Origin of the sequence: Shewanella sp. SM74 (assembly GCF_025653725.1) — a bacterium.
GTDB classification, from domain to species: domain Bacteria; phylum Pseudomonadota; class Gammaproteobacteria; order Enterobacterales; family Shewanellaceae; genus Shewanella; species Shewanella oncorhynchi.
Genome location: NZ_JAKKRZ010000007.1, coordinates 1 through 111,284, shown reverse-complemented (window position 1 = coordinate 111,284; position 111,284 = coordinate 1). Strand labels below are relative to the sequence as shown.

Sequence of the window (111,284 nt, the reverse complement as noted above, 5' to 3'; positions counted from 1 at the left end):
GCTAGGCTGATGATTGTGAGTAAGACCATCACTAGCATGATTGCTAAGATTGGCGCAGTCCTCTTATTAATTCGTTCAGTTAGAGGTTCGGCTTTTCCAATTCCACCGCAAGAACCACATATTAGTCCAAATTGATTTCTTCTTCGCCAAATAGGTAATTCGTTTAGTTTTGCGCAGCGTTCACATGAACTGTTATTGATTCCATTGGAACTAGTTCCTGTTCCTGAACAATGTTTACAATCATAAAGATTGACCATGACATCTTGCATTTATGTTCCTTCATAAATTTGGGGGTATTAGGGACAGGTCTGTGATGGTGGCTTTATCTTAGGATTGAAGCACGCTACCGCCCATGGCACTTGCTGCCAGACAGCACATAGATAATAAATTTTAATAAAAACAATAATAAAGCTATTAGCTTGTGGTTTGTGAAACCTTAAACTGAATCACAATTAGTTCAGAGGGGGAGCATCTTTAAGGAGAGGTATAGAAAGCTTTTCCTTGCCTTGTTCGCTTTTCTAGAGCGGATCTTCCCTGACTCATTTTTATATTGCCATATTTTATTAGCGAGATTTTCGCTAACACCAGACTAGCGTTGATTGATTAAGTAATTGCTTAAGTGTTGTTTATCAATCAAAAATTTAAACTAGCGTACAGCATATGGTGAATCGCAACAATAGTGAGTTGTTGCCCAATAAACCAAAGACGGAATATGCATCTTTTTATCAAATAGCACGCAACACCAAAGCGATAGACGTTAATCTAACGAGCCATCCATTGTTAAATTTGCAGAGTGTATGCTTGTAAAAAGGCATACAGATAACTGGAGAGTTGGTTGAATTAAGCATTGGCATGTAAGTGACCGTTGACGGCATGGCCGCTCTTTCACATCCATGAAAATTTAATGGGCCACCCATTGTTAAATTTTAAAAAAGGGATGGTGGGTATAATTCTGTTTGCTTTGTATGACTCGCAAGCAACACCAAATATAAAAGAGATACACCTTCCCCTGCGAAGTTGTCGAAATACGCAGATAAAAATGCCGTGGCGACATCATGGATGATGGCGCAGGCTCGGGGGGACAGGGATGTCCCATCTGAGCCGTTAGGCAATTTTTATTGGAGTATGAGACCAGTAACTAATGCATGTAACTTCGCTAGGGGCGTCTTGGAGAATCCAAGGAGGATAGGACGAGCAGTCCTCCTTGGTCGGGTGTGGGGTGAAGCCCCACGATCTTGATTTACTTTGGCTGTTAAGCCGCAAACGAGCAGTAAAAGAGTCTGCCAATCTTTGATAAGAACGAAAGCGAGGACTGACACATTTCTTTCTGAGTTATTTATAAGAAAAATATAGGTATCTTTGAGTATTCCAAGCTTCTATCACTTGACCATTGGGGCATATAAAAATGGCAGTCTTATGTGTGATAGATTGGAGACTATCCTAATGGTAAATTGGTTGAATACTCACATATTGGCAGACATTTAAGCTGAACAAAAATAGTGGGTTAAGCTCTTTTTCTCAATTACAATGCACTATTTTCATTCGCTAAATGCGGCATTAAACGAGCAGGAAACCCAGTATGAATATCCCAATGATTACCGCGCTTCAGAGTGCTATTACCGAAGCGCTAGAGAGTATACCAACCTCTGAGGCGGAGCAGATCTATGCATTGTCTTTCTATATCAACAACGAATATGACGATCCCCGTCTACCTACGCTGACAGTCGGCTATAACACAGTCGATGAGTGGCATGCCTCGATTCCAAAGGCTTCTAGCTCTGACGAAGCAAAATGGAACTATGCCTTCTGGCTTCAAAACGAACTCCTCGTCTTTGGGGATTCTGACTCTCAGACTGCGGATATCTTAGCTCGCTGGGTGGCCGATCTCGGTCTCGGGTACAGTGATGCGGAGGAAGATGTCGATTTTGATCGCTGCCTTGAGCTTGGTCAGGAGATAACCGAGCAATTTGTTGCCGCAGTATGCGTTGTCGCTTCTACACTCCATTCCAACTTAACCGTTAGTCGCGTTTTCGGTCGTTCGGTACCCATCATAGTTCACGAGCTCGAGTACTATAACGAGATCGCAGATCAGACAGAGGCCTGTAACCCTCCCAGACTCGCCGAAGAGTTCGTTGCTTGGGTGCACTCAATCTAACGTTGGTTATCAGTTATAGGTGGTAAGGATATAGGGCAGATTGGTTGGCGGCGGTTCAATAAGCCTAATCACAGAGCCTAATCACATAGCTTAATCACATAACAAAAAGGATGCATCGATGAACGATGAGCAATACAAAAAGGGGCTTGAGGTGCGTCGTGCTGTGATGGGCGATAGCTATGTGGATAAGGCGCTCAATAGTGCGACGGATTTTACGCAACCGCTGCAAGATTTAGTCACGGCCAATTGCTGGGGTGAGGTTTGGGTGCGTGATGCCATTTCAAGGCAAACGCGCAGTTTGATTACCATAGCGACGCTGGCGGCATTAAAGGCGCCGACTGAATTAAAGGGCCATGTGCGGGGCGCGCTAAACAATGGCTGCTCGGTTGAAGAGATCCAAGAAGTCTTACTGCATTGCACCGTTTACTGCGGTATGCCTGCGGGGATTGAAGCTTTTCGAGCGGCGAAAGAGGCGATTGAGGAGTGGCAGGCGCAAAACAGTTAGCTTACTTGGTATTGATCATTTTGAGCGTCAATGGCTTTGAGGTTTAGTGGTTTTAACATTCGCTAGGGGAGCTGATTTACGCGCATTCCCCTAGCGCATGATGGCTACAAACTTGAACAGTCTGCGCTTATTTTTGTAGCTGGGCTTTTGCGGCTTCTACTTTTGAGAAATCCAAACCGAGTTCAAGCACGGCTTCTTTGATCAAAGCCGGTTTCTGCATCACTAGCCCCAGCAGTTGTTGTAGTTTTTCGGCTGGGATGCCTAATTGACCGAGCGTACCCATCGCCATTAATGGATTTTCGGTTAATGTTTGAAACAGTTCTTGGATTTTAGCGTCACTGACGTTGTGTTCTTTTAAGATGGCAATAATGGGATTCATTGCATTACCTTGTTGATATGAAAGTTAAACAGGTGCCGATTTTATCACAGTTCTGCCAGAGTGGTTGCCTCACACATGCGTACCTGTTGGATGTTGCCACGCTTTGCCTATGTCATTAAGCGCATTAGATTTTATCCCCAATAAGCTTTACTCTGGTGACGTATTCCCCAAAATCTGCCGATAAAACCTGAGCGACTGTCGTGCATCGTGAGCCGTTGCATTGGATATTATGGCTCTAGATATCATGACTCTAAGATATTGCTGCTCTAGATATGATTGCCTTAGATATCATGGCGCAATGCGATTGGGTAATCGCTGGTTTTTATCATCCCTTAAAAATAGAAAGGAACTGTGGTTATGCTTGATGTTGTCGCGAACCAAGACAAAAGTATTGTGGTTAAACAGTTACGATATGGGCGTGATAATGAGGTGTTAGTCGTCGATGAGTGGCAACTACACCCTGCTGAACATTGGGCGATTTTCGCGACCGACAGTTATTGTGGTTCCTTGCTCGGGCGAATATTAACGGGTGATATTCTGCCCGATGAAGGGACGATTGCTGGCCTGCCGCAACGTATCGGCTGGGTGTCACTTGGGTTGCAGCAAGCGTTGCTGGAGCGCGAGTTAGAAAAAGACGAGTTGGATTACGGTTCGAGTGTCGAATCCTTAGTGTTGGAATGCTGCCAAGATGCCAAGCAACTCCCAGCATTATTACAAAAGGTTGGGCTTGAGCCTCTGCGTCGGCGCGGTTTTCGGCAATTATCCACGGGCGAAACGCGCAGAGTCATGCTGGCACGTGCACTGGCAATGTTACCGCAATTGCTGATTTTAGATGACCCTTATGCAGGGCTCGATGCTGAACATCAGGCGAGTTTATCTGAGCTGCTGAGTGAAGTGGCCGAGCATAGCCAGTTGCTGATCATTACCTCTCGCCAAGAAGAATTGCCGCCTTGCATCAGCCATGTGGCGTTGTTTAATGGTGAGATGCTGAAATCGGGGCAGAGTGTGCATAAACTCAGCACGTCGATGTCGATTGAGCAATGGCACAATCATCCTGTGATGGCGCAGCTGAATGCGTTATCGGCGCAACGTAGCGATGAACTCTTGGCCTTGATGGAGCGGCAAAGGCACAACGCCGAGGCGTTTGATCCTCTGGTCGAGATTAAAAATGGCAAAGTGGAATATGCCAGTGGGCTGATTTTCAGCGGCGTGAATTGGCGCATCGAGGCGGGGCAACATTGGCAAGTTCGTGGCCCAAATGGCTGCGGTAAAAGCACTTTGCTAGGGCTGATTTTAGGCGACCATCCTCAATGCTATAGCAACGACATCACGCTCTTTGGCCGACCTCGCGGAAGCGGCGAGAGTATTTGGCAGATTAAACAACGGATTGGCATAGTATCGTCGGCGCTGCACTTGCAATATCGCGTCAGTTGCTCGGCATTAGATGTGCTGCTTTCGGGCTTTTTTGACTCTATTGGCTTGTACCATAAACCCACTAAACCTCAGCTAGATTTGGCGAAGGAATGGTTGGCGATTTTGCACATGACAGGGCTGGCGAGCACCAGCTTTAAGAAGCTCGATTATGGTCAGCAGCGGTTATTACTAATAGGTCGCGCCTTGATTAAACAGCCACTGTTGCTGATTTTAGATGAGCCGTATCAGGGCTTAGATTTCATCAATCGTACCTTAGTGATGCGGGCGCTGGAGATGATAGCCGAGCATCATCTGAGCCAATTGCTGTACGTGTCGCACCATAGGGAAGATGCCTTACCTGCGATTAAAAACTTTGTCGATTTTATCAAGCAAGATGACGGTTATTCGGTACAGGTGAACTACTGTGAGTCTGAGGATTTCACCCGTTTAAATCAGTAAATGCCACCTATCACAGCAGCTTAACGGCTGCTTACTTGTTTGCAGAGTTTGTCATTATCCCTCGGCACCCTAATGCAGGTTAAGATTGACCTTACTGGGCGCTAGCCATTGAGTGTGTTAGTCACGCTTAATAGCAATATACCTGTGGCGCGAAAGATTTTCGTATTTCAGTGAAAACTGAGATGCACCGCATATCGATAATGAGGGTATCGCCCTAGTGTTTAATCCCCCATTCGCCAGACAGCAGTTCTGTTAATTAGTCATGCTTGATATAGGTAACTGTGAGCCGTCTTACAGTTTTGAATGTCGTTGGCGCGAATAATAGTTTCTGGCCTAGGCCAGAAACTCGTGACAGTTTCATGGTTCATCCACTGAACTTATTCATCAAGTCAGTTATCACGCTTGAGAATCCAGAGCGATGGACTTCCTTAGCGAGATGAGCCCGAGTGTCACTCGTAGTACCGAACATGTGCACCAAGACCTAAAACACGATTTCAAGACATATAAGATGACTTAAAGATAAATACATATATGCCAAGACCCAAAAAATGCCGTCAATTATCGAGCTGTGTGCCCTGTAGCCTATTTAAGCCTAATGGGATCCCTGCGGTTAAATTAACTCATATTCAATTAGAGGCCGATGAGTTTGAGGCCCTCGAACTGGGTGACGTCAAAAGATTAAGCCAGATCGAAGCCGCGGCCTTGATGGGGATCTCTCGGCAAACCTTTGGATACCTTCTCGCCAATGCCCGTAAAAAGGTGGCGACGGCTATCACTCAAGGTCAAGCCTTGAGGCTGCCAACCCAAACAGACAAGGATTTATCATGATTATTGCCATGCCGATGAGCCGCGAACGCCTCGCCAGTCACTTTACGAAAGCCCTACAAATTGGCTTTTATAATGAACAGTTTCAACGAATCAAACTGGTCGATAATCCGGCAATTGAAGGTGACTGTAGTGCCAAAAAAGCCTTATTAGAGCTGATTATCCAACAAGGTACCGACATTGTACTTGTGCAGAATATCGGTGAGCGCATGTTAGGAAAGTTGCTCGATGCGGGGATTAGTGTGAGCAAAGGTAGTGCGAGTCAAACAGTGGCGACTTTACTTGCACAAACGGCGGATCTTAATCTTAGATTGACGGATGCATCCCAAGGCCGCGCTTCACTCAAACATGCAGCCAAGGGCGGATGTTGTCATTCTACAGGTGACGGCTGCGGTTGCAGTGGTAAAGCTAAAGCAGCACCTTGTTCAACACGTCTTATAAGCACGCCAGCAGTACAGGTTAAGCTCGATAAGTCAGTGCATTACGCTGGGTTTAGGCCCTTGGTAAATAAATAATCTCAGTGTTTAATTTGAATTATTCCGCCACAGTTAAACCATAGGGGCGGGCAAGCGCCCCTCGAATATCCGCTAACGAAAACACCTTGGAAAACCGTCCAAAGGTTTTGCCATAAAACACACATTCCACCACCGGCAAGGCAAATACATTGCGGCTCGCCGCTATCTCACCTTGGGCTTGGCAATCAATATAGGCCATCCGCATCAGCGGGAACTCTTGCGCCAACATCTCTGCAATTCTCGGTTTGAGCGTTTGACACACACCGCAGTCCGGCGCACCAAATAACAACAGCACCGCCGCATGCTCAGTTAACATGGACTCCAGTATCTCAGGTGAATCAATGTGCGTGATGATATCAGTGTGCATGCGTTGCCATTTGGAAGTTGTTATGAGTATGAATTCATGGGCTAGTTTGCGTATTTCTAGGGTTAAAGCCAGCCCATTTTTACCACGCGACTACCGATAAATTGACCAAGGTAGAATAAGCCAAGCATGAGAAGCCCGATACTGGCAGCAATCACTCCGATTTGCTGTATGCCTGTCAGGCTATCTCGCCATTGTTTTAGATTATTTATCATTTCACTACCTGCTACCAGCTCAGGCTTAAGGTTACCCGCGTGACTTTACATATGTCGCATCGCTAACTGCACCACTGACGCTCGCAGGGAATGCCATCACCGTTACCATCCATTTGAGTATTGGGGCAATTTTGGATGTAGAAAGTCGCCTCAGCACAGGAACTCATGTGGCTGCAATGGGTTTTACCCGCTTCACATTGGAATCTTGGTGTTGCCGTTGCTTGTGTTCGCGCTTTAGTTTCATACATGGGCATTGGCTGAATGTCATCATTTGTGAGGACTGGTACTTCATCGATTGCTGGAGCTTCATTGAATTCTTGGTATTGTTTAAAGCCAAAGATAACTATGGCCACGATTATTAGCAGCGGGATTATCGTATTAAAAGAGGATTTTCGTGGGCTATGGTAATGCGCTTTGTTTTTGTTATTGAAGCTTTCATTGCGTGATTGGACATGAGAGTAGGAGCGCGGTGTTGCACTCGCTGCAACGACAGCGACGCCTTCAATTGAGGCGATAACCGCTTTTCTCTTGCCATCATTTTGCACTTCCGTTTGATACAGAATGCTGTCGCCCACTATGGGTTTTCTCGCCATTTTTTTCAGCACTGAAATGTGAATAAACACATCTTGGGCTGCGTTTTTTTCAGGCTGAATAAAGCCAAATCCCTTTTCATCGTTCCAGCGTACCAGTACGCCTCTATCCATGAGCATTTTCTATGTCCTTAATTTAACCGCTTAATATTTTTAGTTATTGAATATCAATACTTACTTGAGTCGCTCCGATTTATCTTTTTTAAGGAGCAAACCGTACTTAGGTTGACGAATCGGCTATTCAATGTTGGATGCTAAGTTACTCAAGCAAAGGAAGTTTTGCAATTTTTTATCTTGAATTTGCTTATGTGTGACTCATTCGTTTTGAGTGTATGGCGGTGGGGAAATGTGAGCACTCAGCAGAAACGGTTGGCATTTTGGTAAATTCAATACAAACAATAGATTGCATTAATAATAAACAAAGTGATCAAAAAATGTGCATGAAAACTTGCAATTTTACTGTGTGCTACATAGTATTTGCTGTGTGGCGCACAGTGTGTGTGACACAGTGTTAAGGACAGGAATTCGACAATGACAAGTTCACAGCTAGTCAAAATGCGACTCGAGTTGCGCCGTGGGGTATTAGTGTTGGCGGTACTGGGATTATTAAAACAAGCCCACTACGGTTATTCGCTCCGCAAACAGTTGCAGGAAGGCGGTATCGATATTGACGAAGGGACTCTGTATCCCTTAGTGCGCCGCCTAGCCGATCAAGGATTGTTGGATAGTGAGTGGCGACAGGCCGAAGGGCGTGAGCGTCGTTATTACCAATTGTCGTCATTGGGCGCTGAGTTGCTCAGTCAACTGACCGATGAATGGCAGCAACTTAATGGCGCCTTGGCTTTTTTACTGGAGCAAAGCGCTGACACTAATGGCTCAGATATGAAAAGCTCAGACGAGAGTGCAGAGGAGATTTGATATGGAATTAGTCGATCGCTATATCACCGCGGTGCAGCGAGAATTGCCCGAGAACAAACGTCAGGAAATTGGCCGTGAATTAAAAGCCAATATCTGCGACCAATTGGATGCCCTATCTGAACAAGGTGAATTGACTGAAGCGCAAATTGCCGCGGTATTAAAGCAAATGGGTCATCCCTGTAAGGTCGCGCAGCAATTTGTTCCGGCAGTGCCTATTATTGCCTCTGAGGATATTCCGCTTTTTAAACATACACTTTTCACTGTGCTTGGGGTCTTGTTTGTGCTGCAGGTTGTGGGCGGCACGACTCAATGGTTGGGCTCGGCAGGGGGGGATCTATTAGGATTTATCCACCATATTGCTAAAGGTTTTATTGGCGATGCCTGTCTTGCCTTTACCGCTATCCTGTTAGCCTTTTGGAGTTTCTCGGCTCAGGGGAAACCCCTATCTGGCAGCAATTGCCAAAAATGGCAGCCGCAGAATTTGCCTAAGGTTGGGCCCGGTTGGCAGCATATTAGTTTAAGCGATGTGTTTACCGATCTGGCGACATATCTTTTTCTCTTACTTGTGATCTGGTGTTCTGTGTGGATGAGTAGCGAGCAATTAGCCGCGCGGACTGTGATTTTCAGCGTCAATGCTCAGCAATTACTGCAATGGTTTAGCCCTATTATTTTGCTGTCTATGGGCAATAGTCTCTGGCAACTACGCCGCCGAGTGTGGACTACTGAATTGTTACTGGCGAATATGGGGATCAATCTTGCTTATGCCTCGTTCTTAGTCTTTCTGGCCTTTAGTTCGCCACTATTACAAAGCCAAGTACAAAACCAAGGAGCTGAATTAAATGGGGAATTTACGTTATTACAGTTAGAACATTGGCTAAGTTACACTCTAGTGATTGCCGCTATGTTCCCTGGCTATGAGGTGATTCGCGATGGGTTGCGTTGGCGTAAACTCGCAAGCAAATAAGTAAGGTTTAACCTAGATTTTATAGGTGAGCTTTATTCACTTTTTCATTAAAGACATGGCCTGATCAGCATGATTGAACAGGCTTTTTACATTAGTGCCATCTTCTGTGGAGAAAAGTAAGCCACGACTTTTACAGTCGATGCTGATTTATTCTGGGGTATCGCCATGATTCATTTCATTATTAAGCGATTCTTGAGCCTGTTGTTTGTAGGTGTCAAATATGCCTTCTTGCTTCATCTGTTTGAGCTCACGAGCAAGATTAACGGCGAGTGCCGCGTGACGTTTATTTAAGTAACCATAGCTGGTGAGTTCTTCTAGGGTGGCAATCGCGATTATTTTGCTGCCTTGAAACTCAGGCGTTTGTAATAGATCCAATGAGCTTGCCTCCGTATCAATATAGATATCGATTCGGTCGCGGAGCATTTTACGAAAGGAGCTCGCGGGGGATGAAGATTCAGTCAGACGCTCCTTAGGAATGAGTCCCTTTAGCTTTTGTTCTGCGAGGAACACGCCTCGATAGTATTCGATCTTGTATCGACTCTTTTGCAGCGCTTGCCAGTCAGGTATTTTGATTTCGGGATTGTGCGCGAAGGCAATTAAATGGGTATCGATAACCGGTTCTTCAATTCGAATGAGGTTGGTAAACTTTTCGCCATAATGAGATACACGCCCCGGCTCACCATCCACTTTACCTGAGTCCGCCATCATACTGGCGCGGGCTGCGGGAACCACTTGATAGGAGAAGTCATATCCTAAGCGTTCAAAGGCTTGGGCGTAAATCAGTTCAGCCCATTTAAAGTAGAAGTTATGTTTGGGGTCCTCATAAAACGCCATCGTAATGATAGGTTTATCAGCAATCATCGCTGTGGTTTCTGCTGTTGATTTGCTGGTTGCATGAACCGAGACACAAAAGAAAAGGCCTACCCACACACTCCAAATGTGCATATTGCTCCATCGTTGCATAGCGTGTCTCTAAAAGTGTTGAGTTATTTAGAGTATAGCTAGCCTGATAAATGGTTCATTTTTATTCAAGCAAGATTATTTTATTTCCATGATTTCGCACTAACACACGGTTGAAATGTGATCTGCTGGCGGACATTTTGTCCTTTTGGGTTTAAAAATGTGCGATACGGCACATAGAAATGATATTTGCCTGTATTTTGCTGGTTTTTTATTCATCAGAGTTTGAGCTTGATCGGTTTTTTGCTTGTAAATAAGGCGTTAAATCCTTGCCGTCTATCACCTGTAGTAGGAAAGAAAGGATGAAATCGGGACTGGGATTATCAGGAATGCGGTTATCAAAGCTTTGGTTATCAATGACGTGGTTATTACCTCTTTGTTGTTTATCGAGTGCCGTAGTGGCAGAGGCGGCAACGGACAATATCGAACGCCTTGAGGTGCGCGGTAGGCAAATTAATACCTTAGGCCATAGTACTTCGGCATCTGAGGGAATAGTCGGCGCGGCAGAAATCGAGAGTCGACCCCTATTACGAACCGGCGAAATCCTCGAATTTGTTCCTGGGATGATAGTCACTCAGCACAGTGGTTCGGGTAAGGCGAATCAGTATTTCTTACGCGGCTTTAATTTGGATCATGGCACAGACTTTAATACTCGAGTCGATGGTATGCCTGTGAATATGCGAACCCATGGGCATGGCCAGGGTTATACGGATCTTAACTTTTTGATCCCTGAACTTATAGGCGAGATCCGTTATGCCAAAGGCGCTTATTATCCTGAGGTGGCCGATTTTTCTGGCGCGGGTGCTGCCCAATTACTGCTGGCTGATCAACTCCCCCATAACCAAGTTGGGGTGACGTTGGGTGAATATGGTTACCAGCGACTCGTGGCGACTCAGGAGCTAAACACTGACATAGGTCGTTTTATTTGGGGTGGTGAGGCGCAAACCTATGATGGCCCGTGGACGGATATTGATGAGGATGTGAGTAAGATCAGTGTCGTCGGGCGTTATTTAACTCGGCTCGGCGAGGGTGACTTGAGCGTCACTATGATGGCCTACGACAACAGTTGGAATTCGGCGGATCAGATCCCCGCCCGTGCGGTGGATTCTGGATTAATTGATTTTTATGGATCTTTAGATAAAGACGTCGGCGGTGAATCTAACCGTTATAGCGTTTCAGCTAATTACGATGCGGGTGATTGGCAGGGAAATGTCTACGCCATTCGCTCGACTATGAATTTATTCTCTAATTTTACCTATTTCTTAAACGATCCCATCAATGGTGATGAGTTTGAACAAGTCGATGAACGCACGATTTGGGGCGGCGATCTTAAGCGTGATTGGCAAACTTCACTTGGTGGCTCTCAACTGAATTACAGTGTGGGCGGCGATGTGCGTTATGACGATATTGGCGCAGTGGGTTTGTATAACACTCAGGCGCGACAACGGCTGAATACGGTAAGGCTTGATGAAGTGCAAGAGTTGTCGAGTGGCATCTTTGGCAAAGTTGAGTGGCTGCCAGCTGATCAATGGCGTTTTAATCTTGGGCTGCGTTACGATTATTTTGATGTGCAGGTCGACAGTGATAATCCGCTTAACAGTGGCGATGCGTCCGATGGTATGTTCAGCCTCAAAGCCGGTGCTTCTTATTTGTGGAGCGATAATCTTGAGTTATATGTTAATGCAGGCCAAGGGCTACATTCGAACGATGCCCGCGGTGCAACGATCAAGGTTGACCCTGTGAGTGGCGATGAGGTCGAAAAAGTCGATCTACTTGTGCGCTCAAATGGCGGCGAATTTGGGGTGAAATACTATGACAGGGACTTTATTAATTTCTCTGCTGCGGTCTGGTATCTGCAACTAGATTCAGAATTAGTATTTGTGGGCGATGCGGGTAACACTGAGCCGAGTCGTGCATCTGAACGTTATGGTGCTGAATTAACGGCTTATTATTGGCTGAATGAGGCAATCAGTATCGATATGGAATTAGCGTGGACTAACGCCAGATTTACTGAAAATGAATTTGAAGAGGGTAAATATATTGATGGCGCGGTTCCCTTTGTTGCCAGTGCGGGCATCACCTATCGACCCGACGGCGATGGCCTGTATTCGAGTGTACGCGTGCGGCACCTTGGCGAGCGGGTGCTCGACAGCTTTAATGACCACAAGGCTGATGCGACCACATTAGTTAACCTCGCATTAGGATACGAGTTCCGCCGCTTCGATACTAAGCTTGAGCTGCTCAATGTGTTTGATAGTAAAGATCACGACATAGATTATTTTTATGCCTCTCGTTTGCCCGGCGAAGCTGCCGAAGGCGTTGAAGATCAGCATTATCATCCTGTTGAGCCACGAATGGTGAGAGTCAGCGTGAGTTATCATTTCTAGTGGTATTCATCGGTTAAGGCGATATCGAAGGTTATTACGTATGTCGCCGAGCAAAAATGTATCTCAATTAAGCGTCCAGATAGTTGGGCGCTTTTTTCTGCTGCACTCATTTAAGCGCTAATTTAAGCACTAATCTAAGTCCAAATCGCTTCAAACTATGTGGCTGCAATAATTTACTATTCCCGCGCTGACAATGGAGGCTAGAATGATGACGAGTTGATCTGAGTTTTCCCCTGTTTTACAGCTGATGCTATAGGTAATCGCCGCGAGTTATGAGTACTGCAACACCCATTGAAAACATTAATTATTGGCGTCATCCTAGCTTATCAGGCATAGAACTGAGTCAGGCGGAATTTACGCATTTCAGTTTTGATAAACATGTGCATCTGGATTACCACTTAGGTGTCGTCACTCAAGGTGCACAGCAGTTTGTGAATAAGGGCAGCAGTTATCAGCTTGGTCAGCATAGTTTATCGACCTTAAATCCCGATGAAACCCACGATGGCCAGAGCCGCGATGCCGACGGTTATCGGGTGAAAGTGATGTCGATCCCCGTGGAATATATGAATGAAGTCAGTCAAGAACTGGGTTTGAAGGAGCACTTTTTCAGCGCGCCTATGGTGGATGACCCGACGCTTTATCAATATTTTATTCAACTACACGAGCTATTAATTCAAGGCCAATGCAGTGCGCTTGCGGGTGAGTCCCACTTACTGAATTTTATTCATCTGCTGCTGGAGCGTTACCCGAGCGGTATTTCATCTTGCCTATCTAAACCGAATCAACCGCAGGGGTTATCTAAGTTGCAGGTGAGCTTAGTGAAACAGCGAATTCACGATGAGCCTTGGCATAATACTCAACTTGAAACCTTAGCCAATGAAGTTAATTTAAGTAAGTTTCAGTTTTTGCGGCAATTTAAACAGGCAACAGGGATGACTCCCCATGCGTACCTTAAACGGGTGCGTTTAGAGTTGGCGAAAAAGTCCTTAAGTCATGGCGCTTTAGTGGCGGATGTGGCGCAGCAGTTCGGATTTTTCGATCAAAGTCATTTAAACAAAGCTTTTAAGCAGGCATTCCTATTATCGCCAGTGCAATTTCAGCGGCGTATGCTCTAATTTCCCCCCGTCGTTCGACGCCGCTGGTTTTTAAAAAACACTGAATAGTGCAATTTATTACAATTCAGCGCTGCGACAAATTGCCATACTGGCTGCCTCAGTTATCGTTATTAACCTTTTTTGCGGAGCCGCATATCTATGGATTTATCTTTATTACTCACCTTGGCTGTAATCCATGCCGTTGCTTTAATCAGTCCCGGACCCGATTTTGCTATTATGGTGAAGATTGCGACTCAGCAGTCCAGAAGCACTGCGGTTGCCGCCGCTGTGGGGATTTCAATAGCCATTTTAGCTCATACGATTTTGAGTCTGACCGGTGTGAGTCTACTCATTAAGAGTTCGCACACTCTGTATCTCTTAGTGCAAATTGTGGGCGCTTCTTACCTCGCTTGGATGGGTTTTGGTGCCCTGCGTGCCGGTCTTGCGATACTCGCTAAACGTAAAATGAGTGCCAGAGTCCATGCAGGGACAAATGATGATGCTGTTATTAGCGCTGGTGACGTTGAAGGTGTGGCGTCTGTTGCTGGTGGCTTAGGTGGCGCTATGTCGCGCAGGCAAGGTTTTTTGACTGGGTTTTATACCAATCTATTGAATCCAAAAGCATTAGTGTTTTTCTTAACCCTGTTTTCGGCCTTGATTACCCCAAGTGTTACAACGAGCACTAAAATCGCTTCCGCTATTTTGTTGTTGTCTTTGTCATTGGCATGGTTTGGCTTTTTAGCGGTAATGTTGTCAAAGGCGCAGGTGCAACTTAAATTGCAGCGACTAACACCGGTTATCGATGCGGTTATTGGTGTCATCTTTATGTCAGTAGCCTTGGCGATTTACTCAAACCTATTATTAACCGCTTAGTCAGGCGCAGTGTAAATCACCTTAGGTTTTAGTCTGAGGCACTTATGGTATTCTTGGCCTTTAGTCTCAGCAGAGACATTTGGAGTAAGGGATAAAGATGCCATTCGCCTCACGACTTAAGGGAAGCAAATTAGCTGTTTTCAGCCAAGTTACACTGATGAATATCGCGTTTTCAGCGGCGTTAATATTCAGCGTTATGGGTTTAAGCATCAATGCAAACGCCGCTGATGAAGCCATGCCACAGGAATATATTCCTCTGGTGCAGGGGCTTATCGACGCCGCCAAGGCCAATGATCCTGAAGCGATTGCTAAGCGTGTGGCTTACCCGCTTAAACGTGAATATCCGATCCCAGCGATTCAAAATACGCAGGAAATGATCGCACGTTTCGATCAGGTTTTTGATCCTAAGCTGCTTGAGCAGATCGCCCATTCTAAGATTGAAGCCGATTGGCAGACGATGGGCTGGCGCGGCATTATGCTCGGTAGCGGCGTTGTGTGGCTGGATTTTGATGGCAAGATCATCGCCATTAACTATCAAACACCGGTAGAGGCAAAACTGAAAGCAGAGCTTATTGCTAAGCAACAAACGGCATTACATCCGAGTGTGAGTGAGTTTGTCAGCCCAGCGTTATCTTGGGAGACCGCCAAGTTTACCATTCGTGTCGATGATATGGGGAACAGCCAATACCGCTATGCCGCATGGGCAAAGGGTAAGTCATTGAGCGACAAGCCAGATTTAGTGTTAAATAAAGGCAAAATTGTATTTGATGGCAGTGGTGGGAATCATTCATACCAATTTCGCAGCGGCCCATACCAGTATTATTGTTATGTCACCGTCTTAGGCGGCAGCGATAGTCCTCTAGGCGAGCTAGTGGTGTTTAAGAATGACCAAGAAATACTGACACAAGCCGTCATCAAAGCAGACTAGTCTTGTTTCACTATCCCTATGAGTGAGATTTAAAGCCGCGACTATCCGTTGATGGTCGCTGCTTTAATAATCCTAATGACTTCCTTTAGCTAGAAGCTATTGCCCCAAAGTGTGTTTCGTAGTTTGAATGCTTTAATCAAAATCAAAGTCGTGGGGCTTCATCCCACACCCGACCAAGGAGGACTGCTCGTCCAATCAAAAACGTCCATGTTAAATAGCCAGCTCGATATCCATATCTCGCGCTCAAAGCGGCCGTAGGCCTTCGCCCTTGGATGCTCCAAGACGCCCCCAACGGAGTTGAAAGCTCCTTGTGCTCATTGCCAAATTTGCTATCGCTTCCGAAGGATGCGCTTTACATCCATGTAAAGCCCTCCAGTTCGGCAGTCCTAGCCTCTCGCTCATAAGCGCGAAAATCACCGATGTTCATTCGCCCCTGCACCTGCGAAAGCTAGTCGGTCATCCATGACCGAACTCACGCACTCTTTATTAAATCAAGAGCTCTATTCGCCCTGCGGCAACTCCGAGTGGAGGTGTATTCCTTGGAGTTTTGAGTCGTTAGATAGCGATTGATCAGCAAAAAATAAGCGCGAAAAATGAGAAAGCTAAAACGATATCAAGTGATTACCCATCAAACTGTATAAAAAACCGCTACCGCAAAAAAGCAAATTCCTATAGCATCATTTATACCCATTTACATGGATGTGGCAGTGGCCATATTTGAGATTTAGTCAACAAGCGATTTATGCCCTGCAAACAGCGCAGCGCATAAATACTAAGACGTTAACTGCTACCTAGAATTGAGATTATGCGCGTAAAACTAAAAAAGATAGCCGACAATTTGAGCGATGAAGAACATTCATCTATCGCGGATGAAATACGCCAAGGAAAAATCGATGGTATATCTCTATCATACTTAGGTGGTGCTTTTGGTCCTACATGGTCTGCGGGTAACGATTACAGTTTAGATTTCCTGAAACACTATTCGGGCATTAGAGCTTTAGAGATTTTTCTTCCTGCGCTAACAAGTATTGATGCTATTGCTGAGCATGTAAACGATATAGAGTTTTTGAGTCTGGGAGAGCTTAATAAAAAAACTGTATCTTTAAGGCCTCTATCAGATCTGAATAAGTTAAATTCTCTGAGTTTGGTCAAAAATAAGAAAGATATCGATTCTATAGCTACGCTCACTAGCCTTAGAGACCTAACCCTTTCAGGGTATCAAGAAAAACAAATAGAGCATGTTGCCAGTCTGAGTAATTTAGAAAGTTTATATTTGGGTTTCGGCACATTTGAAGACCTAAATGCTATTAAAGGATTATCTAAGTTAACAAGCCTAGAAATACTTTGGGTAAAGAAATTACACGATCTAAGTGCCCTGGAAAACCTGACATCTCTTGAGATATTGCATTTAAGTACTCTAAAGCAAGTTACATCCATTCCAGATGTTTCCAATCTAAAGCACCTTAAGAGCTTGGTCATGGATACCATGAATGGACTTTCCTCTTTGTCAGGTATTAAAGGTAGCTCAATTAACGAATTGGCTGTAATTAATTCGAAGATAGATCCTGTATTGTTTTCTGAGCTAAATAATAGTTTGCCAGTGCTGCAGCGGCTTGTACTTGGTCTCGGAACTAAAGGGAAAACAAATGAAGCATCTAGTTTCTTTGATAGTTCCGTTATATGCGACACATTTAATGATTTAAAATACAGTACAGCCAGAGGCTATAGAATTGAGTTCTGCAGTTAACAAGGCGCTGCAGTCGGACAAATTTTCCGCTGCGCGGCGTTAGGCATACACAATGAGCCGTAGATACCTTAATCTTCAAGAAGCCGAGTCGGCGCTTAAGCGAGGGAAAGCAGTTGAGTGCTTTCTTGGTGGCTGTGAACGGGATGGCCGTGCTGGTATTCAGTGGCTAAGCGTTCGAGGTCCCAAATCCGAAATAGATGTTTCAGTTTACGAAACTGCTGATTTGGGTGATGAATCATTCCTTAATATTTATGAGTTTGGTCCACTAGATCCAGACCTAGAGCTAGAGGATGCCAATGAGGTCAAATCATTCACTTCATTTGGCCAAGCGATAGAGTTTATTGAGCAACGATTCGCAGGATCATCTGAAAGGTTATTGAACGAGTTTATGATTCAAGATGAATATGCCGACTATATTTCGAGGGGCCGGAAGTAGAAATGCCTAACAATCGCAGGCACAGCGACGGCCTTTTCGTTGCAGCTCCGCCTTCACTACAAAGCCGCGCGTGCTGCGGGCGTTAACTTTATGGAAGAACTATGCACCCTCAAGCACCGCTTAAATTTTGCTATCAGGCCCTTACAAAAAAGGCGGCAAGCTATTATCGCTGGTGGGTTATCGGCACTATGTTACTTGTTCTTGCTGCATTCGTTGGTGTTACAGCTTTTGAAATGGCTGAGTGGTTATTATTTTTAACCTTTGTCCTTGCAGGGATGGTAATGACTATCACAACGCTAAGGCTTTTCTTAGTGAAACTATTTGAAGAGAATGCTGATGCGATTAATCTGTTCTCTAGTTATTTTCCGTCTCTGCTAGGCACCCGTAGATTGGAGTTAGCTTGTAAGATAACAAATTCAGTTTATTACGGAGTGTTTTATCTTTGTTGTTATTTCTTGTTGGCAGCTATTTTTTTGTTCCCGCTGTCTTTAGTTGTAGAGTATGCAAAAAGTTAACAAGGCAAGTCAGCATCGCACCTTCGGTGCTGGACTGGCTAACGCTCGCCGCTTGCGGCGTTATGTTCTCAGGGAGGGGTTGTGAATTTGGAGCACTTTTTACGAGCCGTGTTTATTGCTATAGCAATATGTTTTGTTCCAATTATGCTGTTTTACTGGAGTAATGAATCTGACTTAATAACAATGGATTTTAAATACTTCTATGGATCAATACGTTTTGTTTTAGTGTTCTATTTTATATTCTCAATTATTGGATGGATGTTAATTGGCTTTCCTGTGCATTGGGTGGCAGTAAAGTTCTTTAATCAGAATAAATGGTGTTATTTTTTAGGGATTCTAGCTTTCGGTATTCTGATTTCACTACCTTCTATGAAAATTGAATTGTTTTTGTTTTATGCAGGTATTTCGGGATTACAAGCAATCTTATTTTTGTGGTGGTTAGCAAGAGAACATAATAAGTTGCTTAAACGGACGTAAAACAGTTGGCTTGCGTTTGTAAGGTGATAACCCATAGGGATTTTAATCCGAACTCCACGAATTAGAGTAAAAAACTAGCTCACTTTTGTACAAATGTGAGTTATAACATTCTGTGGAAATGACTATTCATGTAACATTATTCAGTCGGTTTTAATTCGCGAAATAAAAAGAGCATTAAGGATGAACTTAATGCTCTTTTTTATGGATAAATGCCTGCTCAAACTGTATTGCGGTAATGGGTTTACCGTAGAGGTAGCCTTGGCCTAAGTCGCATTCCTCGTGGCGAATAAAGGCATCTTGTTCTAGGGTTTCTACGCCTTCGGCGATCACTTCCAAGTCCAGTTTCTTACCAATGGCAATAATTGCCTTTGTTAACTCTCTATTTTGTTCGTTTTCTTCGAGTTTACTAATAAAGCAGCGATCGATTTTTAAGGTGTCGAAAGAGTATTTTTGTAGATAACTTAAGGATGAGTAGCCTGTGCCAAAATCATCTAGGGAGATGCGGATACCGAGTTCTTGTAGTTTTTGGATGGCATTGTGGGCAATATGTTCATCCTGCATCAGCATGCCTTCGGTAATTTCAAGTTCTAAGGCGGTGGGGGGCAATTGATAGAGGGTGAGTAAGTCGGCTATGTGTTCGCTAAAGCGGGGATTGCGCATTTGCAAAGGGGAAATATTGATGGCGATTTTAAACTCTTGGCCTACCTCGCGACACCATTTTGCCGCCTGAGACAGCGCGGTATGCAATACAAAATTGCCAATATCAATAATCTGGCCATTACGTTCAGCTAAGGCGATGAATCTGTCTGGGGCGACATTGCCAAGGATGGGATTATGCCAGCGCAGCAGGGCTTCGGCACCAATCACTTGCTTCGTCTTTAAGTTAATAAAGGGTTGGTAATGCAGGCTTAACTCGTTCTTGTTCAGCGCATCGACCAAGTGGGATTCCAGTTGATAGCGTAGGTTTAAAGCGGCTTGCGTATCTTGATTAAAGAAGCTGTGAGTTGAGCCATCAGCCTTGCTGATCGTCATGGCCGCTCCGGCTTTTTGCAGCAGGATGGCGGCATCGATACCATCCATAGGCGCTTGTGCTATGCCCATGCTCGAGGGAATCGTGATTACAAAATCAGCCACACCAAAGGGCGTGTTACAGCAGTTAAGCACTTTATTGATGAGTTTATTGGTTTCGTTATTCGAAGGTTTGTGGGCTTGAATAATCACAAATTCGGCGCCAGCGATGCGGGCGATAAAGGTGTTTTCATCGGTATAGTGCTGTAAACGTTGGCTGAGAATAGTGAGAATTTTATCGCCAATCAGGTAACCATAACTGTCGTTGATGGATTTGAAATTGCGCAGCCCAAGATAGAGTACTGAAATCTTTTCTTTGCGATTCACTTTTTCGAGCATGATAGACAGACTATTAATCAAATTGATGCGATTGGGTAATCCCGTCAGTGGATCATAGCTTTTATGGTATTCCAGTGAGGTTTCGGTGGAGGTGCGGTTTTCGATTTCTTTGATGAGCTTGCCGCTAAGTTCGGCGAGTTCATGGGTGCGCTGTTGTACTTTTTGCTCTAGCTGCTGATTGTGCAGTTGTAGCTTAGCCTGTTGATAAAGGGTGACTAGGTTAGCTTCGATACCATTTTGAAACCGAGCGAGTAAGCTGCGAAAAGATTGGGGGTAATTATGCTCTTGGCTATCGAGCATGCAGATAGTGCCAAAGGCACTGCTATCTGGCCAACGTAAAGGTAAACCACAGTATGCGATCATGCCGAGTTTAATGTCAGGATTTTTGTCCCAGTTTTTATCCTTTAGGGCGTTAGGAATGTGGAGTTCCTTACCTTCTTTGATCACTGTTTCGCAGTAAAGCCCGTGGCCTAAACTGTCTTTATCATGTTTTTTATAGGGATTACCTTGGGTGCGGCTCGAGGTAAAGACCTCAATATCGGTTTGATGGACACGCATGATCAAAGCGGCGGGGGTGTCGACTAATTCAGAGAGCAAATCTAAGGTTTGTTGCCAGTTATCAACCATTTCTTGGGGAACAACGATTTTGTCTGTGTCGATAGCAATGTCGGCAAATAAACGATCTTTTTGAGACTGGTTAATGGCGAGGTTGTATGGCATGAATGCTCAGTCCTAGAGGCGCGATACTATTCATAAACTATAGTCTTTTTACTCATGATGTGAGTCTTTTCGGTAAATTTAGTTACTGCAAAATCTCGGTTCTATCTTAAATGCTGCGCTGTTAGATCTCTTAAGTGTTAGGTAAGAATTCAACGGTACTCTAACACTAAATGTTCTGATTTTTGGATTTATTAGTGAATAACTATCTGAAAGATAAAGTTATGATGACATTTATGGATTTTGCTAAGGGGCATTTAATTACGCCGCTTTTAGTGTTTGCAGTGATCATAGTGGGGCTTGAATGGACTCACGCTGATATGAAAGTCGCGACTTTGTTATTTCATTGGCAAGGGGGTATCGACTCTTGGCCATTGAGAGGATATTGGTTGACCGAAGATTTACTGCATGTCACTGGGCGTAACTTTGTCATCTTGCTGGCGGTGAGTGTCGTAGTCGGCATTGCCTTTAGTTTTCGAAGTGACAGGGTAAAACCGTACCGTAAGGGCCTGATTTACCTATTTAGTAGCGTATTGGCGAGTGTGTTGCTGGTCCGAATTGGCAAGAGCGTTACTCACATGACCTGCCCGTGGGATGTGATTGAGTTTGGCGGCCATATGATACATTCATCCTTGTTTTCTCGTTTACCTAAAAGTGCTGAGTTTGGTCAATGTTTCCCTGGTGGCCATGCCAGCGGCGGGTTTGCTTGGGTTGCCTTGTATTACGTGCTGCGTGAGTATCGCCCGCATTTAGCTAAGTTTGGATTAATCTTTGGTTTGAGTTTAGGCCTAGTATTTGGCATTGGCCAAGAGTTACGCGGCGCCCACTTCTTGAGTCATGATTTATGGAGTTTAGCCATAGCATGGACGTCCGCTAGCCTACTCTACTATGTGTTTTTTCTGCGCTCGCCTGCGTTTAGAAAGTCTAAATTGGTCGCTTTGGGTCAAATGTTCAAGGTTACAAGTAGTGGAATACCGCAAAAATAACGAGCTGCGAAGCTAACGCCCTGAGTCCTTATTGGGTTCAGTGTTTTTTATGGCTTAAAATCTAAATTCGAAGCGCATATCAGGTCTGCGTAGGCGAGATCTTTCATCTAACAGTTGGTTTTTTTCGTTGAGTAGGCTGTTTTTCTGTTTCAATAAGTCAGCCTTGTCGGTGAGATTATTGATCTTGCCATCAAGACTGCTTATTTCTCTCTCTATGGTATTTAAGCGGTCGGCAATCTCAGTTAAACGTTTGTTGGTCAGGTATTGTTGATGGCCTTGGTTATAGCGCTCAACAAACTGGTTATTACTGCAAACCCCATAATAACTTTCTCCCGCTAAGCCTACGCGGTAGCCATTTTCTGGCACGCAGTAACTGGCTAACCCTTGCTGGTATCCTTGTTTCCATTGCGCGGTATCGACACTGAGATTAAATTCACGACAATCTTTTTGATATTGATTTAATTGCCCAGAACTTGTCCCACGGTTGCCATCGGCAAGCCCAAGGGCAAACCAATCACTATTGGCGCATTCTTCAATAGATAAGCTGCTGCATTGAGTCAGGGATAAGACTGAAAGTGCGAGGAAAATGCTGGGATAGTGCATGGATAAGTTCTCTATATGTTGTGGCGTTTAGGATAAAGGCTCTTATGGGGGAGATCTAGCTATATATACCGCCGTTTATACGGTCATAGATGCGTTTTGTTGGGCAGAATCCATCACAGTTTAGCGGATGAATGCATGATAACCAGCTGATATTGTGTTAGTTTGTGGTTAACACTTTAAATGTCTGCTTTGGTGCTCGCTATGATTTCACATATTTCATCTGTGTATTCTGCTTCATTACCGGCAGTTAAGTCGTCTCATCAATCCCTTGATACTGCCGAGCCAAGTGGACTTAAATCCTTTACCTATGGTGCATTAGGGCTGGCGGCTCCCAAAGCTGAGGTCAGTTTTGATGGCAATGCAACGAGTAAAATACCTGAGCCTAGTGCGGATGATGTAGATGACGTTAAGAGTTCAAACGACACTTATTACAGTGCAGGCCAAATATTGAAAGCGGCGGCGACTGTGGGCAGTGTGATTGCCTTGTTTGTTTGAGTTAAGTTCCTGCACCAATTTAGCTCTGGGTATTATTTCAACTGGCTTGGATTGGCATATTCGCCGTGGAATATGGCTTGTTGTTTTGAGTCTGGTTTTATTGGGGTGAGCATAAAAGAATATTCTTTTAGTTAAAGTGGTATTTTCAGTCTCTTTCTTTGCCAAAGCGCTGAGTAAATCTGGTATTGTGTTTAACACGCAAGTGCATTAGTTTTTACTTAAAATTCGTTTAACAATCCTAAACTATATTCATCAAACTTCCGCTGGAGACCGCTTTTGTATGAAGATTTGCCCGCAGTATTCCATATCATGCCTAAGTAAGGTATAAGGGCGCTATGAAAACTCCGAAACGAATCCAACCCCTGGTTGATGAAGGACTGGTCGATGAGGTCATTAGCCAGTTAATGAGCGGTAAAGAAGCGACTGTGTACGTTGTACGCAGTGGTGATGATATCCGCTGTGCCAAAGTCTATAAAGAAGCGGACAAGCGCAGTTTTAAGCAAGCTGTGTTATATCAAGAAGGCCGAAAAGTCCGTAACAGTCGTCGCGCGCGCGCGATGGAAAAAGGGTCTAAATTTGGCCGTGATCAGCAGGAAGAAGCTTGGCAAAATGCTGAAGTTGAAGCACTTTACCGTTTAGCGAATGCGGGTGTGCGTGTGCCAAAGCCTTATGGTTGTTTCGATGGCGTGTTGCTGATGGAGTTAGTGACGGATGCCGAGGGCAATGTCGCGCCGAGATTAAACGATGTTAGTATGTCGGCAGAAAAAGCCTTGAAGGATCATGCGTTGGTGATGACCTATGTCAAACGTATGCTCTGTGCTGGGTTAGTGCACGGTGACTTGTCTGAGTTTAACGTGTTAGTTGACAGTGAAGGGCCAGTGATTATCGATTTGCCTCAGGCGGTCGATGCCGCGGCGAATAACCATGCCAAATGGATGTTAGCGCGTGATGTGAATAACATGACTCAATACTATGGTTTGTATGCTCCTGAGCTGCTAAAAACACAATACGCCAAAGAAATTTGGGCCTTGTTTGAAGCCGGTGAATTGAAGCCTGAAACGCCATTAACGGGTGAGTTTACCGAAGTGCTGGTTGAAGCCGATGTTAGTGCGGTCTTGGAAGAAATCCAAGCAGCCTTTGAAGAGGCGCAAGAGCGTAAGCAGCGGATCCAAGAGGCAAACGAAGAAGACTATTAATCGTCAGTCGTTGTTTTTCACCCATAAAAAAGACGCTCAAAGTAGCGTCTTTTTTATGCTAAAAATTAAGTGAAATTATTATTTTTGTTATTGATTTTATTATTGTTATTTAATTTTTGGCGTTAGCCAATCCTTGGCTTAATCCCCGATGGAAGCTGGGGCCATCCTTGTTGCTACAAACAAGCTAGCAATCATCGAACAGTGTGATAAAAGGACAAGAGTTGAGAGAGAAATATGTTCATGACTTGGGGGAGCACAATTCACATATTTAATCTTTGGGGAAGACAACTCCCTCAATCCTTGCCGAAACCTTGGTCACTCTTCAGTCAATCTATGTAATACCAATCACGGCCTTCCTTGGCGCACTACACTCATTGCAGTGCTGGATCATCATTGATCCTGTGAATAAAATGACAAGGCCAGAGAGAGAAATATGTTCATGACTTGGGGGAGCACAATTCACATATTTGATCTTGGGGGAGATAACTCCCTCCCTAGTCTTGCCGAAACTTTTGCATTGTCCCTATCCGTTTGTTGCTGTTAATACTATTTCCCAATCTTCGCTGGGTTCATCAATTTGGACGACAAGGCCGGACTAAAAAGGGCGCTGTTATTATTGTTGTTAGCACATCTTTTACATCGTTAGCGTTATCAGCAGGGCGATATGCAATCTCGTCCGGCCTTGTCTATTCGGGCACGTTTAGCTTGTTGTACAGGCACTCAATTGCCATGCAGCACTTAACCTATCGTGCGTAGCTCTTGATTGAGCTGTTTAATTTTTTTCTGTAGCTGGGCAATCTCACTCATTAATGCGCATTCTCTTTGCTGGGGTTGCAGATCGCTTTCTCGCACCCATTGGTAGACTGCCTTGGCAGATAAACCGTATTGACGTGCAACATCCGACAGTAAGCGACCTTGTACTTTAACCTCGGTAATAACATGTAGCTTGAGACTATTTTCTGCGATTCCCATGAGCGTTCCCTCTTTTACTGCCTTCGAACCAAAATATGACCGTTTGCGTTGCCTTTTATTGATGATAGTGACGCTGTTCTAAATCCCACTGGCTCAGACCTAGATGGCGCAGACAAATCCATTCGTGGCGACATAGTGCGATAAAGTTCATGACCTTTTTCATACTTCCTCCTTCATGACCCTAAATACTCGAGCCCATTTTCTGTCTCGATAGGTCCATTTAATTTGGATTAATCCTGTTGAAGTCGACTCTAGTTTTCGGCGATGTTTACCGCGTCTGACTGTCTACTCACTTAGTAGTATGTAAAATTCGTGCCAATATTCTAATTTTTATTTTAACCTTTTAAATCATTGGATTGCGCCTTCGATTAAAACGGCGTTATTTTTTAGTGCTGCCAATAAAGGTGCAAGGTGCACTATTTCGGTGCCATAGACTTGATATTTAATTGGCTGGTACAAGCCATGATTGAAGCCCGAAATCTGTATCTTTGCTGACTAAAATCTGGATTAGCATAATTGAAGATGGATAAAGGATTGTCTCCAGCGCAATTGCTTATATACTGCCTGCTTTGTGGCAATCCCTAGGTCATTCGTATTACCTAATGGACGTGATATTTCTTGCCCTTTTGAGCGGTATTCACAGTCATCAATCATATAAAGAGGTTATAAATGATGAAGTGTTTTCAGGCAGTGCAATCTAAACCATCCCTGTTAGCCATAGTGGTATTGACGACCGCGCTAGTTGCATCGGGTTGTACAACAATCAATCCCTATTCAAATGAAGAACAAACCGCTAAAGCGACCAGTGGCGCATTGATTGGTGCCGTCGCGGGTGCCGCAATTGGAGTGGTATCTTCGAGCAAGAGCGACCGCGGTAAAGGTGCCTTAATTGGTGCTGCATCGGGCGCTGCAGTCGGTGGTGGTATTGGTTATTACATGGATGTGCAAGAGACTAAATTACGCCAACAATTAGCCTCAACGGGCGTGAGTGTGACCCGTAACGGCGATAACATCATTTTGAATATGCCTAATGAAGTGACCTTCGGCGTAGATCAAACCGAGTTAAGCGACGGTGCTAAACGCGTGCTGAATTCAGTGGCGGTTGTGGCCAAGGAATACAGCAAAACGCAGCTCAACATATTAGGTTATACCGACAGCAGTGGTTCAGACTCTTACAATTTACGTCTGTCACAGGTCCGTGCTAGCGAAGTGGGTAATTACTTGATGAATAAAGGCGTTGCCTCTGCCCGTGTAAAATCAAAAGGTATGGGTGAAGCGAGTCCTATTGCATCAAATGCCAATGCAAATGGCCGAGCACAAAACCGCCGCGTTGAGATCGTACTAATACCAACGGGTAAATAGTCTGGTCTAAGCACAAAGTTCTCGCTGAAAAAGTCGCCTGGGGCGACTTTTTTGTTTTCAGTGGTGGGCTAATTGAGTGATTAGCTTGCCGTGCTTCAATTAGACAATTTGTCCTTTATGAAGCGCACCTTGAGTGACCAGCACCACAAACATATCACTGCTAATTACCTTGGGATGAGTTCAGCTTGATCCCTTTATCGATTTCACGTTCTGTATGGGAATAAGTCACAAGAATGACTTTTAGTGCCTAAAGGAGAATATGACTATGATAAGCAAAAATGTGTTAGTAGCCTTGAGTTTAAGTCCTGTCATCATGGTGACTGCTGTACAAGGAGTGCCGATGAAAGCCGAAGTGACCACAGGAGCCGCGCCGATAGAACTGCGCGCCGCAGGCAGTTTAAAGGCTGCGATGAGTGATATTATTGCTGCTTATCAAGCACAGTCGCAAATGAGTGTTGTAGCGCAATATGCACCCTCAGGTTTATTGTTAAAACGTATTCAAGAGGGTGAAAAAGTCGATATCTTTGCCTCGGCGAATATGAAACATCCACAGGCATTAGTGGATTCGGGTCAGGGCGAAGCGGTGCAAATGTTTGCCCGTAATCAACTCTGCGCCATTGCTCAAGACACAGTTCAGGTGACGAGTTCGACGTTACTCGATACCTTGTTAGATCCTAAGATTAAAGTCGGCACCTCAACCCCGAAAGCTGACCCCGCGGGTGATTATGCCTGGGCCATTTTTGCTAAGGCCGAAGTGGTAAAACCTAATGCGAAAGCCGCGTTAGAGACCAAGGCATTACAACTGACGGGCGGCCCTGAGAGCGTTAAACCGCCTAAAGATCGCAACCCCTATGGCTGGGTGATGGAAAACAAGCAAGCGGATATCTTTTTAACCTATTGTACTAATGCTGTGCTGGCTAAAAAAGAAGTGCCGAGTTTACAAATCATCGACTTACCGCAGGAACTCGCCGTGGGTGCCGACTATGGTTTACTGGTTTTACAAGGCGCTAATACTGCCGCTACGCCGTTAGCTGAGTTTATTCTATCGACAAAAGGCCAAGCGATTCTGAGCAGTTATGGTTTCCAACCTCCGGCAAAATAGCCTTCTTTAGTTTTCCTGCGGGATAAAAAACGGCACCTTTGAGGTGCCGTTTTTGTTATTAGCTCAAACTGTTAAAGCGTTAGTTCATCAGGTAGAGCGTCGCTAACCCGAGGAAGGCGAACAGGCCAACCACGTCAGTGACTGTGGTGAGCACCATACCGCCAGCGAGGGCAGGATCGATTTTAAGTCGTTTTAAAATCAATGGAATACTCGCACCTGCAAGCCCAGCTACTGTCATATTGATCAGCATGGCGCTACCAATTAATCCCGCCAGTGCCATATCATCCTTCCATAGCCACACGGCGACAAAGACTAAAATCGACCACATCAAACCATTGAGAAAACCAATCGATAGCTCTTTACCGATAAGCCAGCGAGCGTTGCTTTGGCCTATATGGCCTAAAGCAATACCACGGATCACGAGCGCTAAGGTCTGATTACCGGCAACACCGCCCATGCTAGGGACAATCGTCATTAGGATGGCGATAGTGGCAAATTGCTCAATAGTGCCTTCAAACATATTGCTGACCGACGAGGCAAGCAGGGCGGCGAATAAGTTTATAGTAAGCCAGAGCGAGCGACGTAGGGTACTTTTTAGCACAGGACCAAAGGTATCTTCATCTCCGTCCATCCCCGCCATACCCATCATGGAATGTTCAGCATCTTCGCGGATAACATCGACTACGTCATCGATTGTGATACGTCCGAGTAGCTTACCATCACTGTCGACGACAGGTGCCGATACCCAGTCATTGCGTTCGAATTTCTGCGCGACTTCGCTGTCGGACATGCTCACCGGAATACTTTGAATATTGGGATCCATGATATTGCGAATTGTGGTGCTTGGCGCGCAAGTCAGCAGATCTGCCAGCCTAACACCGCCAAGGACTTTGTCCTGTTTGTCGACCACATATAAGGTATCTGTGGTGTCGGGTAGGTTGCCCCTTTGCCGAAGATAGCGCAGCACCACATCGATATTCACATCGGGTCTTAAGGTGACTGTATCTGTATTCATCAAGCTGCCGGCGGTCTCATCTGGATAAGATAGGGCTTGTTCTACCCTCAGGCGATTTTGCTCCGTCATCGACTGCAACACTTGTTTGTAAACGGCGTCGGGAAGACTTCGCAGAATATAGGCGAGATCGTCGGTGTCCATGCTTGCTGTCGCTTTCGCGACTCGCTCAGGGCTCATGCTGCGGATCAGTGGGTCTTTGAGTTCTTCACTCAACTCATCGAGTATGTCGCCTATTTGTTCCTGATCGATGAGCTGCCACAATACTTGTCTGGCACTTGGCGGTGATGATTCTAAGATCAGCGCGATATCTGAGGCGGCCATTTTTTGCAGCATATTACGCACATGCACGAACATGCCGCTGCTAAGCGCTTGGTTTAACTGGTCAAGACTATGTCCGGTGTGATCGTTTTCTGCATTATCTACGGGCATTTGTCCTCCATTGTGCGGCAAATTGGTTTGAGATCTTAGTGTTGGGCTAGGATTTAGCGGTGACTAAGCGTCAGTCGATGACATAGATTAAGACGGCTAAGGTAAGGTTAAGGCCAGCGCCAGCGCAATGACCGCTAGTGTAATCGCCTGTGGCTTGTATCGTCGAGCGACAAATGTTTTGCCATGTGTGAATGGCAAGTTTTTTAAACTAGACATGAAGTGAAACTAACGATGAAGTGCTTAGTGTGAAGTGAAACTAACAGGCTTCGTCAAACTTAGCGTCGATTAAGGCACAAATGGCATCGAGAGCCGGCTCTGCATCTGGGCCTTCGGCGATAAGCTTAATGGTTTTACCCATGCCAGTTTCAAGCATCAGCAAGCCAAGCACACTGGCGGCCGATGCTTGTTTATCGCCTTGGATTAAGGTGATGGTCGCATCAAACTCGGAAGCCAGTACCACCAACTTAGTGGCGGCACGGGCATGTAAACCGAGCTTATTACAGATAGTTATCTGACGTTCAAGCTTTGGCATTGTTGAGCTCTCGATGACGGGCATACACTTTATGTTTACCGTTACTAAAGCGTTTTGCCAATTGCTCTGCGACGTAAACCGATCTGTGCTGTCCACCTGTGCAGCCAATGGCCACAGTTAAATAACTGCGATTGTTACGCTCGAGGTGTGGCAGCCAAGTCTCCAGTAAATTTTCGATTTGCCAGATGAACTTATTGACCAGTGGTTGGCGATTTAAGAACTCAGCTACGGGTTCATCTAAGCCAGTCAATGGCCGCAGCGCCAACTCCCAGTGGGGATTGGGCAGGAAGCGCACATCGAACATAAAGTCGGCTTCGGTGGGCATTCCGTGCTTAAAGCCAAAGGACTCGAAGTTGATCACGAGTTCTTTATCGACACTACCAAGGAGAATTTGTCTGACTTGGTCGCTTAAATCATAGATATTCAGATTCGACGTATCTATGTAGTGATCGACCAGTTTTGACATAGGCTCGAGCAGTTTCCCCTCCAGCTTTATCGCTTCTTGCAAAGAGACTCGGCTCTTCGACAAAGGATGTAAACGGCGGGTTTCGCTGTAACGCTTAAGCAGAATTTTATCGCTGGAGTTAAGGAAGAAGCTCGTTAACTCAGTATCTGGAGGTAGGCTAGCGAGTTGTTTCACTAAGACCTTATCCTGCTCAGGCATGTTACGCACGTCGACACTGATGGCGACGAGATCGTTACTGCCTTTGAGTTGCTCAAGCAAACTGCCAATCAATGGCAAGGGAAGGTTATCGACACAATAATAGCCGAGATCTTCGAGTACCCTAAGGGCGACAGATTTGCCTGAGCCTGAGCGGCCCGACACTATGACCAGTTTCATCCAGTGATTACCTGATAGAGTTCCGTTTCATCATGCGTCTTGCGTAATTGCTTTAATATTTGCTTGTCGCTCAGCTTTTCGGCCATGCAAGACAAGGTACTTAAGTGCTGCTGACATTGGTCTGCAGGCACCAGTAGTGCAAATAAAATATCAACAGGTTGCTTATCGATAGCATCAAATGCTATCGGCTCTTCACACTTAATTAGTATGGCAATGGGCTGATCTATATCGGCTAGTCGACCATGTGGAATGGCGATGCCGTTACCTATACCTGTGCTCCCCATCTTTTCGCGCGCCACTAGGCTTTCGAATATCTCTTGAGATGAGAGGGTCGGGTACTGGGCAGCGACTAAGTCGCTGATGAGTTCCAGTACCTTTTTCTTACTGCCCGGAGTGGCGCAGGTAGTGCACTCCGGCCGCAGTATGGTACAAAGTTCCATTATTAGTGTTTTGTTAACTTCTCTTTGTGTTTAATAACCTGACGGTCAAGCTTGTCAATCAGGGCGTCTATAGCGGCATACATGTCAGCATGCTCTGAAGTAGCAAAAACTTCACCACCTATGAGGTTTATTCTCGCTTCGGCAATCTGTTGCATTTTCTCAACATTGAGCACAACGTGCACATTATTGATCTGTTCGAAATGGCGTTCAAGTTTTGAAAACTTTTCTTCTACATATGCACGTAACGATTCGGTAATTTCGACATGGTGTCCACTTAGGTTTATTTGCATAGAAACGTCCTCCGATATCCACTGTAGGTTATAAACTTTTACGCTGATTAGAAGGTGGAATAAGCATAGCCTCTCGGTACTTCGCAATGGTTCTGCGGGCTACGTTGATCCCTTGTTCTGCCAGAAGCTGTGCCATCTTGCTATCGCTTAATGGTTTTTTCTGGTTTTCCGCTGCCACCAGTTTCTTTATAAAGGCTCTGATTGCTGTGGATGAGCACTCACCACCATCGTCAGTACCGACGTGGCTAGAGAAGAAGTATTTTAGTTCAAAAAGTCCCTTAGGGGTATGCATGTATTTTTGAGTTGTGACCCGTGAGATGGTGGACTCATGCATTTCTACCGCTTCGGCAATATCGTTAAGCACCATAGGCTTCATGGCTTCTTCACCATACTCAAAGAAACCTTGCTGATATTGCACTATGCAATTAGCAACTTTAAGCAAAGTATCGTTACGGCTTTCTAGGCTCTTAATAAACCATTTAGCCTCTTGCAGATGGCCGCGAATAAATTGGCTATCGGCTTGGTTTTTGGTACTGCGTGCCATAGAAGCATAATGTTGATTTACATTGATTTTTGGCATGCAGTCAGGATTTAGCTCAACGACCCAGCGGCCATTTTTCTTCGACACAGACACATCTGGGATAACGTATTCGTCATTATTGGGCGTGATCAACAAACCTGGGCGAGGATTGAGGGTTTGGATGAGTGCTATACCATCCCTTAATTCATCTTCTTTTAATTTAGTCTTACGCATCAACAACCTAAAGTCTCGGGCGGCGATCAGATCTAAATGATCTTTGATCAGCATACGGGCGTTTTCTAGGTTGGGAGTATCAGCGGCGAAATGCGACAGTTGGATCAGCAGGCATTCACTTAAATCGCGGGCGGCAACGCCTATGGGATCAAAATGCTGAATACGCTTGAGTACGGCTTCGACTTCGTCAAGCTCAACTTCAGGATTACCCATGGCTTCGAGAATTTCTTCAGTGCTTTGGGTGAGATAGCCCTGATCGTCGATGGCATCAATAATGGCGGTGGCAATGGCTAAATCGGTTTCAGAAAACGGCGTGAGGTTTTTTTGCCATTCTAAGTGTTCGTACAAACCTTCACTGGTCTCGCCTTGGAAGGGCATATCGTCTTCACGACTGCCGCCGGGGCCTGAGTTTGGGGAGGCGGTAAACACTTCATCCCATGTGGTGTCCATGGGGAGCTCATCGGGCATGGATTCTTTGGTTAGCGACTCTGCCGTATCTATGGTGGAGCTGTCTTTTTCTGGTGGCAGAGTGCTAGATTCACTGAAATCCGTATCGGATAGCGTTTGGTTTACAGGGGTTTTAGTGGCGTCGAATTGATCCTCTTCCAGCTCGAGAAGGGGATTAGAATCTAATGCTTGCTGGATCTCTTGCTGCAGTTCTAATGACGACAGTTGCAACAGACGTATAGCCTGTTGTAGTTGTGGCGTCATGGTTAACTGTTGACCCAGTTTGAGCTGGAGTGACGCTTTCATGTTACCGCTGATCCCTACGTTATTATTGTTGGATGAGGTCGCTTATTATTATCTTGAGTGAAGCCCAATGGCGGTATAAATTGCCTCCATTGGCTTCGCTCGATTAACTATAGCCTGAATTGTTCACCTAAGTACACAGCCCTAACTTGCTGATTGTCTAAGATCTCTGCTGGAGTTCCTTCGGCAATCAGGTTTCCGTGACTCACAATATAAGCATGTTCACATACATCTAATGTCTCGCGGACATTATGGTCTGTGATCAGTACGCCAAGGCCGCGACTTTTGAGTTGTTCGATAATCTTCTTGATGTCGATAACCGAAATAGGATCGACGCCGGCAAACGGTTCATCGAGCAAAATGAACTTAGGATTAGCGGCTAAAGCCCGCGCAATTTCGACGCGACGACGTTCGCCACCCGACAATGACATGCCTTGGCTGTCACGGATGTGGGTGATATGAAACTCTTCGAGCAGATGTTCTAGTTCTTCTTCTCGTTCTTCGTTTTTAAGTTCTTTACGAGTTTGCAGTACGGCCATGATGTTGTCATGAACAGTTAGCTTACGAAAGATACTGGCTTCTTGCGGTAAGTAACCTATGCCTTTGCGGGCACGCAGATGCATAGGATCTGCGGTTAAATCATCATCGTCGATAAAGATATGTCCCTTATCGCTCTTCACTAGCCCGACAACCATGTAAAAGGTCGTGGTTTTACCTGCACCGTTTGGACCGAGTAGGCCAACGACTTGACCGGTTTTTACCGTCAGACTGACGTCTTTAACCACTTGGCGACTCTTGTAACTTTTCGCCAGATTTTGTGCTCTTAAGGTGATTTGGGTCATTTAGAGTCCTGCTTTTTTACAGGTTTATCCGCCGGAGCGTCTGATTTAGCATCATCTTGATAGTTTTCAGGCTGAATAATAGTGATTACGCGATCGTCACCACTGCCAGTACTCTCGGCCATCAATTTCTGTTGAATCATGTTATAGCGGATTAAATTGCCTGTAACTTGGCTACCTGCTTGATCTAATGACGCCATACCTTTCAGAGTTAAGGTGCGGCTTGCCATATCGTAACGAATTTCTTTCGCGCTAGCCGATGCAGGACGGCCATCGTCTAATATCTGGCTATACGTAGCAGGGTTGCCTGTGGCGACTAAAGTTTTGCTATTTTCACCTTCAGCGGAAAATGCACGCAGTTCATTTGCTTGGATTTTTATTGAGCCTTGGGTAACTTCCACCGGACCAAAGAAGATAATCTGGTTGTTTTTGATATCCGCAGTTTGGCTCACAGCTTTAATTTTGACTTCTTGCTTTAAGTCGCCCACTTTCGCGAAAGCACTCATGCTCATAATTAGCATTAGGCTGGCAAGTAATACGTTATTTTGCTTCATATGTTCCTACTACCTGACTGGTCAATTGCACTTCTTGCGCGTTGAGGTCGGCATAAAGGCCTTGGCCTTGAATATTAAAATCTTTCCCTGTGACGTAAATGGTACGGTCAGAGGTCATTATCATAGTGTTGAGATCGAGTTCCAGATAACTGGTGGACAAGGTCTGAATCGGTTCTTCTGGGCTAATGGCATCGATAATAACATTATTTTCTAATACAACCTTGCCAGTTTCCTTGTTTAGCTTGCCCTGATCTGCCCTGAGCTGCCATTGTGCTTTACCTTGGTCTGGATAAACAAGATAAACAGGTTGAGTAAAGAAAGTTTGATTCGTTGAATCATAATGTTCCATGTGTTTCGCCGTCACACGGCTATTCACTAGTCCTTGCTCATTGAACTCAACACTGCGCAGATCTTCAACGATGAAATCTGGGGTATTTTGATCTTTTACTCTGTTATCGGAATCACCGCTGTGTTTGTTCTGGACCTGCCAGTAAAGCGCTAGTGCAGTTCCAAAAAAAGCGATAATTGCGAGTGTCACACGACTCATATACTCATTCCATGGGCCGAAGTGAATTTATTTTGACTTAGGAGTAACAGATCTGTGAGTTCACGCAGTGCACCGTGGCCACCATTGAGCGTAGTCACAAAATGGGCGTGTTGGCGTACATAGGGGTGGCCGTCAGCAACACTGACCGCTAAACCGACGACATTCATCACGGGGAGATCGACAATATCATCACCGATATAAGCCACTTCTTCTGGGGTGACACCATAAAGTGCGAGCAATGCTTCATAGGGCTCGAACTTATTGTCTACGCCTTGGTAAATATGGGTAACACCAAGGGCTGTCATACGGTTTTCAACGATTTTGGATTGACGCCCTGTGATCACGGCGAGGTTGAAACCGCTGGTGAGGAGTGAGCGCACGCCATAACCGTCACGGGTATGGAAGGCTTTGAGCTCTTCGCCGCTATTGCTCAAGTAAATACGGCCGTCGGAAAACACCCCATCGACGTCACAAATCAACAGTTTAATCTTTTGCGCGCGTTGCCACACATCATCACTGATTGGGCCGTAAAATCCTTGCTGTGGCATTAAATGACTCCTGCTTTAACCATGTCTAGCATGTTAAGAGCGCCGATAGGATGGCGGTCTTTATCAATAACAATTAATCCGTTGATGTTTTTTGAGTCCATCACTTGCAGTGCTTGGGCGGCCAACACATTATCCGTGATCGTGACGCAGTTACGTGTCATCACATCGGCAATGGGCGTCGTGCGTAAATTCACTTCGGCATCAATAACGCGGCGTAAATCACCGTCGGTGAAGATACCAACCAGCTTGCGCTGATCATCAATAATCGCCGTCATGCCTAAGCCTTTCTTGGAGATTTCGTACAGAGCTTCTGTGATGCAAATATCGTGGTTAACGAGCGGTAAGTCATCACCGCTGTGCATGACATCGCAGACTTTTAACAATAACTTGCGTCCTAAAGCACCGCCAGGATGGGACATTGCAAAGTCATCACGGGTAAAGCCTTTAGCTTGTAGTAGCGCAATGGCAATCGCATCGCCCATCACTAAGGTCGCGGTAGTGCTCGACGTTGGAGCAAGTCCAAGTGGGCAAGCCTCTTCTGGGACTTCAATACATAAATGTACTTTAGATAATCGCGCCATATTCGATTCGGGTTTACCTGTTACCGCGATAACGGGCACGCCCATACGTTGGATGACCGGCATTAAGGTGAGGATTTCGCTCGACTCACCGGAATTTGAAATCGCTAAAATCACATCGTTATCGGCCAATACACCCAGATCGCCGTGGCTGGCTTCACCCGGATGCACAAAAAATGCGGGCGTTCCTGTGCTGGCGAGGGTGGCTGAAATCTTATTGCCGATATGGCCCGATTTGCCCATTCCCATGACAATCACTTTGCCTGTGCAGTTGAGGATCAACTCGCAAGCTGCTGCAAATTCAGCCGAATCAACATATTGATAAAGATTGTCTAGGGCTGACTTTTCAATGTCGATAACTTTACAACCCCATTGGCGCAGTTGTGATTTGTCTACCATGTCTATCTCTCTTTTTGCATTGTCTTTGTCGCCCCATTGATGGGATTGGAATAGCACAATTTGGTACGCGATAAAGATGATATGTAATAGGCTTTCTGCCAAGTATTAGTTTGTTTTCAGACAATTTAGCTTATGTCTTGCTGTGGTTAATTACCGAAAACAGCAAAACAATTGCGGCAGGCTAGAGCGATTGATCCGACTCGTCAAGTTCAGCTGCGTTAGCTATTCACGCACAATAACGTGTTTAGCGGCAGAAGGTCTTGAGCAATATCATCGTCTTTGTCGTTTATTTCAATGGATTTATTCCATATCGCAGCGGGTATTACCCTATGGGATGCCTCTATTGCGCAATTGCGTATCGACTCTCCCCGATAAAAGTGGGCAAAGAGTGAGCTAAGTGCGAACGAATTAGCCAATACTGCCAATTCTGCAACCAGGTTGAAAACATTAAGTAACATTTTACCTGTGCAGAGTGAAAACTTAGGGCGCATTTTCGCTGTAAATGAGGCAAATTGAAAGTATCGCAGGGCGATAGTGTCGATTCGGTTGTAGGTTAAAGCGCAATTACGTACAATTTGCGGCTCTTCGATTGGTCAGTCTCGGAAGACTAGGATCACCTCATTTGCAAATGTCGGAATCAAGCATGACTCAAGAACAAACGCCGTTGGTTGAGATCCGTAATTTGGGGTTTAGCCGCGGTCAGCGTGTGATATATGAAGATATTAGCCTGTCCATTCCAAGGGGCAAGGTGACGGCGATCATGGGGCCGAGCGGCATAGGCAAAACGACCCTGTTGAAATTGATTGGCGGCCAATTAACGCCTGACCATGGACAAGTGTTATTCGACGGTCACGATATCCATGGCGTGAGTCGTAATGAATTATTTAGTCTGCGTAAGCGGATGAGCATGCTGTTTCAAAGTGGCGCGCTGTTTACCGACATTAATGTGTTCGATAACGTGGCGTTTGCACTGCGTGAACATTCTGGACTGCCTGAAGACATTATTCGCACTATCGTGCTGATGAAGCTTGAAGCCGTAGGTTTACGTGGTGCCGCTCAGATGATGCCAAGCGAGTTGTCCGGTGGTATGCAACGCCGCGCCGCATTGGCTAGAGCCATAGCGCTTGAACCTGAAATGGTGATGTACGATGAGCCTTTTGCAGGGCAAGACCCAATATCGATGGGCGTGTTAGTAAAGCTTATTCGTGAGTTATCCGATGCGCTGAATCTGACTTCAATTGTAGTGTCCCACGATGTGGATGAAGTGCTTGGCATTGCCGATTATGTATATGTGGTGGCTGACAAAAAAGTCATCGCCCACGGTACCCCTGAAGAATTAAAGTACGCTGATAATCCGCAGCTGAAACAGTTTATTCAAGGTGCTCCGGACGGCCCTGTGCCGTTCCATTATCCGGCAAATGATTACCAGCAAGAATTAATGGCAAAAGGAGTTGGCAAGTGAAGTTAATCGACAGTATTGCCGACTTAGGCCGCAGCGCGATTGAGCTAGTGCTCGGTTTTGGCCGTGCAGGCCTTATGCTGTGGGGTGCGATTTTTCGCTGGCCACGCGTGCGTAAAGGTTTTCCATTATTAGTGCGCCAGATTTATGTGGTCGGTGTGCAATCCATGGTGATTATTTTAGTCTCAGGACTCTTTATCGGCATGGTGCTCGCACTGCAAGGCTATAACATCTTAGTTGGTTTTGGCACCGAAGAAAGCTTAGGTCCTATGGTGGCGCTCAGTTTACTGCGTGAGTTAGGGCCAGTTGTTACCGCGTTATTGTTTGCGGGACGGGCGGGTTCAGCATTAACCGCTGAAATTGGTTTAATGAAAAGCACTGAGCAGCTTTCCAGTTTAGAAATGATGGCGATTGACCCATTAAGGCAGATTATTGCACCGCGCTTTTGGGCTGGAGTGATCAGTATGCCATTGCTGGCGTTGATGTTTACCGCTGTAGGTATTTATGGCGGGCACCTTGTTGGCGTGGAATGGAAAGGGATCGACAGTGGTGCGTTTTGGTCGATTCTGCAGGCGTCTGTCGAATGGCGTCAGGACATAGTTAACTGCTTGATCAAAAGTGGTGTGTTTGCCGTAGTGGTCACTTGGATTGCGTTATATCGCGGTTATCAAGTGATCCCAAATCCGGAAGGCATCAGCCGTGCAACGACCCAGACTGTCGTTCAGTCGAGCCTCGCTGTATTGGCATTGGATTTTTTACTGACAGCCCTGATGTTTGGCCGCTAACGGAACACTGCGGATTTCGACACAGGTTAGATGGATTAACAGAGTGGTAGCTGAACATGTTGACACGAAAAATTGAATTATTAGTGGGTGTGTTTCTTTTAACAGGATTGGCCGCTTTTTTGGTCTTAGTCTTTAACGTCGCCAATATTGAAGTGAAAAGCAGCGATAGCACTTATACCATACAAGCCAATTTTACCAACATTGGTGGTTTGAAGGTGCGTTCGCCAGTCAAGGTTGGCGGTGTTGTCGTTGGCCGAGTGAGCAGCATAGATTTAGACCCAGTTAAGTTAGTGGCTGTGGTCACATTAGTGATGGACAAGCGTTACGATAAATTCCCTGAAACCAGTAGTTTAGCCATTTTGACTTCGGGTTTGTTGGGCGAACAATTCTTAGGGTTAACACCGGGTTTTGTCGACGATGATGTCAGTATGCTGAAAGATGGCGATAAGATTGACGACACTCGTTCGGCATTAGTGTTGGAGGAGCTGATTGGTCAGTTCTTATATAGTATGGGTTCGAAGGATAAATAGGGGTTACCGCTATGTTTAAAAACTTATCTCGTTTTTTATTGCCGTTAGTGATGGTTTTAGGGGCAACGAGCGCAGTTGCCGCTGATGTGGTTGTCGATACGACAGATCCGTATGCCATGGTGAAAGCCGTTGCCAATAAAACCTTCGATCGTTTTCACAAAGATAAAGCATTAATCGACGCAAATTCAGACCATTTAAAGGTGATTGTTCGTGAAGAACTCATGCCTTATGTCGATTATAAATACGCTTCTTATAAGGTATTAGGCCAATATCTTAAGGATTCAACCGAAGAGCAACGCAATCGTTTCGTCAATGCTTTTGAAGGTTATTTAATCTCTACTTATGCCCAAGCCTTTACTGAATATACTAATCAAAAAGTGGAATTCTCACCTGGGATTGATTTCAGCAAAGAGAAAATGGTCGATGTAAACGTGCAGATCATCGAAGCCGGTCGCCCACCGATTAAACTATTGTTTAAGGCGCGCCGTTTAAAGGATGACTCATGGAAGGCATTTGATTTAGTTGCCGAAGGTGTGAGCTTACTGTCTTCTAAGCAGTCGGAAATCTCTAATCTAATTCGCCAACAGGGTATCGATCCCGTGATTAAGATGCTCGAAGATCGCACTAAAGAGAAAGTGGTCATGAAGGCTAAGTCTGGGAAGTCACAGTCGTGATTGAATTTGTGCAACAGGGGACAGTTTGTCATCTTAAAGGGCGCATAACCCAAGCCGATGTCATTACACTTTGGCCACAGCGGCAACAACTGCTAAATGAGTCAACCCAGATATTGTCTCTGTCTGGGCTCGAATACAGTGATAGCGCTGGCATGGCATTTTTGCTGGCGTTAGTGCGTGAACATCGCAGCCAACTTGTATTGAGTTCTGCTTCACCACAACTTAAAAAACTAATTGATTTATATGATTTAGATGCCTTCTTTACCGAAGAAGCGCATTGAGAATAGGGTAATAGATTTCATGGAATGCAGCTTAATTGAACAGATTTTACGTGATGCGTTAGGGCTTGAAGAAGTTCACGCTAGCTCGGATGGTAGCCATTATAAAGTGATCGCCGTAGGTGAATGCTTCGATGGTATGAGCCGAGTCAAACAGCAACAAGCCATTTATGCACCGTTGACGGCACACATTGCCAGCGGTGAATTACATGCATTAACGATCAAAACTTTCACGCCGACTCAATGGAAACGCGAAAAAGTTTTCAACATGCCTAGCTAGTGAGGAAAAGTGGATAAACTAACAATTCAGGCAAGTCCCCCGCTTGCCGGTGATGTGATTATTTCGGGTGCTAAAAATGCAGCTTTGCCTATTCTGATGGCGGGTGTATTGGCTGAAACCGATTTTGTGGTTTCTAACGTACCCAATCTGCGTGATGTGAGTACGAGCTGTAAGTTATTACGCTGTCTCGGCGCTGAAGTGACTGAACTCGGTGACGGACAGATCCGCATTTCTACCACTAATCTGAATGAGTTTTGCGCTCCCTATGATCTAGTGAAAACCATGCGTGCTTCTATCTTGATCTTAGGGCCGTTATTGGCTCGTTATGGTACGGCTGACGTGTCATTGCCTGGCGGCTGTGCCATTGGCGCAAGACCAGTGAACTTGCACTTACATGGCCTCGAAATGATGGGCGCCAAGATTGAAGTGAAAGAAGGTTATATCAAGGCCCGTGTTGATGGTCGTCTTAAAGGCGCACATATCTTTATGGACATGGTGAGTGTTGGAGCCACCGAAAACTTACTGATGGCCGCAGCATTAGCCGATGGCGAAACCGTGATTGAAAACGCGGCACGCGAACCTGAAGTGATCGATCTCGCTAATTGCTTAATTGCTATGGGTGCAAAAATCACTGGTGTAGGCAGTGCGACACTGCGTATTCAAGGGGTTGAGCGTTTACAGGGCTGTAATTACCGCGTGATGCCAGATCGTATTGAAACCGGTTCCTTCCTCGTTGCTGCCGCGGTGACCCGTGGCCGTATTCGTTGTTTAAAAGCCGATCCTGCTTCACTTGAGTCGGTTATCGCAAAACTTGAAGATGCAGGCGCGACGATTACTACCGGCGAAGATTGGATTGAGCTCGATATGCAGGGTAAACGTCCGAAGGCGGTGAATATTAAGACGGCACCTTATCCTGGTTTCCCAACCGATATGCAGGCGCAGTTTTGTGTACTCAATGCCTTAGCGCAAGGCACGGCAACCATAACTGAGACTATCTTCGAAAATCGTTTTATGCATGTGCCCGAACTTATCCGTATGGGCGCTACCATGGAGCTTGAAGGTAATACCTGCATCATTCAAGGGATTGAATCTTTAAGTGGTGCTCAGGTAATGGCGACGGATTTACGTGCGTCAGCGAGTCTAGTGATTGCGGGCTTAGTGGCCGATGGTAAGACGATTGTCGATCGTATCTATCACTTAGATCGTGGCTATGAGCATATTGAGAATAAGTTTCAAGGTTTAGGCGCACAGGTTGTGCGTATTCAGTGATCTGTTACTGACTTAAGCTAATTTTGAATCATTAAAAAACCAGCTTAAAGCTGGTTTTTTTGTTTTCTGCATTTGAGCTCGTAATACTGAGTGACACTCTAGTTATCGATCACAACCTTCTCATCGATAATCACAGGTAACTCTTGTTGTTTACCTTGGCGTATCACAGTCATCATCACTTTTTTACCCGGTGTGGTTTCAGCTATGCGGTCCATTAGCATTTCAACGCCTGGCACATCTTCACCATCGTATTTAATAATCACATCCCTTGGCATTAGCAGGGCACGGGCCGCAGGGCCATTAGGATCGACACCCGTAACGAGCACACCTTTTAGATCGGGTAGATTAAGGATTTGTGCCACTACAGGGTTAATCGGCTCGCCAGAAATTCCTAAGGCACCACGGATCACGCGACCATTTTTAATCAACTTACCCATGATGCTGTGGGCTAATTTAATCGGGATAGCGAAGTTAATCCCGTGGCCGCCGCCTTCTTCACCCACTTGGAATGCTGCGGTATTGATACCGATAAGGCTGCCGTTAGTGTCAATGAGTGCGCCACCCGAGTTACCCGCATTAATCGCTGCATCGGTTTGTAGGAAGTCTAAGTAACCTGAACTTAAGCCGTTACGCCCCGTGGCACTGATGATGCCTTGGGTAATGGTCTGGCCTAAATTGTAGGGATTACCAATAGCGAGTACGACATCACCGACTTGAGGCGGACTGTCGAGATTAACGGGGACAATCGGTAAGTTATCGCCTTCAATTTTAAGTACCGATAAATCGGTTTCAGGATCGAAGCCAACCACTTCAGAGGTAAATTTGCGTCCATCTTGCAGGGCGACAACAATCTCATCGGCTTTCTTAATGACATGATAATTAGTGAGAATATAACCTTCTTTACTCATTATCACCCCAGAACCTAGACCTTGAAGTGAGCCTGAATTAAGCGGGCGGTTCTGATCTATGCTGAGGCTATAAATATTCACAACCGCAGGAGCTGCACGGCGTACCGCCTTGGCAAAGGATAGCTCGACTGTGTTGTTGGCACGGGTTTGTAGCAGACTACTACCGAGGGATTGGTTATCGATATAACGTGTCACCAATAAAAACATGGCCGCCATGATAAGGCCGAAAAGGGTGGCTTTACCGAGATATAACAGAGTGTCTTTTATAGTCATGGCAGGATGGATCTAGAAAAAGGTGAGTTAGATTAACATGTTTAATCGATGTAAGCATAGGGAACCTAAGCTCCCTATGCTCATCTATGGCAGAAAAAATGGCCTATTTTGTCGATTAACGTAGGACTAAATACAACATGCTCTTATCACGCATTATCTTCAGTGCCACGGCACCTTCTTGATCTTTAAGTTGTGCTTTAAGTGTCTTAAGATCTTTAATCGCAGTACGGTTAATACCGACAATCACATCTCCTTTTTGTAAGCCACTCATGGCCGCGGGTGAGCCTTGTGCGACATCGGTAATTTCAATGCCCTTAGATGAGTTTTCTAAGGACGCGCCTTGCAGCATAGGATGCACGGCACCAGCCGCTGTTTCACTGGTTTGGCTCGCTTCACCTAAGGTCACTTTAACTGTTTTCTTATCACCGTCACGGATGAGTCCTAACTCAACGTTAGCACCTGCACCCATAGTGGCGACTTTAGCCCGCAGTTCTTGGAATGACTTAATACCACGGCCATCAACGCTGATGATAATATCACCTGCTTTTATACCGGCCTTCTCTGCGGCACTGCCCTTGGCTACTTCATTCACGAAGCCGCCGTGTTGAGTGTCTAAACCGAAACCTTGGGCGAGTTGGCTATCGAGATCACGTCCCGAAATACCTAATACACCGCGGCGTACTTCTCCGTGTTCGGCAATTTGTGCCACGAGGTTTTTCACCATATTAGCAGGGATGGCAAAGCCAATACCGACGTTACCGCCGCCCGGTGCTACGATTGCGGTGTTAATCCCAATTAACTCGCCGTTAAGATTGACGAGTGCGCCACCCGAGTTACCACTGTTAATCGCGGCATCGGTTTGAATAAAGTTTTCCAGCATTTCAATGCCTAAGCCGCTACGGCCTAAAGCACTAACAATGCCCGAGGTGACGGTTTGACCTAAACCGAAGGGATTACCAATGGCAACGGCAAAGTCACCTACGCGTAAATCATCGGAATCAGAGGATTTGATTGCGATGAGATTTTTCGCTTCAATTTGCAATAATGCGATATCTGACTCTGAGTCAGTACCAATCAGTTTTGCTTTTACTTCACGGCCACCGTGAAGACCAACTTGAATATCATCAGCACCGTCAATCACATGGTTGTTCGTGACGATATAGCCTTTTTCTGCGTCAATAATGACGCCTGAGCCTAAGCCTCTAAAAGGACGCTCTTGCACTTGCTCTTGTGGTGCATTAGGGCCGAAAAAGTAACGGAAAACATCAGGTACTCTTTGCTTAGAAACATGAGTCCCCGTTACCGCTACTGATACGACTGCGGGCGTCGTACGCTCAAGCATAGGCGCAAGACTTGGAATGGATTGTCCCTCAACCGTCTGTGGAATGGCGGCCTGTGAGACGACAGGCATTATAGTCAGGGTCGCGGCTAACATTGCGGCTGAAAGTACAGATAATTTTGTTTTCATCTATTCATAACTCCAAATAAGGGTTGAAAGATCTGGATGTAATGCATCAGCAATCGTGCGAGTGCCAGATCAAATCTGTATCGGTACCGGCTATTTGCCTAGGTAATCACTCTGACTCGCACCTTATTGAAAAAGTTCATTATATTAATAAATGTTAATTTTTTTAGCCTATTTTTTCGGCTGTTTCATACTTGTTTCTGAACATAAATCTGTGGGCGATATTAGGATTTTTCAAGCCCTAATATAAGCAGATTTTGCCGATTAAAATGACCTATAGCATAGAGGCTTATTAGACGTTTGTATGCAGTTTAGCGTTAAGGTAAAAGTCGTATTCTGCATTAATATATCCTGCGTCATATTGGCCGTGCTAATATCGTCACAGTTTTAATAAAGGACATAAGAGAATTTAAACGTGCCTCAGTTAAGCCCTTGGCAGCATTATCAAAAAGATCTTACTCGTGATGGTTTTTCCCATGATCCGGCTCAAGAAATTGCCGTTAAGGCGTTACAACGCGTCTATGAAGACTTAACTACGGCAGAAGAGCCGAGTTCTATTGTGGGGAAATTGTTTAGCGCATTAGGCTTAACATCGGCACCAGCATCACCTAAAGGCCTGTATCTTTGGGGCGGAGTAGGACGCGGTAAAACTTACCTGATGGATACTTTTTTTGATGCCTTGCCTGGTGAACAAAAATTGCGGGCTCACTTCCATCGCTTTATGCATCAATTGCATTTAGATTTGGACGAGTTAAAAGGCGTTCGCGATCCTTTGTTGGTGATTGCGAAAAAGATGGCTGCAAAATATCGCGTTATCTGTTTCGATGAATTCTTTGTCTCTGATATTACCGATGCCATGCTATTAGGTACGCTGTTTCAAGCGTTATTTAAAGAAGGCGTTGTACTGGTTGCAACTTCGAATATTATCCCCGACGACTTATATAAAAATGGCTTACAGCGCGCACGTTTCTTACCTGCGATAGCCTTAATTAATCAACATTGTGAAGTACTCAATGTGGATTCTGGCATTGACTATCGATTGCGTACCCTTGAGCAAGCAGAGATTTATCATCATCCGTTAGATGCACAAGCTGATGCCAATCTGATACGTTATTTTAGTCAGTTAGCGCCTGAGTCTGAGGTGCTTACTGGTGACATCGAAATAGAAGGCCGCAGTATTAGTATTCGACAGCAGGCGCAGGGCGTATTGTTGGCCGATTTTAGAGCGCTCTGTGATGGTCCACGAAGCCAGCGTGATTACATGGAACTTGCGCGGATTTATCACACTGTCCTCGTGAGTGGCATAGAACAAATGGGCGCCTTTTTGACAGGCGATGACATCGCAAGACGTTTTTTAGCTATGGTCGACGAATTTTACGAGCGCAATGTAAAGCTGATTGTATCGGCTCAAGTGCCACTCGAAGATATTTATGCCGATGGTTTGCTTAACTTCGAATTTAGGCGTTGCCGTTCACGCTTAATTGAGATGCAATCCCACGATTATTTAAAAACCGAACACCTGCCGTAACCCAGTAGTGTAAGAGTTTTGCATTAGCTGCAGCCTTAAATCACCAGAGGCTTGTTAATCCTTAGGATGACAAGTCCGATTGGTCGATATTTTATAATTTTTATCAAAATATCAGGTGATTTTTAACTCAGCTTTGTCTATACTCCGCCACCTGCCCACGTTACTCCGCCAATTGGGCGGAAGTTGTAAGCCGAAGTCGGTGCTCGAAGGGGTACTAAAAGGCAATTTTGTGTTGTTTGCAAATGCAGACAGCATGTGAGACAGAAAATTAACTTTGGGTTTTTGTAATAATGAAGACTTTTACTGCTACACCAGAAACTGTAACTCGTGACTGGTTCGTCGTCGACGCAGACGGCAAAACTTTAGGTCGTATCGCTACTGAAATCGCTGTTCGTTTACGCGGTAAGCATAAGCCAGAATACACTCCACACGTTGATACCGGTGATTACATCATCGTTGTTAATGCTGAAAAAGTGACTGTTACTGGTAACAAAGCGAAAGGCAAAACGTACTACTCGCATTCAGGCTTCCCTGGTGGCATTAAGCAAATCAGCTTTGAAAAGCTGCAAGCGCAAAAGCCAGAAATGATCATCGAGAAAGCAGTTAAGGGTATGTTACCAAAAGGTCCTCTGGGCCGTGCCATGTTCCGTAAACTGAAAGTTTACGCTGGCGCAGAACATAACCACACTGCACAACAACCTCAAGTTCTTGATATCTAAACGGGATTAAGCAAATGGCTGCAACTCAGTACTACGGCACTGGCCGTCGCAAAACCTCTACAGCTCGCGTTTTCGCTAAAGCAGGTAGTGGCAACATCGTTGTAAATCAACGTCCTTTGGATCAGTATTTTGGTCGTGAAACTGCTCGTATGGTTGTTCGTCAACCTTTAGAGTTAGTTGAAATGACTGACAAGCTGGACATCTATGTAACTGTTAAAGGCGGTGGTATCACTGGCCAAGCAGGCGCAATCCGTCACGGTATTACCCGTGCTCTGATGCAATTAGATGAAGCACTGCGTCCATCTCTACGTTCTGCTGGTTTCGTTACCCGTGACGCTCGTAAAGTTGAGCGTAAGAAAGTGGGTCTACGTAAAGCACGTCGTAAGCCACAATTCTCTAAGCGTTAATTCGTTTTTGGAATATCAAAAAACCCAGCCTATGCTGGGTTTTTTATTGGCTAAAAATTGACGGTATAAGAAAACTCTTTGGTTGGAGTATGCTGATATACAATAAATTTATATTAAGCGAGTGAGTTTGAGGTAAGCATGACTTTTCAAATTTTTATGCTAGCAGTGGCACTTGTGTTGGTTTTGGAAGGCCTTGGGCCATTATTATTCCCAAATAAATGGCGTCGTTATTTAAATGAACTCTCCCATCAAAATCAGCAAGTTATCCAGCGACTTGGTGGGGCATTAGTCACGGCTGGAGTCGTTCTTTGGGTTATTTTTGCATGAAAAATAGCCTGCTTGCCCTTATTAACTAAGATCTGTTAAAATTCTTTTTTAACCGCAACCTTGCAGCAAATAATGGGCAAAAACGTAGTTGTTCTCGGCACCCAATGGGGTGACGAAGGAAAAGGTAAGATTGTCGACCTTCTAACAGAACAGGCAAAATATGTAGTGCGCTATCAAGGCGGCCACAATGCTGGTCATACCTTGGTTATCGACGGTGAAAAAACCGTTCTTCATCTGATCCCATCGGGTATCCTGCGCGATAATGTGAAATGCATTATTGGCAACGGTGTGGTGCTTGCACCTGACGCCCTGATGAAAGAGATCAACATGCTGAAAGATCGTGGAGTTCCTGTTGAGGAACGTCTGTTGATCTCTGAAGCGTGTCCGCTGATCCTTCCCTTCCATTGTGCCCTTGATATTGCCCGTGAAAAAGCGCGCGGTAATAAAGCTATTGGTACAACTGGCCGTGGTATTGGACCTGCGTATGAAGACAAGATCTCTCGTCGCGGTCTGCGAGTAGGCGACCTGTTCAATGCTGAACTGTTTGCTGAAAAGCTGAAAGAAGTTATGAAATACCATAACTTTATGCTGACAGAGTACTATCAAGTCGAAGCGGTTGATTACGAGCAAACGCTAGCAGATGCGTTGGCTATGGCCGATTATCTGAAGAGCATGTGTGTTGATGTGACTGAACTATTGGATACTGCGCGTAAAGCCGGTGAGCCAATTCTGTTCGAAGGCGCTCAAGGTACATTACTCGACATCGACCACGGAACATACCCATTTGTAACCTCTTCAAATACCACTGCCGGTGGTGTTGCGACGGGTTCAGGTTTTGGTCCGCGTCACTTAGACTATGTCTTAGGTATCATGAAGGCTTACACCACTCGCGTAGGTGCAGGTCCATTCCCAACTGAACTATTATGTGAAGTCGGCGATCATTTAGGTACTAAAGGTCATGAGTTTGGTGCAACAACGGGTCGTAAGCGTCGTCCAGGTTGGTTGGATGCTGTAGCAATGCGCCGCGCAGTTCAAATCAACAGTGTTAGCGGCTTCTGCTTGACTAAGTTAGATGTACTTGATGGTCTGAAAGAAGTGAAGATTTGTGTCGGTTATCAGAATCCTGATGGCACTATCTCTAAAGTCACTCCGCTTGCCGCTGAAGGTTATGAACTGGTTACGCCGGTTTATGAAACTATGCCGGGTTGGAGCGAGTCGACTTTTGGCGCGACATCAATTGAGCAACTGCCTCAAGCAGCGATCAATTATATCAAGCATCTTGAAGAGTTATTAGAAACACCTATCGACATTATCTCTACGGGTCCTGATCGTAACGAAACCATGATTTTGGTTAATCCGTTCAATTAAGATCTGTTAAGGCCGTGTTTCACGGCCTTTTTCTCTGCTTCTTTATGCCTTTCTCTGTTTTATTCTGCGGTTAGAAATTCAGCTCAAGCTCAAGAAATAGGTTATACTGCCGATGCAAGTATTCATCCTACTGTCATTGAGAGTCGTTATGCTACGTACAGCACTCGTTGCGCTACTGCCTTTAGTATCTTCAATGTGCTTTGCTGAAACGCAGGCGGTGGATATTTATAGTCAAGATCAATTGCTTGATTTGATCCGTAGCAATCAATACTTAGCGAAAGTGAAACGTGATGATTGCCAGTTAGTCCAAGACATTGAGGCGCGAGCCCAAGTCTTAAAACAGCCTTTATATCAATTCCTTTGGGGCGAAATGCTCAATCATGGAACGTGTGTGAAGGCTAACCCTGTGAAGGGTATTGCTTTGTTACGTGACTCGGCCGAACAAGGTAGCTCAGAAGCGATGTTAAAGCTTGCCGAGTATTATCAGAGTGGGAAATTTGTCATCCGCAATAAAGACAGAGCAGTGCATTATTTACTGCCTGCGGCTGCAAGTGGCAGTTTATCCGCTCGTATGATGTTAGTTCGTTTATTCGGTGAAGGTTATGGTAGTCCTAGGGATTACGAGATGGCCTATCACTGGTTATATAACGATGTATTTGCGGACGAGGCGACTAAGAATAAAGCCTTGTCTTTACTGCAGGTGTTAGCAGCTAAAATGCCCCCCAGTGCAGTGGCGCGGGCCCAGCAAGAACAGTTGCGAACCCGTTAAGTGGTCTCTTAATCTAGAGACACATTATTTGGATATTGAATGATCAAAGACCCTCATTTTGAGCGTGAACAGGATAAGTACGAAAACCCTATCCCAAGCCGTGAGTATATTCTCGATTACTTACGTTCTCAAAAATCACCTATCACCCGTGACAGCATTGCTGCGGCGTTAAACATCCAAGAGGAAGAACAACTTGAGGCCTTGCGCCGTCGCCTACGTGCGATGGAACGCGATGGCGAACTGGTGTTCACCCGTGGGCAAAGCTATGGCTTACCCGAGAAAATGGATCTGATCCCCGGCACTGTGCTCGGACACAGAGAAGGCTTCGGCTTTTTCAAACCCGATGAAGGCGGTGATGACTTATTTATTTCGAACCGCGACATGCTGATGTATTTCCACGGTGATAAAGTGCTGGCGCAAAAAGCGGGCACAGATCGTCGTGGCCGTCGCGAAGCGCGTTTGGTTCGTCTGATCCAGCCGCGAAGTGCCGCGATTGTTGGCCGTTATCATGTCGATAGCGGTATGGCATTTGTCATTGCCGATGATAAGCGTATTACCCAAGAAATTTTAGTCGCAAATGAAGATCGCAATGGCGCCCGCCAAGGCGATGTGGTTGTGGTTGAATTAACGCGTCGCCCTGGCCGTTTTGTTAAGGCTGCGGGTAAAGTGACTGAAGTGCTCGGTAAGCAAATGGCGCCGGGGATGGAAATCGAAATTGCCCTGCGTAATTATGATTTACCCCATACTTGGTCACCTGTGATTGAGAAGAAACTGCGCCGTATTCCCGATGAAGTAACCGACGCCGATAAAGTTGGTCGTGTAGATTTACGTCATCTGCCATTAGTGACTATCGACGGTGAAGATGCCCGCGATTTTGACGATGCCGTGTACGCGGAGAAAAAAGCCGGTGGCGGCTGGCGTTTATGGGTTGCGATTGCCGACGTCAGTTATTATGTGCGTACCGATTCTGCCTTAGATACCGAAGCGCGTGCCCGTGGTAACTCAGTGTATTTCCCATCACAAGTGATCCCTATGCTGCCTGAGAAAATCTCCAACGGCCTGTGTTCGCTTAATCCCCACGTCGACCGTTTATGTATGGTCGCCGAGATGACCGTATCGGCTAAAGGTAAGTTATCAGGTTATAAGTTTTATCCGGCTGTGATGTATTCCCATGCCCGTTTCACTTATACCCAAGTGGCAGCAATGTTAGAAGGCGGCCCCATTGCGCCTGAGCATGAGGCTTTGTTCCCGCATTTGCAGTGTTTACAGTCATTGTATTTAGCGCTCGATGAGCAAAGGGCCGAGCGTGGTGCGATTGCGTTTGAAACCATGGAAACGCAGTTCATTTTCAATGAGCAGCGCAAGATTGATAAAATCGTGCCGCGTGGCCGTAATCAAGCCCATAAAATTATTGAAGAATGTATGATTTTAGCCAACGTTTCTGCAGCTAAGTTTGTGAAGAAACACAAAGGCGAAGTCTTGTATCGTGTGCATGAAGCGCCATCCGAGCAAAAATTGGCGAACTTTAAAGAGTTCCTTGCTGAGCGTGGTTTAAGCATGCCCGGTGGACTTGAGCCTACGCCGTCAGATTATCAGAACGTGATGCTGCAAATTGCCGACCGCCCTGATGCTGAACTTATCCAAGTGATGTTACTGCGCTCTATGCGTCAGGCAATTTACACTCCGGATAACGAAGGTCACTTCGGTTTAGCCTTAGAAGAATATGCGCATTTTACCTCACCCATTCGCCGCTATCCGGATTTAGTGTTACATCGTGTGATCCGTTATTTACTGGCGAAGGAAAGAGGCGAAGCCACTGAGAAGTGGACGCAGGATGGTGGCTATCATTATCAACTCGATGAGCTCGACCAATTAGGCGAAGAGTGTTCAACCACAGAACGTCGTGCCGATGAAGCGACTCGCGATGTTAGCGATTGGCTGAAGTGCGAGTTTATGCAAGATCACGTCGGCGATACCTTTGAAGCTGTGATTGCCTCAGTGACCAGTTTTGGTTTGTTTGTGCGCTTAAATGAACTGTTTATCGATGGCTTAGTGCATATCTCAAGTCTAGGTAGCGATTACTACCAATTCGACCCTATGCGTCAACGTCTTATCGGTGAGCACACAGGTCAAGTTTATCAAGTCGGCGATCCTGTGACGGTTAAGGTCGCTGCAGTCAACTTAGATGACAGACAGATCGATTTGGTTATGCTGGGTGATGACGGCAAAGGTGGTAAGCGTAAAGCATCTGCCAGCCGTGATAAGCCGATGACAGCCCGTGAGCGCGTTAATCGTGAAGGCGCTAAGCAAGGTAAAGCAGCCAAAACCGCGGCATCTAGCGCCAAGGCTGAAACAGGCAAAACCAAACCTAAGGCCAAAGCTGGCACTAAAGCTAAAAAAGCAGCAGTAAAAGATCCGGCTAAAAAGCCAAAAGCCGCTAAGCGGAGCACGAGAAAGAAATAAATGAAAAAACAAGATATTATTTTTGGGATCCACGCAGTTGAAGCCCTGTTAAAACACAGCCCTGAGCGCATTATTGAGTTGTGGCTGTTACAAGGTCGTGACGATGAGCGCTTAACTGTGCTGGCCGATCAGGCCAAAGCCTTTGGCACGACGATTCAAGTCGCTTCTCGTAAAGCCTTAGATGACAAAGCGGAAAGCAGCCAACATCAAGGCATAGTCGCGCGCGTTAAAGCGGCGAAAGTATTGAATGAGCAAGATTTAGATGTGCTGCTTGCTAACACTGAGCAAGCATTCCTGTTGATCTTGGATGGTGTGACAGATCCCCATAACTTAGGCGCTTGCCTACGTAATGCTGATGCGGCGGGCGTACAAGGTATTATCGTGCCTAAAGACAATTCAGTTGGCTTAACTGCGACTGTGAGTAAAGTGGCATGTGGCGCTGCGGAAACAGTGCCTTTATTCCAAGTAACTAATCTTGCGCGCACTATGCGTCACCTGCAGGATAAAGGGGTGTGGATTGTGGGCACTGCGGGCGAGGCAGATTGCGAGCTTTATCAAGCCGATCTCAAGGGATCATTGGCGATTGCCATGGGTGCGGAAGATAAAGGTTTACGCCGATTAAGCCGTGAGTCTTGCGATTCACTGATCTCTATCCCTATGGCCGGTAGTGTTTCTAGCTTGAACGTATCGGTTGCAACGGGTATTTGCTTGTTTGAAGCAGTGCGTCAGCGTCGTAGCTAATATGCTTACGTTTACCTGATCTCACATATGCAGTATCAGGCTTGAAGTAACAACCTGCAGTAACAACTGGTCGTAATAAAAAGGCGGATTAACGATATAAAGTTAATCCGTTTTTTATTGGCCTTTTTTACGCCATCGCTTTGTCTAGGTTAACCTGATTGCTATCAGTTTCATCTATTTGAGCGGCTTCAGGCTCTGCTTGCTCAATATCGAAACTAAAGGCGAGTTGTTCCTCATCACTGTCATTATCATCGATAATATCGTCATCGACGCCATCGGCCCCTAAATCATGCTCCGATTCATCTAAGTTAGCGCTTGGCGTCATATGCTCTTGAATTGATTCAACATCAACCCGTGGGTCCAACGCTGCCGCCAGTGGTGACGAGACTAAGTCGCCCGTCGCCATTATGTAGTCTTGTGTGACATTGGTTTCGACTTTTTGCTGTGAATGTACATAACGTAAACGCACAAAGAGTATTAAGGTACAGGCTGACATAAAGCCATATAACATGTTATTGCCAAACCATTGCATTAATGTCGATGCGATAAGCGGACCTATACTGGCGCCTAAGCCGAAGGTTAATAGTATTGTTGCTGATAAGCCGACTCGCTCATTTTGCTCTACTCGAGAGTTGGCAAGCGCTGTGGCAAGCGGATAAAAAGTGAAACCTAAAATACCAAATAGGAAAGTCATCACCAGTGAAATCACCGGATGATAGGGGGTTAAGGCGATAGCTAAGGCTAAGATACCGAGCAATATACAGTTGATACGGATAAGGCGACTGCGGGACATAATGTCGGACAATTTTCCCATTGGCCATTGTGCCAGTAATCCCGCTAAAATCGTTGCCGTCATATACGTGGCGACTTTTTCAGGTGGTAAACCTAAGTTACTGGCGTAGGCGGGAGCGAGACCATAAAACGAACCCACTATCATGCTACCAATCGCGATTGTCGTGAGTGCTTGTGGCGCTTTTTTCCAGTAATAGGCAATTTTGAGTGGGGCAGGAACTAAGGGCGCAGGGTGAAGACGACGCGTGAGTGAAATCGGTACGATACAGAGTGAAAAACAAATTGCGATAAGCAGTAGTGGCTCTAGTCCTAATTCGGGGAAAATACTGATCGCACCTTGGCCCAAGATTAAGCCGAAGTAAGATACGATCATATAACTCGCAAACACTGTGCCCCTTTGATTACTTTCAGCTTGTTCGTTAAGCCAACTTTCTAACACCATGTATTGGCACATCATCCCCATGCCGACCACGAGTCTGAGGAGCAGCCAAACCGCTAGCTCATCCACGAGTGCATGGCCTAATGCCGATGCAGCGACTATGCCTGCACTGGCGACAAAGGCGCGGATATGGCCCACTTGAGCGATAAGTCGATGACCAATCTTAGAGCCAGCCACTAGGCCAACATAGTAGGCCGACATCATGCCGCCAATCCATATTTGTGGCACATTCATTACTGAGAGCCTGAGCCCAAGATAGGTGGTAAGCAAGCCGCCGGCTAATACCATTAATAATGTGGTGCTATATAAAGAGGCGAAAGTGCGCAGCGGATTAGTCATATACAACTCCGAAAACACAAACTAGATTGATAATGAGGAGTGAGTATATCAGGGGTTAGTGTTTATGTTGTGTTGCAAATTGTTGGTAAATCTTGATTAATTGCGCATTTCTGCTCAAAAAATCACTGAATTATGTCGGAACAACTCAAGGGGATGCTTGTAAAGCATTCACATAGACGCCAGCCGAGTAGGCTATTAGCGTCATGTTAGTCTATGTATTTCGTCGTATTTTTTAAAAGGAGTTATCTAAAAGTGTAAAGCAAGTTGAAGGTGGTGATGGTATCCATAGGTTGGCTTCCTTCTGGTACCACTTCAGTGTATTTGATGTTCATACCGATCTTAAATGCCCAATCTTGGAACACCAGATTTTTATAGTTCATATCTAAGGTGAGGGTGTTGTTGTTCTCGCCCACTTCCGCGGTGAGATCGGCATTGAGACTGCTGTATTCCTGTAGTTTTTGAGAGAATTTGGCAGCGGTACGAAGAATGACATCTTTTTCGGCATCAGGGCTGGGGATAGTTACCGATTCTGCAGGTAAGTTATATCGATAACCTGGGCCGAACTCGAGACTGAGTTTTGTTTTATAACTACTGATAGCATTGAAACCGTAACCACTCGAAAGAGTCGATATTTGTGTGTAACTACCGAATTGATCCCAAGTAAAATCACCACGTCCGAAGACATAACCCTTAGTAAGTTTATAGTTCGATTGTAACTGTAGCTCATATTTTTCGGAGGTTGTTTGACTTTTTTCTGAGGCAAAATAGGCTTTTAGTGTGGCTTCTTGCTTGGTTTGCTTTGTATCGTAAATCAGTTGGGTTCGACCATTAAAACTGCTGGATTCGGTATTGCCTGTGTTCAGTTGCAAGCCAGCTTCGATTTCCGCGGTAAAATCGCTGGGCGGTTCCTGATAATCAGGTGGAACAAGCGCAAGCGCAGGAAATGAAAGGAAAAACAAACTGATTGGCGCAATAACTTTTAGCATTATGTTTTATTCTTGGTTAGCTGATTTCAGACGTCCGAATGTAGGCGAGCCGCCATCATACCTGTATTGATTGGCGAGGCAAAGTTATTGCTTGAGTTTCTGGCTTGCTTTCTGTACTATCTCGCGCTCAAATCAGTCACTATTTTTCGTTCCTTGCCTCCATTTGGTTTGACTGAGCCAATACCGAGGCTACATAACCGTAAGGAGCAATAAATGCGTCATTACGAAATCGTATTTATGGTTCACCCAGATCAAAGTGAACAAGTACCAGGTATGATTGAGCGTTACACAGGTGTTATCACCGAAGCTAACGGCACAATCCACCGTTTAGAAGATTGGGGCCGTCGTCAACTGGCTTACCCAATCCTTGACCTGCATAAAGCTCACTACGTTCTGATGAACGTTGAAGCTAAAGCAGAGACGATCGAAGAGCTAGAAACAGCTTTCCGTTTCAACGACGCAGTTCTGCGTAACATGGTAATGCGTACTAAAGTTGCCGTTACTGAAGCATCTCCAATGGCTAGAGCTAGAGATGAGCGCGATTCACGTCGTGGCCCAGCTGGCGAACGCTCATATGATGAAGCTCACGCTGAAGAAATCGCTGAGTAAGGTAATCTGTGACCACCAATAACTTGGTGTTGTCAGGAACGATAACTCGTTCAAGACGCTTTAAAAGCCCAGCAGGTATTGCACATAGTGTAATTATGTTGGAACACAAATCGCAGCGTTATGAAGCCGAAATGCTCCGCAACGTCTACGTACAAATTCAAGTGATATTGAGTGGCCCACGCTTTGAAAGCGTCGCAGAAGATCTGAAAGCAGGTGTGGAAGTACAAGTGCAAGGCTTTATGACGCTTCAACAGGGGCGTAATGGTCAGAACCGCTTAGTCATCCATGCCGAAAATGTCGAATTGAAAACTTAGGAGACTGTCAACATGGCACGTTATTTCCGTCGTCGCAAGTTCTGCCGTTTCACCGCTGAAGGTGTTGCAGAAATTGATTACAAAGATATCGTTACTTTAAAGAACTACATCACTGAAAGCGGCAAGATTGTTCCTAGCCGTATCACTGGTACTAGTGCTAAATATCAGCGCCAACTAGCTCGCGCTATCAAGCGTGCTCGTTATCTTTCTCTACTGCCATACACTGATTTACATCAGTAATTGCAGTATTCCTAATCGAATATAGAGGATTTGATAATGAACGTTATTCTGCTTGATAAAATCGCTAACCTAGGCAACTTGGGTGACCAAGTTACTGTTAAAGCTGGTTACGCTCGTAACTACCTTTTGCCACAAGGTAAAGCTGTTGTTGCTAACGAAAGCAACGTTAAAGTATTTGAAGCTCGTCGCGCTGAATTAGAAGCTAAATTAGCTGCTGAATTAGCTGCTGCTAACCTACGTGCTGAGAAAATCACTGCACTGGAAGCTGTTGTTATTGCTTCTAAAGCGGGTGATGAAGGCAAACTGTTTGGTTCAGTTGGCAACCGTGACATCGCTGATGCAGTGACTGCTGCTGGTGTTGAACTGGCTAAATCAGAAGTTCGTTTACCATTAGGCGCTCTGCGTACTACTGGCGACTTCGAAGTTGAAGTTCAGTTACACACTGAAGTTAAAGCTGTTGTTAAAGTTTCTATCGTTGCAGAAGCTTAATTACTCCTTGCTTTAATCTTAGCTTGTATTAAGAGAAACACCGCTTCGGCGGTGTTTTTTTATGGCTGAAATTCAGTATTTAGCTGTGGTCAATATGGTTTGCTATGGATTAATGCGGCAAGTGATATGTCTACTCATTCAGTCTCAAAGCGTATCCGCGTTTAAAATACTAGCCCAAATAAAAGCCGCTTACTGTCATGACAGTGAGCGGCTTTTGACTAGATGGGTTAAATCCGTGTTTGGCTCAGAGTATTAATTTCTCACTAAATCCAATTCTTGGATTAAGTTATCGGCATGATCGACTTCATCCATCATCCACAGGATATAGCGAATATCCACGTGCACTGCACGGGTGATGGTTGGGTTGAAGAACCAATCTTTAGTGATAGCTTCATAGGTTGAGTCGAAGTTAAGGCCCACTAACTCACCTTTTCCGTTGAAGACTGGTGAACCGGAGTTACCACCTGTGGTGTCCACGCTGGATAAGAAATTAACCGGTACTGAGTTAAATTCCTCTGGTTTATCTAAACAAGAGAAGAGTCTGCAAATCCAGCCGCGGGGATCTTGATAAACCGACTTCACCAGATGATCGCCAAAACGCTGTTCGCTAATCGCATCGAGGAGTTTTTTTGGCGCATTATAGGGCTCAACGCCTGTGTGTTTTGCGACTATGCCATCAAGACGAGTAAACGGCTGTTTATAGAGCGCATCACGTGATTGATAACCATCAACCATGCCATAGCTGATCCGTAGCGTACCGTTGGCGTCAGGGTAGACTGGCCAGTTGTTTGCTTTGTAGTATTCGATCACGGCCGCCATATAATCAGGGCGAGCACTAGATAGCTTGCCGTCTAAGATTTTTTCTGATTTTTCCTGTGCCATATTCGTGTCGTAAAGTGCTACGGCTAAACGAATAAAGGGATCTGCACTGGTTTCGAAAGCGCTAGCATCGGCATTCATCCACGCAAGGCGCTTAGCTTGGTCTGTGAGCGTAGTGAGTGAGTACAAACCATCGAGTTTAGCTGCTAGATCGGCATCTTTAGTGTTCACACTTAGCATTTCATCGAGTGCTGCTACGCGATTTGATTGGCTAAGGTAAGCATTTAAATCCTGTAGCCACAAAGTCTTATCAACAGTGACATCAAAACTTGAATCGATACGTTTAAGACGTGAGCTTAACATAGCAATATCACGTTCTTGGTAGCCTTGCTCACGCTCGGCATCGGGCTTTTGTTTTTCTTTAGCAAGACGGTAGAGGCTGTTTGCTGCGGTTAACAATGTGCTAGATTGGGCATTGGTAAAGTAGTAATTACTTTGGAATGCTTGTTGTTGCTCGGCGAGTAACACTTCTAACTCAGCAATGAGATTTTGATTTAGCTTAGGGTTTTGTTTAAGCCAAGCTAAAAAATTATCTTCACGGCTTTGCTTAATCCCAATGATATCCGTTGCTTTAAAACCCGCTAATAGGCCGTTGAGTTTCTTCATCCGGTTGGCCATTGAGGCCATATTACCTGCGTACTTAATGGCGATATCGGCATCTTTTTGTCCCATAGCCTCGATAGTATCAATCTGTAATTGATAGCGCTTAGCTTGGGTTGGGTATAACCAATCACTGGCAAATTTAAGTTCACTGGTCAGGTTGTAACGGCTAGTCGTGCCTGGATAACCCGCCACAAACACGCCATCACCGGCTTTTACGCCATCGGCATTGACCTTAAGGTAGCTCTTTGGTTGGTAAGGAATGTTATCGTCGCTATACGCGGCGGGTTTGCCATCTTTTCCGACGTAAGCTCGTAGGAAGGCAAAGTCACCCGAATGGCGTGGATATTCATAGTTATCAATATCGCCACCATAGCCCCCAACACTTTCCGGTGGTGCATACACTAAGCGCACATCGCGGATCATCAATTGCTTGATTAAGTAATATTCTAGGCCGTTATGGAAACTGCGGACATTACAGCGATAGTTAGCATCAGCTTCACAGCTCTTGATCAGTTCTTTGCTGTGATTTTGAATATCTTCGTAACGGCTCAGCGGATCTTGGCTTAGGCCTTGATTGATTTGGGCGGTGACATCGGTTACTGCCTCTGTGATGTATAAACGTTCGTTAGGACCGGCAGAGGGTTCCTTGTCCATTGATGTCGCTAAAAAGCCTTGTTCGAGATAGTTATGTTCTTTCTTAGTGTTATATTGTATCGCCTTGAAGGCACAATGGTGGTTTGTCACAACTAGCCCTTGGGGGGAGACAAAACTGGCGGTACAATAGCCCAGCCCTACAACGGCGTTCATTGGATAACTTGTCAGATCGGCCAGTTTTTCTGCAGGAATATCGATTCCGCGTTCACTGAGTTTGTCTGCAATAGAAGGCATTTGATAAGGTTGCCATTGTCCTTCGTCGGCAGTTGCTATGCCGGATGTCATTACTAAGGCCGCAACCAATGCAATACGCATGTTCTTTCCTTATTGATTATTAGAGTGTCCGTTGGAATGAGATAACAGGCGAGTGTAAACATCCTGTTTGCTTGACGCGGGTTTTATATCATATTTTGTTAAGTTGTTGGAAATCGGGAGCGTTAATGTCACAACAAGGTGCTTTTAAGCCTAAAAGTAAGCCAAGAGATTTGCAGCTTGATGGACTCAAGCTGCCACCACATTCAATTGAGGCTGAACAATCGGTATTAGGCGGCTTGATGTTAGATGCCGAAGCGTGGGACAGGGTCGCTGAGGCCGTCGTAAAAGATGACTTTTACTCTCGCTCACACAAGATGATCTTCTCTGCCATGCACAGATTGGTCGATCTGGGGCAACCGATCGATTTGATCACGGTTTCTGAACAGCTCGAAGTTGAAAATCAATTAGAAGATGCCGGCGGTTTTGCCTATTTAGGTGAGATTGCGAAAAATACCCCAAGTGCGGGTAACATTTTATCTTATGCCGAAATCGTCCGTGAACGCGCCGTAGTGCGTGACATGATCCGCGTAGCGCACGAAATTGCCGATGCAGGTTACAACCCAGAAGGCCGCGATTCGAGCGAATTACTCGACCTTGCTGAGAGTAAAGTCTTCAAGATCGCTGAGATGCGAACCAATGCCAACGAAGGTCCCGAAGGCATTAAAACCATTCTGGAAAAGACCGTCGATAAGATTGAGCAGCTTTATAATAACCCCCATAACGGTGTGACTGGGGTTTCGAGCGGCTTTAACGATCTGGATAAGATGACCGCTGGCTTCCAGTCCGGTGACTTGATTATCGTTGCTGCGCGTCCTTCTATGGGTAAAACCACCTTCGCGATGAACTTGTGCGAACAAGCCGCGATGAATGAAGACAAGCCGGTGCTTATTTTCAGTCTCGAGATGCCGTCAGAACAGATTATGATGCGTATGTTGGCCTCCTTGGGCCGCGTTGATCAAACCAAAATCCGTACCGGTCAGCTCGATGACGAGGATTGGGCGCGGGTTTCATCGACCATGGGTATAATGCTTGAGCAAGGCAAAATGTATATTGATGATGGTTCGGGATTAACCCCGACAGAAGTTCGCAGCCGCGCGCGTCGTATTGCCCGTGAGTACGGTGGTTTATCTATGATCATGATAGATTACCTGCAGTTAATGCAGGTGCCCGCCTTAAAAGATAACCGTACCTTAGAAATTTCTGAAATTTCACGCTCGCTGAAAGCATTAGCCAAAGAATTGGAAATCCCGATTATTGCCCTGTCGCAGCTTAACCGCTCGCTCGAACAAAGGGCCGATAAACGCCCTGTCAACTCGGATTTACGTGAATCGGGCGCTATCGAGCAAGATGCGGATCTCATCATGTTTATTTATCGCGATGAAGTGTATAACAACGATTCTCAAGATAAAGGCACGGCAGAAATCATCATTGGTAAGCAACGTAACGGCCCCATTGGTCGGGTGCGGCTCACTTTCCAAGGGCAATTTTCGCGTTTCGATAATTATGCTGGGCCGCAGTTTGAAGAAGATTAATTGACGTTAAAAAACAGTCAGTTTGCGTTTGCAGAAGATGAGCTGTATTGATGTATTTTTTATATCCGTGACTTTTTATTTCCTGAGTAAACAAGGTAAATTTTGAACCCTTTTCCCCGTGCAGAAATTAGCAGTAGTGCACTGCAAACCAATCTCGCTGCGTTGCGTCAACAGGCACCAGCGAGTCGTGTGATGGCCGTCGTTAAAGCGAACGGTTATGGTCATGGATTATTGAATGTCGCTAATTGTTTAGTTAGTGCCGATGGCTTTGGCCTAGCACGATTGGATGAAGCCTTAGAATTACGAGCGGGCGGCGTGACAGCGCGTTTATTGTTGCTGGAAGGTTTTTTCCGTGCCACCGATCTTCCGTTACTCGTCGGGCATGATATTGACACTGTAGTGCACCACTGTTCTCAGCTTGAGATGTTAGAGCAAACTGTGTTGTCAAAACCTGTCACTGTCTGGCTTAAAGTGGATTCAGGCATGCATCGTTTAGGTTTTACGCCCGAACAATTTTCAACGGTTTACGCAAGGTTAATGGCCTGTCCCAATGTGGCAAAACCGATCCATTTGATGACACATTTTGCCTGTGCGGACGAGCCTGAAAACACCTATACCTCAGTACAGATGGCGGCTTTTAATACGTTAACGGCAGGCTTGCCCGGATTTAGAACCTTAGCAAACTCTGCTGGTGCCTTGTATTGGCCTCAGAGCCAAGGCGATTGGATCCGTCCTGGTATCGCACTCTATGGTGTATCTCCTGTTACTGGTGATTGCGGTGCGAATCACGGGCTAGTTCCTGCGATGGAATTGGTATCACAGTTGATTGCGGTACGGGATCATAAAGCCAATCAGCCAGTGGGCTATGGTTGTTTCTGGACCGCGAAGCAAGATACTCGTTTAGGCGTAGTGGCGATTGGTTATGGTGATGGTTATCCTCGCAATGCACCGGAAGGCACGCCCGTGTGGGTCAATGGTCGCCGCGTACCCATAGTCGGCCGTGTTTCTATGGACATGTTGACTGTTGACTTAGGCCAAGGGGCACAAGATAAAGTTGGGGATAGTGCATTGCTGTGGGGTAAGGCATTACCCGTGGAGGAAGTCGCTGAACATATTGGCACTATCGCTTACGAATTAGTCACTAAGCTTACGCCAAGGGTTGCTGTTTGCTTAGCTTAACCCTGACAGATGGAATTATTCTGGGACACTTTTTAGTAAGAAAAGGGTGATTAAACACCGTTTTCTTTTATGTAAAGTGTCAGGATGAATAATTGTCACTACACGAGTGGTTACTGCAAATAACACTATGAATTATATGTATTTATTAGCGGGAGAAGTGTCGAACCAGTAGGGCTGAGATAAGCAAAATAGTGGTTTGTAGTTCACCGTTGGCGACGCAATATGTTTTGGACCTGAGGATGAAGCTGTGCTGAACTGGTGTTAGGCGGCAAAATAGACGATAAAAATATCTCAATTCAGGTTACGGTAAACCAGCCGTTCTGATCTTTGTTATCTGGCTTTAAATAAGCGAATGAAACATAAGATCCAGAGCGACAGGATATTTAATGTATTTTGAGCTGACTGGCTTGATGCATTTAAGCTATTAGTTTTCAAAACATATTTCAATATAAGCAGTACCATGCGGGCTTGTAAATGGCATGATAATCTTAGTGCCATTAGCTTTATGGGAAATAGTATGGCCTTTTCCTGATACGACCATAGGAGTGGCCATTTCAAATTCATAGCCTTTTTGACCCAAAAGATTTTTTGCGCCACCAGTCACCATATTCGTAATTTCGCCTACTAAGTCAGTCACTTCCTCGTTAATTTTACCCGGGTTTTCGCCCAGCATATTCTGCATTATCTGCAAAACAAGCTTTTGTTCGAAGGTAATCGACAGTGATCCTTTTGTTTGGGGTCCAACAAGACCTATTAGGCCGGATACATCACCCTTAGCTAAGTTATCTACTTTGATTTGGGGTTTGCCCGGCGTCAAATCCATGCTCGCCATCGTAGATATGACATTGAGCAAAGATTGGAGGAAAGGATTAATAAAATTAACGTTCATGCCTAAGTTTGTCCTCTTTTGAGCCTAAACCATGGAGTAATGGCATTGCTTAAGGCTATTAGAAAAGTTGCTTATCGACAGCAATCTTGATCACACTCTATCAGCTTAGATGAGACAGCTATAAATGTGAGGCTAATTTAAAGATATTCTTATCATTTATCTGAGTTATAGGCCGCTAAAGCTCCATATAACCGTGTCCTTTATTGTTTAGACCGTTTTGTAGATGGTTCATAAGTTTGCTTGGAAGACGCTTATCGTCAAATAGCGTTGTTTTACGTCTCATACATACAAAAAATGGCAATATATCGGCTGCATTAGCCCCATTCATAGTGGCTCATGAGTGCCGATGCTGCAAAGTTTTTTAGCCTTTTTATGGAGTAACTCGACTTTTATTTGCACTTGAACTTGTGAGAAGGCGTTGCTACTCAACTCTCTATCCCATCGCGTCTTACGTAATCCCATTTTATATGGCTATTTTCGGCATTGTGGAGTGCTATCAAAAAGGCGTCTTGGCCTTGAGTGTCTTAGCTGACTTTGTAAAAGTACGATGTTCGCTGTAAACTGTCTCACTTTTTTGCTTCACCCTAACGACGCATTTGTAGTGTGTTGTTCAGTACGTGTTTGCGAGTCAATTACTGGGTACTGGGAACACCATCTTGGGTGCTTAATCCAATAATTTGGGGTACCTCACAGGATACCCGGCAATTAGAAAAATGCACAGATGTGTGAAAACCGCTTAATAGAATGTGAGAGTGATGATTCAATCTAAAATGAGTAAACCCCCTGTTATATCAGCTATTCCAATCGATAGAACATTTTTCCATTGCGCCCATGTTGGATTGGTAAGATTTTAATTTAACCATTTGATTTATATAAAGTGGTTAAAATTGTGGTTCACCATAGGTTCACCGATTTTAAAAAGTTGTTTTGTGGTTCCCCGCTGGTGATATGATTGAGTGATTAACATTGAGGTGATCTATGGATAGAAAATCTTTAATAATACTCGCGCTGACATTAACGATCGGTCCTACTTTTTCGGCTAATGCTGAAGTCTATAAATGTGCTGATGGAAAGTATCAAGCCGATCCCTGTGATGAAAACAGTCAGCCAGTTGATTTAAGTGGCGTCGGTAGCTTTATTAAAAGCAGTGACAGCATTTCTCAATCAAGCGTGGGTTCAAACGCGACTTCTGATAAGAAAAAAGAAATCAGTACCTATATCGAGAAGCAACGTATTACTCGTGAGATCACTCGGCTTGAGGGTGATCGTAAGCGGGTAATTACTGCTCGTGATCAGCGGTTGCGTAACCTCCGCGAAAGCAGGCAGTATGCGAATAACAACTTAGCCGGTGCAACATGGCAGCAAAGCTTAGCGCAAGAACAGGTGGCCGCAGCCCAAGAGGCTGACACACTGGTTTCATCTATCGATAAACAAATTGAGCAGCTTAAAAATGAGATAAAATAAAAGGGCCGTTTGGCCCTTTTATTCATTTCATCCCCATTCTATCTAATCGAGCAATTACTTCTTGCTCACGGCCATGTACAGTTGATAGATCAAACTCCGGGCGCTTACTCAGAATTGCTACTTGTTGCTCGAGTTCGGTAATTCTGGCCTTAAGCTCGGCGTTCTCTGCGATAGCTAGGTTGAGTAAGTCATTCATCTTCATGCTGCACCTGCCTTAAACAACCTTCATTCTCATCTTCTTTCCATTCACCTGAGTCGATTAATGCTTTAGTGCATTGACTGCAAATCTGATGGGTACGGCCGCAATGTTCGACAAAGGTTGGTCTATGCGCTTCACAGAAATAACCCTCGCAGCTGATCTCATCTTCTCCGTGCATATCGCCACACGCATAAGAAAGGCCACGGTCGATTTGTTTGTGACAACCTGGATGATCACAGGTTGCTGCGAAGGCATAGCCAATTGGTCTGCCGTTACTATCTTCACCACAATTTGACCAGCTCATCACTCACCACCCTTATCTATTCTAGGAATGGGCCGCCACCCAACTGGATTTTTTTCGTACTCATTTTCAAAGTACATATCGTGACCTTCGCCGTCATTGCAGTTAATTGCCGCGTAAACCCAGCATTGTTCTGTTTCGTTCCAGTGTCCTGCTGTTAAAAATCCGAATCCGGCATCAAGCATAATCATGTCTGATTTAGGCGCAGTGGATATTGGCTGCAATTCAGTTCGCAGTGCTGTTGCGTCATCGTCATCCCATGGCTGTGTGTCATATCCATAGTTCTGTTTTACATGGTTACGTGCCGCCTGATAAACGTCATAGACGGTTAGTTCAGCAGTGACGAAGCCACTTAGATATGCGCCGCGTGGTACTTCTGCAAAGTTCATTACTGCCTTGGCGCGGATATCGGCAATTGATTTTGAATAGCGGTGTTCAGACTCATACCGCTCTGACCATTCAAGAACATCACTGTCATTGACTGTATCAATATCAAAGTGCTCGTTGCTTACATCCTTTTTGCAAGCTAAATACCCGTCATACCAGCCATCACCGAGTGCATCGACGTGCATAGCTTTAAGTTCTTCTGCCTGTGCCGCTAGCTGGTCGCGTTCTGCGGTGAGCGAATCAATTGCTTGAGCGGCTTCTGCTGCAAGGTTCTTTTCACCACGACGAGATAAATCATCTTGATCTGTAGCGAACTGGTTTAATCGTTCTGATAATGAAAGTGGCTTCATCACTTACCTTCCTTTGCCAATTCCTCGGCGAGTCGTTTTAAAAACTGTTGGCAGCTGCCAGCTTGTTCGCGTGGCATTGCGTACCAACGCTTAAGCTCTTCGCGGATTGCTTTAGATTGCTTCATGCTGCTTCCTTGGTGCGTTAAGTTGTTTCGCAAAAATGGCCGCGTCTTCCTCGGTGACGTTACCTAGTTGAAATGGGCCAGACTTGCAGCTATCGCAATACCAGCCGTTCTTTTTGAAAGCTGCCCCGCTTGGTACGTGTGAAAAGCAGATGTGACGCATCGAATCTGCTTTACATTGAGGGCAATTTGGAGGTGTCCAGTCGGTTAAATTCATACTGCCTCCTATGCCGCTTCGGCGGTTTGAGTGCAAAGCTCGGGTAGATTTGCGCGGGTGAGTGCTTCGGCAAATTGTGGCGGTACGCTGTTACCAACACGGGCGACTTGCTGCTTTTTGGTCGATTTGCCGTTGTAGTTGTTGATGATGTAGTCAGGGGTGAAACCTTGGCAGGCGAATAGCTCATGGGGCTCGAGCATGCGCATACCGATATCGATTATTTGATAGGGTTCACCCTTGATCATCACTAGGCCAAAGCGGTCATTGGTGGTGATGGTGTGCAGTGGTTCGTTACATGCCACGCCGTCTTGCTCGTTGCCGTAGTATTTGATGAAGAACGCGCGCACTTCGCCGAGGTGTAAGCCGCCAGCGGTGATCGTGTGTGCGGGTTCGTCCATTGCAAAGCCGAGGTTAGTGCCACGTAATTTAATCATGTGGCTGGTGATCAGCGCGTTGTGATCAACCGTTGTCACTGTCGGCAAAGGGTTGTTTAGGTCATCACCTGGTCCCGTATAGTTGCCGCCGTAATGCTTGCAGATGTTGGCGGCGGTGCGTGGCTCAAGTAATTCATCATCTCCGTAAAGCTTTACGTATTCCTCATAGCTACCACCAAAATCCTTCGTTTTGGCAAACCATTCTGTGAAGGTTGGGATGGTTTCGTTAACTTTCTCGATCACAGGTTGCACCACAGCAAAGTGACCGCCTTTGACTTGGGCGCAGATAGTGCGCAATGGCTCATCAACTGGCATATTGCGTTGATTGCTGGCGTTAGCGTGCTCGGTGATGAAGGGCGCTAATTTGATGTTTTGCGGCACAATAAACGGCTCTTTGGCATCAATCACAAAACGCTGAATACCTTTAGCAATGCGCTTCATGGTGTTTTCAGCCAGTGGCTTTTTACGACCAAATATTGATTTGCAGGGCAGTGACCAGTCGATGCACTCGGCGGCTGTGCGCCACGGTAGCAGCTTGCCCGATTTAACCACTTCGCTATCCGGTGCGCCGTGGGTAGGCTCAGGCCAAACGATTGGCTGACCATCACAACGGGCAATCATGAATAGTCGTTTACGGATAGTTGGGGCGCCATAGTCACAGGCCCGTAGCTCGCGCCACTCGACCTTATAACCCAGCCCTTTAATCAGTTTAGCGGTATCGAGCAAGCCTAAGGTTTCAACACATTCGGCAAGTGCGGGGTGATCTGCATCTATGCCAGTGCTCAACATACTGACAAAAGCGTTAAAGGTTTCGCCTTTTCTATCTGGGTCAGGGCGTTGGTCTTTTGTATCTATTCCTATCAATGGCCCCCACGTTTTAAATTCCTCGACATTCTCAAGCATCATCACGCGAGGCCGTACCTTCATCGCCCAGCGAACCGTTACCCACGCTAAGCCGCGAATCTCTTTATTGACTGGCTTGCTACCTTTGGCTTTTGAGAAGTGTTTGCAGTCTGGTGAGAACCACGCCAGCGCAACCGGCTTACCTGCAGTCGCTTGCACTGGGTCGATATCAAATACCGACTCGCAATAGTGCAAGGTGTCAGGGTGATTAACTGAGTGCATCGCAATGGCGTCAGGGTCGTGATTGATAGCGATATCGATGCTGCGACCGATTGCCCAGCCCATGCCAGTGGAAGCACCGCCACCACCTGCGAAGTTATCTACGATTAAGCCTCTCATGCCATCACTCCTATTTCGCGGTAGCGTGCTTCAAACTTTAAAACTCGGCATAGATGGCTTATTTCAATTTCCATCTTTTCGGCGATTTGGAACGGACGTAAACCTTCTTCATGCAGCTGGCGACACAGTTCAATATCGTGATTTGAGTGCTTGGCTAATGGGCTATGCTCGCCAACTTTCATAAAGTTGATGCCAAGTGAGTAGGCTTTCCCCTTAACTGAGTGCTCCGTTCTGCCGAGTCTCTGCGCTATTGCAGCTGATGTATGCGTGACTGATAAAACATGTAGCTGCCTGATTTCTTGATCTGTCCATGGCTTTTTAGTCGCTACGGGTTTATCAAATGCCAGTGATATGCCCCTGTATCTGGCTGCTGCTCTTATCTGTTTTTCACTTATGCCGTACTGAGTGCAAATGTCTTTTACTGACATTTCACCTGCATGCTTAAGCGCCAGATCATTAACAGGATTCAGCTTGAATTGAGTGGTTGATTTCATGCTGCATCCTCCACGCGCTCGCAACGAGTGAGCATGCTGTTAAGCTCGGCGATAATGTCGTGTTTAAGGACGTTATTGAGTAAGCGCTGGTTTACTCGCTCGCATAGCATTTGCTGGCGCAACTCGGTTTTAGTATTGGGGTTAGTATTGAATGCTTGCTCTACTAAAGTGAGCACTTCAATCGGCCATACGCTATTAGCTGGCTCAGCTAGCACCTTCGCTATTTGTTCCTCGATATCAATCTGTGCACTGACTTGAGGCGCAATGATTGGCTCGCCTTGTACTGCAGTCTCTGGGCGCGTTTCAATGGTCCCAGTGATGTAAGTTGCGGCTTTTTTCTCGGCTGCGGCTTCAACCATATCGAGCAGCTTTTTACCTTGAGCGCGGAGGCTGTCGCGGTGAATGTAGCTGATAGGACCGCCGCGCCACTCTTTATCAAAAATGGCAATCGCACCCGCGAAGCCGGCACTGCTGGCTTTTTGTTTGTCATTGGCTGGTATAAACCAATCAGGTAGTTTGAAACCCACACGACCTTTGATGAAACAGATGTGATCTGCCAGTTCTGGCCACCATGTTTCGGACGGAACGCCACGGATTAAGAACGCCAGCTTTGCCCCTTGGTCGCGCTCAGTTTTGGCTTTGTTCATGATGGTGATCATGCCCGTCATGTCGTTGCCATCTTCGTCTTTACATGGGCGAGAGTAAGGTGGGTTGGCAAAGCCTTTGCCGCCGTTTAGGTCTGCCGTCCAATCTTGGGTGAGCGCGTTATCTTCTGCGGTGTAGTAGCGCGCACAGTGGGCGTTATCTCCGTCTGTAAATAGGTCCATGTCGAATGGGCCAAAGACAGCATTAATCCCCCAAAACAAATCTTCAGGTGTGCGCCATTGATCACCGACTTCTTCCAGCAAGTGGGCTTGTTTGGTTTTGAGTTCGCGCAGGGCGCTGGCGTATTGGCTGTTGACGCTCATGCAACTTGCTCCTGTGGGATTGAATCAGTTAACTGATAACTGGCTAATTGTGTTTCTAGCTGTGCGATGCGCACATTGGCTGCGGCAAGTTTGGCTAGGTGTTTTTCCCAGTCGATTTCTTTGATGGCTTCAACAACGCCCATAGTGTTGTTGAGCGTGGTTGTGGCGCGCATCAGGTTTGATAGCTCGATAAAGTGGCGAGCGGCGCAGCGTTCTGGTTCCAAGCCTGTGGTGTAATGCAGCTTTAGGGCGGCAATAGTGGGCTCGGATGTAATGCGCGTTAGCGATAGCAGTAAGTCGAGTTTGCGCTCTGACTCACTGCCAGCGAGTAAGTAGAGCATTTCGCGTGTGGCGGTTTTAGTCATGCTGCCGCCTCTGGTTTAGTCAGTGACATGATCCAGTTGCGTAGCTCAATCATTTGAGGGCAAAACACCATTGATTCGACGTAGGTGTAAAGCTTTGGATAGTCGTGTTGCTTGCGCGCAATAAAGGCCAGTGCATCGGCTTCTGTCAGGCAGGTTTTTACGACTTCTTCAGTTTCTTGCAGGTGAAACTTTTTAAGCTGTTCAGGCAATTCGTCATAGTTATCTTCAACATCGAAATCTTCGATAAATGCTTGAGTGAATACCTCGTCGAATGATTTGACTACATCATGATAAATTTCGATTATGTCGTTATCGAATAACCACGTTCTGCACCATTCGTGGTCATTATCAGCCAACCAATTAGCCAGCGCCGTCTTATCACAAATTAGCGAGTGATAAAGGATGTCGCCATCCTCAGTATCGACAATCTCCCAGTGATGGTCGTTGTAACCTTCATCAGTGATTAGGTATTTTTTAAACCTTACTTGCCACATTGGTTCTGCAGTGCAGCGGTTATGCTGCTGGTGCATTTGCTGCGACATTTCAAGCAGGAATGCGGGGACTTCGATTAGCTGGCTCATGCTTGCTCTCCTTGCTTGATGATTGGCAGTTGTGCGGCTGCGGCACGAACAGCGGTAGCGGCTTCTTTTCCATAACCCCAAATGTCGCCGTTCTCAGGGTTCCAACGAGTAGGCGCTATCCATTCAATCGAAAGTTGTTTGCCTTTTACGATGTAGTCACGCATGGCACAGACTAAATCGCGTAATGTCCCGCCGTGGTTAAACCCGCTCCACTGACCTCGGTAGTGGGTGTAAACCCGAGCTTTGGTATATTCATCAACCACCCAAACCTTGCCGTTTTTATCCAGCTCAAGTGTTGCTAAAGCGCCTTTGTGCTCGAAGAATTTACGGCCATGCTCAGATAAGACTTTGATGAGGGCGTTAGCGTGTTCTACGCGCTCGGTAATGATCGGCTCTGGTAAGTCATAAAAAGTGTCGCAATGATATTTAGGGCAAATGAAAGTTTGCATGCACCCTTCATCACGCTTTGATGCTGTTGAGTAATTACCAGTCCAGCGGCAGGTGCGACGACTGCATTCGATACGTTGTGACATGCTCTATTCCTTCTTTCGTGAATAACGTGCTTACGCGGCGCTTGATTGTTCTGCGGCGGTGGTTGGTGTGTTGTTTGATGGTTTCGATTTTGCGGGTTGCTGACGGCCGCAGTGATGAACAAACGCAGGTGGTTTGTGCGGTCTGATTCATCGAGTCGCATGGGCATCATCATGACGACGATTTCACGTTGGGCACCCATTACTGCTACAGCTGCAGAGTCAGAACCATAAAAACAAAGATTGGCACCGGCTAACTGGTTGTGTTTTAGCTTTATTAGGCGGCTAAAAAGCTCAGGGTTGATGGCGATTTGACTAACAGATTTAGGTTTGTTGAGGCGATCGAATAAGCGACCAGCATTAGGATATTGGGCGTCTATTGGGTTGATAAATTCAAGGTATGTAACAAATGTTCTCGCGGCCCATTCATTGATATCGTCAAAGTCATTTAGCCAATCTTGAATATCATCAATACCCGTTACCATGGCGATGCCGTCGATGATCACCACGTTTTTAGTCGGCATCCTGTATGACGGAACTTGCTTTCCATTTGCAGCTGATAACAGTGCTTTGCTGATTGGGAAGATGTATTCGCCGTCGCTAATGCCATCAGCATCGTGAATGGTAACGAGTGTATGGCCGTCGGTGGCGGTGAGGATTACGCCCTTTTCAGGGTGCGGCTTTACGTGAAAGCCGTTGAGGTAATAGCGTACGTCTTGCTTGGCTGCAAATGCGGCTAACATGGCTAAATACTTGTTGTTGAATATGATTTTCATGGCTGCTCTCTGCTCTGTTTTCACTGCACTTAGGGTTGTGTTACGCGGCGATTTCGCCGTTGTAGACTTGCCAAGAGATAATTTCTTTCTTGGTCTTGGGGTTAACCTTGCCCGTGGGTTTGCGATAACGAACATGCAGGTCGCGGCATTGGTCCTGTTTTTTTTGCTAGCTCAATGTATTGCGCGCAGAGCGAAGGCGTTGAGAGCGAGTGCGACAGCTTTTGTGGCTTCATGGTTTCAAACTTGGCCTTTGCCATTTCATCCAGCTTGGCTTGGTATTCCGCTGGGCTGAGTGCGCGACGCTTCGGCTGTACGCCTTCGTATAGGCTGCACTTTTTAGCCGCTTCTTTTTTAGCTATGGTCATGGACACGCCGTATACGAAGAACATGGTGGACTCCCTCTTTTTGTTCGCTGCTTACGCTGCGCGGTTGTTAACTTGGTCTTTTGCTGCTGCGTCGCGTTGCTTGTCGAGGTAGGCGGCAAGGTCGTTGACGTTGACTAACCAAGGGGCTTTATTCCCCTTACCACTGCGAAACGCGGGGAAGGGTAATTTGCCTGCTTTGGCGTAGTTTTGGGCGGTACGTGGCGCCAAGCCGAGATATTCATCGCTGATTTCATCTAGTGGCACGATGGCTTTATTGAGCTGGGCCATAAGTAAAAATGCTGTGTTCATGCTATTTGCTCCGCTGTGGCTTGCTCTGCTGCTTGCTTTAGGGCTAGCTGTTGCAGTTGTTGTTGAGTGCGCTGCCAGCCTTTGATCAGTCGCTCGAAAGTTGCGGTTTCTTGTGGATAGATGCTGCGCAACTGTTCACATTCAGCGATTTGCTTGTCGCAATGTTCCATGGCCGCGTTCATTTAAGCTCTGCTCAAACTGAGTTGGTGCACGTTGGTTGGGGCAGTTTCATTGCTCCAAACCATCACTGAGCCGTACAGGCCTTGCTTGGGTTCGGTGAAGCGCAAGCAAAAGCTGGGGCCAAGTTCGCCAGCGTGGCCGATGAACTGGCTGTGAAAGGCTGGGCTAGGGTGGTTGTAAGCAAAGTGCTTAGTGAGCTCTGCGCAGCGCGCTTGCACTCGTTGGCAATCCATTGGGTTGGTGTGGCCCTTGGCGATTGCCATGAGGCAAGCAAAGCGAATGGCAACCAGTAGACGAAACTCAGTGCGTTGCTTAGGTGATGTTTGAACTTTTGATAGAATCATTTCCGTGTTCCTAGGTAGTGGGTACAGGGATAAAGATAAGACAACTTACTTTTGTGGTCAATAAAAAGTTTGCTTATTTTTGGTTATTTTTATTTTGGTGATTTTTACAGCAAGGGGTGATATAAATTAAGGCATTGAACTAAGGAGGGTTTATGGGTTTTGCGATTGTATTTTGGGTGTGGGCTTTGTTGCTGTTGTTTTTTCTTATCGCGCATTTATGGAGGAAAGCTTCTGAATGGGCAGAGAACGAGGTCAAACAACGCACTATAGAGCAGAAAAAACCATGCGATAAAGTAGACGCTGATGATTATGTGCCATTTGGTATCGAAGGTAGTGATGTTGTGGCGGTCAATGAACAGGTGATATTAAACAAAGGCGCACCTTTTGAATTTGTTTTTTCTAATGTCGATCTTGAGGTTGCCAATCTTATTAGAAAGGTGCTAGATGATGCTCCATTTTATGATGAGTATGAAAGCAATTACAAATCAGTTTATATCCTTTGTTATTTATTTATCGTTCACAAAGTAAAGTGTACTACTTTTGACTTGTTTTTTACTGATGCACATTGTGATCTTATGGATTATCAAGAATTGAAAACCGAATTAAATGAGCATGAATTTTTAAAGAATAAAAAAATCTGCTTAGAAATGTTTAAATTGCCAGATTTTAAATTTGAAGATAAAGAAATAGAAAAAATTACAGATTTTATTAAATCACCTAATTTTGTTGAAGATTGTTATTACTTAAAGTTTTTAATGGATAGGTATAAGTTTAACGGTGTTCATGTTGTTGATGATGAAGATGATGTTTACTATGATAAATGGCATAGAGCGGTTAGGGATGACTTCGCGGTAAGAGGTGATGATATCAGCCTTACAAAACTTGTAGAAATGCTAAGAGTAAAAGATGTAAATGAGATGTTTAATGATGTGCTCACTGAAAAGTTACATCGAGTGAATAAAGCGCATGAGTTTGCTATTAACCACCCTGAATTCAAAGAGCGTTTATTTAAAAAATGGCCTTGCGAGAATCTTTTTTGTTTAAATTTAGAAAATGGGAAAGTGCTACAGGACTGTTATGATTTCAACATAATAAAGTCAAAGATGATTATTAACACGTTTTTTATTGCTGAGCGTAATTTAAAAGATTTTGGTTACAATAGCAGAAATAAGTTAGGCATTAACAGATGTGATTCATGCAAAAGTAAAAATATTAAAACAATGCCTTTAGCGTCAATAAAAACAGCTCCACCATATTACATTGGTTGTACGTGCAGACTAAATTAATACCGAGTACCAAAACACTTTACCGATGATCTTGATGTGTTTTAGTTTTTCAGTGTCCAGATGTTCGTCTGGCCATTCTTCTGTGTTGTAGCTGCGTAGGCGCAATCCGCCCCCTGGTAACTTATAAAGCATTTTTACGCGCAACATGCCGTCGTGGTTAATGGCGTACATTTTGCCGTCGATAATATCAACTTTAGAGGTGTCTACTCCAACGGTTGAACCGTGGGGTAATACGGGTTCCATGCTGTTACCTGCCACTTTTACGCATACGGCATCAGGTGTGCTGACTCCTTGCCCCCTAAGGGTTGATTTAGCAAAGCGCAGCTTGGGGCCATAGTATTCCCCCGCTTCTGCTATTCCTGCACCAGCGGCAAGTTCTACCTCCATGTAAAAGGGTATCTCCACTTCATCATCACCTAATGGGGTATTACTGTCCCATGTTTCAAAGCCGCCAGCCCATTCAGCATTCGACTCAGGCTTTGTAGCCACCTCACCATTTAGAAGCCAACTTAAATCACATTTTAATGATTTGGCCAAAGTGAATAAGTTTGCGCCTTTTGGTGCAGTTTCATCTTTTTCCCACTGTGTAACAGCAACAGCAGAAACCCCAACTAAAGCACCTAGTGCTTTTTGGGTAATACCTAAATCTTTACGCTTTTCGCGTATGCGCTGACCGAGTGTTTTCATGTAAGTGATCTTATCTTCAGTTGACAAAAGTTTCCTTTCTTTATATCGTAAGTAAACTTATTTTTATGGTGTGGAAACCTACCTATGACTAAAGAAGAAGCGGTGAAATTTTATGGTTCTCAATCGAAATTAGCCAAAGCGCTTGGGATTAATCCTGCCTCAGTTTCCCAATGGGGTGATGACGTTCCTGAGCTTCGCGCTTTTCAAATTGAGCGTTTAACGGGTGGTCAACTGAAGGCGACTGCGTTGCAGTTAGCCAATCCAGAGCAGGCCGCTTAACTTGTTTTACATTAGCAGAGAGAGGGTATTTAGCATGAAAACCAATTCACGTATGAATGTTAGTCGTTTGAATCTATTAATGAAGTCTATTCACCGTGTGTTAGAACTGCCGAAAATGAATCGGTTTGCGTTGGCGATGGATTTTGTGGCTGCGGTTGATCGCCTTGGCTTGAATGAAGTGTTAGCCACTGAGGGCATTAGCTTTGCTCACACTGATGATGTGCACAACGATGCCCGGGTTAATGCGCAAAAGCTGTTCCGTTGGTTGGGTCAGTACGAAGGGCAACATCCACAAGCTGAGCGCTTGTTTCATGTTGAACAGGCGTTAGTGGCGGCATTACCTGAACATTTGCGGGTGCAGTATTTGAATGATGTGTTTGGTTGTACTGGTGTGACTGTGATTGCTGACTCTATGCGTGATGGTCATGTGCTTAAAGTGGTTGATATGGCTGCTATTTTGACTAAGGAAAACAGCGAGGCACAAGTGGCAGTGATTCATTTAGGGACTGAGCCAAGCCGTGAGCAGTTAGTGGTGGCGCACCGTGAGTTAAAAGAGTCGGCGGCGACAACTCAGATGAGCATGGCGGCACTTGAGTTGGCTTATCCGTTTTTGGCGCGTTCCGGTTGTGCTGATAAGTCGTCTTCTATTGAGTTGCGCAAAAGCGAGCAGGTGGGCTGATGTCGGATAACGTTGATGATGCAAACAAGTTGGCCGATTTGCATTTGAATATTGCATTGGCTAAGCGTGATTTGCCTGCGCCTAGAGCCGTTACTGGCATGTGCCATTGGTGTGAGGCTCCGGTTGATGGCGTGGTGTTTTGTGATGCCGATTGCCGCGATGATTTTGAACGTGAACAGCGGAGAGCGAAACGATGAGCTATTTCGATGAGGTTTTGATTGAAACCCCTGAGGAGCGTGAGGCGTTTGAGCAGTTACATCGAGCCCAAATGATTAAGCGTATGGCTAAGATTGCTAGAAACGCACCGACTACCAGTGCAGAGGCGATTTGCGAGCGACTTTATGACGCGGGTTGTAAATTTAATGATTGATTTGAGGTGCGATATGACTAATCAAAATCAGTTAAGTGATAAGTGTTTGGATGATTTAGAACCGATGGTTCGTAGTGATATTACCATCCTGCGCTGTAAAGCGGCCTGTTTAAAATCACAGGCCGAGACAACGGATTGTGAGTCTACACGCGCGCTTCTTTTGGCAAAGTCCAATTGTGCATTTCTTGAGTCAGTAAGAATCGAAGATCTTGCTCGGTCATCGCTCGAACATCGCTTGGCTTCCAACAAAATTTTAAGCAGATATACAGGTGCACAGCGTCTATGCCTGTCACTCCTTTATATTTTTCGCGTTCGGCCAGTGCGTCACCAAATACGTCGAGTGAGTAGGCTTGCTTACCAAGCTCTTCATAGAGTTTTTTGCTTTGTTCGTAGTGTTCTGTCGTGCGGGTGGCTTTAGTCATGGCAATTCCTTTGCGCTTAGATTTTTTAAATAAGAAACCCCGCTGTTGTTTGGCGACGATACGGGGTTAATACCTTGAGAGGCATGATCATGTTAGGTATTTATTTTGTTTTAGTCAATTTTATGCTTGGTGGTGGCTTATGAGCATGGAATTGATGGTTAAGGCGATGAAGGCCAAGGTAGGTAATCCACTGCGTAAGCTGGTGCTGATTAAATTGGCGGATAACGCAAATGATCAGGGCGAGTGCTGGCCGAGTTATAAATCTATTGCTGAACAGTGTGAAATCACTCGTCGCAGTGTGATGGCTCATGTCAAAAAGCTTGAGGAAGATGGATTTTTACGGCGTGAGTATCGCGCAGGAGAAAAGGGCAATTCGACTAATATTTTTCATATTAATTTTAGCTTTCCACAGTTAAAAACAGTGAGTGAATTAAGTTCATCGGGTGAATTTGATTCACTACCCCCTAGTGAATTAAATTCACCAGCTAGTGAACCTGATTCACTACCCCTAGTGAATCAGGTTCACCCAGAATCTATCAATCTTGAATCTATCATTGATCCTTTAAAAGACTCTTGTCCTACAACGAGTGCTAAGTCGGTTTTCAATGCGTTTTTCAAAGCATATCCAGCCCACCGCAAAGGCGGTTCGGATGCTGCTGCGTGGAAAGCGTGGAAGTCTGAAAAGCTGACTGACCAAGATTGTGTGTTGGCGGTTGAGTGGCTGAAGAACGCGGTGGCTGTTGAACCGAGTTGGGGCTTTAGTGCTAACGGCCAGTTTGTGTTGGGTATTACCAAGTTTATCCGCGAACGCCATTGGCTAACACCGTTGCCTAAGGCTGCCTGTGCGCATTTGGGTATTGCGGTGCACAGTGAGACTGGCGGGCGTTTTGATTCGATTGGCGACTTTTTTAATACGGAGCTGTGACGATGATGGATATGAGCAGCGAAGTGAGTAAGTTATTAAAAAGATTAGGGGCACCTAAGCATATTCAGCCTGATCCGCCTGAGGTTCATCGTCAAAAAATCCGCGAGTTACAACGCCGTGATGAGGTGATCAAGTCGGATGAGCATAGACGACGTTTGAATAATGCTTTGTTTGGCAAGAGTGGCCTAAATGCGCATTTTTTAAGTTGTTCCTTTGAAAATTATAAGGTTGAACGTGCTGATCAGCGTAAGGCGCTTGATGTTGCTAAGCGGTTTGTGGAGAAGTTTGTTGAGTTGTCGGCGGTGGGTAAGGGTTTTTTGTTTATCGGTACGCCTGGCACGGGGAAAAACCATTTGGCTGCGGCGATCGCCAATGCGTTGATGGCAAGGCATCACTCTGTTGTGTTGTTGAGTGTGATGGATTTATTTGCGCGGGTACGTGAGAGCTATAACGACCGTTCGCTGAGTGAGGAACGTTTGATTGCTGAATTTATGCGACCTGAGTTGTTGATCATCGATGAGATTGGATTACAGCGCGGCAGTGTTGACGAAATGCTGTGGTTAACGCGGATCATCGATAAGCGCTTATACGGCCTTAAATCGACAGGGTTTATCACTAATTTGGATACTGCTGAGTTGCAAAAGGTGTTGGGTGAGCGGGCTTATGAGCGTCTGCTTGATGCGGCTACTGTGGCAGTTAAGTTTGATTGGCCGAGTTTTCGCGGCAAGGGGGCTTAATTATGTCAACTAAACCATTAACTCAGTTGCAACGGTTGCAGAAGATCATCACGGGTAATCGTTATTGGACCTTGTTTGAAATCCAGCAGGAGTGTTTAACCCGCTTTGGTAAGTTTGATAGCGAAACTGCGTTAAGTGCGCGTTTTAGGGATATGCCGCTGGATAAGCGCTGTAAGCGGCTGCGTGACGGCACTAGGCATACGTTTGAATATCGATTGGAGGCGTGATTATGGTTAAGCCATCGAGCGGGGTTGAGGTGGGTAAGTTGAACGAGGCATCGCTGCGCCGTTGGTTACGTGGCGGTTTGACGCGGGATTTTCGTGATCCACAGTTTCCTGAGCTGCGTTTACGGGCAACGGCAGATAGGTCTAAGGCGAGTGTGCATTTGGTGATTAATGAGGGTGATAAAACGGTTTGGAAGAAGCAAGGCGTGTGGCCAAGCATGTGCATTAAGACGTTTTTAGCGGATTTACCTGTGATGTTGGCTAAGCGCAGTGCTGGCGCCGATGTGTTGCGCGGTGAGTTTGCGACTGTGACTGATTTGCTGGTTTGGTATCGCAATCATTTAGAGGGTAATACGACCTTAAGCCAGAGCTGGCGCGATAACTGTAAGTCGATTATGAGTAAGCAGCTGTTGCCTAAATTGGGTGATCTGGCCTTGGCTGAGTTGTCGTTTTTGCTGGTTGATAGTGCATTAGTGAAGGTGATGCTGAATGAGGGTTATGCGCCGCATTACATCCGTTTGTGTGTGAATGTGCTTAAGCGGGCCTTGAGTTTGGCCGCTGATTTTAGGTTGTTATTGCTTAATCCGTTGATGGGGTATCGAGTGACGATGAGTTTAACCATATCACCTAAGCCTGATACGCGCTTGATGGAGTCTGACTTAGGCCCGTTGTTCATCGCTTTGCGTGATGCGCTGATGCCTGTTGCGATGCTGTTTATGCTGATGCTGATGTTCGGTACCCGCATTGGTGAAACCCGTTTGGCACGATGGGAGCATTTTGCGGGTGAGTATTGGTTTATTCCTGCAGCGAACGCCAAGAACCGCCAAGAGCACCGGCTACCGTTAACGCCTACAGCTAAGGCGCTTATTCAGCATTATTTTCAGTGGCAGCTTAAAAATGTGGGTAAGCGGGCGTTTTTGTTTGCGGGTGATGTGGGGGCTATTAGCCAGCGCACTGCGCATTATTGGAGTGAGACGATTCGGTTTAAAGAGTTTACCTCGCATGATTTGCGCAAGCTTTGCCGCACGATTATTCAGGACATGGGTGTCGATACTATGGTGGGTGAGCGGTTGCTTAATCATGCCCTGCCTGTGCTTTTGCGTACCTATGTTCATTCGACGTTGGATAAGGGCATGTTGAGTGCGCTTGATGCATATCACGCTCATTTAATTTCGCTCGGTTTTAGTGAGGTTGCGCCCGAGATAATCCCTAGATCGCCTGTGGATGTTGGGAGTGTTCAAACCCTTGGTGTGAGTGGGTGGCTGTGATGATCGTTGCATCAGCCTCAGAAGAGTATGCAATGGCACAAATTAAGGTGGTTTTATGAGTCATCCAGCTGCACAAATTCTAAAAACAGGTAGGGCGATTAAGGGGCTTTCTCAGGACGAAGTGGCTGAGTTTTACGGGGTAAGCCGCAGAACGTATCAGCGTTGGGAGAATGGCAAGAGCAACGTGCCTTATAACCACCTGCGCTCAATAGTGGATGATGTATTTCATTTATCGATAGACCAGATCACGGAGGTGGCGAATGCGGTTATGTGATGCGCAAGAGCAAGTTATTAACATGAAAGCCCTTCGTGCAGGGCTCAATGCCTGGGGGCGGTATTGGGCATTCCAAGAACTCGGCAAGGGCTTCGCCACTCGTAGTGCATGCGATAAGTTCGGCGAGGTGCAAGTGTATGGCTGCTCAGTCGCTCATGAGCCTGATGTACCCAAGCATGTGGCACAGTTTGATTTAATCATCAATGTGTTATCCATTGATTGCAAGCGCGCAATCCGCACCTGTTACGTGTGCAAAGGTCAGTGGGCATTGATGGGGTTCGATAGTAAGAAGTCTTATATCTACTGGCTTAGACGAGCAGAAATCCAATTAGCAAAGTGAGGTGAGTGATGGATAACGTACAACAAGAAACTAAGCGAGTGTTTATTGGCACTAACTGTAATATTTCGCTTTTGGGGAGTGATGGTAAGGAGTGGGTGAAGGTGGGCGGGCTGGTTAGCCATCAACCACCAAGTAGCCAGCAAGCAGATGCACAATGCTTTCACGTAACACGTAATGGGTTTGACAAGCGTTTTGAGGCAACAGAAGGCACTCTTTTGAGCAATCTAGTCGCATCTTGTTCGATTCAGTTTACGCTCAGACAACTGCCTGCAGAGCAATGGATGCTGAAAAATTTTTATTACAAAGGGTTTACTGCTCCGAGGGGGAAGATGTTTCGCAGCTTCAACCGCAAGCCAGCCAAGGCAAGGCCATGCTCGACCAAGGCGCGGTATTGATAACTGTTATCAGTTGCGGTCAGGGATGATCGCGGGTCCTTCCGGCCGCCTTCACTGCGGGGGCAGTGACGCGCAGTGCTTCACTACATATGAGAATTTTTAGGAGGTTGGTTGTTGTTTTATGAGACGCTTTTAATCTAAAGAATTATTCGCAACAAATATTTAACCTATCTTTATGATTTATATGTAAATTTACTATCGTTATTCTGGTCGTATTTGATGGGCTGTTTGTACGACTGTATATACCAACTTTGCTAGATCGTTTTTTGATCTTCCGATCATCTCGTTTTCACCTATGTGCTTTTTACGTGATGACCATTTTCTTGGCCTCGGGAAAATGGTTTTGATGCCTTGTGTTCTTAATCTATTTAAACGACTAAATCAGTTAAGTGATAAGTAAAAATATAAAGCTAGGTGAATGGTTTTATATTCAAATCAGTTAAGTGATAAGTAAATCAATAAGAATCATGTGATTAAGTTTTCACATATCACACCTTTACAAATTTGTCAGCGCCACTTTTGTCGCTTTTAGCGTCACTTTTGGCGCTTTCAAGGCCATTAAAATCGAGTACATTTATATACGCTTACTAAAGCTTCGTTTCTAGGCTGCACTCTCTCCCGCTCAAAGGGCTCCGTTTGGAGCCCTTTTTATTTGGTGTATTTATGGCTCGTGTCTCTTTGCGCAAAAAGGTTTATATCGCTGGCCCTATGTCTGGGTTGATTGATTGCAATCGCCCTGAGTTTCATTTGGCTGCCGATGTTCAGCGTGCGCTTGGGCATGTGGTGTTAAATCCTGCAACGCTGCCTGATGGTTTAACGCAGGCTGAATACATGTCGATTTGTTTGCCGATGTTGATGTGTTGCGACCGAATCTATTTGCTCGACAACTGGGCTAGTTCAGACGGTGCCAAAGCGGAGTATGCGTTAGCTAAAAAACTGAGCTTAGAGATTGTCTTTCAAGAGGGGATTGATCATGAAGTAGCGCTTATTGGTTTGCGTGGTAATGGTGAGGACCATTACTAAGCCGCCTGATTTCTCACAGGTGTAACCGCAAAAGAGAGTTCGCATTGCAACGCAGTCAGCGAAAGGTGGCCGATCTTGAAAAGATAACGGCATGACGCAGGTCGGGTTCGCGCCCCGTTAGTGCATCAGTAGCGCCAAAGTATTTCTGTGTAGACCAACCCCCGCTGAACAAAAGCGGCCGCTGCAATGGTGGTCGTGGTGGGTATGTGTTGCCGAGGTTTTATCAATACCTCCTCGGACGTTGAAAGACACTAAAAACATCAGCTGTTAGAGGCGGCTACCTCACCGTTGACCTAACCGTTGGCCGCGCTAAGGCTAACCTCATTTTAAAGGAGACTGACCCATGTCATTAAAGCAAAAGCTCATGGCACTGGGGCTTTCTTCTGCTGTCGCGCTGGCGGGGGCTAATTTGATTGCTCCCACCGAAGCGCCGAACGGCGAGCCCATTCTGCATACCTATCTGGATCCTGTGGATATTATCACCGCTTGCTTTGGGCACACTGGTCCTGAGCTTGAGCTCAACCAATTTTTTAGCGAGCAGCAATGCATTGAAATGTACGCCAAGGATTTAGGCAAAGCTGATCGCCAGCTGCGGCGGCTAACGTATCCGGTGCAACTTACTGAAGGTGAACACGCTGCTTACCTCAGTCTGATTTACAACTTTGGTGCGGGTAACTTTCAAACCTCCACCTTGCGCAAGCTGTTACTGCGCGGCGAACGGGTGGCCGCTTGTCACCAGCTCACCGATGCATGCGGTAAACACGGCTGTAATGGTTTTGTCTATGCCGCTGATATCAAGTTGCCTGGCTTAGTCGAACGCCGCAAAGAAGAACGTAAAATCTGCTTAAAGGATTTATATGTGGAACAAAATCATTAATGCCACTGGCTCGCTGCACCTATATTTAATCGCAGCGCTCATCATAGTGATAGCGCTACTTGGCATTAGTCTTACCGCCGTTAAAGCTGACCTCGCGTTAAAAAGCTCGCGGCTCGAAACGGCCGCCGTTAACCACCGCATGCTGCAAGATGATCTCTCGGTTGTCACCGATGAACTGCAAGCGCAGACCATCGAGCGTGACAGGCTCGCTAAGGATTACGCCTTTGCCTTAGCGCTCAATGAAAAAGCCGATAAAGTTAAGGCCGAGATTGATCGCCAGCTTGCTGATCAGCGAGAAGCCATTAAAAAACTAAGGACCTCAGCCAATGAACAAACCCGAAGTTGGGCTAATACTGCTGTGCCTGATGATGTTAAGCGGCTGCTCAAGCAAGCCGCCTATTGCGCGCACCGTAGTCACCAAGCAGACCCAATATGTGTTACCGCCGCAATCATTAATGAGCCAGTGCCTGCCAGCCGAATGTAGTTCAGATGCTAATGCCGATCTGCCCGATTGCATCATTCAACTCTTAGCCGTGATCACCAAATGCGATACCGATTTGCATAACATCGAAACATGGCGAACGGAAAAACAGCATGAACAATCCATACATTAATGATGTTGCCACCCAAAAAGGGCTCACGTTCAGCGCGTATATATCGTCACTAATGAGCACATTGGGAGGTGCTTTTACTATGAATAATGTGGGGATCCTCGTTGGTGTATTGCTCGCCTTCCTCACGTATTTGGGGAACATGGCTTATCAAGAATCCCGTCGTCGCCGCGAGTGCCGCCAAGAACTAAAAGACGAAAAGCGCAAACAAGAACTTCACGCTGCCGACATGCAACTGAAAGCCGCCCAGCTAAAACAAGTGGAGCATCCTAATGGCCCGCATTCAACCACCGATCCCCGAGCCTGTTCTACTGAATAAAACCGACCTATGCAAAAGCCTTGAGATAAGTACCCAAGCGTTTGATAAATGGGAAGTGCCAGTGCACAGCAAGCGCGGCCGTGAGTGTTTATACAAAATGGCCGATGTGGTGGGTAACAGAGTTGCCAACGAGCGTAAAAAAACCATCACTAAACCCGATGAAGATGATCCCGATAAGCCAGATATGGACTACGAACGCTGGCGCTTAATCCGAGCCCAAGCAGTTGGGCAGGAGATTAAAAACGAAAAAGACCTCAAAGAAGTGGTTGAAGTTAGTTTTGCCACATTTGTGCTAAATCGCATTGCTGCGCAAATTGCCCCAGTGCTCGATCAAATACATATACGGGTAAAACGCAAATTCCCCGACATTCCAGAACGCACAATCGACGCTATCAAAGCGGAGGTGATTAAAAGCCAAAACACCGCCGCCGATCTTGCGGAGGGCATTGAGGGTTTATTAGATGAGTATATCGGCCGCGCAGATTAAAAATCTGAAAGCTGCCGTTGCTGCTGGGCTGCGTTCGTTCTATCGCCCACCCATGCTCACCTGTTCACAATACGCCGACGAGCACTTTTACATGTCGTCAGAGTCCTCTTACACCGAGGGCAAGTGGGAAAGTTTACCGTTTCAAATTGGCATTCTTAATGCCATGGGTAACGACCAAATCAGCACGCTTAACTTAATGAAGTCAGCGCGTGTCGGTTACACCAAAATGCTGATGGCTAACGCTGCTTACAAGATTGAACACAAAAAGCGCAACGTGTTGATCTATCAACCTCGTGATGGTCAAGCCAAAACCTTCATGAAAAAGCACGTTGAAACGGCGATTCGTGACATCCCTGTTTGGCGCGCGCTTGCACCTTGGATGGGCCGCAAACATAAAGACAGCACACTAGAAGATAAGATTTTCACCAACGGCAAAACGCTGATGGTGCGCGGTGGTACCGCTGCAGCTAACTATCGCGAAATCTCCACTGATGATGTGATCTACGATGAGCTAGCGGGTTTTGATGAATCCATCGAGCACGAAGGTAACGCCACATCGCTTGGTGATACTCGTATCGAACTGTCGATGTTCCCTAAGTCGATTCGCGGTTCAACGCCTAAAGTGCTCGGTACCTGCCAGATTGAAAAAGCCTGCAGCGAATCACCGCACTATTTTAGGTTCAACTTGCCTTGCCCACACTGCGACGAACTGCAGGATTTAAAGTGGGGTGGCCCTGAAGAACCCTTTGGGATTAAGTGGCATAAAAATGCCAAGGGTGAGCACGACCCAAGCACAGCCTATTATCTGTGTGAGCACTGTGGTTGCTGCATCGAAAACAATCAGCTCGACGATATGGAGCTGCACCCAAGCGCAGTTTGGATATGCGAAAACACCGGCATCCACACTAAAGACTTTTTAGACTTTTATGATGCCGACGGAAACGACATCACCACGCCGCCCAATATCTCGATTCATATCTGGTCGGCCTATAACTCGCTCAACAGCTGGGCGAAACTGGTTACTGAGTTCTTTAAAGCCAAAGGCGATAAAGAAAAGCTGCAGACTTTCGTCAACACTAAGCTAGGCCAGCCATGGGATAACGACAACGGCGAGCGCTTAGAGTGGGAAGAATTAGCGAAGCGCCGCGAAATGTACCCGAGTGGCAAAGTGCCTAATTGGGTAGTGTATTTAACCGCAGGTATCGACACCCAAGACGACCGTTACGAAGGCCGCATTTGGGGCTGGGGCGCAGGTAAAGAGGCGGCATTAATCGACCGCTTTATTTTATATGGTGAACCTGCAAGCCAAGTATTAACAGACAAAGTGGCTGAGCGTATCGCTAAAAGCTATAGCCGTGCCGATGGGGTAATACTTAATATCGGGACAACATGTTGGGACTCAGGCGGTAACTACACCGATGAAGTCTACAGTATGAGTAAAAAACTTGGGCTGATGCGGGTGATACCCATTAAAGGTGCCAACGTTTACGGCAAGCCGATCGCCAATTTCCCCCGTAAGCGAACAGCTAAAGGCGTTTACTTAACAGAGGTTGGTACCGACAACGCCAAAGAGTTGTTGATGTCGATGTTGCGGATTGCCCCTGATGTTGATGTGCGCAAGCCTGGTGCAATTCACTTCCCGTTAAACGAAGCGGTATGTGATGACGTTGAGCTGCAACAGCTCACCAGTGAACGAAAAGTGCCAGTGCGTAAAAACGGGCGGATCATATATAAATGGGACAACCAAAAACGCCGCAACGAGGCACTAGATTGTTTCGTTTACGCCCTAGCCGCGCTGTATATCGCGATAGAGAAATTCGGCATCAACCTCGACAAGCTTTCAAAAGTTACCCCGATCGCCATATCAAGCAACCAACCCAAAGAACCTAAACCCAAAGCCGCAAAACAGGCCAATGCGAATGCTGCTTACCTAAACGGTGGCGGTGGTGGCAGTTCTGGCGGTTGGCTGTAGTTAATGCCAATAAAGCCAAGGATAACAGCATGACCAAAACCCAATGCCAACTGATGATCGATGCGTACTTTCAGGCTGAGCTTGATGTGTTGGCAGGCAAGCAAACCACGATCAACGGCAAGACGATGACCACAGAGGACCTAGGCGAAATCCGCAAAGGTCGGCTTGAGTGGGAGCGCCGATTAAATGGCTTTAGTCGGCCACAGGGCGGGGTTAAGTACGCCAGTTTCAACAACTAAGGCCGCATTAATAGGGCACTTCTAAAAATATAAGTCGGAGCAACACATGAGCATTATCAATGATGCGCTGGCGATATTTGCCCCGCGTTTAGCATTACAGCGTGAAGCGGCAGCAATGAGCTACCGCAACCTGAAAGGGTATGAAGCTGCTAGCCCAAGCCGCACGCATCGCGCTAAAAAGGAAAGTCGCGGCGCTAACCAAGCGGTATTTGCGGCAGGTAAAAGCCTGCGTGAGCAAGCGCGCTGGTTAGACGAAAATCATGATCTCAGTATCGGCATTCTCGACCGCATGGAAGAACGGGTGATCGGTGCGCAAGGGATTGTGGTCGAACCGCAGCCGCGCAGTATTAGCGGTGAAATCCTTGATGACTTAGCTAACGATATTCAGCGCCGTTTCGGTGCATGGTCGCTTAAGTGTGACGTTACTGGTCGCTTTAGTCGCCCTGAATTAGAGCGCCTAGTGTTACGTAGCGCCCTGCGTGATGGTGATGTGTTCGGCCAGCATGTGATGGGTAAAGTGCCTAAGTTCGGCCACCCAAACGAGCAAGGCACTCAATACAGTATTGAAGCCTTAGAAGCCGACTTTATCCCCTACGAGTTAAACGAACCAGCAAAGCGGGTGCGCCAAGGGCTTGAGGTGAACGGCTGGGGCCAAGTAGTTAACTATCACGTATTGCTTGATCACCCAGCGGATCAAGTTGGCTTTCGCTACAAAACTAAAGCGGTACCTGCATCGAGCATGATGCACTTGGGCTTGTTCAAACGTTTGCACCAGCTGCGCGGCGTGTCGCTATTCCACGGCATTTTAACCCGCCTTGGTGACATTAAAGACTATGAAGAATCCGAGCGCGTAGCCGCAAGGATTGCCGCTGCGCTGGCGTTTTACATCAAGCGCGGCGATGCGACTATGTTTCAAGACGACCAAAGTGGTGAATCGTCAAGTCGTGAAATTCCTATTGCACCTGGCATGACCTTCGACGATTTAAAGCCCGGTGAAGATGTCGGGATGATTGAATCTAATCGGCCTAATGTGCACTTAGTTGAGTTTCGCAATGGGCAATTAAAAGCTGCTGCAGCGGGTAGCCGTGGCAGTTATTCCAGTATTTCCCGTGACTACAAAGGCAGTTATTCAAGCCAGCGCCAAGAGCTAGTTGAGCAAGACGAATCGAACCGCATTATGCAGCAATGGTTTTGTGCTGGTTGGTCGCGGCCTGTGTTCCGCAACTTCTTAAAAATGGAAATGCTCAACAAGCAGGACCCATTAGTGTTGCCGCCTGATCTCGACATCCGCACCTTGTTTGATGCCGTGTACTACGGCCCCACCATGCCATGGATTGACCCACGCAAAGAGGCCGAAGGCTGGGAAATGATGATAGCCGGCAACGCTGCTACCGAGGCCGAGTGGGCGCGAGCCCGTGGCCGTAATCCTGCGGAAGTGAAACGCCAGCGTAAACGCGAGGTGGAATACAACCGCGAAAACCAAATGGTCACGGCCAATGACCCAGACCCGACACTTGGAGAACAAACCAGTGAAAAAATCCAGAATGGCAGCAACGCTCGCCGTAATGCTGACAAGCGCAGCAGTGATCGCGCCACAAGGCAACAGTCAGACAGAGAGTAATGAAAAGCGCGGCTTTTATAGCATGAAAGCTGCCGCTGGCGGTGTAGCTGAATTGATTATGTATGGCGATGTTGGTTGGGATTTCTCAGCTAAACAGATCGCTACCGATTTACGTGCAATGGGCAAAATCACCCATCTAAAAGCTTACATCCAATCGGGTGGTGGTGATGTTATGGATGGGATGGCTATCTATAACATCCTCGCCCGCTGGCCTTGCCAAAAGTCGATTTGTATTGAGTCGGTTGCAGCTTCAATGGCCAGCGTGATCTGCATGGCGTTTGACACTGTGATCATGCCATCAAATGCCTTTTTGATGATCCACAGCAATTGGGGCGGCGCAGTGGGCACTGCAGAAGATTTACGCGAGTACGCCGATTTGCTCGATAAGTGGCGCTCAAGTATGGGTAAGGCTTATCAAGACAAGGCAGCGGGAAAGCTTAGTGACGAACAGCTTGCACAGTTTTTTAAAGAAGACACTTGGTTGACCGCCCAAGAAGCGGTTGGCCTTGGGTTGGCTGACGAAGTAATTGAACCGATGCAAATGGCTGCATCAATTGATTTTAAACGATTGAAGGACTTTAATAATATGCCTAAAGCTATGCAAATCCTGTTAAATCAACAGGGAAATGTCGGTGCGACTCAAACTGCAGCCACCACAACTCAAACGACTACAGCGCCAGCCGCTGCAGTTACCACAACCACCCACGTTGCTGATCAACCTGATGCAGCAACCATTCAAGCGGCTGCGATTGCGTTTAATACTCAGCGTATGACCGGCATTAATGCTGCGTTCGCTGCGTTCCCGCAATTGGCTGATCTGAAGAATGAGTGTTTAGCGGATGCCAACATCAATGCTGAAATTGCCAAAGACCGCATTTTGGCAAAGTTGGGCGAAAACACCACACCAGCGGCGACCATGCCAAACCGTACTATTATCCACTCGGGTAACGGTAATATCGTTGGTGACTCGATTCGCGCTCACTTAATGGCACGCGCTGGTTATGAGAAAGCCGAAGCGTCAAACGGCTATACCAGCTATAACTTGAAAGAGTTAGCTCGAGCTTCACTGGGTGATCGCGGTATCGGCATGGCTGGGCTTAATCAAATGCAAATGGTCGCATTAGCGTTTACTCATAGCTCAAGTGATTTTGGCAATATCTTGTTAGATGTGGCTAATAAGTCAGTGTTAAAAGGTTGGACTGCCGCGCAAGAAAGTTTTGAGCGCTTTACCCGTAAAGGCCAGCTTAGTGACTTTAAAGTCTCTAAACGTGTTGGTTTGGAAGAGTTTGGCAGCTTACGAAAAGTCCGTGAAGGTGCTGAATATAAATACATTACCCTTGGTGATACAGGTGCAGATATTGCACTAGCGACCTACGGTGAAATTTTCTCTATCACCCGCCAATGTATCATTAATGATGATATGACGGTGTTGACTACCATCCCTGAAAAAATGGGCGCTGCAGCTAAAGCAACTATTGGCGATTTAGTGTTTGCTATCTTAACAGGCAACCCGCTGATGGCTGACGGGAAAAACCTGTTCCATGCAGAGCATAAAAACTTAGGTTCAGGCGTACCCAGTGCGGAAAGCTTAGCTGTATTGGCTGAGTTGATGGAAAGCCAAACCACGGGCGGTAAAACGCCAAGGGCACTAAACATCATGCCTGAGTTTGTTTTATGTCCACCTAATCTTAAACGTACGCTGACTCAGATCATTAAATCTAGCTCAGTAAAAGGTGCTGATATCAACGCAGGTATTGCTAATCCAATGCAAGATTTTGCGGAAGTGATTTCAGAATCTCGTCTGAAATTAGTTAGCGATAAGGCTTACTACTTAGCTGCTGGACAAGGTAATGACACTATCGAAGTGGCTTACCTCGATGGTATTGATACCCCGTACATCGAGCAGCAACAAGGCTTTACCGTTGACGGCGTAGCCACCAAAGTGCGTATCGATGCGGGTGTGGCTCCACTTGATTACCGTGGATTGGTGAAATCAACAGGCGTGTAATTGTCGCAAGTTAACTGGTATCTCCACTGTTAAAAATGGCTATCAATCGATAGCCATTTTTCTAAGTCTTGATTTAAAGATAGGAACACTCTCATGAAAAATTATGTGCAAGATGGCAAGACCATCACGTTCACCCCAACAGTTGTTGTGACTAGCGGCGCGGCATTACTAATCGGCGCTTTGCTGGCCGTTGCTTTAAGCAATATCCCTGCTAACACACCTGGCGAGTTTGTTGCCGAAGGCGTTTTTGAATTACCCAAAGCTAATACAGCAGATATCGGCCAAGGCGATGATGTGTATTGGGATGATACCGCTAAGGTGATCACTGCCACCGCGACTGATAATACGCGAGTCGGTAAAGCGTGGCTGGGTGCAGGCAATCCATCAACCACCGTATGGGTGAAGATCAATGCCTAACGTTGGCAAACACTTTGCCGAACGCGTGCGGGGTAAAATGGTGCGGCTGTTTCAGCGTTTGGCTGATCCGTGCCTTTTTACCCCAAGCGATGGCTCTGCGCCATTTACTCGCCTGGTGAATTTAGACGATAACGGTGCAGAAATTGCGGCCTCGTCTAATGAATATATTCCCGAGCTAATCAGTCGTGCCGAGTTTTTACAATCCGAAGGGGCGGTAAATTCTGGTGATGAGTTTACGATAGGTGAGGGCATTAGCGCCCAGCAAGGACGCCTCACCCAACGGGTAAGCATGGATTCAGTCAGCGTAACCTTTATCTATATTCCGCTTGAGGCCTAGCCAATGGCACGCATAAAGATTGAAGGCATGGAGGCGGTAACAAAGGAACTTAACCGCATTCGTGATGCACAAGCGCCAGCGATTAATCGGGCAATTGAGGACGCCGTAAAGTTTGGTGAAAAGGCGGCTGTAGATGCCATATTTGCTCGTTATGGTTTCCGTTCCCGCAGTTACATTGAACAGCATTTGTCTGTCAGTTTTGACCCACGCAGTTTAAAAGGTTTTATCACCGCTCGTTATCGTGCCAGCACTTTAACCCGTTTTGCCAGAGCGTTAACCCGCACCGGAAAGAACGGCGGCTCTCGTCCTGACGGTCACATGATCAGTGCGCTGCGCAATCAACCTACATGGTTTAAAGGCACCTTTACCCTGATTGGCCGCAATGGCAATCAAATCATGTTCCAACGTCAGAAAGGCGATAACAGTTGGCGCAAGCTTAAAGGACAAAAAGCGATGTACGGCCCTTCAGTGGCAGGCAGTTTTAGCAAGATCCGCGACGATATTGAGCCGCCGATTATTGCTCATCTGCGAAATAAATATGGCCAGTACGCTAATCGTTAATGCCTAAAGGATAAATACCGAAAGGACAGTCCCATGATCCAAGCAATTTTAGACCGCCTAGCGCTGGTTGACGGCGCCACTGTACGTGAAGGTTTTTATGTGCAATCGGTCGCATCTGAAAAGAAGTTTATCTTTTTGCAGCCGTATACCGATGGATTTGATAGCAAAAATGGCATCGATAAATACAAAGATGATCTAGTGCTGCAAGTGGTAGCGGGTATCAATCTAACCAAGTCAACCAATCCGACAGCCGATCTCATTAACTTGGTTCGCGCCATTCGCAGTGCGTTCTATAAAGATGAACGTAATAGCGAGAAACCAAGTTGGTTGCCATTGGTGATCAGCTTTAAAGAGTCTGAGCCCTGCAAGTACATCATGCCCGAAGCCCATGAAAAACATGGCCTAGCGGTTATCACCCTATCCCTTGTTAATACCGTTAAATTTGGAGACTCACTATGAGTGAAACAGTAACCGAAAGTTACATCGGCTCAGGCATCGTGTATGTTGCTGGCCGCGATGTTGGCAACGCCTCAGGCGTTAAAATTGCCATTGAACAAGATACAAAATCCCAACCAAACTATCGTGGCGGTGGCGGTAATGCTGCTGAAATTACCAAGGTAAAATCGGTAAAACTATCTTTCACCATGAACGATTTTAGCAACGCCAACATGGCTATGGCTCTGCGTGGCAAGGTGGAAGTGCTTACTGCTGGTGCGCTTTCTACACCTGAAACCATCAACGCAGTGTTGGACGGCTTAGCCGATACCGCCTTTATGATTGATACCACTGTTGACCCCGTTGTAACTAATACAACTGCCGCAACAACGTATGTCAAAGATACTGACTACGTTGTGAGTGCAGGCGGTATCCGTGCGCTATCGAGCGGTGATATCACTGATGGTGAAGTGCTTAAAGTGACTTACACCAAAAAAGCCGGTAACGCGATGCAAGCATTAACCGAATCCGGTGCAGTGGTGCCTGTGGTGATTGATGGCGTAAACGATGCCACAGGTAAACCTTGGGTGCTTAAGTTCTTCAAGTGGAGCCCAAGCCCTACCGCAGGCATGGACCTCATCGGCGAAGACTTCGGATCCTTCGATATTGAAGGCGGAGTATTAGCCGATACGTCAATCGTTGCCACGGGTAAGTCTAAGTTCTTCGTTCGTAGCGCTGCATAAGTCGAAAGATTTTCCCCTATAGCCCACAGCATGTGATCCATGTGTTGTGGGCTTTTTATTTTGGTTTGTTAATTCCTATCAATCGGTGATGCCATGAGTTTTAAAGATCAAGTAATCAACCTGATCATCCAAGGCCGCGACTTGTTCTCAAGTGAGGCGGCTAAATCAGAAAAGGCATTGCAAGAGTTAGCAAACCAAAGTGAAGTCTTAAACGAACGCCTAGATGATTTAAAGCAGCAACAGGCTGCGATTAAGGCGATTGATGATCTCACCGCCGCCATCACTAAAGGCGAAAAGGGTTTTATCGATGGCTCGCGCGCGCTCGAACAATTCAGCAAAGAGCAAAAGCAAGCCGCGCAGAATTTAAAGCAGCTCGAGCAGGCACAAAAAGAGGCGGCAACCTCAACCAGTAAGCTTGAAACTGAATACAGCCAAACCGTTGCTGAGCTAAGCAAATATGATGAACAGCTTGCTGCTGCCCGTGCTGAGGTTGAGCGCTTAACCGCGACGCAAGATAAAGGCGCTCAGGCCAGTAAAGATCAAGCGCAAGCCCTTGCTGCTGCGAATGCTGATTTACAACAACTCGAAACGGCGCAAAAAAATACCGCTACCAGTGCTAACCAACTGGCGACCGAGCTTGAGCAAGAACGCATTGAGTTTAAGCAATTAAGTGGCGAAGTTGATCAGGCTGGTCAGAAAAAGGCCGAGTATGCACTTAAGGTTAAAAGCGCGCGCACTGAGTTAAATCAACTCGGCTCTAGCCTTGGCCGCAATAAGGCTGAGTTAGACAAACAGCAAACCGTGCTGAATAAAGCCGGTATTGATATGAACAAGCTGGCTGATGCCAGCAAAGACTTAAAGACCCAGCAAGCCGCCGCTGAAATCGCGCTAAAGGGCGTAAACACTCGGCTTGAGCGCCACAATAAATTGCTCGATGAAAGCAAAAAATCATCGAGTGATTTTGGCGGTAGCATTAAAGCCGCCACTGGTTCATTGCTTGCCATGGCTGGTGCCTATGTTGGCGTAGATCGCCTATGGGAAAGCCTAAAGTCAATCCTTACCGCAGGCGATAAAGCGGCGTCTTTTAGTGCGCAAATGACTTCCATGATGGGCAGTATTGCGGGTGGCGAGCAAGCAACTTCGTGGATCAAGGATTTTGCTAACCGCACAGGTACCCAGCTCGATAGTGCTAAGCAAGCTTTCGCCTCGTTAAAAACCTTCGGTATCGACCCCATGAATGGGGCCTTGCAATCGATGGTTGATTACAACGCTAAGCTAGGCGGTAGCCAAGAAAAGCTAGAAGGTATCATCCTCGCCACAGGCCAAGCGTGGGCAAAGCAAAAGCTGCAAGGTGAAGAAATCCTGCAGCTGGTAGAGCGCGGCGTTCCTGTGTGGGATTTGCTGGAAAAAGTTACAGGTAAAAATACCGTCCAACTGGGCAAGCTGAGTGAAGCGGGCAAGCTTGGCCGTGATGTGATGCAACAACTGTTTGACGAAATGGGCAAGCAAGCCAATGGTCAAGCGGCATTAAGTCTTGATCGGTTAAGTGGTCAGTTAAATCTTCTCTCGAATAAGTGGGAGTCATTCAAGCAGATCATTGCTGATTCTGGCGCCTATCAAGTGGCGATTGATTTACTCAAAGACATTAACACGAGTTTTGATCAGTTAAATCAAAGCGGAAAGATTAAGGCCGCAGCACAAGATATTAGCGACTTTTTCAAAGCCATTTTAAAAGATGGCGGCGCAAGCCTTAAAGGCATGCTGGAAAACATTACTGCCTTTGCTACTGGGCTTAATGTTGTCGCGGGCTCTATAAGGCTAGTGTTTAATATTTTCACCTCTGTGGTAGCTACATTTGGCGCCGCAATAAGTGGTGTGTTCGCCCTCATTCTGCAAGGCTGGGCGACGGTTATTAGTGTGTTTGGTGGTGATGAGTTAGCGCAAACATTTCAAACCCAAGCGAACGCGCTTAAGGCTGTCTCTAAGGCTTATCTTGATCAAGTCGAGCAAGATTCCCGTGATGCAACCGCTGCACTTAAACAAATGGGTGTGGATATCCGTTTAGACTCGGATAGCACCACTCAGACCCAAGTTAATAATGCCGAGAAGATAAAAGCGGCGGTTAAAAGCCAGCTTGAGCAACAGATAGAAGCGAGTCAACAAGCGGTGGCAGCGGCCGAAAAAGCCAATGAATCTGCAACTAAAGAAGTGGATGCATGGAAGGCTCGCGAACAGGCGGCTAAAGAGCATTACACTGCATTAAAAAACTCAGGTACAGCCAGCATGGCTGAGCTTGAAACAGCACAAATTGCACTTGAAAATACAACTCTAAGATTAGGTGACGTACAAGAAAACCAACTTGATAAACAAGCTAAGCTTGCTTTGTCAAATATGGAATTGATGTGGGCAACTATTGACCTAAGGAATGAACAGAACCAACTAGCTCAAGATCAACTGACTAAAGTGCGAGATGCCTTTATTGCGGGTGAAGCATCGGTTGAGGACTATAAAACAGCCCAAGACAATGCAAAGAAAACGGCCGCTGAGTTGGCAAAGGCGCAATCTCAGCTAACCACGGAAGTTAAAAAAACCTCCACTGCAGCTGATGATTTTGAATTGGCAATGGCAATAGCGGGCATCACCACAATTAAGGTTTTGCGTGACCAAGCTGCCGAGGCTAAAAAGACATTTGATCAAGTTAAACAAGGCGCTAAGGATGGCACTGCGTCAACCAATGAGCTAAACCAAGCATTTTTAAAATATGCTGAAACCGCGCTTAAGGCTGAACAAGCGTCGTTAAAAGTAGGTCAAGCAAGTGATGGGCAGGTTGAGGCTAGCCTGAGGCAGCAAGCTGCGACTATGGGGCTTGCTGGCGATATCGATAAACTGATTGCGCAATATTCTCGTTTAAAAGATGCCCAATCTGGCCTAGGTGATAACACTCAACAAACGGCTGATAATGTAAAAAAAGGTTCTACAGAAATAGGTACCACCATATCTAATACCATGGATACGGTAGAAAAGTCAGCCGAACAAGCTGGCATTGGGTTGCAGTCTATTGCCCAATACTTTGCCGATATTGGTACCGCCGTTTATGACAACGTTAAAGCCTTAAGTGATGGTGCTGCGCGTTACTTCAACACCATTGTTTATGGTGTGCAGAACGTGAAAAAGGAGTTTGGTGATCTTGGCCAAGTCGAAAACGAAATAGAGCGGTTAACGGGTGTTATCTATGAGCTTGATAACACGTTGGCTAAAACGGTTGATTTTGTCGGGCTTCGCACCTGGGCACTTGAAACAGAGAAAGCCGGCAAAGTTGCCGAACGCGCTTATTATCGGCAAAAGCTTGAACTGCTTAATCTAGTGGATGCACTCGATAATACTGATAAAGCAAATCTTAGTATTATCAACAGTGCAACACGGGCAACTAAAGCGCTTGATCTGGTGAATGATCAAGATATGTCTTTGCTCACTTCCGCACTGGACAGCGCCAAACAGCGTATGGATTCGTTGCGCGATAGTGCCGAGTCTACGCTTAAGTCGCTGCAGGATGAGCTTGACGGCTACCTTGGCCGCCAAGATGAAATAGAAAAACGCCGCTATCAGGAACAAGTTGCCGACCTAAAGCAGCAACTTGTTGCTGCTGAACGTACAGGTGACCAGCAGCTTATTGCCGATTTGCGCGAAGCAGAACGAACGTTAAAGCAAGTTTATGAGTTCCGTACCGCTGAAATTAAAACCCAGCAAGAAGCCGATAAGCAAAGCGCTGCCGAGGCGAAGAAGCAAGCCGAAGCTAGTGCTGCGACTGCTAAGGCCGCGGCTCAAACTCAAGCAACTGCTACCGTTAACACGCAAGCCAACACCCAAACCAGCACGCAATCTGTGGCTAACACTTCAGATATGCAAGTGCTGCAACTGCAGGTTGGCAATAGCACCTTTAACGCCCAAATGAAGCGCAGCCTCGTCACTGAATTGATGAACGAGATCAAACGCCTGCAATCTGTTGGCGGTTAGCCAATCCTGTTATTCGCCCCAATTAATCAAAGGTCCCTATGACAACCATCGATAGCATCGATATCGCGGTGGATTTGCTGTGGCTAAACCGCGACAACACGCCCCGCGTTGCGGCCAATATGAAGCGCGCCTTAAACGGCGCGCCATTGGTGCAGCAAACCATTATCCCAGCCGGTATTGCCATGGAGTTAGGCACCAAATCGGGATGGATGCTGCGCACTGAGTTTGAACAACTAAAAGCCCATGCCGCCATTACGTTAACCGCCTTCACGTTGGCCTATGAAGGCGCCAGTTACAACGTGGTTTGGGATAACACTGCAGGCTCACCCATAACGGGTGAAGATTTATTTGACGAAGTTGGCGGGTTTGAAAAGCTCACTAACGTGGTTCTTAAGTTTCTGACCTTATAGGCTATCTATGGCAATCTCTCGCGCTGATTTAAAAGTATTCAAACCTGAGCAATTGGGCTCAAGCGATGATGCGGGTGGGCAACGTACCAAAATCCCAGTTGAGTCAGGTAAACTCAATGAACTGTTTCGCGCCATTTCAGATATAGACCACTCACAATCCGCTGTTGATATTGTGAAATGCTATCCAGCATTAGACACACCTGATACAAGCATTCTGCTTGACGGTCATATTTTTATCAGTCAAAGACCAACAGATGAACTGGTCAGCATGTTGATAGCTGAATCAGAAACATTGAGTGATGCCGATCGTATGACTGATATGGTTGAAATACTTGAATCATCGGTGCGTGCAGGTCAATTGATCCGCAATCGTTTAATCGGGTTACTCGCTGGTCAAGATACATTCCCTAGACCGTATTTACAGAGTATATACCAGTTCAATGGTCGTGATTTCTACGAAAATATAACATTGGTTCAGGGGCAAATCATTGTGATATCGGTAGAGTACCCCGGGGCAGAGGACGCACTATACCCTCGCTTCGAGCATTTCTGCCAAATTCATCGAACAGTGACAGGTGGTACTGGTGGGTTGGTATATTTCAAACCTGCCATACCATTTGATACCCCTAATTATGATGTAACAATCAATGGTAAAACGGGTTGTACACATTTGCGCTATACATCACAGAATGATGGTATTAAATATCACGGTGTGACCAAGCTTACGGCTGCTGCCAGCTCAGCAGTGCTAGCAGTTGAATCAACATCGGTTGAGTTACTACCAAAAGTCAAAACCATTTCAATCAGTGCAGGTAACGCACTTGAGGGTGTTGAAGATTCTCAGGGTGGTGTGGTTGGTGGTACAAGTGCAATACCCTCTATGGTATATAAAACTGTATCGGTGCCATCGGTGTCAGGTCAGAGTACGTATATTTTTGAATTATCAGATTTACTGGTCTCAGATTGGTTTAACGCTAACGCCATACAGAATGTAAAATATTCAGGTGCATGGGCTCAGAATGCCAGTGTTAGTGTTATTGGTACAACTGTCACTGTGATATTCACAGGTTACACCCCGCCTACTGGTTATAGTATTGGTGCCAGCTATATCAGTGACGACAAATATGATGTTTACTATTCAAATGTCACATTTCCATCTAACAGGTTGATGGTCAAAGATAAATTGTTTGGTGAAATAACATTTGTCAATACTACGTATGGTAAAAGCAATATTAACATGCGTACACCTGCTTTGGATATCACTGCAATACCCTTGGTTGAATCTAACAACAACATTGTTGGTTACATTGATGCCACTACAGGTGTCGTCACTAAAAACCTCGATTTCAGAGGTGATTTTACATACTTATATAATTGCCTACTCGTTGAGACTGTACCCGGTGAAGTCACGCCACCGGGCGATTTGACAGTCGAATTTATTCTGAAATCTGATTCACCAATCCTCGATACATTTTACATTACAGTTTCAACAACCAGTGACACACTGCTGAGTGCGTCAGCCAACAGTGCAGGTGTCGTCACTGGTGCTGGCGTGAGTGGAACAATAGTAAACGGCACTGTATCACTTACATTCACTCAGCGTGTTTATCTGAGCACTCTGCGATATGACATTAGTGAGACTGTCACACTGTCACCACCACCAGAACTTTACGGGCTTAATCCTCTACGGATTAAAAACGGTGGTGTAGTCAATGCGTTCACAGCGTGGAACAACATTGCAGTACAACACACTGAGGTGCAATTAGTCACCAGTCCTGTACCTGCTCAAACATACAGTGCACGTGTAAATGCACGATTTGTTGATATCACTGACACTGAGGGAAAGTCACTTTGGACGTTAACCGACACTCATTATACATGGGTTAAGTCAACGGGTGTCGTGACTGTCAATAGTGATTTTACGGGGTTCACTGCACCATTTATTCTCACAGATACCATTGGTGAAACTGCATTAGTTGTTGAAGTGAACCCTACATCACTGGTGCTCGCATCACCCTTGAGTGCCACCTATCCGCTCGGTTCTAATGTGTCCAGCATTCAGAATCTTGGTGATTTGCAAGCTCGTATCGGCACTGTGCGCGACATGACCGCATGGTCTAACAATTGGGATTTAGACGGCACACCTGCAACGGCAAACATGAACACAGTGGATTTTCCAATTGAGGTACGCAACGATACTGCTGTCAATGAAGATTGGGTGCTGATATTCACCACCCCAACATCGTTCAGGTGTGTTGGTCGTCGCCTAGGTCAAATATCAACAGGTGATACGCTGAACGACTTTGCACCTGTGAACCCGTTAACATTACTACCGTACTTCATCATTCGCTCAGGTGCGTTTGGCGGTGGTTGGAATGCGGGTGAAGCAGTTCGTTTTAGAAGTTATGCAGCGAGTAAGCCTGCAATGATACTTCGCACTGTGCAGAGTGGGCATAGTGAAATTACAACTGACCGCGCAGTGCTTGCATTCCGTGGCAACGAATCTTGATAAGGGGTATGTAATGGGATTACCAGTAACTGTTTATCGTTATACAGACGCGGGTGCACCGCAATTAACTAATGGCACACCATCGGAATGGATTAATATTTTAAAAAAAGTATTGGTTGATGGTTATGGTTCGAAAGCCCCACTCGGTTGGACATTAGAATTTGAAAATGCTGCTACATTTAAGGTTGCATTTCGTAACTCTGTTGCCGACGGTGGTAGTGGTTTTTATTTTCAATTCTGGTCATCGACAGGTGCTAATACTGCATTTACAACCATGTTGTTGAAATGCGGCAGCAGTATGTCAGCACTAGATGTTTTTATAAAACCGTTATATACCCGTGCTATGGGGATGGCATCACAAACAAAGGGGTGGGAAATAATAGGCACCAGTCGTGGATTTTACTTAATACCTCACATGACAACTACGTTGCAAATGGGGCTCTCAAACGCATCACTGTATCATCAAGCGCGGTTTATTGGCGATATTGAAGCCAATACAACGCTCGACACCAGTCCTTTCGCAATTGTTGATACCGATGCAACCAATGCCGATGTAACTAGCAATGCTGGCGCTGGTTTGAACTGGTTCTCATTGACATTCTGTGCACACATGAATAGTGCAGATGGTTCCAATGCCACTTATCTATATAACTGGACAAGGGGCGCTTTTGTATCAAATGCTACCGTTGATAGTGATGCTGAGTCGTTGGGTGTGAATCACAATATGGTTCCTGTAACAATCACAGGATCGGTAAGTGTCAATGATGCAAACGGTGTGAGTCAAGTAAACAGTCTGAAAATGCCATATTGTCGCGGTTCTGTGCCGGGACTGTATAACTCCACCTTCGCTGGTTATCGCACAGTTAATTGGCCTAAAGATTTGTTAGCAGGTGGTGTCACATGGGTATTGTTGCGCTCATTCTTCAGTCCACAACTCTGGGTTAAAACAGGTACATGGTATGATTAATATTGCATTGAATACCGTAGTAAAAGCACCGATAAGTTTACGTGCAATAGTATCGGTAGATGCTGACATAGATGCGGAACGCATTTTAATACTGAACAGAGATACTGGTGATTTATACCATTCTTTCAAACGTGCATTAGCAATTCACATGTTTGTCGTACCGTATCAACATGCAACTAATGATGCATTGTTGGTTGGCATATTAGATAACGACAGGGTATACAACTGTAAATTTGTAGATGGTGTACGGGCTGAATCTGTCAATGCGAACGCGATATGACTGTAATAACGCTTCGGTTTGACACGCCTTGGTTAAATGCGGTCAGCCCAATAACAATCAGGTTTGTTGATACACCCGTCATCGTTGATAATAGTTTTGGTATTGAGTGTGGCCTTGGTTGGTTTGCACTTGATGCCGTTGAACAAGCGTTATTGTTAAATGAAGCGGCTCGCGATCATCATGTCGCAGTTGAATTGCAGTGGTTGAGTTACAATGCTGAAGTTATGAATTTTGAATCGAAATGGGTTAGCAATATTGCGGTTGATGATGTTTGGAGTGTGCACTGGTTGTTTAATGATGAACACGTCAGAACCAATACTATCGTAAGTTGGACGTTACCCACTGCGTATCAAATAGAGACTACGTTAAATTGGCTCGTACCGAATCCGTATAATTCAAATACCACTTTGAATTGGCTCAATATTGCAGCACAACATTTGATTAGATCAATCGAGTGGGTGGATGGTAAAACTTACGATAAACAACTGATGATTAGGTATCGTGAGTTTGCAATCGGTGATGAAAAGTCGATTAAATGGGGCTTTCACGAACCGCGCTGGATATGCTCCACTAAATATCGTCCACCCGTAGGCAAAGTCACGCTCAGGTTCAGTGAGCCACTATCTACACAACCAAACCCTATTGTATTGCGGTTCACACCTTCAGCCGAATATTGCTACTGGGATGATGGCGGCGGCCTCATCGATGGCAACCCAACATTACCCAATATCGATTTTAAAATCCCGATTGAACCCCAAATCCGCAGGTACTACTTAATGCAGCCAACGATCACATGCGTGCGAGTATCAGACAGTTTACCGATTGTGATCGTAAGTTGTAGCATTAGCCAAAGCCGTGGACAGTGGGCGAGGTCTGTTAGCATTGAGTTCTCAAGCCGTATCGATGCGCAGCGCGCCCACAATGAGCTATTGCTGATCACCATCAACGGTTATGAGTTTTATGCCATTGCCGAACAGCCAAGCACCAGCAAAGCCTTTGGTATTGAAACTCACAGCAGCACAGGCCGATCACGTACCGCAGAACTGTCATCGCCTTACCTTTTGCCAATCAGCTACACCAACACTGTCTTGCGCAGCCTTGGCGGTATTATCGGTGATCTGTTGCAAAACACAGGCTGGACTGCAGAGCTAAGCGGGATACCAGATTTTAGCGTCCCTGCAGGCGCGTTCAGCGTGGGTAAAAAGTCACCAATCGACGCGATTAATGAAGCAGCAAGCCAACTGGGCTGCATGATCTTAGCCGATGATGCCAACCGTAAACTGACCATTATTCCACGCTGGCCAACCGTGCCATGGGAAATGGCAACAGCGGTACCGGACCTAACAGTGCACGATGCCGTGATCACCAATTACAGCGAATCAGTCTCCCGCAATCCATTGTGTGATGTGGTGTGGTTGCGGGGTGAACAACAAGGGATTAGCGCTAAGGTGAAACGCACCGGCAGCGCGGGCAATATTCCTGCTGCTGACATTAGCGCCCAGTTGATCGTAGATAACCAAGCGGCGCGCATCGCTGGCACCAATGCACTGGCAGATACAGGCGACAAGCTCAACGTCACGCTATCCTTTCCCGTCATGGTGGATTTGCCACCCGCAACGCCTGGCATGTTGATTGGTATTCGTGAAGGTGCCGAAGTCTTTAAAGGAACGTGTGACAGTTGGAGCATCCGCGCCAGCGTCAGTGATCGCGGTGATATCGATATCGAACAATCCATTACAGTGATCCGCTCAATCGCGTAACTCTGCTAACAGCCAGCGAGGCACTATGCTTAAACAACTTCAAACAGCGTTAGTATTGCCACGGATGATCATGACTGTAGCTGCCGTAAACGCCGATGGCACTGTCACCGCCAGCAGTGCCAGCGGCCACACTATCCGCGCCATTGGCTCAGGAACGGTTGGCGATCACATCTACGTACAAGACGGCAGGGTGCTAGGGACAGCACCCGACTTGCCATTTGTGGAGATAGAGGTTTAGTTACACGGAAATGCTTGTCTTAGAGCGGTGGCAACAATTGAAATCTCATGTTCATGTAGTTTTTCTGGATGTTCTTCCAGATACTTAATTACAACCTTAGTCACTTGACTAATCGACCCATTGTCAGGTATGCAGAATAATGGTTTTATATTTTCATTTTGTTTCGTTTCTAAGTAAACTTCATATAGTAAATTAGTATCAGTAATACCTTCAATATATCCAAAACAATGTGATGAGTTGTATAGATCTTCTGGAGATTGATTAGTTAACTCTTTCGTTGTCGATTTACAGAGTTCTAATAGTTTACCTCCATTTGCCCAGACAGTTTCCGGAACAAAAAACATTAATGCAGTAACCATCAATATAACTCTATTCACTTAAAATATCCTTATCATGTAATCGTTTAGGAAATAACTCTGTATATACCTGCCACAGTGTATTGATATTTCTGTGTCCTGTCACCTGCGCCACTTCATCAATGCTATAGCCCTTCTCAAATAGCCGGCTAGCGCCTTCACGGCGTAAATCGTGATAGCGTAAATCTTCAATTCCCAATTCGTTACGCACCCGCTGAAACCCTGCAGTAACGCTACGCTCATTGTATGGGAAAACCCGCGCATCATTCCTCGGCTGCTTTTGCAGTATCTCCCATGCCCCACCCAACAGTGGTACCAACATGTGGTTGCCTGCTTTTTTGCGAGGGTCCTTACGGTCACGAACGATCACGGCCTTTTGTGCTTCATCCACATCGTCCCATGTTATCCGGCACACTTCACCAATACGCATGCAACTCAGTATCGAGAAATCCAGCAAATCAATATAAGGGATGTGTGCAGCCCGTTGATCTGCTCTTGCAGCTAATCCGATTTTTAACCTATCAATCTCATCTGTTGTCGGCCTGCGCGAACGCTTCCCAGATTTAGCGATCAAGTCTTGGCTATACAGTGCATCGTAAGCTTCGATAACCGAAATTTGTGAAACCTCATGCCCAAAGTTTGATTTAGCGATTCGTAGCAGCCATCGGATCACGCTTACATCAACTGCAATGGTAGATGGCCCTGTGCCTGCACTGCGTCGTAATTTACAGTGGTCGATGATGTGGTGCGACTTAATATCAGTCAGATTCAATTTAGCAATATCGCAATCCGATAACAGCCGTAAACAAAAGCGCTTCGAACGACCAATGCTGTTGTCGATGTTTTCATCTGTCAGGGCTTTGCTGATGATGCTGCCCAATGTAATAGGAGCCGTATCCTCAGTAGCAAACCCGTTTGACTCAATATCAATCACCCGATCTTTACCCCATGCCTCCGCAGCGGCATATTTGGTAAAGGTACGTTGCTCCGTGTATAATATTTTGCCGTTTTTCTTTACACGAACTAGGCAGCGATGCCGCACAGTACCGTCGGCTTTTTCGCGTTTTTGAATGCTATAAGATGCCATGTTTTTTGGTTCCCCGAACCCCTCAGTCCAATCCATTGTGGATCACTATAGGTTCCCCGAGCAATGCAAAACATGCAAAAACGTACAAAAATTAGCAAAAATATTAACTTTTCGGATTGTAATGAATTTAGATAAAACCCAGCAACACCAAGGTTTAGCGCCTAAAACCCTCGATAGAACCTTTTCCATTGCGCCCATGTTGGATTGGACAGATCGTCATTATCGTTATTTTGCACGTTTGATGTCGGCTAATGCTTTGTTGTATACGGAAATGGTGACAACAGGAGCTATATTGCATGGTCGCGGTGATTACTTGGCGTATAACCAAGAAGAACATCCTTTGGCTTTGCAGTTAGGTGGCTCTAATCCCTTAGATTTGGCTCGTTGCGCTAAACTCGCTGCTGAGCGTGGCTACGATGAAGTTAACCTCAATGTGGGTTGTCCTTCCGATCGAGTGCAAAATGGTCGCTTTGGCGCGTGTTTGATGGCGGAACCTGAGTTAGTGGCTGAGTGTGTTGACGCCATGAAACAAGTCGTTGATATTCCTGTGACTGTGAAAACGCGTATCGGAATTGATGAACAAGATAGTTATGCGTTTTTAACCCAGTTTATTGATGTGGTCAGTGCAAAAGGGTGTACGGATTTTACTATCCATGCGCGTAAGGCGTGGCTTCAAGGGTTAAGCCCAAAAGAGAATCGCGAGATCCCGCCGCTCGATTATGAGCGTGTGTATCAACTTAAGCGTGATTATCCTGCACTTAATATTGGTATTAATGGCGGCGTAACAACTCTCGAGCAAGCACAAGTTCATTTAGTGCAGCTCGATGGAGTAATGATGGGGCGCGAGGCTTATCAGAATCCTTATATTCTGGCGCAGGTGGATCAAATATTGTGTGGCAGTCAAAAAGCAGTGATCAGCCGCGAGGCTGTGATTGAGGTTATGTTGCCTTATATTGAAGCGCATTTGCAGTCTGGTGGCCGGCTCAATCATATTACTCGTCATATGATAGGTTTATTTCAAGGCTTACCGGGTGCCCGTGCGTGGCGTCGTTATTTGAGCGAAAATGCCCATAAAAACGGCGCTGGGATAGAAGTGGTAAAGCAGGCTTTTCAGAATATTCAGGCTGAAGTTGTAGAGTAATTCCACTCGACTTAAAAGATGGTGAAATTTACTAATTTGAGTAGTATTTTTCACCACTTGTTATTTTACAATCCATCCCTATATCTCATCTTGTCCACATAAAATTTTTTAAAATGATTAAAATCATAATCTTAAAAATACTTTTATAAGTTGGCACGCAGTTTGTAATACTCCTTTCGTCAAGTTAATTAATCGAAAGGGATGCCATCATGTTTACGTTAACCATTAAAAAATCAGTACAAATGAGTGTGTTATTAGGCGCGTTAGTCGGTAGCGTTGCAGCACACGCAGAAGCCGCACCAATATCAGATGTTGTGGGAACTATTGAGCAAACATTAACTGCGCAGACACAAGAATTGTTCGTCAGTGTAAAGCGTGAATTTGTGATGTCATTGCAAACACAACTGGCTGAAAGTATTTATGACTTCAACAGTCAACTTAGCTTAAACGCTGAAAATAAAGGTGAATCGGCAGGTGCCGATGAATATAGCGCTAAGTAAAGGATCTGCTTATGTGGTTTGTAGCACCTTTGATGACATTGCTACTGTTACCTGTAATTAGTCTTGCGTTGTTTTCAGGCATTATTTGCTGGTTTCAGTGGCATAGTGTTAGTGATAAATAAGTTCGCGATCAACTGAGCCGAGGTTTTAGATGAAACGATTAAAAGTGCGTATGGAGAGTCCAGAGCGATTAGTGTGTGGTGTTGCCGCTGGTATGGCATGGAAATTTGATTGGTCTTGTTTTTGGACTCGTGCGGTGTGGATTGGTGCAGTTGTATTTATGCCGGGTGTGAGTTTGTTAATTTACTTTGTTTTAGCATTGTTAGTTGTCCAATGGAAAAAACCAGCCTAAGCATGCAGTGATGGCTGGTGTTGATGAGCTAATAAGTGGCTTGTTTTGATTTAAAATGATGCAGTTAAACCTATCAACAAGAGGGTACTTTGACCCTCATGCGAAAATGTATATGCATACTGCCTTGCAGACTACTTTTTCAAAAAAGCCTGAAATCTGCTTTTGGCTTCATCACTTTTTAGCCTAGCGCTAAATTGTTCAAGTTCTTGGTGCATTTGGTGTTGTACACGATTTTTATGCGGACGCATTAATTGACGTGTGATTTGTAGGGCTTGTGGCGGTTGATTTGCCAATTTTTTTGCCTGAGATAGTGCATAACTGAGTAAATCTTCATGGGCCACAATTTCGTTGATCATATTGAGTCTATGGGCCGTCTCGGCATTAAAACTTTCACCAAGTAGCAGTAACTCAGCCGCTTTTTGATAACCAATGAGTTCTGGTAAGAGTAGGCTAGCCCCCGCTTCTGGCACGAGAGCCAAGTTGACGAAGGGAAGTTGAAATTTCGCCGTGTTGTCAGCGTATACCAGATCGCAATGTAGCAGTACGGTTGTACCTATACCGACGGCGGCACCAGAAACGGCAGCCACCAGAGGTTTTTTGAGTTCGAGTAGACAAAATAAGAAACGTACTGCGGGATGATTTGGCCCTAAGTCACTATTTTTCAAAAAGTCAGCAACATCATTGCCTGAGGTGAAACAATTATCTTGGCCATGGAGCATAAAGGCACGAATGTCGTTGTCTGCTTCACCTTCGATCAGGTATTCTGTCAGTTGTTTATACATATTAAGATCAAGTGCATTGCGTTTATCAGGGCGATTAAAGCTAATAATACGCACGCCCTGATCATCCTGAACCTGTATATGACTCATGGGTTGTTTCCTTTACGACGACATTGGGTAGACATGGAGTTTAAGACATTGAAACCAATATTCAAACAGCTGTTTAATTGTCTAGTTTTATCTTGTGCATCATTTTCAGCGTTGGCGAACGTAGTCATGACTGAAGGTCATATACGCGCCATGCCTGAGACAGTACCAAATACTGCCGCTTACTTTACGCTTGAAAACCACACAGATAAAGCGATTCGTCTTATCGGTGTCAGTACGACTGTGGCAAAGGATGCCCAATTACACACGATTATCGAAGACCAAGGCATGGTGAAGATGCGCCATGTTGAAGGTTTTGACATCCCCTCCCATGGCACATTAACGTTAACGCCGTCAGGGGATCACGTCATGTTGCTTGGCTTAAAAGCGCCATTGGTGTTAGAGCAACAAGTTGAACTGCAATTAGAGTTTGACGGTGGCGAGAAAATGGCAATTACCCTGCCTGTTAGTAAAGCAGCAGAAAACGCCGCAGAGCAAGAGCATCATCACCATCATTAAGGAGTCGCTTGATGCAAATTACATGGAAAAAAGTTACCGGGGTCGGTTTATTTTTAGTATTAATCGGTTATGGCGTGAGTGTATGGTGGAGTATCGAACCGGATCCAATTAGCCCTCAACAATTAACAGCATCCAATAAGAATATTGTTGGATACGCTACTACTACATCGCTAATCCTCACTGTCGAAAATTTACTCGATAAGCAAGGTGGTTGGTTATCAAACGATGTGATGCCACCTTCCATCTTCATGGATAACATGCCCGCATTTGAATATGGTGCTTTGGAGCAAGCCCGTGATTTAGCCTTGATTATGCGTAAAGAGTTTAGCCGCTCACAGTCACAATCTGCGGCGGACAAAGATTTAGGCGAAGCCCAATCTAAGCTCAATATTGACCACACTAGCTGGTTAGTACCCAGTGCCGAAAGCGAATATCGCGATGCAATCAAATTGCTGAAGCTCTATCGTGCCCGCATGATGGACCCTAATAATCAAGACGCACAGTTTTATGCCCGTGCTGACAACCTTAATGAATGGTTGAAAGAAGTGCAGAAACGTCTGGGCAGTATGTCGCAGCGTTTATCTGCCAGCGTTGGCCAAGAGCGCTTAAATACAGATCTAGCTGGTGACAATTCGGCGCGTCAATCAACCCCAAATTTGACCAGCCATCAGGTAAAAACCAGTTGGTGGAAAATTGATGATGTCTTCTATGAGAGCCGTGGTGCTTCATGGGCGTTGTTGAACTTTATGCGCGCAGTTGAAGTTGACTTTGCTGACGTATTGAAGAAGAAAAATGCTGAAGTGAGCCTAAGACAGATCATTCGTGAGCTGGAGGCGACTCAGCAAACTGTCTGGAGCCCTGTTGTGCTGAATGGCAGCGGTTTTGGCTTAGTCGCTAATCATTCATTGGTTATGGCTAACTATGTATCCCGTGCGAATGCCGCGGTGATTGATTTAACGAACTTGCTATCTCAAGGTTAATTATGAAAAAAACTCTCCTCGCCAGTGCGGTATTAGGATTCTGTATGGCCTCATCTGCCCAAGCGGCAACTGTGGTTGGTTTCACGATTGGTGGTGATTACTGGCGCGCCGATACTAGTGGTACTTTTGCCGATAAAGGCCAACCACAACAAACATTTGATTACAGTTCATCTGCTCAAGGTAGCTACTGGATTGCGGTTGAGCATCCATTGCCATTTGTCCCTAATATTAAAATCCGTGAAAATAGCCTAGATCAGAAAGGCGGCATGTCTGGTGCTGATTTCAACTTCAATGGTCATGATTTTAAAGGTAATGTGACTGCTTATACTGATTTGAGTAACACAGACTTCGTGCTGTACTACGAAATATTGGATAACGACATAGTGTCATTGGACCTTGGTGCTGCATACAAGTTAATGAATGGTTCACTGCGCGTGCAAGATCCTGGTCACCCTGAAGAGAAAGATGTCGATAGCGGTATTGTGATGGGTTACGCCAGTACGCATGTAGGTATGCCTGGCTTAGGCTTGTACGGTTTTGCTGATTTGATGCAGGGCGTCAATGAGTCAAGCGTGCACGACTATGCAATTGGTTTAGGTTGGCAATTTGATGGTTTGGCCGTCGATACCCGTGTACGTGTAGGCTACCGTGAATTTTTATTCGATGTGAGTAATTTCTCGGGTGTGAGTGCTGATACTAAATTTAAAGGTTATTTTGCGGGTGTTGAAATCAACTTCTAATTTTGTTGATTTTAACTTTTAAGCATAAAAAAACCGCCAAATGGCGGTTTTTTTATGCTTAATGACTGAGAGCGTTGTTACTGTGCAATCAAGCCATTATTGATGGCGATAACATCATCTTCATTCAATGTACCCGCAGCTTGCTTTAGTGCAACAACTGAGTTGATGTAGCTATAGCGCGCATCGGATAATTTACGTTTTGAGTCGTACAAGTCACGGGTACGGTTCAAAACATCAACGATAGTACGAGTACCCACTTCGAAACCCGCTTGAGTGGCTTTTAGGGCACTTTCTGATGAAATAACAGATTGCTCATAAGCTTTGATTGAGCTGATAGAAGCACCTACGTTGTTGTAGTTATTACGAACGTTTTTCACTACACCACGGTAAATTTGCTCAAGCTTTTCACTTGCTTCAACATACTGGAATTGTGCTTCATTAACTTGTGAGCTGACTTTAAAACCTTCGAAAATCGGAATGCTCAAGTTGACACCAACGCTGACATTATCAAAATCAGGTTCGTTGAGATTCCCCATTTTTTGCTCAAGACCTTTGTTGTAACCGGCATTTAAGCTTAAAGACGGCATGTGGCCTGCTTGATAAAGCTTAATGGTCTCTTGGGCAATATCTTTACCAATACGTTGAGTCATTAAATCAACACTATTGGTTTCAGCAATTTTTAACCATTCGCTAGATGATGTTGGCGCTGGCGTAACGGCTGAGAAACGGTTGGTATCTAACACATTAATCGTCTTGTGATCGATGCCGGTGATTTCACGTAAGGCTTCATAACTATTGGCGAGCGTGTTTTCGGCTAAAATTTCAGTGGCTGAGGCTAAGTCATATTGCGCTTGAGCTTCATGCACATCGGTAATCGCGGTTAAACCCACTGCGAAACGTTGTTTAGTTTGTTCAAGTTGACGCTCGATTGCGCGTTTTTCTGCACCTTGGAACTCGTAGTTGTCTTTCGCCGTTAATACATCGAAATAGGCTTTAGTGATACGAGTAATCAAGTTTTGTAATGCGGAAGCATAAGCGGAATCAGCTTGAGAAGCGGCTTTCTCAGCAAGACTTAAACCAACCCAAGCACTGTGATCATAGATGACTTGATTTAATTTCAGGCTACCTACTAGACCACTTGCATCATCCTTCGGATCATTCCAAGCTTTGTCATAACCGACGTTTGCACTAATGGTTGGCAACAGCGGAGCGCGGTTTTGCTCGATTTTCTCAAACAAACCATTACGCTGGGCTTGGGCTTGCAATACGAGCGGGTCGCTGGTCAGTGCTTGCTGATAAATTTGCAACAAATCATCTGCTTGCACCGCTGAAGCGGAAGCCGCAAGTGTTAATGCTGCGCATAAATTATGGATCTTAAATTTCATTTGCTGTCCTTATTAGACAAAATCCCCCCACGGAGGAATATTTTAACTTCGTTTAGACTAAGTAATGCCTTTACCAAGGCGGTTTGCGCTTCCCGACGCTTCCCGATACAGCTAAAACTTAATGACCTAGAGTCTAAGAACTCTGACACTTTCAAGTCAAATTCGAAGTGTAACAGATTTTATTTTAAAAATGTGCTCAAATTGCCTTGATTATAGGCGCAAATTTAACTTTTAAGGATAGAGTATGAAACCCCCTGTTTTTTCGCAAACGGATATTGAGATCTTAGGAAAAAAATCCCTTTATCAAGGTTTTTTCTCAATGGACGAATACACTTTCAAGCATAAATTATTCGCTGGTGGCTGGAGTAAGCCTGTCACTCGCGAAGTGTTTGAACGGGGTCATGCTGTGGTCGTCCTTCCCTATGATGCCAAGCAAGATAAAGTCGTACTCATTGAACAGGTACGCTTTCCTGCATTAGCAACCGCTAAATCTCCTTGGCTTCTTGAGTTAGTCGCGGGTATGATTGCGCCCGCAGAAACGCCTCTGGATGTTGCACACCGAGAATTAATGGAAGAAACTGGCTTAATGGCTAAGCAAATACACAGTGTAAATAGCTATTTAGCGAGTCCAGGTGGTAGTACAGAACGTTTCTATTTCTATTGGGCTGATGTCGATTCAAACGATGCCCGTGGATTGCATGGATTAGCTGAAGAGCACGAAGATATTCGATTGCATGTCATGAGCCGCGAGCAAGCTTATGAGCGAGTGGTTGCGGGCGAGATTGATAATGCGTCGACCGTTATTGGATTACAATGGTTACAATTAAACTATCAGCAACTGGTTTAAATTGGGATGAATTTGGCTACTTCGAGTCTAAAACGGCGCTATAAACCCAACGTCAGTGATTTTTTAGCACTGTGCGGGCGTAATTATGGCTACATGTTGAAATGGTTACCGTTAGAGATAGCTATCGGTGAGTCATGGCGACTCGAAGGTGAGTTTGGTATATTAGTAGTGCGAATTTTAGAAAATACCAAATATACTCAGCTAGTTGAGATATCTCGTCCCATCGAAATCAAGGAGTTTATCAATACTCCCAAGGTGTTAGTGAGAATTTATCACGATGCTAAATTAGCAGAAGTGTTAACTGGCCAACAGATTTACCAATTACGCCCAGTGTATGATTATCCCAGGGCAAGATCACGAACATTTTTCAACCAAACCAAGCTAGTAGTTGACCCAATCGCCAGCTTATGATCAGATACTGCCTTTTGCAAAAGGGCAATTCCGTGAACCTGAACGTATTTTCTGAACACTTTTCCAGCATCGAAGACACTCGCCAGTCCGCCAAAGTCACTTACCCACTGTTTGATGTGCTGTTTCTCACGCTATGCGCTGTGATTGCTGGCTGTCAGGGCTGGGAAGATATTGAAGATTT

The 111,284-nt window shown here is 45.7% G+C and carries 132 protein-coding genes (1 of these 132 running past the window's edge); 85 read left to right on the top strand and 47 right to left on the bottom strand.

The genetic code is table 11. The features are described 5' to 3' along the window. Positions 1–269, bottom strand: partial view of a molecular chaperone DnaJ gene (locus L5M49_RS09505; protein WP_263265920.1) — the 5' portion only. It extends 109 nt beyond the left edge of the window; 269 of the gene's 378 nt are visible here — the first part of the coding sequence; the start codon lies at positions 267–269; its stop codon lies off the left edge, out of view. Positions 270–1,579: 1,310 nt separating this feature from the next. Here L5M49_RS09505 and L5M49_RS09500 point away from each other — a divergent pair. Together L5M49_RS09500 and L5M49_RS09495 are read left to right on the top strand one after the other, a co-directional pair. Further along, positions 1,580–2,155 (top strand): hypothetical protein, encoded by a 576-nt coding sequence (locus tag L5M49_RS09500; RefSeq protein ID WP_263265919.1) that lies wholly within the window; start codon positions 1,580–1,582, stop codon positions 2,153–2,155. A 118-nt stretch (positions 2,156–2,273) separates the two neighbouring features. Then, a complete protein-coding gene (locus tag L5M49_RS09495; protein ID WP_107402658.1) occupies positions 2,274–2,660 on the top strand; it encodes a carboxymuconolactone decarboxylase family protein in 387 nt (128 codons plus the stop codon). A 127-nt stretch (positions 2,661–2,787) separates the two neighbouring features. Here the strand turns inward: L5M49_RS09495 and L5M49_RS09490 are convergent, their stop codons facing one another. Next, positions 2,788–3,039 (bottom strand): DUF2999 family protein, encoded by a 252-nt coding sequence (locus tag L5M49_RS09490; protein ID WP_006083102.1) that lies wholly within the window; start codon positions 3,037–3,039, stop codon positions 2,788–2,790. Positions 3,040–3,396: 357 nt separating this feature from the next. On the opposite strand from L5M49_RS09490, the gene L5M49_RS09485 reads away from it, so the two are divergent. The 3 genes from L5M49_RS09485 to L5M49_RS09475 all read left to right on the top strand — a co-directional run bounded on the left by L5M49_RS09485 (position 3,397) and on the right by L5M49_RS09475 (position 6,251). After that, on the top strand, positions 3,397–4,911 hold the full coding sequence (locus L5M49_RS09485; RefSeq protein ID WP_263265918.1) for an ATP-binding cassette domain-containing protein: 1,515 nt from the start codon (positions 3,397–3,399) through the stop codon (positions 4,909–4,911). A 531-nt stretch (positions 4,912–5,442) separates the two neighbouring features. Further along, positions 5,443–5,739 carry a DUF134 domain-containing protein gene (locus L5M49_RS09480; protein ID WP_012088215.1) on the top strand — a complete coding sequence of 99 codons (297 nt, stop codon included), beginning with the start codon at positions 5,443–5,445 and terminating at the stop codon, positions 5,737–5,739. After that, on the top strand, positions 5,736–6,251 hold the full coding sequence (locus tag L5M49_RS09475; protein WP_028759510.1) for a NifB/NifX family molybdenum-iron cluster-binding protein: 516 nt from the start codon (positions 5,736–5,738) through the stop codon (positions 6,249–6,251). Before L5M49_RS09480 ends, L5M49_RS09475 begins: the two co-directional genes overlap by 4 nt. Positions 6,252–6,270: 19 nt before the next feature. Here the strand turns inward: L5M49_RS09475 and L5M49_RS09470 are convergent, their stop codons facing one another. From L5M49_RS09470 to L5M49_RS09460, 3 genes are all read right to left on the bottom strand, one after another. Then, positions 6,271–6,618, bottom strand: a complete 348-nt coding sequence (locus L5M49_RS09470) for a thioredoxin family protein (RefSeq protein ID WP_263265917.1) — start codon at positions 6,616–6,618, stop codon at positions 6,271–6,273. A gap of 62 nt (positions 6,619–6,680) precedes the next feature. Then, the gene (locus tag L5M49_RS09465; RefSeq protein ID WP_263265916.1) at positions 6,681–6,830 is read right to left on the bottom strand and encodes a hypothetical protein; all 150 of its coding nucleotides are present in this window, start codon (positions 6,828–6,830) and stop codon (positions 6,681–6,683) included. Positions 6,831–6,892: 62 nt separating this feature from the next. Beyond that, positions 6,893–7,540 carry an excalibur calcium-binding domain-containing protein gene (locus L5M49_RS09460; protein WP_263265915.1) on the bottom strand — a complete coding sequence of 216 codons (648 nt, stop codon included), beginning with the start codon at positions 7,538–7,540 and terminating at the stop codon, positions 6,893–6,895. 411 nt (positions 7,541–7,951) lie between these two features. Here L5M49_RS09460 and L5M49_RS09455 point away from each other — a divergent pair, with 411 nt between their 5' ends. Continuing rightward, complete coding sequence (locus L5M49_RS09455) at positions 7,952–8,338, top strand: PadR family transcriptional regulator (RefSeq protein ID WP_105251375.1); 387 nt, start codon at positions 7,952–7,954, stop codon at positions 8,336–8,338. A gap of 1 nt (position 8,339) precedes the next feature. Next, on the top strand, positions 8,340–9,302 hold the full coding sequence (locus tag L5M49_RS09450; RefSeq protein ID WP_263265914.1) for a hypothetical protein: 963 nt from the start codon (positions 8,340–8,342) through the stop codon (positions 9,300–9,302). 147 nt (positions 9,303–9,449) lie between these two features. Here L5M49_RS09450 and L5M49_RS09445 read toward each other — a convergent pair whose 3' ends face one another. Then, positions 9,450–10,265: a substrate-binding periplasmic protein gene (locus L5M49_RS09445; RefSeq protein WP_263172798.1), complete on the bottom strand. Its 816-nt coding sequence runs from the start codon at positions 10,263–10,265 to the stop codon at positions 9,450–9,452. 326 nt (positions 10,266–10,591) lie between these two features. Between L5M49_RS09445 and L5M49_RS09440 the strand changes: the two genes are divergently transcribed. From L5M49_RS09440 to L5M49_RS09405, 8 genes are all read left to right on the top strand, one after another. After that, positions 10,592–12,649 carry a TonB-dependent receptor gene (locus tag L5M49_RS09440; RefSeq protein WP_411569102.1) on the top strand — a complete coding sequence of 686 codons (2,058 nt, stop codon included), beginning with the start codon at positions 10,592–10,594 and terminating at the stop codon, positions 12,647–12,649. A gap of 272 nt (positions 12,650–12,921) precedes the next feature. Beyond that, entirely contained in the window at positions 12,922–13,764 is an 843-nt protein-coding gene (locus L5M49_RS09435) for an AraC family transcriptional regulator (RefSeq protein ID WP_113939990.1), read from the top strand. A 138-nt stretch (positions 13,765–13,902) separates the two neighbouring features. Continuing rightward, a complete protein-coding gene (locus tag L5M49_RS09430; protein ID WP_263265913.1) occupies positions 13,903–14,616 on the top strand; it encodes a LysE family translocator in 714 nt (237 codons plus the stop codon). Positions 14,617–14,713: 97 nt separating this feature from the next. Next, positions 14,714–15,544: a hypothetical protein gene (locus L5M49_RS09425; RefSeq protein ID WP_263265912.1), complete on the top strand. Its 831-nt coding sequence runs from the start codon at positions 14,714–14,716 to the stop codon at positions 15,542–15,544. 805 nt (positions 15,545–16,349) lie between these two features. Next, entirely contained in the window at positions 16,350–17,291 is a 942-nt protein-coding gene (locus tag L5M49_RS09420; RefSeq protein ID WP_168825520.1) for a leucine-rich repeat domain-containing protein, read from the top strand. Positions 17,292–17,343: 52 nt separating this feature from the next. Further along, the gene (locus L5M49_RS09415) at positions 17,344–17,727 is read left to right on the top strand and encodes a hypothetical protein (protein ID WP_168825517.1); all 384 of its coding nucleotides are present in this window, start codon (positions 17,344–17,346) and stop codon (positions 17,725–17,727) included. Between the two features lie 101 nt (positions 17,728–17,828). Next, positions 17,829–18,242, top strand: coding sequence for a hypothetical protein (locus L5M49_RS09410; protein WP_168825515.1), 414 nt, complete (start codon positions 17,829–17,831; stop codon positions 18,240–18,242). An 81-nt stretch (positions 18,243–18,323) separates the two neighbouring features. Then, a complete protein-coding gene (locus tag L5M49_RS09405; RefSeq protein WP_168825513.1) occupies positions 18,324–18,719 on the top strand; it encodes a hypothetical protein in 396 nt (131 codons plus the stop codon). Positions 18,720–18,905: 186 nt separating this feature from the next. Here L5M49_RS09405 and L5M49_RS09400 read toward each other — a convergent pair whose 3' ends face one another. Further along, positions 18,906–20,846: a GGDEF domain-containing protein gene (locus L5M49_RS09400; RefSeq protein ID WP_168825511.1), complete on the bottom strand. Its 1,941-nt coding sequence runs from the start codon at positions 20,844–20,846 to the stop codon at positions 18,906–18,908. 224 nt (positions 20,847–21,070) lie between these two features. Here L5M49_RS09400 and L5M49_RS09395 point away from each other — a divergent pair, with 224 nt between their 5' ends. After that, complete coding sequence (locus L5M49_RS09395) at positions 21,071–21,829, top strand: phosphatase PAP2 family protein (protein ID WP_263265983.1); 759 nt, start codon at positions 21,071–21,073, stop codon at positions 21,827–21,829. A gap of 54 nt (positions 21,830–21,883) precedes the next feature. Here the strand turns inward: L5M49_RS09395 and L5M49_RS09390 are convergent, their stop codons facing one another. Further along, positions 21,884–22,432, bottom strand: coding sequence for a DUF2799 domain-containing protein (locus L5M49_RS09390; RefSeq protein WP_113939984.1), 549 nt, complete (start codon positions 22,430–22,432; stop codon positions 21,884–21,886). 180 nt (positions 22,433–22,612) lie between these two features. Here L5M49_RS09390 and L5M49_RS09385 point away from each other — a divergent pair, with 180 nt between their 5' ends. After that, complete coding sequence (locus tag L5M49_RS09385; RefSeq protein ID WP_173497171.1) at positions 22,613–22,927, top strand: hypothetical protein; 315 nt, start codon at positions 22,613–22,615, stop codon at positions 22,925–22,927. 335 nt (positions 22,928–23,262) lie between these two features. Beyond that, complete coding sequence (locus L5M49_RS09380) at positions 23,263–24,123, top strand: PA4780 family RIO1-like protein kinase (protein ID WP_173497172.1); 861 nt, start codon at positions 23,263–23,265, stop codon at positions 24,121–24,123. 738 nt (positions 24,124–24,861) lie between these two features. Here L5M49_RS09380 and L5M49_RS09375 read toward each other — a convergent pair. Further along, complete coding sequence (locus L5M49_RS09375; RefSeq protein ID WP_106649408.1) at positions 24,862–25,095, bottom strand: transposase; 234 nt, start codon at positions 25,093–25,095, stop codon at positions 24,862–24,864. A 672-nt stretch (positions 25,096–25,767) separates the two neighbouring features. On the opposite strand from L5M49_RS09375, the gene L5M49_RS09370 reads away from it, so the two are divergent. Both L5M49_RS09370 and L5M49_RS09365 read left to right on the top strand, forming a co-directional pair. Beyond that, on the top strand, positions 25,768–26,457 hold the full coding sequence (locus L5M49_RS09370; protein WP_173497922.1) for an OmpA family protein: 690 nt from the start codon (positions 25,768–25,770) through the stop codon (positions 26,455–26,457). Positions 26,458–26,722: 265 nt separating this feature from the next. Then, positions 26,723–27,559, top strand: a complete 837-nt coding sequence (locus tag L5M49_RS09365) for a molybdate ABC transporter substrate-binding protein (RefSeq protein ID WP_263265911.1) — start codon at positions 26,723–26,725, stop codon at positions 27,557–27,559. A gap of 79 nt (positions 27,560–27,638) precedes the next feature. On the opposite strand, the gene mgtE is transcribed toward L5M49_RS09365, so the two are convergent. From mgtE to L5M49_RS09310, 11 genes are all read right to left on the bottom strand, one after another. Beyond that, positions 27,639–29,003, bottom strand: a complete 1,365-nt coding sequence (gene mgtE, locus L5M49_RS09360; protein ID WP_113939980.1) for a magnesium transporter — start codon at positions 29,001–29,003, stop codon at positions 27,639–27,641. A 256-nt stretch (positions 29,004–29,259) separates the two neighbouring features. After that, positions 29,260–29,535 carry an HPr family phosphocarrier protein gene (locus L5M49_RS09355; RefSeq protein WP_006083073.1) on the bottom strand — a complete coding sequence of 92 codons (276 nt, stop codon included), beginning with the start codon at positions 29,533–29,535 and terminating at the stop codon, positions 29,260–29,262. Then, the gene (gene rapZ / locus L5M49_RS09350) at positions 29,522–30,376 is read right to left on the bottom strand and encodes an RNase adapter RapZ (RefSeq protein WP_105251390.1); all 855 of its coding nucleotides are present in this window, start codon (positions 30,374–30,376) and stop codon (positions 29,522–29,524) included. Before rapZ ends, L5M49_RS09355 begins: the two co-directional genes overlap by 14 nt. Continuing rightward, positions 30,373–30,816, bottom strand: coding sequence for a PTS IIA-like nitrogen regulatory protein PtsN (gene ptsN, locus L5M49_RS09345; RefSeq protein WP_006083071.1), 444 nt, complete (start codon positions 30,814–30,816; stop codon positions 30,373–30,375). The genes rapZ and ptsN overlap by 4 nt, the downstream gene beginning before the upstream one ends. Positions 30,817–30,818: 2 nt before the next feature. Further along, positions 30,819–31,106, bottom strand: a complete 288-nt coding sequence (gene hpf, locus L5M49_RS09340; RefSeq protein ID WP_006083070.1) for a ribosome hibernation promoting factor — start codon at positions 31,104–31,106, stop codon at positions 30,819–30,821. A 28-nt stretch (positions 31,107–31,134) separates the two neighbouring features. Continuing rightward, a complete protein-coding gene (locus tag L5M49_RS09335) occupies positions 31,135–32,613 on the bottom strand; it encodes an RNA polymerase factor sigma-54 (protein ID WP_105251391.1) in 1,479 nt (492 codons plus the stop codon). Positions 32,614–32,720: 107 nt separating this feature from the next. Further along, the gene (lptB, locus tag L5M49_RS09330; protein ID WP_105251392.1) at positions 32,721–33,452 is read right to left on the bottom strand and encodes an LPS export ABC transporter ATP-binding protein; all 732 of its coding nucleotides are present in this window, start codon (positions 33,450–33,452) and stop codon (positions 32,721–32,723) included. Beyond that, on the bottom strand, positions 33,449–34,003 hold the full coding sequence (lptA, locus tag L5M49_RS09325; protein ID WP_105251393.1) for a lipopolysaccharide transport periplasmic protein LptA: 555 nt from the start codon (positions 34,001–34,003) through the stop codon (positions 33,449–33,451). The genes lptB and lptA overlap by 4 nt, the downstream gene beginning before the upstream one ends. Next, positions 33,990–34,550 (bottom strand): LPS export ABC transporter periplasmic protein LptC, encoded by a 561-nt coding sequence (gene lptC / locus L5M49_RS09320; protein WP_105251394.1) that lies wholly within the window; start codon positions 34,548–34,550, stop codon positions 33,990–33,992. Before lptC ends, lptA begins: the two co-directional genes overlap by 14 nt. Then, a complete protein-coding gene (kdsC, locus tag L5M49_RS09315) occupies positions 34,547–35,098 on the bottom strand; it encodes a 3-deoxy-manno-octulosonate-8-phosphatase KdsC (RefSeq protein WP_028759542.1) in 552 nt (183 codons plus the stop codon). The genes lptC and kdsC overlap by 4 nt, the downstream gene beginning before the upstream one ends. Beyond that, positions 35,098–36,075, bottom strand: a complete 978-nt coding sequence (locus tag L5M49_RS09310) for a KpsF/GutQ family sugar-phosphate isomerase (RefSeq protein WP_173246895.1) — start codon at positions 36,073–36,075, stop codon at positions 35,098–35,100. The genes kdsC and L5M49_RS09310 overlap by 1 nt, the downstream gene beginning before the upstream one ends. Before the next feature lie 643 nt (positions 36,076–36,718). Here L5M49_RS09310 and mlaF point away from each other — a divergent pair. Genes mlaF through murA form a run of 7 tightly spaced genes read left to right on the top strand, consistent with a single transcriptional unit; the run spans position 36,719 to position 41,350 of the window. After that, on the top strand, positions 36,719–37,537 hold the full coding sequence (gene mlaF, locus L5M49_RS09305; RefSeq protein WP_063882287.1) for a phospholipid ABC transporter ATP-binding protein MlaF: 819 nt from the start codon (positions 36,719–36,721) through the stop codon (positions 37,535–37,537). Continuing rightward, on the top strand, positions 37,534–38,319 hold the full coding sequence (mlaE, locus tag L5M49_RS09300) for a lipid asymmetry maintenance ABC transporter permease subunit MlaE (protein ID WP_105251396.1): 786 nt from the start codon (positions 37,534–37,536) through the stop codon (positions 38,317–38,319). Before mlaF ends, mlaE begins: the two co-directional genes overlap by 4 nt. A 56-nt stretch (positions 38,320–38,375) precedes the next feature. Next, positions 38,376–38,849 (top strand): outer membrane lipid asymmetry maintenance protein MlaD, encoded by a 474-nt coding sequence (mlaD, locus tag L5M49_RS09295; RefSeq protein WP_028759401.1) that lies wholly within the window; start codon positions 38,376–38,378, stop codon positions 38,847–38,849. Positions 38,850–38,860: 11 nt separating this feature from the next. Then, a complete protein-coding gene (locus tag L5M49_RS09290) occupies positions 38,861–39,523 on the top strand; it encodes a phospholipid-binding protein MlaC (RefSeq protein ID WP_105251397.1) in 663 nt (220 codons plus the stop codon). Next, positions 39,520–39,804, top strand: coding sequence for a lipid asymmetry maintenance protein MlaB (locus L5M49_RS09285; protein ID WP_105251398.1), 285 nt, complete (start codon positions 39,520–39,522; stop codon positions 39,802–39,804). Before L5M49_RS09290 ends, L5M49_RS09285 begins: the two co-directional genes overlap by 4 nt. Positions 39,805–39,823: 19 nt before the next feature. After that, positions 39,824–40,081, top strand: a complete 258-nt coding sequence (locus L5M49_RS09280) for a BolA family protein (protein WP_006086065.1) — start codon at positions 39,824–39,826, stop codon at positions 40,079–40,081. A gap of 9 nt (positions 40,082–40,090) precedes the next feature. Then, a complete protein-coding gene (gene murA, locus L5M49_RS09275; protein ID WP_105251399.1) occupies positions 40,091–41,350 on the top strand; it encodes a UDP-N-acetylglucosamine 1-carboxyvinyltransferase in 1,260 nt (419 codons plus the stop codon). A 98-nt stretch (positions 41,351–41,448) separates the two neighbouring features. Here the strand turns inward: murA and degS are convergent, their stop codons facing one another. Both degS and degQ read right to left on the bottom strand, forming a co-directional pair. After that, a complete protein-coding gene (gene degS / locus L5M49_RS09270; RefSeq protein WP_263146696.1) occupies positions 41,449–42,531 on the bottom strand; it encodes an outer membrane-stress sensor serine endopeptidase DegS in 1,083 nt (360 codons plus the stop codon). A gap of 115 nt (positions 42,532–42,646) precedes the next feature. Further along, positions 42,647–43,999: a Do family serine endopeptidase DegQ gene (gene degQ, locus L5M49_RS09265; protein ID WP_263265910.1), complete on the bottom strand. Its 1,353-nt coding sequence runs from the start codon at positions 43,997–43,999 to the stop codon at positions 42,647–42,649. Between the two features lie 412 nt (positions 44,000–44,411). On the opposite strand from degQ, the gene zapE reads away from it, so the two are divergent. The 8 genes from zapE to rlmB all read left to right on the top strand — a co-directional run bounded on the left by zapE (position 44,412) and on the right by rlmB (position 52,318). Further along, positions 44,412–45,524: a cell division protein ZapE gene (zapE, locus tag L5M49_RS09260; RefSeq protein WP_263146699.1), complete on the top strand. Its 1,113-nt coding sequence runs from the start codon at positions 44,412–44,414 to the stop codon at positions 45,522–45,524. A 290-nt stretch (positions 45,525–45,814) separates the two neighbouring features. After that, complete coding sequence (rplM, locus tag L5M49_RS09255; RefSeq protein WP_105251403.1) at positions 45,815–46,243, top strand: 50S ribosomal protein L13; 429 nt, start codon at positions 45,815–45,817, stop codon at positions 46,241–46,243. Between the two features lie 14 nt (positions 46,244–46,257). Further along, positions 46,258–46,650 carry a 30S ribosomal protein S9 gene (rpsI, locus tag L5M49_RS09250; RefSeq protein WP_006083052.1) on the top strand — a complete coding sequence of 131 codons (393 nt, stop codon included), beginning with the start codon at positions 46,258–46,260 and terminating at the stop codon, positions 46,648–46,650. A gap of 138 nt (positions 46,651–46,788) precedes the next feature. Beyond that, entirely contained in the window at positions 46,789–46,977 is a 189-nt protein-coding gene (locus L5M49_RS09245; protein ID WP_198573776.1) for a DUF2065 domain-containing protein, read from the top strand. 72 nt (positions 46,978–47,049) lie between these two features. Next, positions 47,050–48,345 carry an adenylosuccinate synthase gene (locus L5M49_RS09240; protein ID WP_263265909.1) on the top strand — a complete coding sequence of 432 codons (1,296 nt, stop codon included), beginning with the start codon at positions 47,050–47,052 and terminating at the stop codon, positions 48,343–48,345. Between the two features lie 112 nt (positions 48,346–48,457). Next, positions 48,458–49,114: a flagellar protein MotX gene (gene motX / locus L5M49_RS09235; protein ID WP_113939975.1), complete on the top strand. Its 657-nt coding sequence runs from the start codon at positions 48,458–48,460 to the stop codon at positions 49,112–49,114. A 39-nt stretch (positions 49,115–49,153) separates the two neighbouring features. Next, complete coding sequence (gene rnr / locus L5M49_RS09230) at positions 49,154–51,577, top strand: ribonuclease R (protein ID WP_263265908.1); 2,424 nt, start codon at positions 49,154–49,156, stop codon at positions 51,575–51,577. Next, positions 51,578–52,318 carry a 23S rRNA (guanosine(2251)-2'-O)-methyltransferase RlmB gene (rlmB, locus tag L5M49_RS09225; protein WP_028759536.1) on the top strand — a complete coding sequence of 247 codons (741 nt, stop codon included), beginning with the start codon at positions 51,578–51,580 and terminating at the stop codon, positions 52,316–52,318. Positions 52,319–52,445: 127 nt separating this feature from the next. Here the strand turns inward: rlmB and L5M49_RS09220 are convergent, their stop codons facing one another. After that, positions 52,446–53,888, bottom strand: a complete 1,443-nt coding sequence (locus tag L5M49_RS09220) for an MFS transporter (protein WP_263265907.1) — start codon at positions 53,886–53,888, stop codon at positions 52,446–52,448. Positions 53,889–54,130: 242 nt separating this feature from the next. Then, positions 54,131–54,874 carry a YdiY family protein gene (locus L5M49_RS09215; RefSeq protein ID WP_168825486.1) on the bottom strand — a complete coding sequence of 248 codons (744 nt, stop codon included), beginning with the start codon at positions 54,872–54,874 and terminating at the stop codon, positions 54,131–54,133. Positions 54,875–55,087: 213 nt separating this feature from the next. Here L5M49_RS09215 and rpsF point away from each other — a divergent pair, with 213 nt between their 5' ends. Genes rpsF through rplI form a run of 4 tightly spaced genes read left to right on the top strand, consistent with a single transcriptional unit; the run spans position 55,088 to position 56,526 of the window. Then, entirely contained in the window at positions 55,088–55,483 is a 396-nt protein-coding gene (gene rpsF, locus L5M49_RS09210) for a 30S ribosomal protein S6 (protein WP_105251410.1), read from the top strand. Between the two features lie 8 nt (positions 55,484–55,491). Continuing rightward, positions 55,492–55,797: a primosomal replication protein N gene (gene priB / locus L5M49_RS09205; protein ID WP_105251411.1), complete on the top strand. Its 306-nt coding sequence runs from the start codon at positions 55,492–55,494 to the stop codon at positions 55,795–55,797. A 12-nt stretch (positions 55,798–55,809) separates the two neighbouring features. Then, positions 55,810–56,037: a 30S ribosomal protein S18 gene (rpsR, locus tag L5M49_RS09200; protein WP_006083042.1), complete on the top strand. Its 228-nt coding sequence runs from the start codon at positions 55,810–55,812 to the stop codon at positions 56,035–56,037. Between the two features lie 36 nt (positions 56,038–56,073). Then, positions 56,074–56,526 (top strand): 50S ribosomal protein L9, encoded by a 453-nt coding sequence (rplI, locus tag L5M49_RS09195; RefSeq protein WP_113939970.1) that lies wholly within the window; start codon positions 56,074–56,076, stop codon positions 56,524–56,526. Between the two features lie 252 nt (positions 56,527–56,778). Here rplI and L5M49_RS09190 read toward each other — a convergent pair whose 3' ends face one another. Beyond that, positions 56,779–58,977, bottom strand: coding sequence for a S46 family peptidase (locus L5M49_RS09190; RefSeq protein ID WP_263265906.1), 2,199 nt, complete (start codon positions 58,975–58,977; stop codon positions 56,779–56,781). Between the two features lie 125 nt (positions 58,978–59,102). Here L5M49_RS09190 and dnaB point away from each other — a divergent pair, with 125 nt between their 5' ends. Then, entirely contained in the window at positions 59,103–60,509 is a 1,407-nt protein-coding gene (gene dnaB, locus L5M49_RS09185) for a replicative DNA helicase (protein ID WP_126491170.1), read from the top strand. 102 nt (positions 60,510–60,611) lie between these two features. Continuing rightward, on the top strand, positions 60,612–61,688 hold the full coding sequence (gene alr / locus L5M49_RS09180) for an alanine racemase (RefSeq protein WP_263208381.1): 1,077 nt from the start codon (positions 60,612–60,614) through the stop codon (positions 61,686–61,688). Positions 61,689–62,112: 424 nt separating this feature from the next. Here the strand turns inward: alr and L5M49_RS09175 are convergent, their stop codons facing one another. Continuing rightward, complete coding sequence (locus L5M49_RS09175; RefSeq protein ID WP_105251417.1) at positions 62,113–62,577, bottom strand: chemotaxis protein CheX; 465 nt, start codon at positions 62,575–62,577, stop codon at positions 62,113–62,115. A 978-nt stretch (positions 62,578–63,555) separates the two neighbouring features. Here L5M49_RS09175 and L5M49_RS09170 point away from each other — a divergent pair. Then, on the top strand, positions 63,556–64,041 hold the full coding sequence (locus tag L5M49_RS09170) for a hypothetical protein (RefSeq protein WP_263265905.1): 486 nt from the start codon (positions 63,556–63,558) through the stop codon (positions 64,039–64,041). A gap of 22 nt (positions 64,042–64,063) precedes the next feature. Here L5M49_RS09170 and L5M49_RS09165 read toward each other — a convergent pair whose 3' ends face one another. The 15 genes from L5M49_RS09165 to L5M49_RS09095 form a co-directional block, all read right to left on the bottom strand. After that, complete coding sequence (locus L5M49_RS09165; RefSeq protein WP_263265904.1) at positions 64,064–64,243, bottom strand: hypothetical protein; 180 nt, start codon at positions 64,241–64,243, stop codon at positions 64,064–64,066. Beyond that, positions 64,230–64,544, bottom strand: a complete 315-nt coding sequence (locus L5M49_RS09160; protein ID WP_263265903.1) for a hypothetical protein — start codon at positions 64,542–64,544, stop codon at positions 64,230–64,232. The genes L5M49_RS09165 and L5M49_RS09160 overlap by 14 nt, the downstream gene beginning before the upstream one ends. Next, a complete protein-coding gene (locus L5M49_RS09155) occupies positions 64,544–65,278 on the bottom strand; it encodes a hypothetical protein (protein ID WP_263265902.1) in 735 nt (244 codons plus the stop codon). The genes L5M49_RS09160 and L5M49_RS09155 overlap by 1 nt, the downstream gene beginning before the upstream one ends. After that, complete coding sequence (locus L5M49_RS09150) at positions 65,278–65,403, bottom strand: hypothetical protein (RefSeq protein WP_263265901.1); 126 nt, start codon at positions 65,401–65,403, stop codon at positions 65,278–65,280. The genes L5M49_RS09155 and L5M49_RS09150 overlap by 1 nt, the downstream gene beginning before the upstream one ends. 222 nt (positions 65,404–65,625) lie before the next feature. Next, positions 65,626–67,293 (bottom strand): DNA cytosine methyltransferase, encoded by a 1,668-nt coding sequence (locus L5M49_RS09145; protein WP_263265900.1) that lies wholly within the window; start codon positions 67,291–67,293, stop codon positions 65,626–65,628. After that, positions 67,290–67,787, bottom strand: coding sequence for a hypothetical protein (locus L5M49_RS09140; RefSeq protein WP_263265899.1), 498 nt, complete (start codon positions 67,785–67,787; stop codon positions 67,290–67,292). The genes L5M49_RS09145 and L5M49_RS09140 overlap by 4 nt, the downstream gene beginning before the upstream one ends. Then, positions 67,784–68,755, bottom strand: a complete 972-nt coding sequence (locus tag L5M49_RS09135; protein ID WP_263265898.1) for a phage N-6-adenine-methyltransferase — start codon at positions 68,753–68,755, stop codon at positions 67,784–67,786. Before L5M49_RS09135 ends, L5M49_RS09140 begins: the two co-directional genes overlap by 4 nt. Beyond that, positions 68,752–69,120, bottom strand: a complete 369-nt coding sequence (locus L5M49_RS09130) for a hypothetical protein (protein ID WP_263265897.1) — start codon at positions 69,118–69,120, stop codon at positions 68,752–68,754. The genes L5M49_RS09135 and L5M49_RS09130 overlap by 4 nt, the downstream gene beginning before the upstream one ends. Further along, positions 69,117–69,701 carry an ead/Ea22-like family protein gene (locus L5M49_RS09125; RefSeq protein ID WP_263265896.1) on the bottom strand — a complete coding sequence of 195 codons (585 nt, stop codon included), beginning with the start codon at positions 69,699–69,701 and terminating at the stop codon, positions 69,117–69,119. Before L5M49_RS09125 ends, L5M49_RS09130 begins: the two co-directional genes overlap by 4 nt. Continuing rightward, positions 69,698–70,150 carry a hypothetical protein gene (locus L5M49_RS09120; protein WP_263265894.1) on the bottom strand — a complete coding sequence of 151 codons (453 nt, stop codon included), beginning with the start codon at positions 70,148–70,150 and terminating at the stop codon, positions 69,698–69,700. The genes L5M49_RS09125 and L5M49_RS09120 overlap by 4 nt, the downstream gene beginning before the upstream one ends. Further along, complete coding sequence (locus tag L5M49_RS09115) at positions 70,072–71,007, bottom strand: hypothetical protein (RefSeq protein WP_263265893.1); 936 nt, start codon at positions 71,005–71,007, stop codon at positions 70,072–70,074. The genes L5M49_RS09120 and L5M49_RS09115 overlap by 79 nt, the downstream gene beginning before the upstream one ends. 101 nt (positions 71,008–71,108) lie before the next feature. Beyond that, complete coding sequence (locus L5M49_RS09110) at positions 71,109–71,396, bottom strand: hypothetical protein (protein WP_263265892.1); 288 nt, start codon at positions 71,394–71,396, stop codon at positions 71,109–71,111. 27 nt (positions 71,397–71,423) lie between these two features. Further along, positions 71,424–71,681 carry a pyocin activator PrtN family protein gene (locus L5M49_RS09105; protein WP_263211285.1) on the bottom strand — a complete coding sequence of 86 codons (258 nt, stop codon included), beginning with the start codon at positions 71,679–71,681 and terminating at the stop codon, positions 71,424–71,426. Further along, positions 71,678–71,863, bottom strand: coding sequence for a hypothetical protein (locus tag L5M49_RS09100; RefSeq protein WP_263265891.1), 186 nt, complete (start codon positions 71,861–71,863; stop codon positions 71,678–71,680). Before L5M49_RS09100 ends, L5M49_RS09105 begins: the two co-directional genes overlap by 4 nt. Then, complete coding sequence (locus L5M49_RS09095) at positions 71,864–72,205, bottom strand: hypothetical protein (protein ID WP_263265890.1); 342 nt, start codon at positions 72,203–72,205, stop codon at positions 71,864–71,866. Positions 72,206–72,357: 152 nt separating this feature from the next. Between L5M49_RS09095 and L5M49_RS09090 the strand changes: the two genes are divergently transcribed. Then, entirely contained in the window at positions 72,358–73,491 is a 1,134-nt protein-coding gene (locus L5M49_RS09090; protein WP_263265889.1) for a hypothetical protein, read from the top strand. Here the strand turns inward: L5M49_RS09090 and L5M49_RS09085 are convergent. Then, a complete protein-coding gene (locus L5M49_RS09085; protein WP_263265982.1) occupies positions 73,483–74,178 on the bottom strand; it encodes a helix-turn-helix transcriptional regulator in 696 nt (231 codons plus the stop codon). The two genes, L5M49_RS09090 and L5M49_RS09085, sit on opposite strands and share 9 nt — an antisense overlap. Positions 74,179–74,262: 84 nt before the next feature. Here L5M49_RS09085 and L5M49_RS09080 point away from each other — a divergent pair, with 84 nt between their 5' ends. The 4 genes from L5M49_RS09080 to L5M49_RS09065 are packed head-to-tail and all read left to right on the top strand — an operon-like array spanning position 74,263 to position 75,506. Further along, positions 74,263–74,457, top strand: coding sequence for a Cro/CI family transcriptional regulator (locus tag L5M49_RS09080; RefSeq protein WP_263265888.1), 195 nt, complete (start codon positions 74,263–74,265; stop codon positions 74,455–74,457). 34 nt (positions 74,458–74,491) lie between these two features. Continuing rightward, positions 74,492–75,136, top strand: a complete 645-nt coding sequence (locus L5M49_RS09075; protein ID WP_263265887.1) for a hypothetical protein — start codon at positions 74,492–74,494, stop codon at positions 75,134–75,136. Next, complete coding sequence (locus tag L5M49_RS09070; protein ID WP_263265886.1) at positions 75,136–75,333, top strand: hypothetical protein; 198 nt, start codon at positions 75,136–75,138, stop codon at positions 75,331–75,333. Before L5M49_RS09075 ends, L5M49_RS09070 begins: the two co-directional genes overlap by 1 nt. Further along, positions 75,330–75,506, top strand: coding sequence for an SANT/Myb-like DNA-binding domain-containing protein (locus L5M49_RS09065; RefSeq protein WP_263265885.1), 177 nt, complete (start codon positions 75,330–75,332; stop codon positions 75,504–75,506). Before L5M49_RS09070 ends, L5M49_RS09065 begins: the two co-directional genes overlap by 4 nt. Before the next feature lie 143 nt (positions 75,507–75,649). Here L5M49_RS09065 and L5M49_RS09060 read toward each other — a convergent pair whose 3' ends face one another. Then, the gene (locus L5M49_RS09060) at positions 75,650–75,928 is read right to left on the bottom strand and encodes a hypothetical protein (protein ID WP_263211265.1); all 279 of its coding nucleotides are present in this window, start codon (positions 75,926–75,928) and stop codon (positions 75,650–75,652) included. Positions 75,929–76,067: 139 nt separating this feature from the next. Here L5M49_RS09060 and L5M49_RS09055 point away from each other — a divergent pair, with 139 nt between their 5' ends. The 29 genes from L5M49_RS09055 to L5M49_RS08920 all read left to right on the top strand — a co-directional run bounded on the left by L5M49_RS09055 (position 76,068) and on the right by L5M49_RS08920 (position 101,919). Continuing rightward, the gene (locus tag L5M49_RS09055; RefSeq protein ID WP_263265884.1) at positions 76,068–76,853 is read left to right on the top strand and encodes a helix-turn-helix domain-containing protein; all 786 of its coding nucleotides are present in this window, start codon (positions 76,068–76,070) and stop codon (positions 76,851–76,853) included. Between the two features lie 2 nt (positions 76,854–76,855). Continuing rightward, positions 76,856–77,590, top strand: coding sequence for an ATP-binding protein (locus L5M49_RS09050; RefSeq protein WP_263265883.1), 735 nt, complete (start codon positions 76,856–76,858; stop codon positions 77,588–77,590). 2 nt (positions 77,591–77,592) lie between these two features. Beyond that, positions 77,593–77,817: a hypothetical protein gene (locus tag L5M49_RS09045; RefSeq protein WP_263181695.1), complete on the top strand. Its 225-nt coding sequence runs from the start codon at positions 77,593–77,595 to the stop codon at positions 77,815–77,817. Positions 77,818–77,819: 2 nt separating this feature from the next. Then, positions 77,820–79,082, top strand: a complete 1,263-nt coding sequence (locus L5M49_RS09040; RefSeq protein WP_263265882.1) for a tyrosine-type recombinase/integrase — start codon at positions 77,820–77,822, stop codon at positions 79,080–79,082. A gap of 55 nt (positions 79,083–79,137) precedes the next feature. After that, on the top strand, positions 79,138–79,356 hold the full coding sequence (locus L5M49_RS09035; RefSeq protein WP_259213806.1) for a helix-turn-helix domain-containing protein: 219 nt from the start codon (positions 79,138–79,140) through the stop codon (positions 79,354–79,356). Beyond that, positions 79,343–79,696 (top strand): hypothetical protein, encoded by a 354-nt coding sequence (locus L5M49_RS09030; protein ID WP_263265881.1) that lies wholly within the window; start codon positions 79,343–79,345, stop codon positions 79,694–79,696. Before L5M49_RS09035 ends, L5M49_RS09030 begins: the two co-directional genes overlap by 14 nt. Before the next feature lie 8 nt (positions 79,697–79,704). Next, entirely contained in the window at positions 79,705–80,091 is a 387-nt protein-coding gene (locus L5M49_RS09025) for a hypothetical protein (RefSeq protein ID WP_263265880.1), read from the top strand. A 663-nt stretch (positions 80,092–80,754) separates the two neighbouring features. Then, positions 80,755–81,114, top strand: a complete 360-nt coding sequence (locus L5M49_RS09020) for a DUF4406 domain-containing protein (protein ID WP_259213800.1) — start codon at positions 80,755–80,757, stop codon at positions 81,112–81,114. Positions 81,115–81,457: 343 nt separating this feature from the next. Beyond that, positions 81,458–81,991, top strand: coding sequence for a lysozyme (locus L5M49_RS09015; RefSeq protein ID WP_263265879.1), 534 nt, complete (start codon positions 81,458–81,460; stop codon positions 81,989–81,991). After that, positions 81,972–82,475, top strand: coding sequence for a hypothetical protein (locus L5M49_RS09010; protein ID WP_263265878.1), 504 nt, complete (start codon positions 81,972–81,974; stop codon positions 82,473–82,475). The genes L5M49_RS09015 and L5M49_RS09010 overlap by 20 nt, the downstream gene beginning before the upstream one ends. Beyond that, a complete protein-coding gene (locus L5M49_RS25330) occupies positions 82,357–82,605 on the top strand; it encodes a hypothetical protein (RefSeq protein WP_411569101.1) in 249 nt (82 codons plus the stop codon). Before L5M49_RS09010 ends, L5M49_RS25330 begins: the two co-directional genes overlap by 119 nt. Then, a complete protein-coding gene (locus tag L5M49_RS09005) occupies positions 82,586–82,921 on the top strand; it encodes a phage holin family protein (protein WP_263265877.1) in 336 nt (111 codons plus the stop codon). Before L5M49_RS25330 ends, L5M49_RS09005 begins: the two co-directional genes overlap by 20 nt. Next, a complete protein-coding gene (locus L5M49_RS09000; RefSeq protein WP_263265876.1) occupies positions 82,875–83,408 on the top strand; it encodes a terminase small subunit in 534 nt (177 codons plus the stop codon). Before L5M49_RS09005 ends, L5M49_RS09000 begins: the two co-directional genes overlap by 47 nt. Beyond that, complete coding sequence (locus L5M49_RS08995; protein ID WP_263265875.1) at positions 83,383–85,380, top strand: phage terminase large subunit family protein; 1,998 nt, start codon at positions 83,383–83,385, stop codon at positions 85,378–85,380. The genes L5M49_RS09000 and L5M49_RS08995 overlap by 26 nt, the downstream gene beginning before the upstream one ends. 29 nt (positions 85,381–85,409) lie before the next feature. Continuing rightward, a complete protein-coding gene (locus tag L5M49_RS08990) occupies positions 85,410–85,619 on the top strand; it encodes a hypothetical protein (protein ID WP_263211251.1) in 210 nt (69 codons plus the stop codon). A 46-nt stretch (positions 85,620–85,665) separates the two neighbouring features. Next, positions 85,666–87,240: a phage portal protein gene (locus L5M49_RS08985; RefSeq protein WP_263265874.1), complete on the top strand. Its 1,575-nt coding sequence runs from the start codon at positions 85,666–85,668 to the stop codon at positions 87,238–87,240. Next, entirely contained in the window at positions 87,149–89,248 is a 2,100-nt protein-coding gene (locus L5M49_RS08980; RefSeq protein WP_263265873.1) for a ClpP-like prohead protease/major capsid protein fusion protein, read from the top strand. Before L5M49_RS08985 ends, L5M49_RS08980 begins: the two co-directional genes overlap by 92 nt. Before the next feature lie 93 nt (positions 89,249–89,341). Then, positions 89,342–89,665, top strand: coding sequence for a DUF2190 family protein (locus L5M49_RS08975; protein ID WP_263191687.1), 324 nt, complete (start codon positions 89,342–89,344; stop codon positions 89,663–89,665). After that, positions 89,658–90,002, top strand: a complete 345-nt coding sequence (locus tag L5M49_RS08970; protein WP_263191686.1) for a hypothetical protein — start codon at positions 89,658–89,660, stop codon at positions 90,000–90,002. Before L5M49_RS08975 ends, L5M49_RS08970 begins: the two co-directional genes overlap by 8 nt. A gap of 3 nt (positions 90,003–90,005) precedes the next feature. Continuing rightward, on the top strand, positions 90,006–90,563 hold the full coding sequence (locus tag L5M49_RS08965; protein WP_263169055.1) for a hypothetical protein: 558 nt from the start codon (positions 90,006–90,008) through the stop codon (positions 90,561–90,563). 33 nt (positions 90,564–90,596) lie between these two features. Further along, positions 90,597–91,022, top strand: coding sequence for a hypothetical protein (locus tag L5M49_RS08960; RefSeq protein WP_259544804.1), 426 nt, complete (start codon positions 90,597–90,599; stop codon positions 91,020–91,022). Further along, the gene (locus L5M49_RS08955; protein WP_263191685.1) at positions 91,019–91,741 is read left to right on the top strand and encodes a hypothetical protein; all 723 of its coding nucleotides are present in this window, start codon (positions 91,019–91,021) and stop codon (positions 91,739–91,741) included. The genes L5M49_RS08960 and L5M49_RS08955 overlap by 4 nt, the downstream gene beginning before the upstream one ends. A 93-nt stretch (positions 91,742–91,834) precedes the next feature. Beyond that, a complete protein-coding gene (locus tag L5M49_RS08950) occupies positions 91,835–95,755 on the top strand; it encodes a tape measure protein (RefSeq protein ID WP_263265872.1) in 3,921 nt (1,306 codons plus the stop codon). A 38-nt stretch (positions 95,756–95,793) separates the two neighbouring features. Then, the gene (locus L5M49_RS08945; protein WP_011847765.1) at positions 95,794–96,165 is read left to right on the top strand and encodes a hypothetical protein; all 372 of its coding nucleotides are present in this window, start codon (positions 95,794–95,796) and stop codon (positions 96,163–96,165) included. A gap of 7 nt (positions 96,166–96,172) precedes the next feature. Further along, complete coding sequence (locus L5M49_RS08940; protein WP_263265871.1) at positions 96,173–98,674, top strand: hypothetical protein; 2,502 nt, start codon at positions 96,173–96,175, stop codon at positions 98,672–98,674. A 13-nt stretch (positions 98,675–98,687) separates the two neighbouring features. Then, a complete protein-coding gene (locus L5M49_RS08935) occupies positions 98,688–99,641 on the top strand; it encodes a hypothetical protein (protein ID WP_263265870.1) in 954 nt (317 codons plus the stop codon). After that, positions 99,634–99,921: a hypothetical protein gene (locus L5M49_RS08930; RefSeq protein ID WP_263265869.1), complete on the top strand. Its 288-nt coding sequence runs from the start codon at positions 99,634–99,636 to the stop codon at positions 99,919–99,921. The genes L5M49_RS08935 and L5M49_RS08930 overlap by 8 nt, the downstream gene beginning before the upstream one ends. Beyond that, a complete protein-coding gene (locus tag L5M49_RS08925; protein ID WP_263265868.1) occupies positions 99,918–101,681 on the top strand; it encodes a hypothetical protein in 1,764 nt (587 codons plus the stop codon). The genes L5M49_RS08930 and L5M49_RS08925 overlap by 4 nt, the downstream gene beginning before the upstream one ends. Positions 101,682–101,706: 25 nt before the next feature. After that, complete coding sequence (locus tag L5M49_RS08920; protein ID WP_011847761.1) at positions 101,707–101,919, top strand: hypothetical protein; 213 nt, start codon at positions 101,707–101,709, stop codon at positions 101,917–101,919. Here the strand turns inward: L5M49_RS08920 and L5M49_RS08915 are convergent. Both L5M49_RS08915 and L5M49_RS08910 read right to left on the bottom strand, forming a co-directional pair. Then, a complete protein-coding gene (locus L5M49_RS08915) occupies positions 101,916–102,296 on the bottom strand; it encodes a Rap1a/Tai family immunity protein (RefSeq protein WP_263265867.1) in 381 nt (126 codons plus the stop codon). The two genes, L5M49_RS08920 and L5M49_RS08915, sit on opposite strands and share 4 nt — an antisense overlap. Continuing rightward, entirely contained in the window at positions 102,289–103,362 is a 1,074-nt protein-coding gene (locus L5M49_RS08910) for a tyrosine-type recombinase/integrase (protein ID WP_263265866.1), read from the bottom strand. Before L5M49_RS08910 ends, L5M49_RS08915 begins: the two co-directional genes overlap by 8 nt. Positions 103,363–103,483: 121 nt before the next feature. On the opposite strand from L5M49_RS08910, the gene dusA reads away from it, so the two are divergent. The 3 genes from dusA (at position 103,484) to L5M49_RS08895 (ending at position 105,355) form a co-directional block, all read left to right on the top strand. Next, positions 103,484–104,503, top strand: coding sequence for a tRNA dihydrouridine(20/20a) synthase DusA (gene dusA / locus L5M49_RS08905; protein WP_263265865.1), 1,020 nt, complete (start codon positions 103,484–103,486; stop codon positions 104,501–104,503). A 209-nt stretch (positions 104,504–104,712) separates the two neighbouring features. Then, positions 104,713–105,003, top strand: a complete 291-nt coding sequence (locus L5M49_RS08900; RefSeq protein ID WP_173246873.1) for a hypothetical protein — start codon at positions 104,713–104,715, stop codon at positions 105,001–105,003. 151 nt (positions 105,004–105,154) lie between these two features. Then, positions 105,155–105,355 (top strand): PspC domain-containing protein, encoded by a 201-nt coding sequence (locus L5M49_RS08895; RefSeq protein ID WP_263265864.1) that lies wholly within the window; start codon positions 105,155–105,157, stop codon positions 105,353–105,355. Between the two features lie 131 nt (positions 105,356–105,486). On the opposite strand, the gene L5M49_RS08890 is transcribed toward L5M49_RS08895, so the two are convergent. Next, complete coding sequence (locus tag L5M49_RS08890; RefSeq protein WP_028761866.1) at positions 105,487–106,224, bottom strand: enoyl-CoA hydratase; 738 nt, start codon at positions 106,222–106,224, stop codon at positions 105,487–105,489. A 33-nt stretch (positions 106,225–106,257) separates the two neighbouring features. Between L5M49_RS08890 and L5M49_RS08885 the strand changes: the two genes are divergently transcribed. The 3 genes from L5M49_RS08885 to L5M49_RS08875 are packed head-to-tail and all read left to right on the top strand — an operon-like array spanning position 106,258 to position 108,460. Further along, positions 106,258–106,740: a copper chaperone PCu(A)C gene (locus L5M49_RS08885; RefSeq protein ID WP_028761867.1), complete on the top strand. Its 483-nt coding sequence runs from the start codon at positions 106,258–106,260 to the stop codon at positions 106,738–106,740. A gap of 11 nt (positions 106,741–106,751) precedes the next feature. Next, complete coding sequence (locus L5M49_RS08880; protein WP_105251468.1) at positions 106,752–107,720, top strand: DUF2333 family protein; 969 nt, start codon at positions 106,752–106,754, stop codon at positions 107,718–107,720. Between the two features lie 2 nt (positions 107,721–107,722). Next, positions 107,723–108,460 carry a TIGR04219 family outer membrane beta-barrel protein gene (locus L5M49_RS08875; RefSeq protein WP_263265863.1) on the top strand — a complete coding sequence of 246 codons (738 nt, stop codon included), beginning with the start codon at positions 107,723–107,725 and terminating at the stop codon, positions 108,458–108,460. A gap of 77 nt (positions 108,461–108,537) precedes the next feature. Here the strand turns inward: L5M49_RS08875 and tolC are convergent, their stop codons facing one another. After that, a complete protein-coding gene (gene tolC / locus L5M49_RS08870) occupies positions 108,538–109,845 on the bottom strand; it encodes an outer membrane channel protein TolC (protein WP_105251469.1) in 1,308 nt (435 codons plus the stop codon). Between the two features lie 244 nt (positions 109,846–110,089). Between tolC and nudF the strand changes: the two genes are divergently transcribed. The 3 genes from nudF to L5M49_RS08855 all read left to right on the top strand — a co-directional run. Beyond that, the gene (gene nudF / locus L5M49_RS08865) at positions 110,090–110,692 is read left to right on the top strand and encodes an ADP-ribose diphosphatase (protein ID WP_028759445.1); all 603 of its coding nucleotides are present in this window, start codon (positions 110,090–110,092) and stop codon (positions 110,690–110,692) included. 6 nt (positions 110,693–110,698) lie between these two features. Beyond that, entirely contained in the window at positions 110,699–111,103 is a 405-nt protein-coding gene (locus tag L5M49_RS08860) for a DUF1249 domain-containing protein (protein WP_263265862.1), read from the top strand. After that, positions 111,100–111,284 (top strand): transposase family protein (locus L5M49_RS08855; RefSeq protein WP_411569100.1); only part of this gene is annotated, 185 nt, incomplete at its 3' end. The genes L5M49_RS08860 and L5M49_RS08855, both read left to right, overlap by 4 nt.

Bases quoted from the DNA above. Each gene is read 5' to 3' on its own strand.
- L5M49_RS09085 (WP_263265982.1), bottom strand. From the start codon at position 74,178: ATGAAAACACTCGGTCAGCGCATACGCGAAAAGCGTAAAGATTTAGGT.
- L5M49_RS09025 (WP_263265880.1), top strand. From the start codon at position 79,705: ATGGATAACGTACAACAAGAAACTAAGCGAGTGTTTATTGGCACTAAC.
- L5M49_RS09040 (WP_263265882.1), top strand. From the start codon at position 77,820: ATGGTTAAGCCATCGAGCGGGGTTGAGGTGGGTAAGTTGAACGAGGCA.
- L5M49_RS09220 (WP_263265907.1), bottom strand. From the start codon at position 53,888: ATGACTAATCCGCTGCGCACTTTCGCCTCTTTATATAGCACCACATTA.
- L5M49_RS09450 (WP_263265914.1), top strand. From the start codon at position 8,340: ATGGAATTAGTCGATCGCTATATCACCGCGGTGCAGCGAGAATTGCCC.
- tolC (WP_105251469.1), bottom strand. From the start codon at position 109,845: ATGAAATTTAAGATCCATAATTTATGCGCAGCATTAACACTTGCGGCT.
- L5M49_RS09455 (WP_105251375.1), top strand. From the start codon at position 7,952: ATGACAAGTTCACAGCTAGTCAAAATGCGACTCGAGTTGCGCCGTGGG.
- rlmB (WP_028759536.1), top strand. From the start codon at position 51,578: ATGAAAAAACAAGATATTATTTTTGGGATCCACGCAGTTGAAGCCCTG.
- L5M49_RS08995 (WP_263265875.1), top strand. From the start codon at position 83,383: ATGAGTATATCGGCCGCGCAGATTAAAAATCTGAAAGCTGCCGTTGCT.
- L5M49_RS09115 (WP_263265893.1), bottom strand. From the start codon at position 71,007: ATGAAAATCATATTCAACAACAAGTATTTAGCCATGTTAGCCGCATTT.
- L5M49_RS09465 (WP_263265916.1), bottom strand. From the start codon at position 6,830: ATGATAAATAATCTAAAACAATGGCGAGATAGCCTGACAGGCATACAG.
- rnr (WP_263265908.1), top strand. From the start codon at position 49,154: ATGATCAAAGACCCTCATTTTGAGCGTGAACAGGATAAGTACGAAAAC.
- L5M49_RS09105 (WP_263211285.1), bottom strand. From the start codon at position 71,681: ATGAACACAGCATTTTTACTTATGGCCCAGCTCAATAAAGCCATCGTG.
- L5M49_RS09485 (WP_263265918.1), top strand. From the start codon at position 3,397: ATGCTTGATGTTGTCGCGAACCAAGACAAAAGTATTGTGGTTAAACAG.
- nudF (WP_028759445.1), top strand. From the start codon at position 110,090: ATGAAACCCCCTGTTTTTTCGCAAACGGATATTGAGATCTTAGGAAAA.
- L5M49_RS09425 (WP_263265912.1), top strand. From the start codon at position 14,714: ATGCCATTCGCCTCACGACTTAAGGGAAGCAAATTAGCTGTTTTCAGC.
- L5M49_RS08925 (WP_263265868.1), top strand. From the start codon at position 99,918: ATGACTGTAATAACGCTTCGGTTTGACACGCCTTGGTTAAATGCGGTC.
- L5M49_RS09015 (WP_263265879.1), top strand. From the start codon at position 81,458: ATGTCATTAAAGCAAAAGCTCATGGCACTGGGGCTTTCTTCTGCTGTC.
- motX (WP_113939975.1), top strand. From the start codon at position 48,458: ATGCAAGTATTCATCCTACTGTCATTGAGAGTCGTTATGCTACGTACA.
- L5M49_RS08920 (WP_011847761.1), top strand. From the start codon at position 101,707: ATGCTTAAACAACTTCAAACAGCGTTAGTATTGCCACGGATGATCATG.
- mlaD (WP_028759401.1), top strand. From the start codon at position 38,376: ATGTTGACACGAAAAATTGAATTATTAGTGGGTGTGTTTCTTTTAACA.
- L5M49_RS09125 (WP_263265896.1), bottom strand. From the start codon at position 69,701: ATGAGCCAGCTAATCGAAGTCCCCGCATTCCTGCTTGAAATGTCGCAG.
- L5M49_RS09390 (WP_113939984.1), bottom strand. From the start codon at position 22,432: ATGCACTATCCCAGCATTTTCCTCGCACTTTCAGTCTTATCCCTGACT.
- L5M49_RS09445 (WP_263172798.1), bottom strand. From the start codon at position 10,265: ATGCAACGATGGAGCAATATGCACATTTGGAGTGTGTGGGTAGGCCTT.
- L5M49_RS08950 (WP_263265872.1), top strand. From the start codon at position 91,835: ATGAGTTTTAAAGATCAAGTAATCAACCTGATCATCCAAGGCCGCGAC.
- L5M49_RS09155 (WP_263265902.1), bottom strand. From the start codon at position 65,278: ATGAAGCCACTTTCATTATCAGAACGATTAAACCAGTTCGCTACAGAT.
- L5M49_RS09055 (WP_263265884.1), top strand. From the start codon at position 76,068: ATGAGCATGGAATTGATGGTTAAGGCGATGAAGGCCAAGGTAGGTAAT.
- L5M49_RS09160 (WP_263265903.1), bottom strand. From the start codon at position 64,544: ATGAGCTGGTCAAATTGTGGTGAAGATAGTAACGGCAGACCAATTGGC.
- L5M49_RS09280 (WP_006086065.1), top strand. From the start codon at position 39,824: ATGGAATGCAGCTTAATTGAACAGATTTTACGTGATGCGTTAGGGCTT.
- L5M49_RS09365 (WP_263265911.1), top strand. From the start codon at position 26,723: ATGATAAGCAAAAATGTGTTAGTAGCCTTGAGTTTAAGTCCTGTCATC.
- L5M49_RS09240 (WP_263265909.1), top strand. From the start codon at position 47,050: ATGGGCAAAAACGTAGTTGTTCTCGGCACCCAATGGGGTGACGAAGGA.
- L5M49_RS09145 (WP_263265900.1), bottom strand. From the start codon at position 67,293: ATGAGAGGCTTAATCGTAGATAACTTCGCAGGTGGTGGCGGTGCTTCC.
- dusA (WP_263265865.1), top strand. From the start codon at position 103,484: ATGAATTTAGATAAAACCCAGCAACACCAAGGTTTAGCGCCTAAAACC.
- L5M49_RS08935 (WP_263265870.1), top strand. From the start codon at position 98,688: ATGGGATTACCAGTAACTGTTTATCGTTATACAGACGCGGGTGCACCG.
- L5M49_RS09290 (WP_105251397.1), top strand. From the start codon at position 38,861: ATGTTTAAAAACTTATCTCGTTTTTTATTGCCGTTAGTGATGGTTTTA.
- L5M49_RS08990 (WP_263211251.1), top strand. From the start codon at position 85,410: ATGACCAAAACCCAATGCCAACTGATGATCGATGCGTACTTTCAGGCT.
- L5M49_RS09080 (WP_263265888.1), top strand. From the start codon at position 74,263: ATGACTAAAGAAGAAGCGGTGAAATTTTATGGTTCTCAATCGAAATTA.
- L5M49_RS08885 (WP_028761867.1), top strand. From the start codon at position 106,258: ATGGAGTTTAAGACATTGAAACCAATATTCAAACAGCTGTTTAATTGT.
- L5M49_RS09020 (WP_259213800.1), top strand. From the start codon at position 80,755: ATGGCTCGTGTCTCTTTGCGCAAAAAGGTTTATATCGCTGGCCCTATG.
- L5M49_RS09415 (WP_168825517.1), top strand. From the start codon at position 17,344: ATGAGCCGTAGATACCTTAATCTTCAAGAAGCCGAGTCGGCGCTTAAG.
- L5M49_RS09070 (WP_263265886.1), top strand. From the start codon at position 75,136: ATGTCGGATAACGTTGATGATGCAAACAAGTTGGCCGATTTGCATTTG.
- L5M49_RS08900 (WP_173246873.1), top strand. From the start codon at position 104,713: ATGTTTACGTTAACCATTAAAAAATCAGTACAAATGAGTGTGTTATTA.
- rpsR (WP_006083042.1), top strand. From the start codon at position 55,810: ATGGCACGTTATTTCCGTCGTCGCAAGTTCTGCCGTTTCACCGCTGAA.
- L5M49_RS09005 (WP_263265877.1), top strand. From the start codon at position 82,586: ATGAACAATCCATACATTAATGATGTTGCCACCCAAAAAGGGCTCACG.
- lptB (WP_105251392.1), bottom strand. From the start codon at position 33,452: ATGACCCAAATCACCTTAAGAGCACAAAATCTGGCGAAAAGTTACAAG.
- L5M49_RS09150 (WP_263265901.1), bottom strand. From the start codon at position 65,403: ATGAAGCAATCTAAAGCAATCCGCGAAGAGCTTAAGCGTTGGTACGCA.
- L5M49_RS09490 (WP_006083102.1), bottom strand. From the start codon at position 3,039: ATGAATCCCATTATTGCCATCTTAAAAGAACACAACGTCAGTGACGCT.
- L5M49_RS09355 (WP_006083073.1), bottom strand. From the start codon at position 29,535: ATGCCAAAGCTTGAACGTCAGATAACTATCTGTAATAAGCTCGGTTTA.
- L5M49_RS09335 (WP_105251391.1), bottom strand. From the start codon at position 32,613: ATGAAAGCGTCACTCCAGCTCAAACTGGGTCAACAGTTAACCATGACG.
- L5M49_RS09375 (WP_106649408.1), bottom strand. From the start codon at position 25,095: ATGGGAATCGCAGAAAATAGTCTCAAGCTACATGTTATTACCGAGGTT.
- L5M49_RS09400 (WP_168825511.1), bottom strand. From the start codon at position 20,846: ATGCCATACAACCTCGCCATTAACCAGTCTCAAAAAGATCGTTTATTT.
- rplI (WP_113939970.1), top strand. From the start codon at position 56,074: ATGAACGTTATTCTGCTTGATAAAATCGCTAACCTAGGCAACTTGGGT.
- L5M49_RS08895 (WP_263265864.1), top strand. From the start codon at position 105,155: ATGAAACGATTAAAAGTGCGTATGGAGAGTCCAGAGCGATTAGTGTGT.
- L5M49_RS09000 (WP_263265876.1), top strand. From the start codon at position 82,875: ATGGCCCGCATTCAACCACCGATCCCCGAGCCTGTTCTACTGAATAAA.
- L5M49_RS09140 (WP_263265899.1), bottom strand. From the start codon at position 67,787: ATGAAATCAACCACTCAATTCAAGCTGAATCCTGTTAATGATCTGGCG.
- ptsN (WP_006083071.1), bottom strand. From the start codon at position 30,816: ATGGAACTTTGTACCATACTGCGGCCGGAGTGCACTACCTGCGCCACT.
- kdsC (WP_028759542.1), bottom strand. From the start codon at position 35,098: ATGCCACAGCAAGGATTTTACGGCCCAATCAGTGATGATGTGTGGCAA.
- L5M49_RS09410 (WP_168825515.1), top strand. From the start codon at position 17,829: ATGCACCCTCAAGCACCGCTTAAATTTTGCTATCAGGCCCTTACAAAA.
- dnaB (WP_126491170.1), top strand. From the start codon at position 59,103: ATGTCACAACAAGGTGCTTTTAAGCCTAAAAGTAAGCCAAGAGATTTG.
- L5M49_RS09480 (WP_012088215.1), top strand. From the start codon at position 5,443: ATGCCAAGACCCAAAAAATGCCGTCAATTATCGAGCTGTGTGCCCTGT.
- L5M49_RS08975 (WP_263191687.1), top strand. From the start codon at position 89,342: ATGAAAAATTATGTGCAAGATGGCAAGACCATCACGTTCACCCCAACA.
- L5M49_RS08930 (WP_263265869.1), top strand. From the start codon at position 99,634: ATGATTAATATTGCATTGAATACCGTAGTAAAAGCACCGATAAGTTTA.
- L5M49_RS09245 (WP_198573776.1), top strand. From the start codon at position 46,789: ATGACTTTTCAAATTTTTATGCTAGCAGTGGCACTTGTGTTGGTTTTG.
- L5M49_RS09470 (WP_263265917.1), bottom strand. From the start codon at position 6,618: ATGCACACTGATATCATCACGCACATTGATTCACCTGAGATACTGGAG.
- L5M49_RS08910 (WP_263265866.1), bottom strand. From the start codon at position 103,362: ATGGCATCTTATAGCATTCAAAAACGCGAAAAAGCCGACGGTACTGTG.
- L5M49_RS09500 (WP_263265919.1), top strand. From the start codon at position 1,580: ATGAATATCCCAATGATTACCGCGCTTCAGAGTGCTATTACCGAAGCG.
- degQ (WP_263265910.1), bottom strand. From the start codon at position 43,999: ATGAAAACAAAATTATCTGTACTTTCAGCCGCAATGTTAGCCGCGACC.
- degS (WP_263146696.1), bottom strand. From the start codon at position 42,531: ATGACTATAAAAGACACTCTGTTATATCTCGGTAAAGCCACCCTTTTC.
- L5M49_RS09190 (WP_263265906.1), bottom strand. From the start codon at position 58,977: ATGCGTATTGCATTGGTTGCGGCCTTAGTAATGACATCCGGCATAGCA.
- L5M49_RS09135 (WP_263265898.1), bottom strand. From the start codon at position 68,755: ATGAGCGTCAACAGCCAATACGCCAGCGCCCTGCGCGAACTCAAAACC.
- L5M49_RS08940 (WP_263265871.1), top strand. From the start codon at position 96,173: ATGGCAATCTCTCGCGCTGATTTAAAAGTATTCAAACCTGAGCAATTG.
- L5M49_RS09460 (WP_263265915.1), bottom strand. From the start codon at position 7,540: ATGCTCATGGATAGAGGCGTACTGGTACGCTGGAACGATGAAAAGGGA.
- L5M49_RS09395 (WP_263265983.1), top strand. From the start codon at position 21,071: ATGACATTTATGGATTTTGCTAAGGGGCATTTAATTACGCCGCTTTTA.
- L5M49_RS09030 (WP_263265881.1), top strand. From the start codon at position 79,343: ATGCGGTTATGTGATGCGCAAGAGCAAGTTATTAACATGAAAGCCCTT.
- L5M49_RS08880 (WP_105251468.1), top strand. From the start codon at position 106,752: ATGCAAATTACATGGAAAAAAGTTACCGGGGTCGGTTTATTTTTAGTA.
- L5M49_RS09130 (WP_263265897.1), bottom strand. From the start codon at position 69,120: ATGACTAAAACCGCCACACGCGAAATGCTCTACTTACTCGCTGGCAGT.
- L5M49_RS09215 (WP_168825486.1), bottom strand. From the start codon at position 54,874: ATGCTAAAAGTTATTGCGCCAATCAGTTTGTTTTTCCTTTCATTTCCT.
- L5M49_RS09100 (WP_263265891.1), bottom strand. From the start codon at position 71,863: ATGAACGCGGCCATGGAACATTGCGACAAGCAAATCGCTGAATGTGAA.
- rapZ (WP_105251390.1), bottom strand. From the start codon at position 30,376: ATGAAACTGGTCATAGTGTCGGGCCGCTCAGGCTCAGGCAAATCTGTC.
- L5M49_RS09430 (WP_263265913.1), top strand. From the start codon at position 13,903: ATGGATTTATCTTTATTACTCACCTTGGCTGTAATCCATGCCGTTGCT.
- L5M49_RS08860 (WP_263265862.1), top strand. From the start codon at position 110,699: ATGAATTTGGCTACTTCGAGTCTAAAACGGCGCTATAAACCCAACGTC.
- L5M49_RS09075 (WP_263265887.1), top strand. From the start codon at position 74,492: ATGAAAACCAATTCACGTATGAATGTTAGTCGTTTGAATCTATTAATG.
- L5M49_RS09495 (WP_107402658.1), top strand. From the start codon at position 2,274: ATGAACGATGAGCAATACAAAAAGGGGCTTGAGGTGCGTCGTGCTGTG.
- L5M49_RS09090 (WP_263265889.1), top strand. From the start codon at position 72,358: ATGGGTTTTGCGATTGTATTTTGGGTGTGGGCTTTGTTGCTGTTGTTT.
- L5M49_RS09420 (WP_168825520.1), top strand. From the start codon at position 16,350: ATGCGCGTAAAACTAAAAAAGATAGCCGACAATTTGAGCGATGAAGAA.
- L5M49_RS09165 (WP_263265904.1), bottom strand. From the start codon at position 64,243: ATGAAGATGAATGACTTACTCAACCTAGCTATCGCAGAGAACGCCGAG.
- L5M49_RS09310 (WP_173246895.1), bottom strand. From the start codon at position 36,075: ATGGTAGACAAATCACAACTGCGCCAATGGGGTTGTAAAGTTATCGAC.
- rplM (WP_105251403.1), top strand. From the start codon at position 45,815: ATGAAGACTTTTACTGCTACACCAGAAACTGTAACTCGTGACTGGTTC.
- rpsI (WP_006083052.1), top strand. From the start codon at position 46,258: ATGGCTGCAACTCAGTACTACGGCACTGGCCGTCGCAAAACCTCTACA.
- rpsF (WP_105251410.1), top strand. From the start codon at position 55,088: ATGCGTCATTACGAAATCGTATTTATGGTTCACCCAGATCAAAGTGAA.
- L5M49_RS08955 (WP_263191685.1), top strand. From the start codon at position 91,019: ATGAGTGAAACAGTAACCGAAAGTTACATCGGCTCAGGCATCGTGTAT.
- L5M49_RS09475 (WP_028759510.1), top strand. From the start codon at position 5,736: ATGATTATTGCCATGCCGATGAGCCGCGAACGCCTCGCCAGTCACTTT.
- mlaF (WP_063882287.1), top strand. From the start codon at position 36,719: ATGACTCAAGAACAAACGCCGTTGGTTGAGATCCGTAATTTGGGGTTT.
- L5M49_RS09385 (WP_173497171.1), top strand. From the start codon at position 22,613: ATGTCTGCTTTGGTGCTCGCTATGATTTCACATATTTCATCTGTGTAT.
- mgtE (WP_113939980.1), bottom strand. From the start codon at position 29,003: ATGCCCGTAGATAATGCAGAAAACGATCACACCGGACATAGTCTTGAC.
- L5M49_RS09380 (WP_173497172.1), top strand. From the start codon at position 23,263: ATGAAAACTCCGAAACGAATCCAACCCCTGGTTGATGAAGGACTGGTC.
- L5M49_RS08875 (WP_263265863.1), top strand. From the start codon at position 107,723: ATGAAAAAAACTCTCCTCGCCAGTGCGGTATTAGGATTCTGTATGGCC.
- L5M49_RS09010 (WP_263265878.1), top strand. From the start codon at position 81,972: ATGTGGAACAAAATCATTAATGCCACTGGCTCGCTGCACCTATATTTA.
- L5M49_RS09065 (WP_263265885.1), top strand. From the start codon at position 75,330: ATGAGCTATTTCGATGAGGTTTTGATTGAAACCCCTGAGGAGCGTGAG.
- L5M49_RS09050 (WP_263265883.1), top strand. From the start codon at position 76,856: ATGATGGATATGAGCAGCGAAGTGAGTAAGTTATTAAAAAGATTAGGG.
- L5M49_RS09435 (WP_113939990.1), top strand. From the start codon at position 12,922: ATGAGTACTGCAACACCCATTGAAAACATTAATTATTGGCGTCATCCT.
- L5M49_RS08965 (WP_263169055.1), top strand. From the start codon at position 90,006: ATGGCACGCATAAAGATTGAAGGCATGGAGGCGGTAACAAAGGAACTT.
- lptA (WP_105251393.1), bottom strand. From the start codon at position 34,003: ATGAAGCAAAATAACGTATTACTTGCCAGCCTAATGCTAATTATGAGC.
- L5M49_RS08970 (WP_263191686.1), top strand. From the start codon at position 89,658: ATGCCTAACGTTGGCAAACACTTTGCCGAACGCGTGCGGGGTAAAATG.
- L5M49_RS09170 (WP_263265905.1), top strand. From the start codon at position 63,556: ATGGATAGAAAATCTTTAATAATACTCGCGCTGACATTAACGATCGGT.
- hpf (WP_006083070.1), bottom strand. From the start codon at position 31,106: ATGCAAATAAACCTAAGTGGACACCATGTCGAAATTACCGAATCGTTA.
- L5M49_RS09110 (WP_263265892.1), bottom strand. From the start codon at position 71,396: ATGTTCTTCGTATACGGCGTGTCCATGACCATAGCTAAAAAAGAAGCG.
- L5M49_RS08985 (WP_263265874.1), top strand. From the start codon at position 85,666: ATGAGCATTATCAATGATGCGCTGGCGATATTTGCCCCGCGTTTAGCA.
- L5M49_RS09095 (WP_263265890.1), bottom strand. From the start codon at position 72,205: ATGATTCTATCAAAAGTTCAAACATCACCTAAGCAACGCACTGAGTTT.
- L5M49_RS09060 (WP_263211265.1), bottom strand. From the start codon at position 75,928: ATGACTAAAGCCACCCGCACGACAGAACACTACGAACAAAGCAAAAAA.
- L5M49_RS08960 (WP_259544804.1), top strand. From the start codon at position 90,597: ATGATCCAAGCAATTTTAGACCGCCTAGCGCTGGTTGACGGCGCCACT.
- L5M49_RS25330 (WP_411569101.1), top strand. From the start codon at position 82,357: ATGATGTTAAGCGGCTGCTCAAGCAAGCCGCCTATTGCGCGCACCGTA.
- L5M49_RS09175 (WP_105251417.1), bottom strand. From the start codon at position 62,577: ATGAACGTTAATTTTATTAATCCTTTCCTCCAATCTTTGCTCAATGTC.
- L5M49_RS09370 (WP_173497922.1), top strand. From the start codon at position 25,768: ATGAAGTGTTTTCAGGCAGTGCAATCTAAACCATCCCTGTTAGCCATA.
- L5M49_RS09035 (WP_259213806.1), top strand. From the start codon at position 79,138: ATGAGTCATCCAGCTGCACAAATTCTAAAAACAGGTAGGGCGATTAAG.
- L5M49_RS09120 (WP_263265894.1), bottom strand. From the start codon at position 70,150: ATGCAAACTTTCATTTGCCCTAAATATCATTGCGACACTTTTTATGAC.
- L5M49_RS09440 (WP_411569102.1), top strand. From the start codon at position 10,592: ATGCGGTTATCAAAGCTTTGGTTATCAATGACGTGGTTATTACCTCTT.
- L5M49_RS08890 (WP_028761866.1), bottom strand. From the start codon at position 106,224: ATGAGTCATATACAGGTTCAGGATGATCAGGGCGTGCGTATTATTAGC.
- L5M49_RS08945 (WP_011847765.1), top strand. From the start codon at position 95,794: ATGACAACCATCGATAGCATCGATATCGCGGTGGATTTGCTGTGGCTA.
- L5M49_RS09045 (WP_263181695.1), top strand. From the start codon at position 77,593: ATGTCAACTAAACCATTAACTCAGTTGCAACGGTTGCAGAAGATCATC.
- lptC (WP_105251394.1), bottom strand. From the start codon at position 34,550: ATGAGTCGTGTGACACTCGCAATTATCGCTTTTTTTGGAACTGCACTA.